The organism is Bartonella sp. AP331QHHD, assembly GCF_042195905.1.
In the GTDB taxonomy this organism is placed as follows: Bacteria; Pseudomonadota; Alphaproteobacteria; order Rhizobiales; family Rhizobiaceae; genus Bartonella.
Genome location: NZ_JBHIPG010000031.1, coordinates 1 through 115,343, shown reverse-complemented (window position 1 = coordinate 115,343; position 115,343 = coordinate 1). Strand labels below are relative to the sequence as shown.

87 protein-coding genes and 2 pseudogenes (1 of these 89 running past the window's edge) are annotated in these 115,343 nt (G+C 37.2%); 51 read left to right on the top strand and 38 right to left on the bottom strand.

Translation table 11 applies throughout. The features are described 5' to 3' along the window. A protein-coding gene (locus tag ACFIMS_RS03865; protein WP_375628498.1) for an ABC transporter ATP-binding protein crosses the window boundary here: on the top strand, positions 1-311 show its end. It extends 1,456 nt beyond the left edge of the window; the window shows 311 of its 1,767 coding nt (coding positions 1,457-1,767); its start codon lies beyond the left edge, outside the window; its stop codon occupies positions 309-311. A gap of 761 nt (positions 312-1,072) precedes the next feature. On the opposite strand, the gene ACFIMS_RS03860 is transcribed toward ACFIMS_RS03865, so the two are convergent. The 3 genes from ACFIMS_RS03860 to ACFIMS_RS03850 all read right to left on the bottom strand — a co-directional run bounded on the left by ACFIMS_RS03860 (position 1,073) and on the right by ACFIMS_RS03850 (position 8,372). Then, positions 1,073-1,195 carry a hypothetical protein gene (locus ACFIMS_RS03860; RefSeq protein ID WP_375611376.1) on the bottom strand — a complete coding sequence of 41 codons (123 nt, stop codon included), beginning with the start codon at positions 1,193-1,195 and terminating at the stop codon, positions 1,073-1,075. Positions 1,196-1,749: 554 nt separating this feature from the next. Next, positions 1,750-6,408: a translocation/assembly module TamB domain-containing protein gene (locus ACFIMS_RS03855; RefSeq protein WP_375696401.1), complete on the bottom strand. Its 4,659-nt coding sequence runs from the start codon at positions 6,406-6,408 to the stop codon at positions 1,750-1,752. Beyond that, positions 6,408-8,372, bottom strand: coding sequence for an autotransporter assembly complex family protein (locus ACFIMS_RS03850; protein ID WP_375628501.1), 1,965 nt, complete (start codon positions 8,370-8,372; stop codon positions 6,408-6,410). The genes ACFIMS_RS03855 and ACFIMS_RS03850 overlap by 1 nt, the downstream gene beginning before the upstream one ends. A gap of 408 nt (positions 8,373-8,780) precedes the next feature. On the opposite strand from ACFIMS_RS03850, the gene ACFIMS_RS03845 reads away from it, so the two are divergent. Next, entirely contained in the window at positions 8,781-10,313 is a 1,533-nt protein-coding gene (locus tag ACFIMS_RS03845) for a YifB family Mg chelatase-like AAA ATPase (protein WP_375612798.1), read from the top strand. Between the two features lie 11 nt (positions 10,314-10,324). Here the strand turns inward: ACFIMS_RS03845 and ACFIMS_RS03840 are convergent, their stop codons facing one another. After that, the gene (locus ACFIMS_RS03840; RefSeq protein WP_375632130.1) at positions 10,325-11,230 is read right to left on the bottom strand and encodes a transporter substrate-binding domain-containing protein; all 906 of its coding nucleotides are present in this window, start codon (positions 11,228-11,230) and stop codon (positions 10,325-10,327) included. Positions 11,231-12,458: 1,228 nt separating this feature from the next. On the opposite strand from ACFIMS_RS03840, the gene gyrB reads away from it, so the two are divergent. From gyrB to tsaE, 11 genes are all read left to right on the top strand, one after another. After that, positions 12,459-14,891, top strand: coding sequence for a DNA topoisomerase (ATP-hydrolyzing) subunit B (gene gyrB, locus ACFIMS_RS03835; RefSeq protein ID WP_375611371.1), 2,433 nt, complete (start codon positions 12,459-12,461; stop codon positions 14,889-14,891). 118 nt (positions 14,892-15,009) lie between these two features. Next, on the top strand, positions 15,010-15,792 hold the full coding sequence (ubiE, locus tag ACFIMS_RS03830) for a bifunctional demethylmenaquinone methyltransferase/2-methoxy-6-polyprenyl-1,4-benzoquinol methylase UbiE (protein ID WP_375612796.1): 783 nt from the start codon (positions 15,010-15,012) through the stop codon (positions 15,790-15,792). Positions 15,793-15,794: 2 nt separating this feature from the next. Continuing rightward, the gene (ubiB, locus tag ACFIMS_RS03825; protein WP_375611369.1) at positions 15,795-17,381 is read left to right on the top strand and encodes a 2-polyprenylphenol 6-hydroxylase; all 1,587 of its coding nucleotides are present in this window, start codon (positions 15,795-15,797) and stop codon (positions 17,379-17,381) included. A gap of 68 nt (positions 17,382-17,449) precedes the next feature. Next, positions 17,450-18,871, top strand: a complete 1,422-nt coding sequence (coaBC, locus tag ACFIMS_RS03820; RefSeq protein ID WP_375668161.1) for a bifunctional phosphopantothenoylcysteine decarboxylase/phosphopantothenate--cysteine ligase CoaBC — start codon at positions 17,450-17,452, stop codon at positions 18,869-18,871. A gap of 1,888 nt (positions 18,872-20,759) precedes the next feature. After that, positions 20,760-21,479 (top strand): sulfate transporter family protein, encoded by a 720-nt coding sequence (locus tag ACFIMS_RS03815; RefSeq protein ID WP_375612793.1) that lies wholly within the window; start codon positions 20,760-20,762, stop codon positions 21,477-21,479. A 986-nt stretch (positions 21,480-22,465) separates the two neighbouring features. Next, positions 22,466-23,386, top strand: coding sequence for an acetyl-CoA carboxylase, carboxyltransferase subunit beta (accD, locus tag ACFIMS_RS03810; RefSeq protein WP_375696400.1), 921 nt, complete (start codon positions 22,466-22,468; stop codon positions 23,384-23,386). Positions 23,387-23,390: 4 nt separating this feature from the next. Then, positions 23,391-24,710: a bifunctional folylpolyglutamate synthase/dihydrofolate synthase gene (locus tag ACFIMS_RS03805; protein ID WP_375675477.1), complete on the top strand. Its 1,320-nt coding sequence runs from the start codon at positions 23,391-23,393 to the stop codon at positions 24,708-24,710. Positions 24,711-24,754: 44 nt separating this feature from the next. Beyond that, the gene (locus tag ACFIMS_RS03800; protein ID WP_375671718.1) at positions 24,755-25,753 is read left to right on the top strand and encodes a complex I NDUFA9 subunit family protein; all 999 of its coding nucleotides are present in this window, start codon (positions 24,755-24,757) and stop codon (positions 25,751-25,753) included. 713 nt (positions 25,754-26,466) lie between these two features. Continuing rightward, entirely contained in the window at positions 26,467-27,864 is a 1,398-nt protein-coding gene (ahcY, locus tag ACFIMS_RS03795; RefSeq protein WP_375612789.1) for an adenosylhomocysteinase, read from the top strand. Positions 27,865-27,898: 34 nt separating this feature from the next. Continuing rightward, positions 27,899-30,364: an ATP-binding protein gene (locus ACFIMS_RS03790; protein ID WP_375628512.1), complete on the top strand. Its 2,466-nt coding sequence runs from the start codon at positions 27,899-27,901 to the stop codon at positions 30,362-30,364. Positions 30,365-30,415: 51 nt separating this feature from the next. Beyond that, complete coding sequence (gene tsaE, locus ACFIMS_RS03785) at positions 30,416-30,886, top strand: tRNA (adenosine(37)-N6)-threonylcarbamoyltransferase complex ATPase subunit type 1 TsaE (protein WP_375612787.1); 471 nt, start codon at positions 30,416-30,418, stop codon at positions 30,884-30,886. Positions 30,887-31,566: 680 nt separating this feature from the next. Here the strand turns inward: tsaE and trxA are convergent. From trxA to ACFIMS_RS03755, 6 genes are all read right to left on the bottom strand, one after another. Then, positions 31,567-31,890 carry a thioredoxin gene (gene trxA, locus ACFIMS_RS03780; RefSeq protein ID WP_273790200.1) on the bottom strand — a complete coding sequence of 108 codons (324 nt, stop codon included), beginning with the start codon at positions 31,888-31,890 and terminating at the stop codon, positions 31,567-31,569. A gap of 177 nt (positions 31,891-32,067) precedes the next feature. Further along, positions 32,068-35,544 (bottom strand): double-strand break repair helicase AddA, encoded by a 3,477-nt coding sequence (gene addA, locus ACFIMS_RS03775; RefSeq protein WP_375612786.1) that lies wholly within the window; start codon positions 35,542-35,544, stop codon positions 32,068-32,070. Further along, positions 35,541-38,663 carry a double-strand break repair protein AddB gene (addB, locus tag ACFIMS_RS03770; protein ID WP_375696399.1) on the bottom strand — a complete coding sequence of 1,041 codons (3,123 nt, stop codon included), beginning with the start codon at positions 38,661-38,663 and terminating at the stop codon, positions 35,541-35,543. Before addB ends, addA begins: the two co-directional genes overlap by 4 nt. 386 nt (positions 38,664-39,049) lie before the next feature. Further along, the gene (locus tag ACFIMS_RS03765; protein WP_375638149.1) at positions 39,050-40,624 is read right to left on the bottom strand and encodes a peptide chain release factor 3; all 1,575 of its coding nucleotides are present in this window, start codon (positions 40,622-40,624) and stop codon (positions 39,050-39,052) included. Further along, positions 40,624-42,285 (bottom strand): lysine--tRNA ligase, encoded by a 1,662-nt coding sequence (locus tag ACFIMS_RS03760; RefSeq protein ID WP_375620882.1) that lies wholly within the window; start codon positions 42,283-42,285, stop codon positions 40,624-40,626. Before ACFIMS_RS03760 ends, ACFIMS_RS03765 begins: the two co-directional genes overlap by 1 nt. Before the next feature lie 373 nt (positions 42,286-42,658). Further along, positions 42,659-43,894, bottom strand: a complete 1,236-nt coding sequence (locus ACFIMS_RS03755; RefSeq protein WP_375612782.1) for an argininosuccinate synthase — start codon at positions 43,892-43,894, stop codon at positions 42,659-42,661. 170 nt (positions 43,895-44,064) lie between these two features. Here ACFIMS_RS03755 and ACFIMS_RS03750 point away from each other — a divergent pair, with 170 nt between their 5' ends. Then, positions 44,065-44,706 carry a LysE family translocator gene (locus tag ACFIMS_RS03750; RefSeq protein ID WP_375612781.1) on the top strand — a complete coding sequence of 214 codons (642 nt, stop codon included), beginning with the start codon at positions 44,065-44,067 and terminating at the stop codon, positions 44,704-44,706. A 790-nt stretch (positions 44,707-45,496) separates the two neighbouring features. Here the strand turns inward: ACFIMS_RS03750 and rlmN are convergent. From rlmN to lptC, 6 genes are all read right to left on the bottom strand, one after another. Beyond that, complete coding sequence (rlmN, locus tag ACFIMS_RS03745; protein ID WP_375638148.1) at positions 45,497-46,723, bottom strand: 23S rRNA (adenine(2503)-C(2))-methyltransferase RlmN; 1,227 nt, start codon at positions 46,721-46,723, stop codon at positions 45,497-45,499. A 41-nt stretch (positions 46,724-46,764) separates the two neighbouring features. Continuing rightward, complete coding sequence (locus ACFIMS_RS03740) at positions 46,765-47,268, bottom strand: invasion associated locus B family protein (protein WP_375696412.1); 504 nt, start codon at positions 47,266-47,268, stop codon at positions 46,765-46,767. 1,885 nt (positions 47,269-49,153) lie between these two features. Next, complete coding sequence (gene ptsN, locus ACFIMS_RS03735) at positions 49,154-49,618, bottom strand: PTS IIA-like nitrogen regulatory protein PtsN (RefSeq protein WP_375606109.1); 465 nt, start codon at positions 49,616-49,618, stop codon at positions 49,154-49,156. A gap of 912 nt (positions 49,619-50,530) precedes the next feature. Beyond that, positions 50,531-51,325: an LPS export ABC transporter ATP-binding protein gene (gene lptB, locus ACFIMS_RS03730; RefSeq protein WP_012754448.1), complete on the bottom strand. Its 795-nt coding sequence runs from the start codon at positions 51,323-51,325 to the stop codon at positions 50,531-50,533. Positions 51,326-51,331: 6 nt separating this feature from the next. After that, positions 51,332-51,931, bottom strand: coding sequence for an LptA/OstA family protein (locus ACFIMS_RS03725; protein WP_375612778.1), 600 nt, complete (start codon positions 51,929-51,931; stop codon positions 51,332-51,334). A gap of 76 nt (positions 51,932-52,007) precedes the next feature. Further along, positions 52,008-52,652: an LPS export ABC transporter periplasmic protein LptC gene (lptC, locus tag ACFIMS_RS03720; RefSeq protein ID WP_375696398.1), complete on the bottom strand. Its 645-nt coding sequence runs from the start codon at positions 52,650-52,652 to the stop codon at positions 52,008-52,010. 183 nt (positions 52,653-52,835) lie between these two features. On the opposite strand from lptC, the gene ihfB reads away from it, so the two are divergent. The 7 genes from ihfB (at position 52,836) to ACFIMS_RS03685 (ending at position 58,741) form a co-directional block, all read left to right on the top strand. Continuing rightward, entirely contained in the window at positions 52,836-53,114 is a 279-nt protein-coding gene (gene ihfB / locus ACFIMS_RS03715) for an integration host factor subunit beta (protein ID WP_273790186.1), read from the top strand. A gap of 7 nt (positions 53,115-53,121) precedes the next feature. After that, positions 53,122-53,418: a lipopolysaccharide assembly protein LapA domain-containing protein gene (locus ACFIMS_RS03710; protein ID WP_273790185.1), complete on the top strand. Its 297-nt coding sequence runs from the start codon at positions 53,122-53,124 to the stop codon at positions 53,416-53,418. A gap of 173 nt (positions 53,419-53,591) precedes the next feature. Continuing rightward, complete coding sequence (locus ACFIMS_RS03705) at positions 53,592-54,524, top strand: class I SAM-dependent methyltransferase (RefSeq protein ID WP_375696397.1); 933 nt, start codon at positions 53,592-53,594, stop codon at positions 54,522-54,524. A 2-nt stretch (positions 54,525-54,526) separates the two neighbouring features. After that, on the top strand, positions 54,527-55,381 hold the full coding sequence (locus ACFIMS_RS03700) for a TrmH family RNA methyltransferase (RefSeq protein ID WP_375611349.1): 855 nt from the start codon (positions 54,527-54,529) through the stop codon (positions 55,379-55,381). Further along, positions 55,371-55,874 (top strand): signal peptidase II, encoded by a 504-nt coding sequence (lspA, locus tag ACFIMS_RS03695; RefSeq protein ID WP_375611348.1) that lies wholly within the window; start codon positions 55,371-55,373, stop codon positions 55,872-55,874. The genes ACFIMS_RS03700 and lspA overlap by 11 nt, the downstream gene beginning before the upstream one ends. 1,117 nt (positions 55,875-56,991) lie before the next feature. Further along, the gene (locus tag ACFIMS_RS03690) at positions 56,992-57,765 is read left to right on the top strand and encodes a Bax inhibitor-1/YccA family protein (RefSeq protein ID WP_375611347.1); all 774 of its coding nucleotides are present in this window, start codon (positions 56,992-56,994) and stop codon (positions 57,763-57,765) included. Positions 57,766-57,877: 112 nt separating this feature from the next. Continuing rightward, complete coding sequence (locus ACFIMS_RS03685; RefSeq protein ID WP_375612773.1) at positions 57,878-58,741, top strand: endonuclease/exonuclease/phosphatase family protein; 864 nt, start codon at positions 57,878-57,880, stop codon at positions 58,739-58,741. Positions 58,742-58,746: 5 nt separating this feature from the next. Here the strand turns inward: ACFIMS_RS03685 and polA are convergent, their stop codons facing one another. From polA to ACFIMS_RS03655, 6 genes and pseudogenes are all read right to left on the bottom strand, one after another. Then, the gene (polA, locus tag ACFIMS_RS03680; protein ID WP_375638144.1) at positions 58,747-61,674 is read right to left on the bottom strand and encodes a DNA polymerase I; all 2,928 of its coding nucleotides are present in this window, start codon (positions 61,672-61,674) and stop codon (positions 58,747-58,749) included. 299 nt (positions 61,675-61,973) lie between these two features. Then, positions 61,974-62,681 (bottom strand): DNA polymerase III subunit epsilon, encoded by a 708-nt coding sequence (gene dnaQ / locus ACFIMS_RS03675; RefSeq protein WP_375629128.1) that lies wholly within the window; start codon positions 62,679-62,681, stop codon positions 61,974-61,976. 4 nt (positions 62,682-62,685) lie between these two features. Next, positions 62,686-63,273, bottom strand: coding sequence for a dephospho-CoA kinase (coaE, locus tag ACFIMS_RS03670; protein WP_375696396.1), 588 nt, complete (start codon positions 63,271-63,273; stop codon positions 62,686-62,688). Continuing rightward, positions 63,270-64,142, bottom strand: a complete 873-nt coding sequence (locus ACFIMS_RS03665; RefSeq protein WP_375629126.1) for a shikimate dehydrogenase — start codon at positions 64,140-64,142, stop codon at positions 63,270-63,272. Before ACFIMS_RS03665 ends, coaE begins: the two co-directional genes overlap by 4 nt. Beyond that, positions 64,135-64,731, bottom strand: a complete 597-nt coding sequence (locus ACFIMS_RS03660; RefSeq protein WP_375611343.1) for a Maf family nucleotide pyrophosphatase — start codon at positions 64,729-64,731, stop codon at positions 64,135-64,137. The genes ACFIMS_RS03665 and ACFIMS_RS03660 overlap by 8 nt, the downstream gene beginning before the upstream one ends. Beyond that, positions 64,728-65,568: pseudogene (locus tag ACFIMS_RS03655) on the bottom strand (pyruvate, water dikinase regulatory protein). The gene ACFIMS_RS03660 and the pseudogene ACFIMS_RS03655 overlap by 4 nt, the downstream one beginning before the upstream one ends. Before the next feature lie 552 nt (positions 65,569-66,120). On the opposite strand from ACFIMS_RS03655, the gene rho reads away from it, so the two are divergent. The 6 genes from rho (at position 66,121) to ACFIMS_RS03625 (ending at position 73,089) form a co-directional block, all read left to right on the top strand. Continuing rightward, on the top strand, positions 66,121-67,386 hold the full coding sequence (gene rho, locus ACFIMS_RS03650) for a transcription termination factor Rho (protein ID WP_015857121.1): 1,266 nt from the start codon (positions 66,121-66,123) through the stop codon (positions 67,384-67,386). A 31-nt stretch (positions 67,387-67,417) separates the two neighbouring features. Beyond that, entirely contained in the window at positions 67,418-68,725 is a 1,308-nt protein-coding gene (gene mnmE / locus ACFIMS_RS03645; protein WP_375671707.1) for a tRNA uridine-5-carboxymethylaminomethyl(34) synthesis GTPase MnmE, read from the top strand. A gap of 106 nt (positions 68,726-68,831) precedes the next feature. Then, the gene (mnmG, locus tag ACFIMS_RS03640; protein WP_375639846.1) at positions 68,832-70,700 is read left to right on the top strand and encodes a tRNA uridine-5-carboxymethylaminomethyl(34) synthesis enzyme MnmG; all 1,869 of its coding nucleotides are present in this window, start codon (positions 68,832-68,834) and stop codon (positions 70,698-70,700) included. After that, complete coding sequence (gene rsmG / locus ACFIMS_RS03635) at positions 70,700-71,347, top strand: 16S rRNA (guanine(527)-N(7))-methyltransferase RsmG (protein ID WP_375611339.1); 648 nt, start codon at positions 70,700-70,702, stop codon at positions 71,345-71,347. Before mnmG ends, rsmG begins: the two co-directional genes overlap by 1 nt. A 6-nt stretch (positions 71,348-71,353) precedes the next feature. Further along, positions 71,354-72,151 (top strand): ParA family protein, encoded by a 798-nt coding sequence (locus ACFIMS_RS03630; protein WP_273790170.1) that lies wholly within the window; start codon positions 71,354-71,356, stop codon positions 72,149-72,151. Between the two features lie 41 nt (positions 72,152-72,192). Next, the gene (locus tag ACFIMS_RS03625) at positions 72,193-73,089 is read left to right on the top strand and encodes a ParB/RepB/Spo0J family partition protein (protein ID WP_375612765.1); all 897 of its coding nucleotides are present in this window, start codon (positions 72,193-72,195) and stop codon (positions 73,087-73,089) included. Between the two features lie 23 nt (positions 73,090-73,112). Here the strand turns inward: ACFIMS_RS03625 and ACFIMS_RS03620 are convergent, their stop codons facing one another. The 7 genes from ACFIMS_RS03620 to dapF all read right to left on the bottom strand — a co-directional run bounded on the left by ACFIMS_RS03620 (position 73,113) and on the right by dapF (position 79,186). Then, the gene (locus ACFIMS_RS03620) at positions 73,113-73,580 is read right to left on the bottom strand and encodes a hypothetical protein (protein WP_375611337.1); all 468 of its coding nucleotides are present in this window, start codon (positions 73,578-73,580) and stop codon (positions 73,113-73,115) included. Between the two features lie 196 nt (positions 73,581-73,776). Continuing rightward, complete coding sequence (locus ACFIMS_RS03615) at positions 73,777-74,274, bottom strand: hypothetical protein (RefSeq protein WP_375638140.1); 498 nt, start codon at positions 74,272-74,274, stop codon at positions 73,777-73,779. Positions 74,275-74,276: 2 nt separating this feature from the next. Then, positions 74,277-75,038 carry a hydroxyacylglutathione hydrolase gene (gloB, locus tag ACFIMS_RS03610; RefSeq protein WP_375628534.1) on the bottom strand — a complete coding sequence of 254 codons (762 nt, stop codon included), beginning with the start codon at positions 75,036-75,038 and terminating at the stop codon, positions 74,277-74,279. A gap of 62 nt (positions 75,039-75,100) precedes the next feature. Continuing rightward, entirely contained in the window at positions 75,101-75,787 is a 687-nt protein-coding gene (locus ACFIMS_RS03605) for a septation protein A (RefSeq protein ID WP_375620900.1), read from the bottom strand. Beyond that, positions 75,784-77,037, bottom strand: a complete 1,254-nt coding sequence (ftsY, locus tag ACFIMS_RS03600; RefSeq protein ID WP_375671704.1) for a signal recognition particle-docking protein FtsY — start codon at positions 77,035-77,037, stop codon at positions 75,784-75,786. The genes ACFIMS_RS03605 and ftsY overlap by 4 nt, the downstream gene beginning before the upstream one ends. A 14-nt stretch (positions 77,038-77,051) precedes the next feature. Further along, complete coding sequence (gene mtaB / locus ACFIMS_RS03595; RefSeq protein ID WP_375612759.1) at positions 77,052-78,335, bottom strand: tRNA (N(6)-L-threonylcarbamoyladenosine(37)-C(2))-methylthiotransferase MtaB; 1,284 nt, start codon at positions 78,333-78,335, stop codon at positions 77,052-77,054. Further along, positions 78,335-79,186 (bottom strand): diaminopimelate epimerase, encoded by an 852-nt coding sequence (dapF, locus tag ACFIMS_RS03590; RefSeq protein ID WP_375628539.1) that lies wholly within the window; start codon positions 79,184-79,186, stop codon positions 78,335-78,337. The genes mtaB and dapF overlap by 1 nt, the downstream gene beginning before the upstream one ends. A gap of 225 nt (positions 79,187-79,411) precedes the next feature. On the opposite strand from dapF, the gene ACFIMS_RS03585 reads away from it, so the two are divergent. From ACFIMS_RS03585 to lpdA, 8 genes are all read left to right on the top strand, one after another. After that, complete coding sequence (locus ACFIMS_RS03585; protein ID WP_375620904.1) at positions 79,412-79,957, top strand: AprI/Inh family metalloprotease inhibitor; 546 nt, start codon at positions 79,412-79,414, stop codon at positions 79,955-79,957. 98 nt (positions 79,958-80,055) lie between these two features. Further along, complete coding sequence (zapE, locus tag ACFIMS_RS03580) at positions 80,056-81,255, top strand: cell division protein ZapE (protein WP_375668172.1); 1,200 nt, start codon at positions 80,056-80,058, stop codon at positions 81,253-81,255. 289 nt (positions 81,256-81,544) lie between these two features. Further along, positions 81,545-82,507: a malate dehydrogenase gene (mdh, locus tag ACFIMS_RS03575; protein WP_375628541.1), complete on the top strand. Its 963-nt coding sequence runs from the start codon at positions 81,545-81,547 to the stop codon at positions 82,505-82,507. Positions 82,508-82,595: 88 nt separating this feature from the next. Next, the gene (sucC, locus tag ACFIMS_RS03570; protein WP_375612755.1) at positions 82,596-83,792 is read left to right on the top strand and encodes an ADP-forming succinate--CoA ligase subunit beta; all 1,197 of its coding nucleotides are present in this window, start codon (positions 82,596-82,598) and stop codon (positions 83,790-83,792) included. A gap of 3 nt (positions 83,793-83,795) precedes the next feature. After that, positions 83,796-84,698 carry a succinate--CoA ligase subunit alpha gene (gene sucD, locus ACFIMS_RS03565; protein WP_375628543.1) on the top strand — a complete coding sequence of 301 codons (903 nt, stop codon included), beginning with the start codon at positions 83,796-83,798 and terminating at the stop codon, positions 84,696-84,698. A gap of 163 nt (positions 84,699-84,861) precedes the next feature. Then, positions 84,862-87,861: a 2-oxoglutarate dehydrogenase E1 component gene (locus tag ACFIMS_RS03560; protein WP_375628545.1), complete on the top strand. Its 3,000-nt coding sequence runs from the start codon at positions 84,862-84,864 to the stop codon at positions 87,859-87,861. 32 nt (positions 87,862-87,893) lie between these two features. Continuing rightward, complete coding sequence (odhB, locus tag ACFIMS_RS03555; protein ID WP_375628547.1) at positions 87,894-89,105, top strand: 2-oxoglutarate dehydrogenase complex dihydrolipoyllysine-residue succinyltransferase; 1,212 nt, start codon at positions 87,894-87,896, stop codon at positions 89,103-89,105. A 31-nt stretch (positions 89,106-89,136) separates the two neighbouring features. Beyond that, positions 89,137-90,543, top strand: coding sequence for a dihydrolipoyl dehydrogenase (gene lpdA / locus ACFIMS_RS03550; protein ID WP_375611323.1), 1,407 nt, complete (start codon positions 89,137-89,139; stop codon positions 90,541-90,543). A gap of 1,127 nt (positions 90,544-91,670) precedes the next feature. Here lpdA and ACFIMS_RS03545 read toward each other — a convergent pair. Both ACFIMS_RS03545 and ACFIMS_RS03540 read right to left on the bottom strand, forming a co-directional pair. After that, a complete protein-coding gene (locus ACFIMS_RS03545; protein ID WP_375696411.1) occupies positions 91,671-92,891 on the bottom strand; it encodes a saccharopine dehydrogenase family protein in 1,221 nt (406 codons plus the stop codon). A gap of 74 nt (positions 92,892-92,965) precedes the next feature. After that, entirely contained in the window at positions 92,966-94,063 is a 1,098-nt protein-coding gene (locus tag ACFIMS_RS03540) for a carboxynorspermidine decarboxylase (protein WP_375612883.1), read from the bottom strand. A gap of 167 nt (positions 94,064-94,230) precedes the next feature. Here ACFIMS_RS03540 and ACFIMS_RS03535 point away from each other — a divergent pair, with 167 nt between their 5' ends. The 7 genes from ACFIMS_RS03535 to mnhG all read left to right on the top strand — a co-directional run bounded on the left by ACFIMS_RS03535 (position 94,231) and on the right by mnhG (position 101,010). Beyond that, positions 94,231-94,728 carry a BA14K family protein gene (locus ACFIMS_RS03535; protein WP_375632101.1) on the top strand — a complete coding sequence of 166 codons (498 nt, stop codon included), beginning with the start codon at positions 94,231-94,233 and terminating at the stop codon, positions 94,726-94,728. A 230-nt stretch (positions 94,729-94,958) separates the two neighbouring features. After that, a complete protein-coding gene (locus ACFIMS_RS03530; protein WP_375612749.1) occupies positions 94,959-97,880 on the top strand; it encodes a monovalent cation/H+ antiporter subunit A in 2,922 nt (973 codons plus the stop codon). After that, positions 97,880-98,221: a Na+/H+ antiporter subunit C gene (locus tag ACFIMS_RS03525; RefSeq protein ID WP_273790150.1), complete on the top strand. Its 342-nt coding sequence runs from the start codon at positions 97,880-97,882 to the stop codon at positions 98,219-98,221. Before ACFIMS_RS03530 ends, ACFIMS_RS03525 begins: the two co-directional genes overlap by 1 nt. Then, positions 98,221-99,843 (top strand): monovalent cation/H+ antiporter subunit D, encoded by a 1,623-nt coding sequence (locus tag ACFIMS_RS03520; RefSeq protein ID WP_375611319.1) that lies wholly within the window; start codon positions 98,221-98,223, stop codon positions 99,841-99,843. Before ACFIMS_RS03525 ends, ACFIMS_RS03520 begins: the two co-directional genes overlap by 1 nt. Then, entirely contained in the window at positions 99,840-100,325 is a 486-nt protein-coding gene (locus ACFIMS_RS03515) for a Na+/H+ antiporter subunit E (protein WP_375612748.1), read from the top strand. The genes ACFIMS_RS03520 and ACFIMS_RS03515 overlap by 4 nt, the downstream gene beginning before the upstream one ends. Next, positions 100,322-100,603 carry a K+/H+ antiporter subunit F gene (locus ACFIMS_RS03510; protein ID WP_375606068.1) on the top strand — a complete coding sequence of 94 codons (282 nt, stop codon included), beginning with the start codon at positions 100,322-100,324 and terminating at the stop codon, positions 100,601-100,603. The genes ACFIMS_RS03515 and ACFIMS_RS03510 overlap by 4 nt, the downstream gene beginning before the upstream one ends. Further along, on the top strand, positions 100,600-101,010 hold the full coding sequence (gene mnhG / locus ACFIMS_RS03505; protein WP_375696395.1) for a monovalent cation/H(+) antiporter subunit G: 411 nt from the start codon (positions 100,600-100,602) through the stop codon (positions 101,008-101,010). The genes ACFIMS_RS03510 and mnhG overlap by 4 nt, the downstream gene beginning before the upstream one ends. A gap of 16 nt (positions 101,011-101,026) precedes the next feature. Here mnhG and ACFIMS_RS03500 read toward each other — a convergent pair whose 3' ends face one another. The 4 genes from ACFIMS_RS03500 to ACFIMS_RS03485 all read right to left on the bottom strand — a co-directional run bounded on the left by ACFIMS_RS03500 (position 101,027) and on the right by ACFIMS_RS03485 (position 103,989). Next, on the bottom strand, positions 101,027-101,419 hold the full coding sequence (locus ACFIMS_RS03500) for an MliC family protein (protein ID WP_375681198.1): 393 nt from the start codon (positions 101,417-101,419) through the stop codon (positions 101,027-101,029). Between the two features lie 17 nt (positions 101,420-101,436). After that, a complete protein-coding gene (locus tag ACFIMS_RS03495) occupies positions 101,437-101,832 on the bottom strand; it encodes an MliC family protein (protein ID WP_375617422.1) in 396 nt (131 codons plus the stop codon). A 416-nt stretch (positions 101,833-102,248) separates the two neighbouring features. Then, complete coding sequence (gene aroB / locus ACFIMS_RS03490; protein ID WP_375638134.1) at positions 102,249-103,382, bottom strand: 3-dehydroquinate synthase; 1,134 nt, start codon at positions 103,380-103,382, stop codon at positions 102,249-102,251. Continuing rightward, complete coding sequence (locus tag ACFIMS_RS03485; RefSeq protein ID WP_375606223.1) at positions 103,357-103,989, bottom strand: shikimate kinase; 633 nt, start codon at positions 103,987-103,989, stop codon at positions 103,357-103,359. Before ACFIMS_RS03485 ends, aroB begins: the two co-directional genes overlap by 26 nt. 260 nt (positions 103,990-104,249) lie before the next feature. Between ACFIMS_RS03485 and ACFIMS_RS03480 the strand changes: the two genes are divergently transcribed. The 3 genes from ACFIMS_RS03480 to ACFIMS_RS03470 all read left to right on the top strand — a co-directional run bounded on the left by ACFIMS_RS03480 (position 104,250) and on the right by ACFIMS_RS03470 (position 107,013). Beyond that, a complete protein-coding gene (locus ACFIMS_RS03480; protein WP_375611313.1) occupies positions 104,250-105,188 on the top strand; it encodes a site-specific tyrosine recombinase XerD in 939 nt (312 codons plus the stop codon). 78 nt (positions 105,189-105,266) lie between these two features. Next, positions 105,267-106,223 (top strand): acetyl-CoA carboxylase carboxyltransferase subunit alpha, encoded by a 957-nt coding sequence (locus tag ACFIMS_RS03475; protein WP_375611312.1) that lies wholly within the window; start codon positions 105,267-105,269, stop codon positions 106,221-106,223. A 40-nt stretch (positions 106,224-106,263) separates the two neighbouring features. Then, positions 106,264-107,013, top strand: coding sequence for a L,D-transpeptidase family protein (locus ACFIMS_RS03470; protein ID WP_375628563.1), 750 nt, complete (start codon positions 106,264-106,266; stop codon positions 107,011-107,013). A gap of 883 nt (positions 107,014-107,896) precedes the next feature. Here the strand turns inward: ACFIMS_RS03470 and ACFIMS_RS03465 are convergent. From ACFIMS_RS03465 to ACFIMS_RS03455, 3 genes are all read right to left on the bottom strand, one after another. Continuing rightward, the gene (locus ACFIMS_RS03465; RefSeq protein ID WP_375682600.1) at positions 107,897-108,958 is read right to left on the bottom strand and encodes a CobW family GTP-binding protein; all 1,062 of its coding nucleotides are present in this window, start codon (positions 108,956-108,958) and stop codon (positions 107,897-107,899) included. Between the two features lie 405 nt (positions 108,959-109,363). Further along, positions 109,364-110,461: a D-alanyl-D-alanine carboxypeptidase family protein gene (locus ACFIMS_RS03460; protein ID WP_375696394.1), complete on the bottom strand. Its 1,098-nt coding sequence runs from the start codon at positions 110,459-110,461 to the stop codon at positions 109,364-109,366. A gap of 691 nt (positions 110,462-111,152) precedes the next feature. Beyond that, the gene (locus ACFIMS_RS03455; RefSeq protein WP_375628565.1) at positions 111,153-111,959 is read right to left on the bottom strand and encodes a lysophospholipid acyltransferase family protein; all 807 of its coding nucleotides are present in this window, start codon (positions 111,957-111,959) and stop codon (positions 111,153-111,155) included. Positions 111,960-112,088: 129 nt separating this feature from the next. Between ACFIMS_RS03455 and thiD the strand changes: the two genes are divergently transcribed. The 6 genes and pseudogenes from thiD to ACFIMS_RS03425 form a co-directional block, all read left to right on the top strand. Further along, positions 112,089-112,943, top strand: coding sequence for a bifunctional hydroxymethylpyrimidine kinase/phosphomethylpyrimidine kinase (thiD, locus tag ACFIMS_RS03450; RefSeq protein WP_375612742.1), 855 nt, complete (start codon positions 112,089-112,091; stop codon positions 112,941-112,943). A gap of 571 nt (positions 112,944-113,514) precedes the next feature. Further along, positions 113,515-113,853, top strand: coding sequence for a phage tail protein (locus tag ACFIMS_RS03445; protein WP_375696393.1), 339 nt, complete (start codon positions 113,515-113,517; stop codon positions 113,851-113,853). Beyond that, positions 113,819-114,178, top strand: a pseudogene (locus ACFIMS_RS03440) (phage tail protein); the annotation flags it as partial. The gene ACFIMS_RS03445 and the pseudogene ACFIMS_RS03440, both read left to right, overlap by 35 nt. Further along, positions 114,175-114,408, top strand: a complete 234-nt coding sequence (locus ACFIMS_RS03435; protein ID WP_375696392.1) for a hypothetical protein — start codon at positions 114,175-114,177, stop codon at positions 114,406-114,408. The pseudogene ACFIMS_RS03440 and the gene ACFIMS_RS03435, both read left to right, overlap by 4 nt. Continuing rightward, on the top strand, positions 114,405-114,659 hold the full coding sequence (locus ACFIMS_RS03430) for a tail protein X (RefSeq protein WP_375696391.1): 255 nt from the start codon (positions 114,405-114,407) through the stop codon (positions 114,657-114,659). The genes ACFIMS_RS03435 and ACFIMS_RS03430 overlap by 4 nt, the downstream gene beginning before the upstream one ends. Then, on the top strand, positions 114,659-115,343 hold a 685-nt coding region (locus ACFIMS_RS03425), incomplete at its 3' end, for a phage late control D family protein (RefSeq protein WP_375696410.1). The genes ACFIMS_RS03430 and ACFIMS_RS03425, both read left to right, overlap by 1 nt.

Here is a 115,343-nt window from a genome sequence, read left to right as displayed (position 1 = left end):
GGCAAAAACAACGACTCGCTATCGCTAGAGCAATGATTCACGATAGTGAAATTCTGATTCTTGATGAAGCAACAAGTGCGCTCGATTCACACACCGAAGCACAAATTAATGAAGCCATTCACCACCTTACTAAAGGACGCACAACGATCATTATTGCTCATCGCCTTTCAACGATTGCTCGTGCTCATAAAATTGTGGTCATACAAAATGGACAACTGATTGAACAAGGTACTCAAAAAGAATTGCTAGCAAAAGAACATGGGTTTTATAAAAAACTTCATAATATCCAGTTCAAAAAACATACCCCCTAATTTCTAGATCCTTAAATAAGATTTGAAATAAAAAATGGATAGAAGGTAATGCTCCATTTATAAAAAAAGACTTGTTATCAAGAAAAAGCATTACTTCAATCAAGAATTGGTAAAGAATTTATGGTTTATTGAAAATAAAATTCTTGGATTTAGATGAAAACTTTACTCGTTGTTTTGTTGAATGCAAAAGATAAGATGTAATTTGCTTATTGCAAATTTTCTTTATATTTATGATGAATCAATCAAAAGCGCTTGTTGTACGTCATAAGAGATATTGGTATATGCATAAAAACTCTTAAGATAAGCAATAAAATAACTCTACACTTTCAAGTGAAAAGATTGTCAGCAACATGAGAAGCTGAAAAATAGAATGATAATACCGGCTTATAGCTTTAGTAAATACTTATACCTTTATTAATAATGGTAGTGTGGATTTTATACCATTCATAAGAGGTACTTTATACCATTTCACAAGCAATCTTATGAAATAGACTCAAGCGCACACTGAGAAATGTTGCTTTAAAACAAGTACATAAACTTGCAATACAATAATGTTATATTTTGGAGTACTCTGTTCGCGGAGCTATTCGTTATAAGAAAAGTGATCTCATTCAAGACACAATAAACAAAAATCTAAAATAATAGGTAATTTTTATTATTAAAAAATATTGCTTTAAATGCGTTTGACAATAAAATCGATATCTTATGAATTCTCCGCTTAACGCTTTTGTTTATCACGTTCTTTAATGGAATCATGTCCTTCACGTAAAAACAGAATGCCATTGTGTTGCAAATTCACGTACTTGTTTTAAAGAGACCTCTCTCAAAGTCTTCCCTAAGCCCATTCGCAATAACATTCGTGAATTGTATAACGATAAATCCATTAACCCCCTCTATCTTTACGCTTATGGAGTAACAAGCCGGCACCACTCACACTATTCTGCCAGTCCCTAATGTTGCGACAGCTCTTAGCTCTCGAGATGATTCATAAGAGGCATTTTTAGTTATTTCTTAATAGTTTTATCCACACAGGATTCTCCGCTTGTAGCATACAAGCCGAATGATTTTGATTGATTCAATACGAAAGAGATTCGTACGATATTCAAAGTTCTAATTCAAGTTGAATAACAATAAATTATCTTTATAAATCAATATATTGCACACACTCCATTCTTTAGGCAACAGCACGATATGGGCTTGAAAACAAGGTAAGGTATTTCTCTAAAATAAATATATAGCAGCAAAATAACATACTATCTTTCGTGAAGATTTTGTCCCTTTAGAGAATAGCATAACAAAAATCAAATATTTCAGATATATCTCTTCACGCCTCAACAAAAAGCTTCTTCTTTTATAGGATTTCTAGTCTATGCCTCCTTCCTCAGATTTAGAAATGAGAGACAAAAAACGAAGAAATTGTTTTTTGTAAATTCAATCTTTAATAATCTCTTTCATAAAAGAGACCTATACTAGAATTTTGTTCATTTCCTATGGCACCTTTAGCTTTGAGATGACGCGAAATATCTAAATTAATTGTCCCTTTCGTCGTTCCATCAGACCCTGCTTCAAAGCCCAAATAAATATTATTGTGTATGTAGCGTCCAATACGTAAGCCTGTATTCCCCTTCTCATTAACGATAACATCAAGATCATCAAGTCCAATTTTAGTTCGTAAAGTATTCAACAAAGATGTATTAGAACTACCTGCAAGATCAGCCGCTGCTGCTGCAAGTTGAGCAATCTGAAATGGTGATAATTCATTAAGAGAGCGATTAAAAATCAAACGCGCCAAAATCTCATCCTGAGGCAAATTTGGTTGTGATGAAAAATTAATATCAAGATTATCAACCGTCCCACTTACAGTTACAGTGACGCGAATATCACCACTGTTATTGTTGGTTACAAAATAAACCGTAGGATTAAGATTACCACTAAAACTCGCTTGTCCTTGATCAAAATTAAGACGTTGCGACAGGATATCAAAACGTCCACGAATCATTCTAAATTCACCAACTGGATGCACATCATTCAATGGACCTGCTAGATTAATGCGTCCTCCCAGTTCAGCATCTAAGCCTTTTCCGCGTACAAAAAATTGATTGCGTGCTGTAATACGCATATTTGATAGCACGACAGATGAAGATTCTTGTGTAACTATACGGCTTTTGCTTTTGTTCGTGTTCTTAACATCAGCACGTTCAAGTGTTGTTTGAATCGATTTAGTTAAATTCTTATTTCTAACATCAAGAAACTTGGCACTTTTAAAATGATCAGGAACAAAAACTTCAGCTTTTTCAACGATGATATCACCACCAAGAACAAGACTATTTAAAAAATGACCTGTCATTGTCATCTCACCTGATAATGTTGCCAGAATCATAGAACCATCATTATAATTGGCATTATCAAGATGAAATATCAAATCTGTCTCTAGACCATTAGAGATACGACCTGAAGCAGAAATTCCTCCCCCCTCAAACGAAGAAGCTGAAGCTTTTTCTATAAGGATATGATCACCTTTCAATTTGCCTTCAATCGTTATATTATTTAATCCTACATTTGTTTGTGAATCAAAAAAGCTACCGTCGCCTATAGAAATATTTCCTATCAATTGTGGCTTTGATAATGACCCATTAAGAGCTGTATCAATTCTTGCTGTACCCGTTATATGTGCACCACGCTTAGCTAATAAGAGATTAACAAAATCAAGAGGCATTATCCCTTTAACGTTTAATTTTGCCTCTGAACCATTAAGAGATAAAGGCCCATGGATGGAAAGATCTAATCCTTTATCTCCAGTAGCTATCATATTTTCAATATGAAATGTCGATTTTTTATAAGAACCACGAGCATTTATATTGATTGACATCGGTCCTTTATGCGTCATAGCGGTTAAATTTTGACTAGAAAGCTCAAAATGAGCAGATGGATCCTTCATTGTTCCATCAATATCAACTTTACCTATTACTGTCCCATCAAGCGCTTGTCCTGCAATAAAACCATTCGCCAAACGTGCAGATAAATTTTGCAAATTAATATGAAGATCAAGCGCATTTTTCTCTAGAGATACACGCCCCTGAGCTTGTGCTTGTATTCCTTCTCCTGTTAAATTTGCATTCAAAGTAAGATTTTGATCTACAGTGTTTCCCGTAGCAGAAAAAGAAAAAGGCATAATTTTTTTATCTTGAAAAGCAACGGTTGTCAGTCCCTCACCTTTTATATCGTAAGTTATATCAGGTTTTTTTAAATGACCACGAATCATAACCTGCCCTGTTACACTCCCTGCTGCTCCAAGATCGGATTTCCACAGATTGACTAAAGCAGCAGGAAGCGCATTCATTGTAAGTTGTAAATTCAGGGTATCTTGAATATTTCCTGCTAAAATGATGTTGCCTCCATTTATTGCAATTCCTAATTCATTGATTGTCATTCCATCTTTATCAAAAGAAATTATAGATGGCTTCGGCAATGTTGCATGAAAAGTATGTTGTTTTAAGTCCACAGCTTCAATTTGCACTTCTCGTTTTATACTTTCTGGAAGTTCCTCAACCATTAAACGACCAGAAAGCCTTGCATTGAGAGTATCATGCAACATCGCCTGGACAGTAAAAACCGTTTGTCCATTATTCCTATCAGCGTGAGCATTTAAACGATTGACCATTACCAAAGGTGTTTGAATATGTTCTGCATTGATAACTCCTTCAAACTGAGTCATGCCAAAAGGATCGAATATGTCAGCATCTATTGCCAATTTTTTTATTTTATTCTTGGAAAAATTCAAATGGTTAACATGCGCCTTCACATTGGTTTTTTGTCTGCCATTTTGTTCATCAAAAATAAAATCTCCTTTTACTTTTCCACTACCATCCTGCAAAAATAACGCTGAAAGTACGGAAATATCATCGGCATCAATATGCAGCGCTCCTTTCAAAAAACCGCCAAGTTGTTGAGAAAGATCACCCGTTATTTTTGCACTTCCCCCTCTAATATCGATATTTTCAAGTTTTCGAATTTTATGAGAATCTTCAAAAGAGGCCGATAAATGCAAAGGTTTCTTAGCAAAAATTCCTTCACCTTTTACCACCCCTGTTAAAGAAGTAACTGGTGCTGTATTATCTACAAATGCATCTATGTTAAATGTTGTGTTTTGAAGTTTCTTCCCTACAATTAATGCTTCAGAAATATGGGCACGTGTATTTAGTTTTATATGGCTATTGCGCCCTCTCGCCGTACTTTGAATTGTAAGTGCACCGCTTATCTTTGAGTCTAATTTGGACAAATCAGATATTTGAGCAGATAGATCCATTTTAGCGCTTTCATCTGAAAAATAACCATTAGCCTCTATATTTGTATATTGATTTTTCAAATTAAAATGACGTAAAGTGAAGCCCTTTGTATTTCGAGCAGTGCCACCTGAAAGAGTAGTATTTCCTTTGAATAAACGATCAAAAGACTGCACGCCTATTTTCATATCGTCAGCCATTCCTGATAATTGGAGATCAAAAATGCCACTCAATAAACTGATCGTTCCTTTGGCTTTAATATCTGCATTACCAGAAAGTGATTGTTTACTGAACACTTCCAAAGGAGTTAATGTTTGAGCTTTTAAACCGAGATCGCCTTTAAAAACAAAATTCTCCATTGTCCCTTTTAACCAAGAAGAAAAACCCTGAGCCGTAACACTCAGATCATGAATCAAAATTGGTTTGTTCGAAACAATATCCGTATCTAAATGCACATGAACCGCTTGGCTTAAATTTTCTACTAACGCTCCCTTAATCTTTTTAACCTCTTGAAGCGTCCCTTTAACCTGAACACCAACATGACGAGAAGCTGCATTATCAAGATTTTCGCTTACTCCTCCCATATCAAAAATTGCATCGCGAATATAAATATTTTTATTGCTTAAATGATTTACAACCAACCGCCCATTCCAAGATTGTTGACCTTCGCGACCATAGTCAATGTTCAAAGCAAGAGTATTCGCAGGTTTTGGCACTTCTGATATAGGTAAATGAATAGACTTCTTTTCGTTATCAAGAGCCATTTTGCCATCAACAAAAAGCCGTCGCAAGAATCCATCAGCGGTTATTTCAGCATTGGCTATAACATTCATTGCTTTGTTCTGAATAACCATCTGATCAAGGTGTGTCACACCTTCTTTTGTTCTTCTTGCCTTTGCTTTTAATGTTATATCAGATTCGAAGAGACTACGATATTGAACAGGTATTAAAGGGCTCAGTGTTCCCTCTAATTTCGTAGAAAAACTCTGTCCTTCTGGAACACTTGCAAGAATAACATTACCATCTAAAATAGAATGATGATCGGACTCTAAAGAAAGTTTGATAACCAAATCATCAAAAGTACCATCACCTTTCACGACGAGACTTAATGCTGGACGTTGTTCAATGTTAAAAATATTCGCCAAAATACCATTTTGTGGTTCGTTAGCAGAAATATCAATTTGAGCTGTACGATTACTATCAGATATCTTGGTGAGAACAGAAAAAGAACCCGGTGCATCTAAACGATGCGCCGCTATATCGACATCAAAATTACCACCAGCCAAGGTGAAATTGCCTTTTAAGGACATATCAGCAGAAAAACCAAAAAGATTCTGTTCAAATGTCACATGTTGAGCTGTAAGCGTATTGATAGAAAGAGCAAGCGGTAATTTTGGTAAAGAGAATTTACCAGTCTCAAGGGAAGAAACAAAAGAAGAATTGCCTTGCGGTTTGCGTAAAAATGTAACCTGTTCTGCCGAAAGCTGGTTAATATCCATCCGCCCTCTCAGCAACGCTAGACGATTCCAATCCATTTTAGCATTGGTAATTTTAAGCCAAACCCCTTTTTTATCACTGACAGTAATAGTATCAATTGATGTTTGAGAAGACAGTGTCCCTTGCATATTGTGTAAACGAACTTGACGATTAGGCGCTGAAAGCTTTCGTTCAATTAAAGAAACAAACCATGAGCGATCATCTGTTTTCATTTCGCTAGAGGGAAGAATGTCTCCTCTTTGCGCAAAAACAAAACTACCCACCCCAAAAAACAAAAATACAAAGAAGAAAGCTGATAAACGTACACCTTTTTTCATTAAAATGCTTGCCCTATACCCACATAAAAACCAATGCGAGGGTCACCCTTCTCTCTCTTTAAAGGAAAGGCTAAATCAACGCGTAAAGGACCAAGACCCGTCATATAACGACCTCCTATACCGGCTCCCCATTTAATTTTTTGAGAAAAATCAAAATTCGCCTTTTTCCCTACTAAACCTCCATCAAGAAAACTGACAAACCCTATTTTATCATTTAAAGAAACACGCAATTCTGCTGACCCCTCAATAAGCGCCCGTCCACCAACAACCCCATCATTTTCTGTTTTGATACCAATATTACGGTAAGCATAACCACGAACAGAGCCCCCACCACCAGCAAAAAAAAGCGTATTTGCGGGTACTTGTGCTGTATCATTCCCAAGAATTGTACCAAGCTTTGCCCGCGCAGCAACAACAAAACGATCCCCTTCATCCAACGCCCAATAAGAACGACCTTCTGCTGTTACTTTTGCAACAAAGTTGCTAAAACGCATCTCATAAAAAGGCTCAATGAAAACTTCACCATATAAACCTTTTGTTGCATTAAACTTATTATTACGACTATCGTAAATCAAGCCGCTAGGGAAACCGATTGTTGTAAAATTACGGCTCCCAAAATAGATATCACGTGAATAACCATTTGAAACTTCTACAGCAGCCTGTCCCGATAGATTACCATTAAAAATATGCGTAATACCTAATTTTCCTTTGATGGCTTTTGTCGTATAATTTTCTAAAACATCTTGTTGTATTTTTAATTCTGATCTGAAATCTGTATCTGGCGTGAGTACACCGGGCTTTACAAATGTACCACCGAAAAGATAATCAAAATTTTTAAAATTATATGATTGCTTTTTATTGCTACCAACACCACTTATTTTTGTTTCAATTTTAAGAGTCTCTGCATGACCCAAAAGATTATTATGCATCCAATAAGTCTCAAAACCAGCACCGTCTAAAGTTGAATAGCTACCGCCTACACCAAAACGACGCGGTTTACGTTCTTGTACAACAAGTGCAAGCGGTAAACTACCATCTAGATTAATAGTATCAGCCTCACGTATATTGATAGCACGAAAAACACCAAGGCGCGCAAGACGTTCATTTGCCTTAGCTAACGCATCAGAATCGTATATCTGCCCTGGTTTCAATCCGGTCATCCACGCGATATAAGCTGAATCTACACGTGGTTTCTTACTTATATTACGCACACTTAAAGGACCATAATAAGCCTTTTGTCCAGGACCAACAACAATCCGTCCTTCAACACGCAATGTAGCATGATCAGCCACGACTTCACTCTTCATAATTTTAGCTTTAGCATAACCTTGTTGCCGCCATCCTTCTATCGCCCATTTTTCTGCTTTCAAAATGGTTTCAGATTTAGCAATAGCCCCAAATTTATAGCCCAATTCTTCAATTGTGGGCATTTTATGCGCTTTACGTTTTTCAAACGGAGCTACTTTATCAATATTGGCAATACTAAAAACATATTGTGGACCAGCATTAATTGTAATAACGATATTCGATTGTGCTGGAAGTTGAGTTACCGGACTTAAATCAGCGACTTCTAAGCCATTAATTTTAATACTAATAACACCACCATAGCGTCCATCAGCATAAAGAGCAGAAAGAATTGCTCGATAATCTGAACGCGCCTTGGCGAGCAAACCAGAAGAACTGGCGGATGCTTTCTCTTTATCAGCAACAAGAGAAGAAACAGATTTAACTATTTTTATACCTTCTAATGGTGCACCTGGCGGTGCAACAACATCAACTTTATAAAATTTCTCTGTACTTTTGGTATAATGTGAAGAAGAATTTGTTTTCTTTTGACCAAAAAAAGGGATGCCGAAAAAATCAAATGCAGCAAGTGGCTGTGGAAAAGAAAAAGTAAAACACAAGCCTATAAATACACAGCGCACAGTCCCTGATTTTAACAAAATTCTTGTCTGGTATACCATAAAATCAGATACCTTATAATACACTTTGCATCTACTACGCTTTAAATAATATAAAAATAAGAAAGGTAAATATAATTACTTTGCACATTTTACACGTTTTATCACATCAAATAACACTCTGCGATACATAACGTTATCCTCCCCTTATATTTTCATAAAATTTTGCACTGTTGTATAACACGAACAGCCTCATTCTTTTTTTCTTAACATATTTATTTAGCTTATTATAAATGTTTTATTGCGTCCCATATCATCATGGTTAAATTTGTACAAATGACTTTCCATGGGAATGCTAAAAAACTGCCCACGTATATAGTTCTCTCTATAAAAAAAGCTATAGAGATGCTTCTTGATTTTTATAAATAGATATGATTGTCTCTACCAAGTCTAAAGGGGGAAAATAAATAAATGATCGCACGTATTACAACTGTTGCTTTTCGCGGTCTAGAAGCAGTCCCTGTCGATGTACAGGTTATGATTTCGTCTGGTAAAATAGGAATGGCTATTGTTGGATTAGCTGATAAAGCAGTTGCAGAAAGCCGTGAACGTGTACAAGCAGCCCTCCACGCTTGTGGACTTTCTATGCCTACTAAACGAATTACGATTAATCTTGCACCAGCTGATTTGCCTAAAGAGGGATCGCATTATGATTTGCCAATCGCCGTAGGCTTAATGCTTGCTATGGGAATCCTCCCTCCCGAAGTAGCTCAAGACTATGTCATTTTAGGAGAATTATCACTGGATGGTTCACTTACCGCCGTTAATGGTGTTTTACCAGCTGCCATGACAGCTTTATCACTCGATAAAGGACTGATTTGTCCCTTCCAATGTGGACCTGAAGCAGCATGGGCAAATGCAGAAATAAATATTCTTGCCCCAGAGACTCTGCTCACTATAGTCAACCATTTCAAAGGAACCCAAATTCAAAAACGTCCACAACCGCGCCAATATACTATCGAAACTGAACTTCCAGATCTTTGCGAAATCAAAGGACAAAAAACAGCCAAACGTGCCTTAGAAGTTTGTGCTGCTGGACGCCATAACCTTTTGTTTGTAGGTCCCCCTGGTGCTGGAAAATCTATGCTAGCGCAACGCTTACCTTCCATTTTGCCACCTCTTGATAGCCGTGAGCTTTTAGATGTCTCTCTGATTGCTTCTATTACAGGAGAAACGGTTCATAATACCATTTCACTTCATTGCCCCTTTCGTTCCCCACATCATTCTGCTTCCATGGCCGCAATGATTGGTGGAGGGCTTAAAGGACGACCGGGAGAGGTCTCCCTTGCTCATAATGGTGTGTTATTCCTTGATGAATTGCCTGAATTTTCTCCACGGGTTCTTGATTCTCTTCGTCAACCTTTAGAAAGTGGGGAGTCAGTTATCGCCCGTGCTAATCACCATATTAGCTATCCTGCTCGCTTCCAACTTATTGCCGCAATGAATCCTTGCCGTTGTGGTATGGCAGGCGAAAAAGACCATGTTTGCCCTAAAGGGATACGCTGTCAAATCGATTATCAGTCCCGTATTTCTGGTCCTCTGCTTGACCGAATTGATTTACGGATTGATGTCCCTGCTTTGACGGCTATGGACCTTATGCAACCAGAACAATCAGAAAAAAGCTGCGACGTTGCCAAACGCGTCGCACGGTGCCGTACCATTCAAGCTAAACGTTTTTCAACAATGGGGTTTGATCATATTCGTACCAATGGCGATTGCCCTGCCAAAATTATAGAACAGATTGCCATTCCTGATAAAAGTGCGACCATACTCTTACGAGATGTGAGTGAAAAAATGCACCTCTCCGCACGCGCTTATCATCGCATTCTCAAAGTTGCACGCACAATTGCTGATCTTGACGGATCAGATACTCTTTCACGCTATCATCTCGCAGAAGCTATTTCCTATCGACTAGGCGCAGAAAGATTAACAGCCCTTAATTAAAAAACTACTCATCAATAAAAACTTATTGGAAAATAACGCAAATAAAGTTCTGTAAGTTTACCATCCTCTTCTAGAGATTTCAGCGCATAATTGAGTATATCAACCAATTTTTCATTCTTTTTTGCAACAGCAAGCTGCATTCCTTGCCCCAATAACTGTGGCGCCATATATGCCCCCCCAACAAAATGGCAGCAATCAACAGATTTTTGTTTTTTGAACCATAATGATAAAGCAAATCCATCATCAAAAATAAGGTCAATTTTACGCTCTTGTAATGCTTTATAGAGCTCTTCTCTCTTTTTAAACCCTTGCCATTTGGCTTTAGGAAAATAATATTGAAAGAGTTTTTCGTGAACACTTTTAGACAAAACACCACTGGTTAAATGTATCAATTGATCGCTTATTGGCTCATCGAGATTTAAACGTCGAGAAGCAACAAATCGCGCTGGAAAGCGCAAATATGACTTTGTAAAAACAAGATCTTGCTGGGTTTTACTTGTTTCTTTTAAACCCGCAATAATGACTTCTGCACCACCATTTTTAACATGTTCTACAAGCTCTTTCCAAGGAATCACTTCTATTTCACAAAGCTTCTCTAATTTTAATTTTGAGCAAATAGCACGCAATAAATCGATATTATAACCTGCAAGATACCCCGATTGATCAATAAAATTAAAAGGAGGAAAATCAAAAGTTGTTACAAAACGCAAACGAAAGATATCCGTTGTATCAGGTTGTACCAAATGTTCATGCGAATCAAAAAAAGAAGGCAACCTTTCAGCTTCTGCGTAAGAGGAAAATAGAACCCCCCCCGCTACAAATAAAATACGAATAAAAATATTGTATGGATTATTGAATAAAAAGTACTGTAAACGCAATTGAAGATGTTTCACATATATAGATTTTTTTATTTTCAAAATCTCTCCCCCATTTTTCAAAACTAAGATGCAACACTTCTTAACTATTATCTAACGCACTTCACCAAAATATCTGGCGTTTAATAAATAAAATTCTTGCTATTTTTGAAACCATTGAAAATGCTTAGATTTCTGATGTTAATTTTCCAAAATGAATATATAAAAAGTAATTTTAGAGAAAAGCGATTTAATTTTTTAATATAAGAAATAAGCTGTATATACTTTATTGCGTATCTTAAAATATTAAGACCATTTCCTTGCGTATCACAACCTGGGAAGTATATAGATATATTGAAGAAAAGAGTAAAAATACCCCTCAAATGCCGAGGGTTTTCTCAACATTAAGGTTGCATCAACATTTAAGAGCTGAAAAATAAAATGATGATTCTGATTTGCACTTTATTGTCACGATGGGAAAGATGGGGGACATAAATCTTGTAGTATTCACAGGGTATTTTGCGTTATACTATTCAAACATCGTTGTAAAATGAGTTTGGGAACATTGAGAGATGCTCCTTAAAAAAGCGCGTGAATAAACAGTACAATGGCGTTTTGTTTTGAATGAGCGATGCAACCTCACGAGAATGCAAGAAACAAAAGCGTAAGATAATTCGTCATTACCCTCATTATTCAAAAACATCACCGTAGACGTTTTTTTAAATTGTAAAGTTGAATATAAAAGATGATCGTGGAAACGTGTTTTTACATTTACGCATTTATATTTTCCTCAAATGAAGCTTTTTTCACATTTTAAAGATGACACAAACCAATATACACAATATTTTCGCCTCAATCTAACATACAAAAGTTTGAACTGCTTAGAGAGCTCGCAACCTTTGTTTTAAATATATGGTAGAATTAGGATTGAAAAATTGATTTATGGATAAAACAAGTGAGACCTTTATTAGTGTAACACAAAAATGCATAACTAATTCTGAAACATTACGCATATGCAAAAATAAACAAAGTAAATAGCATCGTTTATGAAACAGCTTTTTGTATAAGTCATAAGTGTTTATTCGCCTTATATCACCGCCCTAGTGTTTTACAGCATAGCAGTACACTATCATTTTATCATTCTCTCCATTATATATCGACAGATATTGAATCTAGATCTGATATACGGTAAATATTTAATGTGGTTATTCCATAAATAACTGATCAGAACATTGAGCTTTAAAAAAAGCGGATAAAATATTGTAAATTGAACACAGGAATGGACTAACTTATGAGTGATGAAATAACCTCACCAGCACAAAGCAATAACTATGATGCCGCTTCTATCAAAGTTCTCAAAGGTCTTGATGCTGTACGCAAACGTCCTGGTATGTATATCGGTGACACTGATGATGGATCGGGGTTACACCATATGGTCTATGAAGTTGTAGACAATGCTATCGATGAAGCTTTAGCCGGTCATGCAACTCTTGTAAACGTCACACTCCATGCTGATGGTTCTTGTTCTGTTCGTGATAATGGACGTGGAATTCCGACAGATATCCATCCAACAGAAGGTATTTCTGCCGCTGAAGTTATTATGACACAGCTTCATGCCGGTGGAAAGTTTGATCAAAACTCTTATAAAGTTTCAGGCGGATTACACGGTGTTGGCGTCTCTGTTGTGAATGCATTATCCGTTTGGCTTAAATTGCAAATCAAACGCAATGGTAAAATTCATGAAATATCATTTACCCACGGGGTAGCTGATGCTCCATTAAAAGTTGTTGGCGATTGCGATCAAGAAAGTGGAACAGAAATTAGATTTTTACCAAGCTCTGAAACCTTTACTATGGTTGAGTTTGATTTTGAAACTTTAGAGCGTCGTTTACGGGAATTAGCTTTTCTAAATTCTGGGGTTTATATTCTTCTTGTTGACGAGCGTCATGCTGATATTAAATCCGTTGAATTGCATTATGAAGGTGGATTAATAGAGTTTGTGAAATATATTGATCAATCAAAAAAAGCTCTGCTTGATACTCCTATTTATATTGCAAGTGAAAAGGATGGTATGAGCGTTGATGTTGCCCTGTGGTGGAATGATTCCTATCATGAGAAGGTCTTGTGTTTTACCAATAATATCCCTCAGCGTGACGGTGGAACGCATTTGATAGGTTTCAGAAGTGCCCTTACACGCCAAATTAATGGCTATGCTGAATCTTCAGGTATTGCTAAAAAAGAAAAAGTGAACTTAACCGGTGATGACTGCCGTGAAGGATTAACAGCTATTCTTTCTGTCAAAGTTCCTGATCCAAAATTTTCTTCACAAACAAAGGATAAGTTAGTCTCTTCTGAAGTGCGCCCTATTGTTGAAAGTTTGGTCAATGAAGGTCTTTCAATATGGCTGGAAGAACATCCTCATGAAGCAAAACTTCTCATTAGTAAAGTGGTAGAAGCTGCAACAGCACGTGAAGCAGCACGCAAAGCACGTGAACTCACAAGACGAAAAGGGGCGCTTGATATCACTTCTCTACCAGGAAAGCTTGCCGATTGCCAAGAACGAGATCCCGCAAAATCAGAAATCTTTATTGTCGAGGGGGATTCGGCTGGCGGTTCAGCAAAAAGTGGGCGCTCACGTCAAAATCAAGCAATTTTACCCCTTCGTGGTAAAATCCTCAATGTTGAACGAGCACGTTTCGACCGCATGCTCTCATCTGATATGATTGGAACACTTATTACAGCTCTTGGAACGTCTATCGGTAAGGATGAATTTTCGCCGGATAAATTACGTTATCATAAGATTATTATCATGACGGATGCGGACGTTGATGGAGCCCATATTCGTACTCTGCTGCTCACTTTCTTTTTTAGACAAATGCCCGAGTTGATTGAACGTGGACATCTTTATATTGCTCAGCCTCCTCTTTATAAAGTATCGCGTGGAAAATCTTCCCAATATATTAAAAATGAAGCAGCGTTTGAAGAATTCTTGATCGATACTGGATTAGAAGAAACAACGCTTGAGCTTTCAACGGGAGAAGTGCGTGCAGGGGCTGATTTGTATCAACTCGCTAAAGATGCTCGTATATTACGTCAACTTTTAAATGGTCTTCATACCCGTTATGACCGTAATATTGTTGAACAAGCAGCAATTGCTGGTGCTTTTAATCTTGAAGTCTTTGCAACACAAGAAAAAGCGCAAAAAATAGCAGATACTACAGCACACCGCCTTAATCTGATTGCTGATGATATGGAACAAGGTTGGAGTGGACAATATACAGCAGATGGAAGTTTATGTTTTGAGCGTATTTTGCGTGGTGTTAAAGATGTTGTTACGCTTGATGTGGGACTTATAAATTCAACTGACGCACGCCAAATTGATCGCATTTCCCAAAATTTTATCGACATATATCATCCTCCTGTTCTTTTACGTCGCAAAGATAAAACAGAGCGTATTTTTGGTCCTATGAGCCTTTTAGAGAGCATTTTTACAAACGGTAAAAAAGGTGTTACTCTTCAACGTTATAAAGGTCTTGGGGAAATGAATGCTGAACAACTTTGGGAAACAACGCTTGATCCCAATGCACGTTCTCTTTTACAAGTAAAGATTAATGATGCAACCGATGCAGATTCACTCTTTTCTCGTCTCATGGGTGATGAAGTTGAACCTAGACGTATTTTTATTCAAGACAATGCCTTAAGCGTTGCCAATCTTGATATCTAAAGGTACTCTTCTGTTTTTGGCTGTGTAAACGTCGTAGTTTTATACGTTGTTTTTTCGTAGTTGAACATTCCCTCTCTATTTCATTTACGATAAAAGAAAAATAAGGAAGATCATATACATGGCAATTGAAACAGAACGTGTAGGAACCAAGGGTGGCATGGAGCACTCTTTTGGTTTTACAATAGTAGATGAAACACAAAAACAATCCATGGTGGATGGTGTGTTTCATTCTGTTGCTGAAAATTATGACAAGATGAATGATATCTTATCCTTAGGGCTACACCGTGTGTGGAAAAATTCCATGATTGCTTGGCTTTCCCCACCAGCACTTTCTCATTGGAAAGTTCTTGATGTCGCTGGCGGTACAGGTGATATTGCTTTTCGTATTCTTAATGCTTCACGCCAAAAAGCCCATGCTACAGTGCTTGATATTAATGGCTCAATGCTCAGCGTTGGCAAAAAACGCGCACAAAAAAATGGTCTTGCCCCTCTGATTGATTTTGTTGAAGCCAATGCAGAAAATCTACCTTTTGAAGATCAAAGCTTTGACGCTTACACGATTGCTTTTGGAATTCGCAATGTTCCTCATATTGATCAAGCTCTTAGAGAAGCTTTTCGTGTTTTAAAGCTCGGTGGACGTTTCTTATGTTTAGAATTTTCAAATGTCGAGATGCCTTGGCTCGATAAAATTTATGATCTTTGGTCTTTCCATGCTATCCCTAAGCTAGGTCAATTTATCGCAAATGATGGCGATGCTTATCGTTATTTGGTTGAATCTATCCGCAAATTTCCTAAGCAAGATGATTTTTCCCATATGATCAAGCATGCGGGGTTTTCGCGGGTATCGTACCGCAATCTCACCGGTGCGATTGCAGCGCTGCATTCAGGTTGGAAAATTTAAAAATGGTGCAAATTTCCCCTTACTTTCAATTGATGCGTGCAGGATGGGTTTTAACACGTGAAGGTGTTTTAAGTGCTCTTCCTCATGATGATCTTCAAGGATTTCCAGCGCTATGTCATCGTATAGCGAGTGCATTAGCACGACGCAAAACAAAAAAGAAACAGCGATCTGAAAATATTTCATATGCCATTAATAAGCTTGGACCCTCTTACATAAAACTTGGTCAATTTCTTGCCACAAGACCTGATATTGTTGGGCGTGATATTGCGGAAGATTTGTCACAGCTACAAGATCGTGTCCAAACATTTTCTTGCACTGCCGCTATTGCTCAAATTGAAAGTTCTCTTGGTCGCTCTATTGATGATTTATTCGTAAATTTTTATCCCCCCATTGCCGCCGCTTCTATTGCTCAAGTTCATCCAGCTGAATACAGTGATGAAACTGGCCATAAGAAAAAATGTGCTGTAAAAGTTATTCGTCCCAATATCAGAGCACGTTTTTCTAAAGATCTTAGAGGATTCTATCTCATTGCTCATTTACAAGAGCGCTATATCCCTGCCTCTCGAAGGCTTCGTCCTGTTTGTGTGGTGGATACTTTAGCACAAACAACACGACTTGAAATGGATTTACGCTTAGAAGCAGCAGCTATATCTGAAATGGCTGAAAATATTCAACATGATACAGGCTTTCGGGTTCCACGTATTGACTGGGAACGGACAGGACGTAATGTTCTTACAATGGAATGGATTGATGGTATAAGAATATCCGAAACTTCCAAACTCAAAGAAGCAGGATTTGATTTGAAGGCGCTTGCTATTACGCTTATTCAATCTTTTCTTCGTCATACACTGCGTGATGGTTTTTTTCACGCCGATATGCATCCTGGTAATTTATTTGTAGATGAAAAAGGATGTATTGTTGCTGTTGATCTAGGCATTACAGGAAGGCTTGGCAAAAAAGAAAAGCATTTCCTTGCTGAAATTCTTTACGGCTTTATTACCCGCGATTACCATCGAGTTGCACGTGCCCATTTTGAGGCCGGCTATGTTCCTTCACACCATAATATCGAAAGCTTTGCGCAAGCCAACCGCGCTATTGGCGAACCAATTCACGGACAATCAGCACAAAGCATTTCCATGGCTAAATTGCTCACTTTATTGTTTGAAGTCACTGAATTATTTGACATGCAAACGCGACCTGAACTTTTATTGCTGCAAAAAACGATGGTTGTCGTGGAAGGTGTTGCCCGCACATTAGACCCCACTTTTAATATGTGGAAAGCTTCTGAACCCATTGTCAAAGAATGGATTAGTAAAAATTTAGGACCCGTAGGCGTTGTAAAAGACTTTAGTGAAGGAGCACAAGCTCTCCTTTCGCTGGCACGCAAAACACCACAATTGGTTCAAAATTTCCAACAAATAGAAGAAGATTTCAATCAAATGAGAAAAACAGGTTTTAATCTTTCTCCTGCTACCCTCAAACAACTTGCTGTAGAACAAAGTCACAGAAACCGTTATGGTCGTTATAGTCTTTTCATCATTGCACTTTGTTGCGCTTGTCTTACTTTTTACTTTTTTCACCTTTTCTAATCTCCTTAATATGCTAAAAATATCAACAATGAAATCATTGCAATCATTTTATTTCTTGGAGGTATTTTATGGCCAGTATTACCATTCGTAACCTGTCTCCTGAAACCAAAGAAGCTTTACGCATACGCGCCGCGCAAAATGGTATTTCTATGGAAGAAGAAGTTCGACGCCTTTTAAGCAATCCCACTCCTCTCACCACACAACCCCTTCATACTAGTGCTGTTGAAGTGCAATCATTGAAATCAAAATCTCTCCTTCTTATTATTGGTGGAAGTATTGCATCCTATAAAGCCCTTGATTTGATTCGCCGTTTACAAGAACGTGGAGCACATTTAAAAGTTGTGATGACAAAAGCAGCGCAAAAGTTTATTACGCCTTTAGCCGCTGAAGCTTTAAGCGGTGGTACTGTATATACTGATTTATTTTCACGTGAAGAAGAACACGATATCGGACATATCCGATTAGCACGTGATGCTGACCTGATTATTTTAGCTCCTGCTACAGCCAACCGCATTGCAAAAATAGCCAATGGCATAGGAGATGATCTGGCTGATTGTGTCCTTTTAGCAGCACGCTGTCCACTCTTGATTGCACCCGCCATGAATCCGTCCATGTGGGTGCATCCAGCAACTATTCGTAATGTTGCACAATTGCACGCAGATGGCGTTCATATCATCGGACCAGAAATCGGAAAGATGGCTGAACGTGACGAGATTGGATATGGACGTATGAGCGAACCTTTAACTATTATCGCTGCTATAGAGAATCTTTTGAATGTGCATGAAAAACCTCTCTTTGGCCGCCATTTCATCGTTACCTCTGGCCCTACCCATGAACCAATTGATCCAGTGCGTTATATTGCTAATCGGTCTTCAGGTAAACAAGGCCATGCCATCGCAACCGCTCTTGCGCATTTGGGTGCAAAAGTAACACTTATTTGTGGACCTGTTAATCTTGCAGACCCACAAGAAGTAAAAACCATTCATGTTGAAACAGCACAACAGATGTTACAAGCCGTTCAAACCGCATTGCCTGCTGATGGTGCTATCTTTGTTGCCGCTGTTTGTGACTGGCGCAGTCAAACGCAGTCTTTACACAAAATTAAAAAGAATGCTCATAAAATACCACCATCCCTTCATATGGTTGAAAATCCTGACATTTTAGCAACGATTGGACACGCTCCAAACCGCCCCTCATTGGTCATTGGTTTTGCTGCTGAAACATGTGATATCATTGCCAATGCGCAAAAAAAATGTGTTGAAAAAGGAGCTGATTTCATTCTTGCTAATGATATTTCTCTTCAACTAGATGGTACAAGTGTCATGGGTGCTGATACAAATCAAGTTTATCTCGTAAGTAGAAAAAAAGTTGAACAATGGCCCCATATGAGTAAACAACACGTAGCGCAAAAATTAGCAAACGTGATTGTATCATTTTTTGCCCCCAAAACACCTACTCCTCATGAGGAAAATATACCCCTTTGCAAATAAGAACTCTTCAAACGCGTTGATATTAAAACACCTTATAAAATAGAACTGACAATATGTGTCTATCCATCTCAATTAGTATATAATATTTCTGGTTTATAATGATAATATCGCATTGTTCATATTAAATTAGAATCCCAGATATCATAAGATTCTCTCATTCCTAATCTCTCTCATGTTGAATCAATAAAAATCATTTTCTTGCACGTTGTAAACAAGGATAACTGTATGAATACAAAACGTTTCAGAAAGAACTAAAAGCGCTTATAATGGACCGTCTCAAGAACCAAGGGCTTGTCTCGGACAACACTGAGGATGATGGTGCCAACGTGCTCTTTTTATTAAGCGTAAAGTTAGTGATGCCCTATAAGTTTTATATTATTCACGAGAGCTTTACCCATATACCATTCACAAACGCTGTTGCGAAATGGGTGTGATGAGCCGTTGGGAAATGTTTTTTTAAAAAATCCTATCTCACCCTAGCCTTCATAAAAGCAGGATCTATTGCACCACTGTCTCGCCAGCTTATAAAAAAACAAGCTATCATTCACTTTGGCTACCATCAATTTTGACAAAGCTCTTGTAATGGATAAAATTTATAAAAAGCATTTTCTTTCTTCAATGTTTTTATCCACATATTGGTCATATTTATGATATGCAAATAAATGATTTTGATTGTTTCATGATGAGAGCAGCTAATGAGAAAATATGACAACTTTATTTTGAGCTCTTATTCGCTATGAAAAATAATGTATAAATCAATGATATTATAACATCTCAATGCAATTTTAAGCATACTTCATGCTGACGCTCATAAAGAATGTAGACAAAATTCATTGTACCACTGTCTATAAGTTTATGAAACTGAAGCCTTTATTATTTTCCTCAGTGATCGGTCTTTAAGATTAAATGTCTGTGTCCTCTCTCCAGAATACCAAGACCACAAAGACTAGAATTTTATCCATGATATCTTCACATTGTGATGTTTCATGAGAAGCATTTTTATTCCTTTATCGAAAGCTTTGTATCCATACATTGGTCTCGCCTATAATGTGTACGTAAATAATTTTTTGATGTTGAATAGAGTCTTTGAAATTAAAGAATATTTCTATATTTGGGATTTTATTCAAGTTGAAAATGATCAATTCTCTTCGATAAATTAGTGGTGTTATTATCTAAAAATTATTTGATACAGTGAACCACTTGTATGAAAAGTGCTTCAATGAATTCTTACTTCATTGCACTTATGGCTTTTAAAATTCAAAATCTCATCATTTTTAAGCATCAGTGACATCTCCCTTTCTTTGCTTCTTCTCAAAAAACTGCTCTTCTATGGGATCTGACAGTCAATCGCCTAAGCTTATTTTTTCCACTTCTATCATATTAATCATTCTGTTGCCCAAAATTAGAATATCTACGGAGCTACTACGTTACCCCTATTCCATTGAACTCAATATTTTTTTGAAAGTGAGAGGCAAAAGCATGCCGCCAAATAGTAGAAAAGTACAGAATTTTAGGAATTGTGCAAAACAATTAAACATTTAGATAAACGAAGTTAGATAACTCTACTGAATAAATAGAAATAAACAACTTTTCTCCCAAATAGTTCTTATTCCTTAATTTTTTACATATATCATATAAACGCAATAATCTACACTATGTACAAAAATACTAAAAATTTCTTCTACAACAGCTACTTTTTAAATTCTTCTTTGTTTTTAAAAATCAAAATTTCTATTTATTCAAACTTTATTTTTAACAAAGAAACCTTAACCGTTTTTTATAATGTTCTTGAAAAAAATCTTGTAATTCAAAGAAAGAAAAAATTACACTGTACATACTTTAAATATATTTCTTGTTTTTTTTGCTTCTTTCCTTAGTTTATTAATCTATGATTTTTACTGCTGCTTATCGTGCTTTACAACGTCTTCTGACCTCGCAATATCGTATTATGATACTGAAAGCATTGGGGGTTACTTTTTTCATTCTCACCATTTTATGGTTATGTGTGCACCAACTTTTTGTGTCTTACTTTTGGCCCTGGATTGCTCAATTTCTTCCTGGACTCCCTAGTTGGGCGGGATGGATTGGTTTTAGCATGCTTATCATCTTTAATCTTGGGTTGGCTCTTTTGTTGGCTTTTTTGATTGCACCCATCACAGCTATGATTGGTGGTTTTTTCATTGACTCTGCTGCTGAAATCATTGAAAAGGAGGATTACCCAAACGAGCCTATTGGACAAGCCTTGCCGTTTCAGCGTTCTCTTATCATTTCCTTTAAATTTGTTATTTTAAGCCTTCTTGGTAATGGAATTGCTTTTATTTTATTCTTCATACCAGGTATTAATTTAATTGCTTTTTATCTTATTAATGGTTATTTGCTCGGTCATGAATATTTCTTGTTTGCGGCTTACCGTTTTCGAACAGAGCAAAATGCGCGTGCTTTTTTACATACTCATTACACAACAGTTTTTGGCGCAGGATTATTGATAGCGATTTTTGTTTCGATTCCTATTATTAATCTAGCAACACCGCTTTTTGCCGCCGCCTTTATGACACATTTACACAAAATGCTTTCCCAAAAGACCATAGCACGCATTACACAAAAATAGTGTTCCTTGACTTTAAGGTTAATAAAACTTGCCAGCCAAAGAAAGCATAATATAAAATTTTATGCTTTATCTTTTATTAAAGCAATATATTGATTTATAATGATAACTTATCGTTTCACAACATGAGTGAAAAACCTAAATATTATGAGGGTTTCTCATTTTAATCCTATTCATATTGGATCAATTGAAATCGTTTGTTGAAATGTCATAAACGGAGGTGGTGTGCGGATAAAAGTACTTTCAAAAAGGCGTGAAATATCTTTATATGAATCCTCTTAATGCAAACATTATCGTCGCATTGAAAACTGAAAAAGAGTATGATGGTGCCGCTTTGTACCTTCTATTTCAGTAAAAACGGATAGCATAATGTCTTTTATACCATTCATGGAGAGTGTATATTCTTCATAAGAGAGTTTTGGAAATTATTGAAAGATATCTGTGTAAAACAAGCGCGTAAATGAGTAATATAATGGTATTTTGAGCGTATTCTATTTTAATTGTAAAAAGCGTGCGCTTTAAAGAAACCTTTTGAAAAAAATCTTGCTCTGATGTTAGCGTTTCGCTAATATAGCGTTATTGTATTCATTATCTTTAATGGATTATTTTAGCCTTGTTAGCGCCTTATACTATAAGGTTTCTTTTCTTCAAAACTGTTGATACGAATGATTAATTGGATATTCATTTTTATTAAAAAATAAGGCGTTTGTTAACCATCGCAAGGAGTAAATTTTAACACCAAAGTAAAAAATACAAACATGTAAGTTCTTAAAACTTATGAGAAATTTATTATAGGGAATACTCTTCATGATGCATATGATTGTTATAATATGGGAAAAATTAAAAATTAAAAAACAAGCTATACGTACACTGATAAAAGTATTAAATAGACTCCTTTGTTCAACCGGTAAAGCAAATGTGACTGCTTAAGTTCTATATTCTTTCAAATCATGCAAAAGATGCACAATATTTAAAGGAAGGTTATAAAGATGAACTGGATTACAAATTATGTTCGTCCTAAAATTAACTCTATATTGGGGCGCCGTGAAATTCCAGAAAATCTATGGATTAAAGATCCTACCAGTGGTGAAATGGTCTTCCATAAAGATCTGGAAGCTAATCAATTTGTAGCTCCCAATTCTGGTCATCATATGCGTATCAGTGCTAAAAATCGTCTCATGCATTTTTTTGATGATGGTGTTTATACAGCTCTTGAAAATCCAAAAGTTGTAACAGATCCTTTAAAATTTCGTGACGAAAAACGCTATATTGACCGGTTAAAAGATTATCGTTCTAAACTTGGGGTTGATGACAATATTTTAAGTGCACGTGGTACGATTGAGGGTTTGCCAATTATTGCAACTGTTCAAGATTTCGCCTTTATGGGTGGATCACTTGGTATGGCTTCAGGAGAAGCTATTATCAAAGCTTTTGATACTGCCATTGCTGAAAGGCGTCCGCTGGTTCTTTTTGCTGCTTCTGGTGGTGCACGCATGCAAGAAGGAACACTCTCGTTGATGCAAATGCCCCGTACAACAGTAGCGATTGAAATGTTGAAAGAAGCAAAGCTTCCCTATATTGTTGTGCTGACTAATCCAACCACCGGTGGTGTTACTGCTTCTTACGCCATGCTTGGTGATATTCACATTGCCGAGCCTGGCGCTATGATTGGTTTTGCTGGTCCACGTGTGATTCAACAAACTATACGCGAAACCCTACCAGAAGGTTTTCAAAGTAGTGAATATCTGCTTGAACATGGTATGATTGATATGGTTGTATCGCGTTTAGAAATGAAAACAACAATTGCGCGTATTTTACGCTTGATGATGAAACTCCCTGCTGTTTTTAACCCTTCCGATCCATCCCCAACAGACTCTCAAACATCGCTTTCTAGGACAAAAGCAGCTTAAGTTTATGCAACAAAGTCAAATACAAAGGGTGGTGGATGATTTACTAAAAAATTATCCGAAAAAATTTGATCTTTCTTTAGAGCGTATTGTTCACCTTTTAGAGCGTCTTGGTAACCCACATTTAAAACTTGCCCCTGTTATTCACATCGCTGGAACAAATGGCAAAGGATCTGCTTCAGCAATTTGCCGTGCTCTTTTGGAAAGTGCAGGATACCGCGTTCATGTTTATAGCTCACCTCATCTCGTCAACTGGAATGAACGCTGCCGGTTAGGTCAAAAAGGAGGTGGTCAACTTGTTACAGAAAACCAATTGGCTGAGACAATCCGTGAAATTATAAAAGTAAATCGTCAAGAGCCGATTACTATTTTTGAAATTTTTACAGCCGCTGCCTTTATGTTGTTTAGTATACATCCAGCTGATGTTGTCATTTTAGAAGTTGGATTGGGAGGACGTTTTGATGCTACCAATGTCGTTAACAAACCAGCTGTATCGCTTATTATGCCCATTGATTATGATCATGAGAGCTTTCTTGGAAATACAATTGCTCAAATCGCTTTTCAAAAAGGAGGGATTATCAAACCAAACGTTCCTGTAGTCATTGGGAAGCAAAATTATGAAGAAACTCTTGCTACTTTAATACCCCTTGCTAATAAAAATAAAGCATTTTATGCTCTCTTTGATCAAGATTATCAAAGTTATAAAGAACATGGACGTATGGTTTTTCAAAACAATCAAGGTCTCATGGATCTTCCCCTTCCTAACCTTATTGGAGACCACCAAGTTGCCAATGCTGGTGCATCTCTTGAAGCAGTTTATCAAGCGGGTTTTCAACTTTCAGAACAAACCATAAATGACGCTTTAAAAAATATTTATTGGCCCGCACGAATGCAGCATCTTACCCAAGGACTTTTGGTTGATCAACTATCTCCTGATATTGATTTATGGTTAGATGGTGGTCACAATCCTGCTGCAGGAAAAGTTATTGCGGCAGAACTTACACAATGGAGAAAAAAAACAGATCGCCCCATTATTATGATTGCTGGCATGCTTAATACCAAAGATGCTGTCGGTTATTTTCGTCCTTTAGCTAACCTTGTCGATAAAGTATATACGATACCGCTGCTTGACAATAATGCCAGTATCTCTCCAACAGACTTAGCTGAATCAGCCCAAAAAGTAGGAATCCCTGCTGCCCCAAAAGCGCACCTACAAGATGCTTTGCATAAAATTAAAATGGAATATAAAGAGGCTATTGTCCTTATTAGTGGTTCTCTTTATCTTGCGGGTGATATTTTGCGTGACAATAAAACACCACCGTGCTAGATAATTAACTATTTTTAAAGCTTTGAAAGATAGACTTTTTAATCATGCAACTTGATTGTGCACTTTATCAACATCCTAAACTCATTACTGTTTTTGGCGGATCCGGTTTTGTAGGACGACATGTCGTTGAAACTTTGACTAAGCGGGGATATCGCGTTCGCATCGCTGTTCGTTGTCCACAAAAAGCTTATTATATGCTCCAAATAGGAGAAGTAGGACAAACCCAAATGCTTAAAACAGATATCAAGCATCGTGCCTCTGTTGCACGCGCATTGCTTGGAGCTGATGCGGCAGTGTTTTTACCCGGTAGCTTAAAACAAGCAAATCAATCGAATTTTAAAAACACACAAATTGATGGTGTTTACAATGTTGCTGAATTAACAGCAGAAACTGGTATTCCGCTCATCTATATGTCAACACTTGTGGCTAACGAGAATGCTTCATGTCTTTATGCACGTGTTAAGTTTATGGGTGAACAAATCATTCATAACAAGCATCTTCAAGCAATTATTATCCGTCCATCCGTTATCTTTGGACCAGAGGATTGTTTCTTTAACACCTTAGCAGATTTGTCACGTTTTTTACCAATTATGCCTCTTTTTGGAGGTGGACAAAGCAAATTGCAACCCGTGTATGTTGGTGACGTTGCTGAGTTTATCGTGCGCGCTTTAGATGGACAGGTTGCTTGGGGAAAAAATTATGATCTTGGTGGTCCCCAGATTATCACCCTCCAAAATGCTCTTGAAAATATACTTAAAATCATTCGTCGTAAAAAAACAATCCTATCTATGCCTCTTTCTGTCGGTCTATTGATTGGAGGAATTTTGGGAACAATCGGTAAATTGCCTTTTGTACCAACACTCGTAACAGCCAATCAGATACGTTTTTTGCAAATGGATAACATTGTCTCTAAAGAAGCTATAGAGAATGGATATACGCTAGAAGGAGTAGGAGTTACTCCTAGAGCAATGGCAGCATTCTTGCCAAGTTATCTCTGGCGATTTCGTCCACATGGTCAATTTTCCCAAAACCTACTCGTCTAGAATAAATTCTTCCAAAACTGAGTTAATTATTTGATTTATAATTCATAGCGCGTTGTTAGCGGTTTTAGAATCAGAGTGTTCAATAGAGTGATGTTTTTGCATTTTTAATGCTCCATTTAGTATCACAAAAAATGTTTAATCGTATATCTATAGTCTTTTGATAAAAATCGTTGAAAACAGGAGAAAAGCACTTCTTATAAACTGTCTTTATCAAAGAGCAGGTTCAACATTGGAATCCTAAAGAACCGATTCTGAACTGCCTATCCATAAACATGATAATCTATGGCTTTGCATTTATATTATTTTGCTAAAAAGCTTAATAATGAGATTAAAGTAATTCTTCCTTTTTCAACAACCGCATAAGTGAGTAGAATACGAGTATACTACTTTCGATATTATCCCATAAAAATCAATATAAAAACTGTAAAGCAATGCACCATTTTTATTATTTAAAAGGTATTCCCTCTGGAGACTTTTAAAAGCTTTAAAGTTACGTGAAAAGGATAGAATTTTGTTTATATAATAAGACTTATCATGAAGATCTCTTATTCTGTCAGTAATATCACTATTCAGATCCATAAATGCATATTTTTTGCACAAATTTATGGAGATTTTAAAAGAGCTTTTTCACATAAAGAAGTCCTCTTCTTGTCTTGCATTTTTTTTTAATTTCTCCTACCGTCTTGGAAAAACTTATTTTAAAGGAATGAAGAATGGCAGCTCAAGATTTTGTTGTCAAAGATATTGCACTTGCCGCTTATGGTCGTAAAGAACTTGATATTGCTGAAACTGAAATGCCTGGTTTGATGGCTTGTCGTAAGGAGTTTTCTTCCAGCCAACCTTTGCGCGGAGCGCGTATTTCTGGCTCATTGCACATGACAATTCAGACAGCTGTTTTAATTGAAACATTAAAAGCGATTGGCGCCGATATACGATGGAGCTCTAGCAATATTTTTTCTACGCAAGACCATGCAGCAGCAGCTATCGCCGCAACAGGCATTCCTGTATTTGCCATTAAAGGTGAAACATTGGAAGAATATTGGACTTATATAGATGCAATCTTCCAATGGCCAGATGGTAATCCTTCCAATCTTATTTTAGATGATGGAGCTGACGCCACAAACTATATTTTAATGGGAAGTCGTGCAGAACAAAATAAAGATATTTTATCGCATCCCAAAACAGAAGAAGAAGAAATTTTTTTCAAACAAATACAAAAGCGTATGGATGCAACGCCAGTTTTTTTTACACGACAGCGCGCGGCAATTAAAGGTGTAAGCGAAGAAACCACAACAGGTGTAAACCGTCTTTATCAGTTACAAAAAGAAGGACTTCTACCTTTTCCTGCTATTAATGTTAATGATAGCGTCACTAAATCAAAGTTTGATAATAAATATGGATGTAAAGAATCATTGGTCGATGGTATTCGACGTGGAACAGATGTGATGATCGCTGGTAAAACTGCCATTGTCTGTGGTTATGGTGATGTAGGAAAAGGTTCAGCAGCATCTCTTTCTGGTGCTGGGGCTCGTGTTAAAATAACAGAAATTGATCCTATTTGCGCTCTTCAAGCCGCTATGGATGGCTATGAAGTTGTTAATTTGGATGATGCTGCTTCCAGTGCTGATATTATCATCACGACAACAGGCAATAAAGATGTTGTTCGTTTAGATCATATGCGACAAGTAAAGGATATGTGTATTCTTGGAAATATTGGTCATTTTGATAACGAAATCCAAGTCGCTGCCCTTAGAAATTTGCCATGGACAAATATTAAACCACAAGTTGATATGATCACCTTTCCCGATGGAAAACGCATCATTTTGCTCTCTGAAGGGCGTTTGTTAAACCTCGGGAATGCGACTGGGCATCCTTCTTTTGTCATGTCAGCCTCGTTTACTAATCAAGTTTTAGCGCAAATTGAACTTTTTACCCGTTCAGAACACTATACAAATGAAGTCACTGTTTTGCCTAAACATCTTGATGAAAAGGTTGCACGTCTACATCTGGATCGGTTAGGAATAAAATTAAGTGTTTTATCAGAAGAACAAGCCGCTTATATTGGAGTCTCACCACAAGGACCTTATAAACCAAACCATTATCGTTACTAATACGTTTCCTTGGGTTAAAAAAGGGAAAGATGCCGTGCTCAGCTTTGGTGACTATAACCCCAAAGAAAAAGCTCAAAAAGAGATCCGAATCTATACGTATATATTTTGCCTTTTTTTCTTTTTTTCTCCAACATGCGCTTTTGCTCAGTCATTGGAAGGTTATTTACCATTTTTCTTCACTTTGCCGAATGGTCCATGGCTGCTTTTAGCGCTGTGTGGAGGAATTTCTTGTGCTTCACTTCTCACGTGCCTAGCTGTTATTATGCGTGCAAAAAAAACTGCACAGAAGCCTTTGAAGATAATTCAGGCAAATTTTTCTGAAAAACTTAAATATTATGAATGGCTTCTGGAAGAAACCGAGCAATTCCTTCTTATTTGGGAAAATCCAACAACCTTACCCCGTGTCGTTGGTGCCCTTTCTGCATTGCAAAAAATAGGAATCGACCAGAAAGATTTTCAGCGTTTTGAGCTCTGGGTTGAAGAAAATTCTCTGCGAGAACTTGATTATGCATTGACTCAACTACGTTGTAAATGTCACCCTTTTGATCTTTCTATCACCACCACAAACAATGTACCGCTACAAGTTACAGGAGTCATCGCAGGAACAGTCGCTATTGCTCGTTTTCAAGATATCTCAAAACAACAGAGTGAAAATGCTCGTTTACAGAAAGATATCGCCCGCCTTCTTACTGAACTGAGAATGCAGCGTAATCTTCTTGATCTTATTCAAGAGCCCGTATGGATAAAAGATTGTGAAGGAAAAGTTTGTTTTATCAATCGCGCCTTTAGAGAAATGACAGATTTTCGTGAAGGCAGTGATGAAGTGGGGGATCTTTTCAATGAAAATACACAACGCAAAACAGATGAAATAGAAACAATTTTTCAAGAACATGTTCACACAGTTATTGATGGAGAACGACATCGTTTTCATCTCACACGTATTACAACAGCCGAAGGGATGGCAGCTTTTGCGCGTGATGACAGCGCATATGAAAATCTTGCTCATGAATTAAGTTATGTTCTTCAAAGCCATTGTGAAACACTTGACCAAATTTCAACAGCTGTAGCTATTTTTGATACAAACCAAAAATTAAAATTCTGTAATCATGCTTTTAAAATTTTATGGCCGTTGGAGACTTCCTTTTTAGAAAGTGAACCAAGCCATACATTATTTCTTGAACGTCTACGTGAAAAAGGGCTCATTGCTGAACACCCCGATTGGCGCGCATGGAAAGAAGAACTTTTTAAAGCCTATCGACAAACAGAATCGAACCAACAAATTTGGAATCTTCCAGATGGGCGTACGGTGCGTGTTATCTCGAACCCTCATCCACAAGGAGGTGTCACTTGGCTTTACGAAAACCTTACAGAAAAAATTGATCTTGAACGCCGTTATAATACACTTATTAAAATACAAGGTGAAACACTTGATAAACTTTCCGAAGGCGTGGTTGTTTTTGGTACTGATGGACGCCTTCGTTTATCGAATCCTGCCTTGTCGAAATTGTGGTCTCTTCCTTATAATTTACTGGTAGAAGGGACCCATATTACACAGTTACAAAGCCATTGTTCAGCCTTAACCTTAGGACAAGAATGGGATCAATTTACCAAATTCATTACCGGTTTTGCTGAAAAACGTGAAACATATTCAGGTCGTATAGATCTTAAAAATGATATGATTATTGACTATACTCTGGTTCCTCTTCCCGATGGACAAACAATGCTTACTTTTGTGAATGTTACAGATACTGTCCATGTTGCACGTGCTCTTCAAGAAAGAAATGAAGCATTAGAAAGTGCTGATCGTTTGCGTAATGAATTTGTCCAACATGTTTCCTATGAATTGCGTACACCTCTCACCAATATTATTGGATTTTCGGATATTTTACGTGATCAAATTTTCGGCTCTATCAATAAACGTCAACAAGAATATCTTGGGCATATTCATTCAGAATCAGGAACTCTTTTAAATATTGTTAACGATATTCTTGATCTTGCTACCCTTGATGCAGGCATTATGGAGTTGGACATAAAATCGGTTAATATTGCAGATGCTATGATACAAGCAGTAGCACGTGTAGAAGATCGCCTTAATGGACGGCATATTACGCTTTTACAACAAATTTCTCCTTCCTTAAATTCTATTTCTGCTGATGAAAAGCGCTTGCATCAAATTTTTGTGAATGTACTGAGTAATGCTATTAATTTTGCAACGGAGGCGAGTACTATTGAATTTTGCGTCGATGAACAAGATGATAACATTGTCTTTAGCGTTCACAATCAGGGCTCTGACATCCCAGAAGACGTTCTTGATCGTATTTTTAAACGTTTTTCTTCCCATTCACACCATGGTGGGCGTGCGGGAGCGGGTCTTGGCCTTTCCCTTGTAAAAAGTTTCGTTGAACTACACGGTGGACATGTTGAAATTCTTACCGGTTCTGGAAAAGGAACAACAGTTAAATGTTTTTTCCCACTCTCCAAAGGAGATACGATTTTTTAATTTTAACCTTTATGATAACAAAAATTTTTCATCCATTTCATGGAACTTTTAATGAATTTTAGTTTTTTTCTTGAAAATGAAGAGGCAACAAAGCTTTTTGCACAAAATTTAGCTCTTTCTTTAAAGCCAGGAGATCTTGTAACGCTGCAAGGAGATCTTGGAACTGGAAAATCAACCATTGCACGTACAATCATTCAAACACTTGCGAACGATAACACTATGGATGTTCCAAGCCCTACTTTTACTCTTGTGCAAAGCTATCAACTTCCAAAGTTTGAAATTATTCATGCTGATCTTTATCGCCTTTCTATGGCAGAAGAAATTGATGAATTAGGGCTTCATGAAGCTCGTGAGAAAAATATTTTACTTGTTGAATGGCCAGAAAGAAATACAGCTCTTTTAGAACTCGCCACTTTTGCACTCACCTTACACTATAAAGAACATGGGCGTCATGTAACAGTTAGATCAGCGCAACATTCCATTGAATGTTTGCAACAGTCTTTTACAATTCGTACATTTTAAAAAAACATGAACATCATCATTTTTTAATTTGATAATACCTCAGTACTACCTATGAAATCTGAGATGATAGACAACATAAAGAAGGCTTCATGGAGGCACCAACCATGGAAGATGAAACGAAATGATGACTCTTTTATATAACAATGACATAAATTGCAAAGGACAGCCGTTAATTTATAGAAATTCATCAATTTATTTTAGAGAATCTGATACCTACAATTTTGATTTTAGAGAATAGTATAAGAGAATTTTAAATTGAAGTGATAACCCTTTAGAAGAGCATTATATAACCTGTAGTGAATTGCTTGTCTCTTTCTGCTTAAAAATTGTGAGCTTCAGAAAAGTAATTTGCAAAGTTTTTGCTTAAAATCTCCCTTTATGTGTTGAAAACACTATCTATCTCAATAGTCTTATCTAAGAAGAAATACCTTTAATGAAATTATCATTCACCCAATATTTTTAACGCGCCTATAAGGAAAGAATTGCATATATTCTTCATACAAAGCAATTTTTTATAAAAAATGGCCAATTGAATCATGCATAAAAGCACGAATTCTTAAATTCATTTAAAATTTTGATTTTTATTGTCTTTTCATTATAACATAATGCAAAAAAGAATATTTTAAAAAAGTCAAAAGGAGAGACAAAATTTCTCTCCTTTATAGTAATTATACGTGGAATTAACTAAGCCCATCTTTTATCCATTCAGAAAGACGTCCTTTAGAGGTAGCGCCAACCATATTCGATGAAATATTTCCATTTTTAAACATTAATAATGTAGGGATAGAACGTACTCCGTATTGGGTAGCCAGTTCCGGATTTTCATCAATATTTACCTTAGCAATTTTAACTTGATTTTGCATTTCTATTGAAATTTCATCCAACATTGGAGCAATCACTTTGCAAGGGCCACACCATTCTGCCCAAAAATCAACCACAACAGGGGTGGAAGAAGTTAGAACTTCACTTTCGAAATTGTCCTTATCAACTTTTATACACGTCATTGATTTATCCTTTATATTCACCTTTTATAGATTGGTATAATAACAATTCATATCAAGTTATTGCAAAGATAAATTATTAAAGGACTTTTTTACACTAGGGATTGTGCGTTGTGTTTGTTTGAGCGATTTTATGAAAGTAAATAAAATGTAAAAATGCTTTGCAAGGAAAAGAGTAACTTATAAGGCAACTTCACTAAGAAATGCCTCAAGTTTTTCTGGAGGAAGTTTAAAAATTTTGGCTTCTTTACTGTAGATAAGCAGAGCCTGTATATCTTTATCGGGATGAATAGCTTGCAATAACTTTCGATAAAGAGCCATTTGCAACCAATGATGAGAAGCAATAGCAGCTTCATTTTCTGGCGGGGTTCCTGTTTTAAAATCTGCAAAGATAACGCTGTTTTGCGTGATGTAGAGACGGTCAATTTGACCAGAGATTGCTTGTTCTTTTCCACGAATTTTCACAATACCCATTAAGGAGACCTCAGCACGTGAATGCTCAGAGAAAAGGGGTTTGAGATAAACATGATCTAATATTTTCCAAATATGGCAAAGAGCATCTTCTCTTTGGCTCTCATGCCAATGAGAGGCTTTGATATTGAGATAGTTTCGAGCATAATCTCGACGTTTTTGTGGGGGACAATCGGGTAAATACTGTAACAATCGGTGAACGAGATTACCATATTCAATGGAAAAAGCTCTGTTTGTGTTCATGGCTCCTAAAACAGGTGAAGTGGTAAGCTGTTTTGGACTTGAGGACAGCTCTGTATCAGCTTCAATGGAAAGGCTCGCCACTGACGGTTTTAACGGTTTTGGTAACACTGGTTCTGCTGGTACTTTATGGGAGAAAAAGTCTGGTAGAGGTGGAAGTGTTTGGCACTCAACGGAAGAAATTTTTTGGTTTATAGAAGTAGAAGAAGGCGGTGTAATGCAATAACGCCAAGCTGCAATATCTTCCGCAGGACCTTTTATAGCTACCGCATGTGGTTCGAGAGCTCTCTTTACCAGTTGTAACCATGTATGAGATGGCGTTTTCGGACCTTTATACCCGCAAACAAACAAGCGATCTTCAGCGCGTGTCATTCCTACATAAAGAAGGCGCCTATACTCCTCTTCAGCACGCTCTTTTAAACGCAAAATTGCTTGTTTAGAAGGCATTGTATCGAATTCTGCATTAGGGCGCCAGATAAAAGCTTGTTGGTCACTCAAATATGCATTGTTCAAGGGAACTTCAAGCAAGTGAGGTGAATGCTGGGGATGCCAAATCGCACTACCGGGATCAACTAAAAATACAACAGCAGCCTCCAGTCCTTTTGCGGCGTGAACAGTCATGATGCGAATTTCTTCATGATTTTGGTCAAACTCACGTTTAATTTCTGGTTCACTGACACTTAATGTTTCCAAAAAAGCTTGTAATCCTGGTAACCCCGTTTTTTGAATCGCGAGTGTGTAGTCCATAAAAGCATCAAGCACATCATTGGCTTCCGAGCCTAAGCGCGCTAAAATTTTTTGTCGTCCCTTATCATCATTTAAGATATGACTATAGAATTCGAAGACTGGTATTTTATCCACTAAAGTACGATATTGACTCAAGCTTTCAAAAGTATCTTTAAAAGGAATATGCGACGATGCCTGTTCACAAAGGCTTTTCCAAAGGGAGCCTGTACGGTGAGCGGCAAGTTGATAAAGTTCCTCTTCGCTAAGCGCAAAGAGTGGACTTTTTAAAACACAAGCAAGAGACAAATCGTCTTGTGGTTGCAAAACAAAACGTCCGAGTGCCATTAAATCACGCACACTCATATGTTTTATAAGCTGTAAACGGTCTGCACCAGCGACGGGTATATTGCGTTGTTTAAGGGCACGAGAAAGCGCTAGGGCAAATTGATCACGCTTACGAACCAAAACCATAATATCACTAGCACGCAATAACCGCCCTTTTGCTGGAAGCATTTCTCCTTTGTGTAACCAGCCTGCAATCGTTTCAGCAACTTTTTCTGCCAAACGTACTGCTGGTATATCTAAATGATCAACAGTTACATGCCAATCATCAGGAAATTCGTCTTTTTCTTTAGAAATGGCATCCCATAAAATAACTTCACCTGGACTGTGAGTACGGATAGCTTCGTGTATGGTTTTTGTATTTTCTGCTGAAAGCCCTTTATAATTCTCTGGTGTTTCAAAGACAAGATCCACACTTTTAAGAACATCGGCTGTGGAGCGAAAAGAGTAATTCAATTGTATTTTTTCAAATTTCTGCTTTGCTTGTTGTGCTTTTTTTTGAATAATTTTGCCATTTGCAGCAAAATTTTCTGGTGCAGCGCCCTGAAAGGAATAAATAGACTGTTTTTCATCTCCAACAGCGAAAAGAGTACGTATATTGTCACGTTGACTATGACCTGTAAAAAATTCTTGCGCTAAAAGTTGAATAATTTTCCATTGATCAGGGTTCGTATCTTGTGCTTCATCAAGCAAAATATGATCAAGACCCTTATCAAGTTTATAGTGCACCCATTGGCTTGCACCTTTGCGCTGTAACAAATGGAGTGTGCGCTCAATGAGATCATCAAAGTTTAAAAAACCATTGGCTTTTTTTAAATTTGCATAAATTTTGAGATAAAGGGCACAAAGCTGAAAAGCAGCCATATTGAGGGTGGCAACTTTTGCACAGTGATATTTTTCTAAAAGAACAGAAAGCTTGCTTTGTTTATCTTTAATCAATTGTTGAATAAAAGGCCAAATTTCATCTGATTTTTTAGACGATATAAGTGCAAAATTACGAGGTTTACCTTCTGTTGTAAAATAAATATTTGAAACAATATCAATGATAGTTTCTTCATCACAAGCAGTTTCTAATTGGGGAAGTTTTTCAATGATACTCTTAGTGTTTTTATTCCCATGGGTTTCACAATGGTTAAGAGCATAAAGAGGAAGACGAGCAGTCTGTTGAATTTTTTCTAGTAATTGCTGATTTGTATCATCAGGTGCTAAATTAAACAGCGCCCGCAATTTCTCTTCTCCATTTTCAGACAGAAGAGAAGACAAAAAATCAGACAGTTTATGTTGCTTTTCAGCTGCTTCATACAGCAATTGGTTAAAAGTATGTTCACTGATAACCTTAAGCAGCTGTTTTAGAGCGGGTTGTATATCATGATGCTTTAAAAGTTGGCAGCGGGCTTCTTGTAGTAATTTCTTGCGGTTGATATCATCTATGAGTTCAAAATGTCCAGCAATATTGGCTTCTAGCATAAATTGATGCAAGAGAGATTCGCAAAATGCGTGAATAGTCTGTATTTTCAAACCACCAGGTGTTTCTAAAGCACGAGCAAAGAGTTGGCGCGCATAGGTTATTTTTGTTGCACTGATAGGTTTGTTTTCAAACTTCGATAAGATTTCTTTAAGCTGTGCATCATCGAGTTCATTCCAGCTGGAGAGTGTGCGAAAAATCCGCGATTGCATAACAGCGGCGGCGGCTCTCGTGTAAGTAAGGCATAAAATACGTGCTGGAGAAGTACCGTTTAAAAGCAAACGAATAACGCGTTCGGTTAGAACATGGGTTTTTCCAGATCCTGCATTTGCAGAAACCCATACATGTGTTTTTGGATGTGTTGCTGTTGCTTGTGCATCAAGGGCTGCTTCAGGAATAGAAAAAAGAGTCATGATTGATCTCCTTTATGAAATCCATTTGACCATTCCCATAAGCGTGCCAGATGATCATAGTCACTTTCATATTGTTTTAACATAGGGACTGCGTGTGAAAGATAGCCTTGTTGTGGATTTTGATAATACTCCATTAACGCGATAAGATGTTCCCACGCCCTTTCACCAAGATTAATAACATTTTGGTGATCTTTTTCCGCTTTTTCTGAAAGAATTAATTGAGGAGTAATCTTACCTTTTCCATTAAGAGGAATATAAAATAGTTTTGAGGGGGACAGATTTTGAAAATCTGTAAAAGCTCCTCTCATTAATAGAGCGGTTTCCAATGCTAATTGTGGAAATAATAATTCGCGAACCTGTTTTGATGAAGGGGGTGTACTCGTTTTAAAATCAAGTATTTCAACCGTTTTGTTTGGCAATATATCAATACGATCAGCACATCCTGAAAGAGTTACCCCTGTTGTACCTATGGGTATTTTTTGCGATTCCACTTCCGAATGTCGTATTCGGGGTTCTAGACTTTGTTCCCATTGCAAAATAAAGGGAGCAAGATTTTCAAATGTATTCCACCAGATTGTTTCAACATCAGCAGGCAAATTAAACTTATCAAATTCTTTACGTCCAATAGCGAGCAACACATCTAATGCATTTGCAGCATTTAGATTTTTTATTTGTGTGCAAAAATCTGCAAGAATAGCGTGATAAAGTGTTCCGCGTTCAGAAGCACCAGGGTCATGAATAAGGGCTTTAAGTGGTTTGAGCCTTAAGATTTTTTTAGCATAAATGGCATAAGGGTCATGGCGTAACGTTGTTATTTCGGTGATGGAAAAATGACGTGGACGCACTGCAATGGGTGGCACAGGACAAGGGCGTGTTGCACAAGCAGACATGTCCGTATTGTCAAGCATCTTTGCCCAATGGCGTATCTTTTCACCTCGTGCACGGATTTGTTTCCAAACTTGTTGTCCTACGACAGTTTCTAAGCGTTGTAGCCAGCGTGAAGGGAGAGAAGGAACATGATCAACTCGTAGTGCTCGGCTCATCACCACTTTATCCATTCCCATCGCCCATTGAAAATCATGCGCGGAAAGACCAATACGCTGTTCTGGTGGTTCCAGAGTTAACATCATTTTCATCGGTCGCGATAAAAAAGCATCATTTCGGGTTGATATCGGCCATGATCCTTCATTAAGACCACCAATGACCACTGTATCAACCGTTTGCAAACGCGATTCCAAAGTACCCCAGATGAATAAACGTGGATGTCCTCCAGGCGAAGGTGCGACGGAACGGGTTGCTATTATGGCAGAAAACATAGCGGGCCATTCACAAAGATGAAATGTTAATCCCGATTGATCACTGACCAATTCACGCAAAAAATTTGATAAGGCTTGTCCTGCTTCATGTTGATAAAGATGTGCAAGAGAATTATCCTCATTGCGACCAAAATTTTCAAAAACCTCAACAGTTGCTATTGCAGCCTCATTGATGGTGCATTCTTTCTCTTGTTTCATAAGAGACGTTAAAGGCTCAACAGCTTTTTTTAAAAGATGACAAAAGAGACGTGCTTCTTCACATTTCTGCTGATCAAGGGTGTTATTTTCAGAACTATTATGAAAAGATGTTTCAATCCATTTTTCAAGAAATTGATCACATTCGCAAAGATTAATACGCCCTGTATTCCCTCGAAGAACAAAAAGTTCAAAATTTTCTGCCATTTCCCGTAAACGATGACGATTTTGTTGGAGTGTTGTAAGGGGATGTTTAAGAAGAGAAAGAAAAGCAATGGGATCATCAGGTTGCAATACATTTTCTAAGATAAGTCGTAAGAGAGTTACAGGCAATGTTTGTGCAAGTGGTATTCCGCCTGAATCATTTGCTTCAATTCCAAATCGCTGTAATTCCACAGCAACACGGCGTGCTAAATTACGGTCATTTGTAATAAGGGCTGCAGTTTTTTGAGGTTCTTCAATAGCTTTGCGTAAGGTAACAGCTATAGCGAGAGCTTCTTCACGTTCATTTATAGCTTCAATAAATGACCAATCTGCACAAAGATTTTCATAATCATCACGGATAATTTGTATCCATTTATCTGTTGTAGAAGCAGGTCGGAGTGCTTCTGATAAAAGAGCCATTCGTTTTTTCTTTGTTATACTTTGTTGGCCAATTTCGCAAACATGATGACGTTGACACTCCATGAGAGTTAGAAGTTTTTTTAAATGATATTGAGGATGGCTAAAAACATTTTCTGCAGGATCAAAAAAATCACAAGCTGTTTTTTCTTTATTGCTTGTGCTTAGTGCATTCCATTGTTCTTCATCCATATGAAGATCAAGGCCAGGAAGAACAACAGCCCCTTTGGGCAGAGAAGCTATAACCTTTAAAAGATGAGAAACTGCGGGCATAGAACCTGACACACCAGCAGCAATGATAGGTTTATCAGGCTGCGTGCATCGCAAAGTCTCTGCATGCATTGTGAGTGCTTGATTACGCCATTCCGCGGGATTGCTTCGTTGCCTTTCGGTCAAGATTTGTGGCCAATTTTGCGTAACAATAGTCAGAAAGTCGAGCGTTATTTGCCACCATTCAGCGACCATATCAGGTGCAATATCTTTAAGTTTCGACCAATCTGCTCCTTCTGTTTCAATTTCGTCCATCAAATGCGCTAAATCCTGAGCAAGCCAAATTGCATCAGCACTATGAGCCGGAATAAGTACATCTTCTGTACCAAACATGGCACGCAGATGCGCAGGTAAATTTTCACGCCATGGGCGAATAAGGCGCGCTAAAAGCAGTAAGCGTTCACTTTTTCCAATGGGTGGATTCAGAGTGCTGGTATGATTTTCAACAAAAAGGAAACTGTCTTCATCGACATCTCCTAGAGCACGAATGGTTGGTAAGAAAGTTGATTGTGTATCGCTTCTTTCAACAAAGGCTAAACGTAAAGCGCGAGCAGCACGACGTGTCGGAACATAAATAAGGCTATCGGCAAGGGCAGTTTGAATGTCTCCATTGGGAGCGAAATTATCAATAAGGGTACCGGAGAGCAGTGCCTCAACAAAGTGAGGCAAAAAAGCCATTCCAGAAGATATAGAAAAGACACGTGGTTTATAAGTCATATGATCTCATATTGGGAATAACAAATTTCATCTTATTGATTATTTGCTTTATTTTGACTGTATACAATTTTCATACAAGAAAAAACTGAAAAGCTCTATTTATACAGGAGATTTTTAGCTGACATTCAAAATACTGAAATATATGACCTTGTCTTAAGCTATTGTGAAAAAATATATCAAAATTTTAAAAGACGTTACAATTACAAATATATTATAACTTATTGAATATTATAAAATAAATTTACCGTATTCTTTATACAGTGCAATCTGAAAGTGTTCTTTACATACTCCTTTTGTTTTCAGAAAAAATAACAATATTCAGATCCCCAACTCAATATGAAAAATCATTATCAACTAAATTGTTACATAAAAAATTCTTCTTTATTTTAAGAGCGTACTTGATAATCTTTAAAAGCAGAAAATTTTATTTTAGGAGCTCTTTCTGCTTCATAATTTAATGAAAAATGGTTCTCCGCTAAAAAAACTGGATCACCTTCTAAATCATACGCAATAGCAGAGCGGTGATTGCTGAGAAACTTTTGCAACTCATCTTTGCTCTGCGCTGAAATCCAACGGCATAAATTAAAGCGCGCAGACTCAAAATTCACTGGCAAAGAATATTCTATTTTTAATCGTTCTTTTAAGACATCAATTTGCAAAGCACCAATAACACCAATGAGAGAAGGCGACCCATCATCAGGAATAAACAATTGTACAACCCCTTCTTCAGCCATTTGTTGCAAAGCTTCTTTGAGCTTTTTTGCTTTCATTGGATCGCCTAAACAAACACGACGCAAAATCTCTGGTGCAAAATTTGGTACTCCCTTAAAGAGGATATCTTCTCCTTCAGTCAAAGTATCGCCGATACGCAATGTTCCATGATTAGGGATCCCTACGATATCACCAGCATAGGCTTGATCAGCAATTTGGCGCGAACGCGCAAAGAAAAATTGTGGAGCCGAAAGTGTCATCGGTTTTCCTGTTCGAACCAACTTTGTTTTCATACCACGTTCAAGTGTTCCAGAACATACCCGAAAAAATGCAATACGATCACGATGATTAGGGTCCATATTCGCTTGAATTTTAAAAACAAATCCCGTCATTTTAGGTTCAGTTGCTATGACATTGCGCTGATCTGCACTTTGATCACGAGGACTTTGACCAAAATCTATAAGCGCATTGATCAAATCACGAACACCAAAATTTCGCAAAGCTGAACCAAAATAAACCGGTGTCATATGACCTTCACGGAAAGCTTGAAGATCAAAATTCTTGCAAACACTTTGAGCGAGTTCTACTCCTTCAAGAAAAGTGGAACGTTGATATTGGGGAAGTAAATGGACAACCTCACTGGGATTTGAAACGATCCGCTGTGTTATCTCATCATCTTTTTGGCGAAAACGGTTATGATGAAGGTCATAGGTCCCGACAAAATCTTTACCCGACCCAATGGGCCATGTTATGGGGGCGGTATCAAGAGCAAGCTTTTCTTCAATTTCATCTAAAAGCTCTATAGGATCACGTGCCTCACGATCCATTTTATTGATAAAAGTAACAATAGGAATATCCCGCATCCGACATACTTCAAACAATTTCAGTGTTCTTGGCTCAATTCCGCGTGCCCCATCCAATACCATGATAGCACTATCAACAGCTGTGAGAGTGCGATACGTATCATCCGCAAAGTCCTCATGTCCTGGAGTATCTAGGAGATTAAAAATATGATTTTCATATTCAAACGTCATCACCGAAGTCACAACGGAAATACCACGATCACGCTCAATATTCATCCAATCAGAACGGGTTTGAATACGATCTTTTTTGGCTTTTACTTCTCCTGCAAGTTGAATAGCACCACCAAACAATAAAAGCTTTTCTGTTAATGTTGTTTTCCCCGCATCTGGGTGAGCAATAATTGCAAATGTACGGCGTCGCTTTACTTCCTGCACTCTTCGTTCCATTATTCCTCCACAGGACGTGCAAGTGTTTCAGCAATCAGTGCACGCATTTCATTAATCCCATAAAGCGCTATAAATGATCCCCATCGTGGACCTCGCTCTTGTCCAAGAAGGACTTCATACAACATTTGAAAAAAAACATTAGAAACACCAGGCCCACCTTCAGGGCTTTTTTTGCTATGATCTTGATAGCGTTCCGTTAACCTTGCAACATCAAGAAGCATATTTTGTAATATGTTGCCATCAACAGTTTCAGGTAAATGAGCTAATTTTTCATCAATTTGTGCTAATGTTGCTCGTTCGCTATCATCTGGTATACGAAATTTCTTGTTTGGTTTAACAAAAACATCAAAATATTTAATGGCAAACTTCACCAATTGATCAAGTTCTGGATAAGTTTGTGCATTTGCTTCTTTAGCGTAACGAGAAATAAAACCCCAAAGAACTTCTGCATTCTCTGCATTTGAAGCACTTACCAAATTTAAAAGCATCGCAAAGGATACAGGCAAATCAACCTGCGGTGGACAACCATTATGAATATGCCATACAGGATTACTGAGCCGTTCTTGCCATTTTTGACGACCATAAGCAGAAAGATGAGCATAATATTCATCTACAGCTTTAGGAATAACATCAAAATAAAGCCTTTTTGCTGTTTTAGGTTTTGAAAACATATAAAGCCCTAAACTCTCTGTTGGGGCATAAGTAAGCCATTCATCAATGGTTAAGCCATTTCCCTTGGATTTGGAAATTTTCTGCCCTTTCTCATCTAAAAAGAGCTCATAGTTGAATCCTTCTGGGGGGGTTCCACCTAATACTTTACAAATTTTAGAAGAAAGATTTGTGGAATCGATAAGGTCTTTTCCGGCCATTTCATAATCAATGCTAAGTGCTGTCCAACGCATTGCCCAATCTACCTTCCACTGACACTTAACTTTGCCCCCCGTAACCTCTGTTTCTATGGTTTCTCCTGTTTCAGGTTCAATATAAGTGACAGTCCCTTTTTCAACATTACGCGCAATCATCGGTACCTGTAATACTTTTCCAGAAAAGGGAGAAATCGGTAGAAAGAGTGAATAGGTCGCTTGCCGTTCTTCACCTAATGTTGGTAAAATAATTGCCATAACCTTGTCATAACAGGCAAGGATTTTCAAAAGTGTTTCATCAAAACGACCGGAATTGTAATAATCCGTAGCACTTGCAAATTCATAATCAAAACCAAAACGATCAAGGAAAGCCCGTAACCGCGCATTATTTGCCGCTCCAAAAGAAGGATAATCATCTCCAAAAGGGTCGGGTACACGGCTCAACGGTTGACCAAGATAATGTTCCATCCTCTCGCGATCAGGCACATTCTCAGGAACCTTGCGCAAACCATCCATATCATCAGAAAAACAAAGTAATTTTGTTTTTACTTTATTCTCCGTGAGAATATGAAATGCATGACGCACCATGGTTGTACGTGCAACTTCCCCAAAAGTTCCAATATGCGGTAAACCAGAAGGGCCATAACCTGTTTCAAATATCACACTGTCTGGATAACCCGTTTTTTCATACCGTTTGATAATCTTACGTGCTTCTTCAAATGGCCAAGTTCTCGATTGAGAAGCTGCATCTTTTAATTCAGGCGTAAGGTTGAGGGTATCACACTGATCACGCATCATTATTTATCCTAAAAATTACACTCTTTCAAAATAGGGTGTATGGTTCTTGAATTTATTCGTCAATAATAGCAAGCAAAAAGATGAAAATTTCTTTATACTCTTAAGTCACTATACAAAAACCGCCCTCGTTATAAATATATTTTGTTCTGATAAAAATCAAAAACATTCAATATTATAAAGCAAAATTGACCTGTTTTGATTATCGAAGCCTTCATTGCTATTATTATCATGGGTTTTGCTTATTATATTTATTAGCGCAGAAGATAAGCTTCTAGTATTGAACGAAAGAACGGTAAAAACCAACAGAAAAATGCTTAAACTAGGCATTTCATACAAAAGCACTAATCCATATTACACTTGTCACCGTAATTTTCTATTTCTTTTCTTTATCACCTTGATGACGCATTGCTAATGTACGCAAACGTAGAGCATTTAATTTAATAAAACCAGTTGCATCTCTTTGATCATAAACACCTTGATCATCCTCGAAAGTTACTAACTCACTGGAATAAAGTGATTTTTTACTTTGGCGCCCTTCAATAATTACATTCCCCTTATAAAGCTTTAACGTGACTTCACCTTCAACATGTTCTTGAGATAAATCAATAGCTGCCTGCAACATCTTACGTTCCGGCGAAAACCAAAATCCATAATAAATGAGTTCTGCATAACGTGGCATCAATTCATCTTTTAAATGAGCTGCGCCACGATCTAACGTTAAAGATTCTATAGCTCTGTGAGCCGTCAAAAGAATGGTTCCACCTGGTGTTTCATAAATACCCCGTGATTTCATACCCACAAAGCGATTTTCTACCAAATCTAACCGACCAATACCATTATCGCGCCCATAATGATTTAACTCTGCAAGTAAAGTTGCAGGTGATAAATTTTTTCCATTGATTGAAACAGCATCGCCTTTTTTAAAGCCAAGAGTAATTCTGGTTGCTTGATCTGGAGCATCTTCCGGCGAAAGAGTACGCATATGGACATATTCAGGAGCAGGAAGTGCTGGATCTTCTAAAATCTTTCCTTCTGATGAAGAATGCAATAAATTTGCATCCACTGAAAAAGGCGCTTCACCTTGCTTATCCTTTTCTACAGGAATTTGATGAATACGAGCAAATTCAAAGAGATCTGTCCGACTCTTAAAATCCCAATCACGCCATGGAGCAATAATCTTTATATCAGGATTAAGCGCATAAGCGGAAAGCTCAAAGCGTACCTGATCATTGCCTTTTCCTGTTGCTCCATGAGCAATGGCATCTGCCCCTGTTTCCTCAGCAATTTCAATAAGGCGTTTTGAAATAAGTGGACGTGCAATTGATGTTCCTAAAAGATAAGTCCCCTCATAAACGGTATTGGCTCGAAACATCGGAAACACAAAATCACGCACAAATTCTTCGCGCAAATCTTCAATGTAGATCTCTTTAACACCTAGCATTTCAGCTTTACGACGAGCAAGTTCTAGCTCTTCCCCCTGCCCCAAATCTGCTGTAAAAGTTACAACTTCAACACCTAGCGCACTTTGCAACCATTTAAGAATAATTGACGTATCCAATCCACCTGAATAAGCCAAAACAACTTTTCTAATATTTTGCCACTTTTTCATTTTAACGTTCTATATGAGCTACTTTTTTATTTCTACCCAAAAATCAAAACGATGCAAGAAATATAAAAATAAATTCTTTTTAAGCAACATTAAAAAGACGCAAAAAGCGTAAATAAAGGTGCCTCAAAGTATAAATAGTGAACACTGCTTAAAAATAAAAGGAGATTTACGTGTCATTTCTACCGGAGTGGTCTATTGTTGTACAATTTGCTTTAGCATCGTTGATTTTAGCACTTATTCCAGGACCAGATATGATGCTTTCTGTAGGACGAACCATTACACAAAGCAAAAAAGCTGGAATTATGTGCGCCTTGGGTAGTGCAACAGGGTTTGCCATTCAGGTTACCGCTGTAGCACTTGGCTTATCAGCGCTTATTTTTGCTGCACCACATACTTTTGTTCTTCTGAAAATTGTTGGCGCCTTTTATCTTTTATGGTTTTCCTTTCAAGCTTTACGGAGAAACCCCACTTTTTCCTTTGAACAGACATCTTCTAAATCTCAAAGCGCTAAACGTAACTATCTTGCTGGTATTGGAATTAATCTTCTCAATCCTAAAGTTATACTCTTTAACGCGACATTCTTACCACAATTTATCAATGCGAATGATCCTATGGCAACACAAAAATTGCTCTTTTTAGGACTCTCTTATATTCCTATTTCTTTCCCCATTACAATTGCAATCGTTTTTACAGCGCATAAACTTACCAAAACTCTCAAAAAGAACCCTCTTTATATTCGCTTTCTCGACTGGCTTATTGCTGGTACTTTTACCAGCTTTGCCCTCCATCTCCTTGTGGTTACAAAACATTGATTTATACGTGTAATGTATCGCTTTTAATTTAAATAAAAAAAACAAATATTATAAGATTTTTTCATTTCAAACCTGTTTGTTTTGGATAAAACAATACCTTTCCTTTGTACATCACAAGAGAAGCTGGAGTTTTCGTATGGATAAAAACTATCTAAGAAAAGAATAAAAACACCTCTTATAAACCATCTCAAGTACTAAAAGCTGTTACAACATTGGGAGCTGAAAAATAGAATGGTGGTACCAATTTACACCTTTATTAAACATAAAGGTGTAGGAGTACAATACATTCACAGAAGCTTTTTGTTATACTCCTCACAAGCATTATCGTGATATGAAGAGTGTACTAAGAGATACTTAAAAAACATATCAATGGATAACTCAATGGTATTTATATTTTAGATCCTCTGTTTTGCTTGTGATGCGTGATCTTATTTAAGAAAATAATAAACAAAAGCATGAGGCAGTGCACAATCTCCACTTTTTAAAAGATATTACCGTAGATGCTTTTAAAAGACATAAAACCGAATTAACGAGTATGATAATAAGGTAGAAATTAGTTATAATCCTTAAGACCTCATATTCCCTCTAAATTAGGTTTCCTTCTTATTTCAGAGATTATGTAAACAGACTATAGACAATCTCTTACCCCATTTAGCATATAAACGCTGAAACTGTTCGTCTAGCACTTATCCATCTTAATCTCTGTCTCACATATGCCATCGCATGAAGTTTGGATATTAAATTACAAACAAAAAAGTATAGGCCTCGATATCGCTGAAAATTGCGTTACCTAATGACCAATGGCATTTTCAAGTCGTAAACGTTCAGATTTACGTAAGCGCTCTGAAGCTGATTTAAGCTGTCCACATGCAGCTAAAATATCGCGTCCACGCGGTATCCGAATAGGAGAAGCATAGCCCGCTTGATTAACGACATCAGCAAAACGCTCGATTTGCTCCCAATCAGAACATTGATAATTACTCCCTGGCCACGGATTAAAAGGGATTAAATTAATCTTAGCAGGAATCCCTTTCAATAACTGAATCAATCGCTTAGCATCATCTAAACTATCATTGATATCTTTCAGCATAACATATTCAAATGTGATTCGTTTTGCATTGGAAAGACCAGGATAATTACGGCAAGCCTCCATTAGTAAAGCAAGCGGATATTTTTTATTAATGGGAACAAGCATATCCCTTAGTGTATCGTGTACTGCGTGGAGTGAAATTGCTAACATAACACCAATTTCTTCTCCAGTTCGGATAATTCCAGGAACAACTCCACTAGTTGAAAGCGTAATTCGACGTTTTGATAAAGAAAGTCCATCGCCATCAGAGGCAATCAATAAAGCTTTTTTAACAGCTTCAAAATTATAAAGAGGTTCTCCCATTCCCATCATAACAATATTGGTAATTTTTCGTCCTTCAATGGGAACAATTGCTCCATCAGGGGTATTCTTATCAGGAAAATCACCCAAACAATCACGTGCAACCAATAATTGTGCCAAAATTTCTTCTGCGGTCAGATTACGAACAAGCGTCTGCGTTCCCGTATGGCAAAAAGAGCAGGTTAACGTACACCCTACTTGCGATGAAAGACATAAAGTACCACGTCCTTCTTCAGGGATATAAACCGTTTCAATTTCAACAGGCCTTCCAGCTCCACGTGCAGGAAAACGTAAGAGCCATTTACGCGTACCATCTTTTGATATTTGTTCTCCAACAATTTCTGGGCGCGCAATGGAGAAATGACACTTAAGTGTTTCTTGCATTGCTTTAGAAATATTCAGCATCTCATCAAAATTTGAAACACCACGCACATAAAGCCAATGCCAAAGCTGACGCACACGCATACGCGTTTGATGCTCTGGTACACCAACTGTCTTTAAAGCTTGCATCATTTCATCTTGCGACAAACCAATTAAAGAGAGCTTAGAACTCTCCTTCACGACCACATTATCTGTTTTTCGTGCAAAACATGAACCAACTGGTCTAAGGTCATAAGAAATGGCCATTGCTTTCCAATTCACATCACTATTTTAGAGTTATCGAAACCTTAATGGCACTTTTGAGCTGCATTTAATGCAGCAGTGATCCCTTTTAAGGAATAAGTATAAGTGGTATGCGTTCCTCGTTTTGATATCGCTTGCACTGTCATATTGCTTCCAGCACGCATAGCAGAAACAAGCTGCTTTTCTAGCTCTGATGACGCCAGCCAAGCTGAGGAATCTTTCGTGAAAAAATCAAAGTCCTTACCTCCAATGGTCACTGTCACTCTCGACCCTTCTTGAAGGGTATAACCAGCCATAAACTGCGGTTCAAACGAAATAGGTGAATGAGAACGCTTGGTAACCAAGAAAAAGTTATCACCATGATTAACTGTCGTTGGAAGAGCCTTCAAAGGTACCGATAACACATAGCAAATCGTATTTTTGGGCGATTTATAAGAATAGGCTCCCCACGCTTCAAATTGATTTAAACGGCTTGGCGTTTGTGCATATGCCACTCCCGCTGTAACAAGAACCATTACAGATGCAGCAATAACAGTCTTTTCAAACATCTTCATTTAGCTCACTTCTTTAGTCTCTAACAAGATTTTCTTCATTGGAAAAATTCAACAAAAACTCCTCGATATTCATGTGTTATTGTCCTAATTCCTTCAATAAGCGAAATATTTTCACACTAATCAAAATAGATTTCTACGTTTCATTGTGACCTTTTAATCGTTACCAAAACATAAACTTCTTATTCAATAACCACATTAAAAAATAATATCTTCATTTTACGCTACTTATTTCGTTTTTGTATAAAAAACGATTTCTTTAAGCTATAGAACTTCAAAACGAGATGAAAATATACCATCACTCTGTTAAGAAATAAACCATACTCTTTATATCACAAGCAATCTGATGCAAAATTTTGAAAATACACCCCGGACTCCCCGCAAAAAAGCTTAATCGCCTTACGAATATCACTTCTCGACTTTATGCATTCAATACATTTATGTTCGCAGAATACTCCATCTTTTACTCATTATAGTGCATTCATATTTCGTATTCAATATCGTCCCGATAACACTTTTTCTCAATCTTCAAAAGACCTTGTAAAAATAATAAAATATTATCAAGATATTAATAATAAAACATAAAGAATTTAGATTCTATCTCAATAATCACATACAATTTTGTTTCTTTTGATCTTATTTCCCTATATACTTCATCTCCAATTATTAATTTCTAAAATGATTTTAGTAGCTTATAATAGCTTAATCGTATTATTTTAATGTATTAGACGATATTTTTCTTTCTGTTATAAAAAACTTCTTAAGAATTCTTTGGGAAAGTCTCCTTATCTTATTTCTAAGTAATTTATAAAAAGAAATATAAAACTTTTTTCTATAGCAGTTCTAACATTACCGTTTTTTAAACAATATTTTAATCAATTAAAGACACTTAAATAAATCTTCCTATGCATAAAAACTCTTTCACCCAACCTAAAGGTATAATTTTCATTCTTACCGTACAAAATTGTTCTTTAGCATGAGCTCTATACAACAGCAGACATCTAAATCATATCTATAAAATAGTTGATCTCTCCACTTGTGAAGAAGAAAGCTGGCACCATAACACTATTTTCCAGCTCCCAATGTTTTGCACAACTCTCGATACTTTAGACGATTCATAGGAAGCATTTTTACCCCTTTCTTGTACAGTTTTTATCCACACGCTAATTCCGTTTACAACGTGCAAGGAAATGGTTTTGATTGATTCAACATAAACAAGTTTGGAATGAGAGAATTTTACAATATTCGGATCTCTCATCTAACATGCGAAATAGTGAATTATATTTAAAATCAATATCTTGCTATACTGAAGATACAATATATCTCTTATTTCTTCTTGAGCATTAAAATATTATCCCTAAACACTCAAACTCAACTTACAAAAAAATTCAATGCACAAATAAACTTTTCTGTTGATTTCTTTCCCGCTTTCAAAGGACGAAGATTCTTAATCCAATCTGGACTGAAAAAGTTTGGATTCTTGTCGAGCGATCTCCTCTTTTCTTCCCACTCATGTGATTCACTTAACTAAAGGCTCTACAGACAAGTCCTGTTTAAAAATATTTACCACGCACTCTAAAAGCACTTAATATATTAAGAAGACTTACAGAATTTATCTCACCATATCTCAAATGATAGTGTTTTTACAGTATAACAGGATAAAAGAATCCACGAACATAATAATTAGATGCTTTAATATACGAGAACAAGAAAGGAAAAGCCCTTCGTTTTTGTTGGTTGCTCTTTAAAAAGAAGGTTCAATTAGAAGTAATTTTCCTAAATCTCATGACATAACCTTTTGTTATTAGTCTTAAGATGCAAATTATATTATTTCCTACGCTCTGTAGTGCATACCTCACAATTTATACGCTCATAATAACTTTTAAGCTGCATTTGATTCTGAAGTTTGAATCAATAAAGCATAAAGCGCATTGGCATTATGCGTACTGCGCAACTTTTGTACAACATCAGTGTGACGCAAAACACGTGCGATCTGTGATAAAGCTTTTAAGTGATCTGCACCAGCATTTTCAGGTGCTAAAAGGAGAAAAACGAGATCTATAGGTTCGTCGTCAAGAGCTTCAAAATCAACAGGACTTTCAAGACGTGCAAATATACCAATGATCCGATTAATATCAGGTAATTTTCCATGAGGAATCGCAATACCTCCACCCAAACCCGTTGAACCAAGCTTCTCGCGTTGTAAAACAACATCAAAAATCACATGCTCACTAAGACCTGTTAGCTTGGAAGCTTTTTCGGCTAAAATTTGCAGAACCTGTTTTTTCGAATTAGCATTAAGAGCCGGAATGATCGCTTCCGGTGCTATTAACTCACTCAAATTCATACTTTAATTTTCCTCTTACACGCTAAAATGCTCATCAATAAACCTATAAACGCTATAGATACTTAATGTTCTTTCACTTTTCGCAACATCGCATGTGTTTTTACTTTTCAATTTATAATGGGTGATGGCTCAATACATCTCATATCACTTCTAAAACAACAATAAATAGTATTCGGATCATCATTAACGGCATAAGAAACCAAAGAAATGAAGTTGTTCATAAAGTTAATTTCCTTGCGACTCTAGAACAGGTCATTATTCATAAATTTATTAAACTTGTCATAAGAGTTTGATGTATAATCCGCCATCAGAGTTTTTCTTTCTTTAAAAATGAGCCCTTAAATTAAGATGAAAAGCATACTGAGCAAAATGGACCTTTACTTTGAAAATTACTGTATAGCTTGAACATCGACTTATAACAAGAATATAAAGATTTTTAGAAATTTAATGATTATTTTAAAAGATTTATAGATTTAGCCTGATATCTGTAGCCAAGCTCCTATTTTCAAATAGGCGATATAAACCAATAAAATACGACAACTCCTATTGAATAACCGCAATATATAAACCGGTGCTCCCATCAAAATACCTAAAACAGCATCATCGATATATTTTTTGATTCGACAGAGAAAAATATGATAAATATCTCTTACCTTTCAATAACACACGCATTTATTGAGAGCTTCGTTTATCACTCATTATCACGTTAATCTAGTGATATCTTTTCTATGATACAATTATGAGTAAGCTAAACTTATAAAACAACAAACTAACCTCTAATGATGAAGCCTTTTTCACCACTCAATAACAACATTAAGGTTATAGTCATAAAAGAAGTTTTGGCATAAATAAGGAAATTTTCAGTAATAATGTTTGGTTAAACTTAAATGGAAACTCGTGAAAGCTGTAAAATCAAAGAGAAAACTGATTTCCCAAATAAATTCTGCGTACATCAACGTTGTTGATAATATCGTTAGGACAACCGTGAACTAACACCCGCCCTGTATGAATAATATAAGCGCGATCGACAAGCCCTAATGTCTCACGCACATTATGATCCGTTATTAAAACACCAATGCCACGCCTCGTTAAATGACGAATAAGTTGTTGAATATCGAAAATAGCGATAGGATCAATTCCTGCAAATGGTTCATCAAGTAACATAAAATGGGGACGAGAAGCTAAAGCGCGCGCAATTTCAAGTCTCCGACGTTCACCTCCAGATAACGAAAGTGCAGACATTTTACGTAAATGATCAATTTTAAATTCATGTAAAAGGCTATCTAACTCTTCACGTTGTTTAAGGCGATCTTTTTCAACGACCTCTAAAACAGCTTTAATGTTATTTTCTACTGAAAGACCACGAAAAATAGACGCTTCCTGTGGAAGATATCCAATACCTAAACGCGCACGTCGATACATCGGAAGATGCGTAATATCAAATCCATCAATTTTAATGGATCCTCCATCAGATTTTATAAGCCCTGTCACCATATAAAAACAAGTTGTTTTACCTGCCCCATTGGGCCCTAAAATGCCAACGGCTTCTCCCGTACGAATGCCAAAAGAAACACCATTAACAGTTCGTCTTCCTCGATAAACTTTAATCAAATTACTGGCAATCAAGGTCCCTTTTAAGGGATTTTTTGAAGCTTCACTTTCAAGATTATACCTATCGGTTTGTTTTTTTCTTTTGATTCCAAACATGAAATCTTAATGGCCATTCTTTTGATTTTGTTTTAAAATAATAGAAACACGACCTTTTTTCTTAGGCGTCTCACAACCTTCTAAAAAAGCCTTTCCGCTTTCCATATTTGCCGTTAGTTTGCACCCCGTTGCCACATTGTCACCATCAGTTAACACAACATGATTCCCTGTCAAACTCATCATTTTTGACTTTCCATCAAAAACACCTTTATCACCCGTAGCAACTTGCGTAGCAATTTTTATATAAACTTTTCCTAAAGCTTCCATTTTTTGTATACTCGACGAACCAAATAAAGAAACAGATGATGCCTTTGTATCTTCCTTGTTTTTATCAATTTCTTTATATGCTTTATCGTAGTAAACAACTAATTCTGCCGTTTTTAAAAGACGTTCACCTTGTACCACTGAAACATCACCCTTAAAAAGCGCTATCCCTTCTTTATCACGTATTTCCAAAGAATCTGCATGAAGTTCTACCGGTTCTTTATCGCTTGATAGACTTATTCCAAAATGAGCCACTTCAGCATATCCTAAAACTGCTCCTTCTCCTAACATTCCCATGCTAAAAGCCAACATCACACCTATCCATCTTTTGTACGATTTCATTATTTCAATTCTTCTGTTTGTATATACACATACTTCTCTTTATAAATATCCTTTAAAGATTTGTATTGATATTGCGTTATTGCTTTTGAAGCACTAAATGCACACCACCATGGAAATATATGTTTTTTCCTTTTTCTCGAATTTGTAAGGCGTTTGCGGCAAGATTCAAACCGGCTTGCTGAATATTAACACGTTGATCTGTTTTTAACTGTCCCTCGGATAAGTTAATACTAGCTGACATAAATTGTACCATCATCCCATCATTCGTCGTAATCGTGAATGGCTTATCCAACTGTAAAAAACCATTAATGTTATCGTAAACCCCCCCTTGTGCGACGAGAAAAACCTGTCTTTGTTGGCCCATAAATGCTCTAGCTGTAATGTTTTGCAACCCAATCATTCCAGCGTGGGTATGATCTTGAAATGCCTTTTCTGCTTTAAGCCAATAAGGTTCATGAGCACGCGTATACCCTTCTAATTTTGGATTGAGCATCGTCAAATTCATCACGCCACTTTCTCCATTATTCAAAGGCATAGAATCAGAAGTAACGGGAACCAAGAAAAACGTAAACCAGCAAAAAACCAGCGCTGAAATCAACGCTAAGAGAGGTAAAAAAATTTTTAATATGCTAATGCGACGCGAATGACGGGATGCTTTTTTTAAAACATCTCCAAAAGATGATTGCGTTGAAAAGGCTTCATAATGATTGTGTACGGACATACTCTCCTGATCTCTTAAATCCTCCGCATTTTTAATCTGTATACCCTTTATAGAAGGTATTTTCAAATTTTGTTTCTTGCAATTTGTTTTTTCTTGATTTTATTTTGCTTTTATCCGTTTATATATTGTAATATGCATGGAGTGCACAATTACAAAATTTTTTTGTGTGAAAGTGAGGCTATTGTGGTAAAATCAGAGCTTGTACAAATTATCGCTCGTCATAACCCGCATCTTTTTCAACGGGATGTGGAGAATATTGTAAACGCTATTTTTGAGGAAATTGCAACAGCACTTGCAAATGGCAATCGCGTTGAACTTCGTGGATTTGGAGCTTTTTCTGTAAAAAGCCGTTCAGCCCGTAATGGACGTAATCCACGAACAGGTGAAGCCGTTTCTGTTGAAGAAAAGTGGATTCCTTTTTTTAAAACTGGCAAGGATTTACGCGACCGTCTTAATCAGTGAGAAACTTATGATAATTAAACGTATTCTTCTAACAAGTATCGGTGTGATTCTCGCAGCGGTTTTGATTGTTTTTATCGTGGCTAATCGTCAAATGGTTCCGTTAACCCTTGATCCTTTTCGAGCAAATCCTGAAAGTTTTACTTATCATGCTCCCCTCTTTATATGGCTCTTTATTTTCTTTGGTTTTGGTATTTTATTAGGAAATCTGATCAGTTGGTTTTCCTATCACAAATACAAAAAAGCTCTCAAAAAAAGTAAAGCCGAGATTGAAAAATTGAAAACATCTATCACAAATCTGGTGTAATGGTATTTAAATGAAATCTTTTCTCTTTAGTATTTTATATTCAGTACAGAGTTAAAAGTGCTCTTTTTCTTTTTTTATACATGTTTTAATTGACTTTAGCTTTTTTGCACTTTTACGAAACATTTAAGAGCTTTATAATATATTTTTATACCTCATATACCGTGATACAAAACATGCCCGCACAATGCTTTCAATTCTCCCATAACAATAGATATCCGCAGGAAAAGCTGCCCCTTATTTTAGAAACGGGTATAAGCGAAAACTATGCTCTCATTGATTCTGGTCATGGACAAAAATTAGAACGTTATGGAGCTTACCGCATTATTCGACCAGAAGGTCAAGCACTATGGAAACCCGCTTTACCACAAAAACGATGGGCTGATGTTGATGCTATTTTCACAGGAAACCTTGATGAAGAAGGGGTTGGGCGTTGGCATTTTCCTAAAAAGCCACTTGATGAAACATGGGCTCTTGCTTGGAATGGATTGTCTTTTCTAGGCCGTTTTACTTCCTTTCGTCATGTGGGGGTTTTTCCTGAACAAGATGCCCATTGGCGCTCTATGGAAGAACAAATTGTTAAAGCCGAACGCCCTATAAAATTGTTGAATCTTTTTGGCTATACAGGTATTGCCTCTTTGATTGGAGCACGAGCGGGTGCGAATGTTACCCATGTTGATGCTTCTAAAAAAGCCATTGCGTGGGCAAAAGCTAATCAAGAAAGAGCAGGATTACCAGATCATTCTATTCGCTGGATTTGCGATGATGCTATGAAATTTGTCGAGCGTGAACTGCGTCGTAAGAAAAGCTATGATATGATTCTTCTTGATCCCCCTGCTTATGGGCGTGGACCCCATGGTGAAATTTGGCAACTGTTTGATCATTTACCCGCCATGATCACAAATTGTCGTAAACTTCTCTCTGATAAACCGCTCTCTGTTGTCCTTACGGCTTATTCTATTCGTGCTTCCTTCTTTGCACTTCATGCTTTAATGCGTGATGCATTTGTAAATCTTGGTGGTACGGTCGAATCAGGAGAACTCATTTTGCGTGAAGAAGTTGCAGGACGTGCTCTTTCTACTTCTCTTTTTAGCCGTTGGATTGCTTGAATATGTGTAGACCTAAAACTGGTAGAGTGAAAGAAATTACCTCTCTTAGCAACCCCATCATAAAAAATCTTAAAGCACTTAGCCAAAAGAAAAACCGTAATAGAGAAGGTCTTTTCATGGCAGAGGGATTGAAATTGGTCATTGATGCTCTCAATCTTGGCTGGACAATACAGACGCTTATTTTTTCTAAAAGTGAAATCGGTAATGCTACTATCGAAAATACTGCCGCACGTGCTGTAGCCAACGGTGGTTTTGTTATTAAAGCCTCACAAAAGGTTATGGAATCACTTACCCGACGCGATAATCCACAAACAGTTATTGGTATTTTCAAGCAAAAATGGCACTCTTTTGAAATGATAAAAGGGCAGATTAAAGATGTTTACATCGCGCTTGATCGTGTACGTGATCCTGGAAACCTTGGTACCATTATTCGAACCGCTGATGCTGTAGGTGCTAAAGGTGTTATTTTAATTGGCGAGACAACAGACCCTTTCTCGCCTGAAACAGTCCGCGCAACCATGGGATCTATTTTCTCTGTACCACTTTATCGTTTTGATGAAAACGGCTTTTTAAACTGGTCTTCTCACTTTAAAGGTATGATTGTTGGAACACACCTCAAAGGTTCTCTGGATTATCGCACACTTGACTTCAAAAATGGCCCTATTATCCTTTTAATGGGGAATGAAAAACAGGGATTATCAGATCTTCTTACGAATCGGTGTGATAAACTTACGCGTATTCCACAAAGCGGACGAGCAGACTCGCTTAATCTAGCTGTAGCAACAGCTGTTATGCTTTATGAAATCCGTCGCCCCTATTTAATACTGGAACCATGTGAGGAAAAACATGATTCGTAAATCACTCCCTTTTCTTCTCTTGGGCTTGGCTTTTACAGTAGTACTTGATCAAGCTGTCAAATACTGGGTTATGCACAATATGCCTTTAGGAACAGAAATTTCGCTTATTCCTTTTCTTTCCCTTTATCATGTGCGCAATTCTGGCATTGCATTTTCGTTTTTTTCTTCCTTTTCTCAGTGGGGAATCATCGCCATCACGATCATTGTGATTATCTTTCTTCTATGGTTATGGAAAAATACTGAATATAATAAGTCTTTAATGCGCTTTGGCCTTATTCTTATTATTGGGGGAGCCATCGGCAATCTCATTGATCGTATTCGCTTTCATCATGTCACTGATTACATACTTTTTCATATTGATGATATTTTTTATTTTGCTATTTTCAACCTTGCAGATAGTTTTATCACTCTCGGTGTTATTGCCATCCTTATTGAAGAATTGCGTACTTGGATGAAAGCAAGGCGTCATTCCAATAGTACATCTTCTCACTGATATGTTCAGTGCCTTAGAAAACAGAGATTATTGACCGTCACAAGTCTGATTACGCATTGATTTCTCTTAATCAATTCTTGTTGCTCGTCATTTCACGTGTTTCTCTTCATGGGACTATAAAATCTTACTTTCTTTTCAACTTTACATTTCTACACTTAGTTAGTGCAAAAGAAATGAACTCAAATAGAATCAATATTTTTTATCCATGTGTCCTACATCACAATTTTTGAGGAGACATTTCACAGCATTTGAAGTTCTGTTTATTTGATTTGAACAATTGATTTTCGTACGTTTTTTAGTTTTTACAGATATCGATTTTACAGAGCCTTTCTTAAGTGCTTCGTTTAAAAACTCTCCTTTTTTATTTTATATATTGTTTAATAAAAAACATTTTCTCAACTATTTTCAATGGTGTCTTGTTAAAGCAACATATTGATTATAAATATAAATTACCGTTTTTTATATTGAATAAAAGCCCTTACTATCCTAAATCTCTTTTATTTGGAATCTGTTCATGTTGAATCCATTAAAACAATGTCTCTTGCAAGACACAAGTCAATAATCTTGATTGATTTAATATGAACAGATTTTCAACCAGAGAATCTTGCGATATTCGGAGTATCATTTAGCATTCAAAAAGACAATTTATCATTATACATCAATATATTATAAAAAATCCAATTCAATAGCTCTTATAACCGTGCAAAACAGATGCAATATTGGAGGTTGAAATAGTGTGATGATACTTGCCGCTCTTCTCATAAACGCAAAAATAGTGAATATTTTATAAGGGATTGTATTACATAGTTTCTGTGAAAATAGAAAAGTTTTTAAGTATAGTCTTTTTATCTTGCAAAAATATGGCAAAAAATGGAAATATTTTTTATTAAAATGAACTATTTCCTTACCAATTTGTAAGGTTCCTTCTTCATATAAATCTCTTGTAATTTTTAAATAAATCTCCATAATAAGAGCATATATGCTGGAATTCTGTCAGTGATTCTTAAGGGTTTTTGTATTTGCCCAATTAAGGCTTATACCAAGCTTATCTGTGTAATGACAGAGACACCTTTAAAGCCCTATACCTGACAGAACATATGCTAAAGGATTTTATATTATGGCTAATTTTAAAGATTTACGTTCGGCACCTGCTTCTCATGCCGATGCATCAATTGATCAGGGATTACGCGACTATATGTTGGGTGTCTACAATGCAATGGCCATTGGTTTGCTTATTACAGCTGCTGCCGCTTATGCAATTGTATCATTAGCAACGACAACAGATATGAGCCAAGCAGCAGCTCAAATCAATAGCAGTGTTTATCTAACACCATTTGGAGTAACATTTTATACATCGCCATTCTCTTATATTGTTATGTTTGCACCACTCATAGCAGTCTTATTTCTCAGTTTTAAAATTAATACATTGAGCACAAATGCTGCTCGTAGTCTCTTTTTTGGTTATGCTGCTCTGGTTGGTCTTTCACTGTCTTCAATCGTTTTGCGCTATACGACAGAAAGTGTTGTGCAAACCTTTGTCATTTCCGCCGCAACTTTTGGAGCTCTTTCACTTTATGGATACACAACAAAGCGTGATCTCACAGCAATCGGTTCATTCTTATTCATTGGATTGATCGGCTTGTTGCTTTCCATGATTGTGAACATTTTTCTTGGATCAAGCGCTTTGCAGTTTGCTATCTCTGTGATTGGTGTTTTTATCTTTGCTGGTTTAACAGCCTACGATACCCAGAGCATTAAGTTGATGTATTATGAAGGAGATGAAAGCGATACCAGAGGACGTAAAGTTATTATGGGCGCGCTGAATCTTTATCTTGATTTCATCAATATGTTTGTCTTCTTGCTACAGTTTCTTGGCTCAAACCGTGATTGATTGCAAAAATCATTACTTAATTAAAGAACCTTGTTTCTTTTAGAAACAAGGTTCTTTTGTTTTTAGTGTAAATCTTTACCCTCTGCTTCTTAGAAACTATTCTTTTCGCAAAATGACAAAAATCCCTTATAAGCAAAAATTCCCTTGGTTTACCGGTTTTATCCAACAAAAACTCCATAGCTCCTTTTTAAATACAATTCACAGCCGCTCTCATCATCAATCAAACATCGTCAATCAAAATAGTAATTATGATCTGACCGTTGCTTCCTATAATGTGCATAAATGTGTAGGTGTTGATAAAGTTTTTAATCCTACAAGAATTGTCCGTGTTATTACTGAATTACAAGTTGATATCCTTGCTCTTCAAGAAGCAGATAAACGTTTTGGGGAACGCATCGGTTTGATTAATCTTCAGCTATTAAAAGCTGAAACCGGTTTGATTCCTGTACCTCTTAATACTATGTCACCTCATGGCCATGGTTGGCATGGGAATGCTCTTTTTTTGCGAAAGGGATATGTACGTGATACTTTACAAGTCACTCTTCCTAGTATTGAACCACGTGGGGCTGTAATTGTAGAGTTGGAAATGGCAGCAGGCCCTATTCGTATTATTGCGGCTCATTTTGGCTTATTACGTTACTCTCGTAAACAACAAACAAAAATGCTCCTTGAAATTTTCCAAAAACGCCCCCTTATGCCTACACTCCTCATAGGAGATTTTAATGAATGGCGAATGGGAAAAGGCTCATCTTTAAATCATTTTTCTCCCTATTTTGATAGCACTTTTGAAGTTGTACCAAGCTTTCCCTCTCGTTTTCCTTTGTTAGCCCTTGATAGAGTTTTTTCTTTTCCCCACCAATTGGTAACAAGTATTGAAAATCATTATTCACCACTTGCACGCATTGCTTCAGATCATTTGCCTATCAAAGCCTATCTTAATCTTTCCAACGCAATCAATATTCTTAAAAATAAATAAAAAAATTAATGTGCCTCATCCCAATTTTGAGCCGTCATAACTTTTACTTCAAGCGGTACAGATAAAGATAGAACCGGTATTGTAGCATTTTCCATAACATTTTTAACAACAGTCATGGTTTTTTTACTTTCTTCTTCTGGTACTTCAAAAATCAGTTCATCATGAACTTGCAGCAACATTTTTGCTGATAGTTTTTCTGCTTTTAAAGCATCTTCCATATGTATCATAGCGCGGCGAATAATATCGGCCGCAGAACCTTGAATTGGAGCATTGATAGCTGCCCGCTCATTAAGAGAACGAATTTTTACATTCTTTGCTTTTATTTCTGGATAATGGATACGACGTCCAAAAATTGTTTCTACATAACCATTTTCACGTGCAAAGATTTTGGTCTTCTCCATATAATCTTTAATTCCTGGAAATCTTTCAAAATACAGTTGAATATAACGACCCGCTTCTTGGCGTGAAATTCCCAATTGATTGGCTAATCCAAAAGCTGAAATACCATAAATAATACCAAAATTAATCGCTTTTGCACGCCGTCGTATATCTGAATGCATTCCTTCTATCGCAACACCAAACATTTGTGATGCCGTTATAGCGTGAATATCATGCCCTTTAGCAAAAGCTTCTTTTAATGCTTTTATATCCGCAATATGTGCAAGAATGCGCAACTCAATCTGACTATAATCAGCAGAAAGTAACACATGTCCTTTGGGAGCAATAAAAGCTGTTCGAATTTTACGTCCTTCAGCAGTTCGCACTGGAATATTTTGCAAATTTGGCTCTGATGATGATAACCGACCAGTTGATGTTATTGCCAAAGAATAATTCGTGTGAACTCGCCCTGTTTTTGAAAAAATATAAGAAGGCAAGGCATCTGTATAGGTAGATTTTAGCTTTGAAAGTTGACGCCACTCAATAATTTTACGCGGTAAAATATGACCTTCAGCAGCCAACTCTTCTAAGGTCTGTGCAGAAGTTGACCATTGTCCACCCTTTGTTTTAGCGCCTCCAGGCAATCCCATTTTGCCAAAAAGGATATCCCCTAATTGCTTTGGCGAAGCAAGATTAAACTTTTCATCAGCTTGTTTGTAAATTTCCTCTTCTAGAATCAAAGCAGCTTGTGCCAACTCTCCTGAAAGACGCAATAAAATCTGCCGATCAATAAGAATCCCCCGTTCTTCCATTCTTGCAAGAACTTCTACAAGAGGTCTATCAAGACGCTCATAAATTTTTGTCATTCCACGAGCAACAAGTTGCGGTTTCAATACTTGCCAAAGACGTAGCTTTATATCAGCATCTTCCGCCGCATAAAGGGTTGCTTGTTTTAAATCTACTTGTGCAAAAGAAGTAATTTTTTTCCCGTTATGCGTTAAATCTTTATAGGCAATTGGTTTATGCTCAAGCCAACGTTCAGACAAATCATCCATATTATGGGTTAACATTCCAGCATCAAAAGCATATGATAAAAGCATGGTGTCGTCAAAAGAGCTTATCATAATGTCGTATTGCTTCATCACCAACCAATCATATTTTATATTATGACCAATTTTTAACACCGCTGAATCTTCTAATATCGGTTTTAAAAGTGCTAAAGCTTTTCGAGCCCCAATCTGTGAAGCAATGCGCCCGCCCCTCAAAAGGTCCTCTTCTCCTTCATCAAAATGTTCAAGAGGTATATAAGCTGCTTTTTCCGGCTGTAATGCGAGTGAAAAACCAACAAGCTTTGCTTGCATCGGATCAAGAGATGTTGTTTTAGTATCAAAAGCGAAAAAACCCTGCTCTTGTGCTTGTGATAACCAGTCTTTTAAAATTTCCTCATCAAGAATTGTTGTATAAGCATCTCTTGTAATTTTTTGAGTCAGCGCTTGATCTTTACGTTCTTGTGCAAAAACTTGTGGAGAATTTTCAGAAAAATTATGAAGGGATGCGCGCTCAGTATTCTTGATATCAGAATCATGCCTGATATCAGAATCATTCCTGGGGCTTAGTTTTTCCCATTCAACATTTATATCAAGTGCGTCAATAACAGCTGCATCGCATGTTGTTGCCTCTGCCACGCGACGCGTTAATGTTGAAAACTCCATCGCTTTCAAAAAAGCAATTAAACGTGGACCATCTTGTGGCTCCAAAATAAAATCATCTAAATCATTATCTATAGGAACATCTGTTTTAAGCCTGACAAGTTCACGAGATATTTTAACTTGTTCTCTATAAGCTTGAATGTTTTCACGTCGTTTTGTTTGTTTAATTTCTGTTACGTTTTGCAATAGAAGATCAAGAGAACCAAATTCATTTAACAACTGAGCTGCAGTTTTTGGACCAATGCCTGGAATACCCGGTACATTATCCGTTGAATCTCCAATTAATGCTTGTAAATCAATCATTTTTTCAGGCGCAACACCCCATTTTTCTATAACTTCTGAGATACCTATATGCTTATCTTTCATTCCATCATACAAAGATACATGCGTATTTACGAGTTGCATAAGATCCTTATCGGAAGAAATAATGGTTGTTTTTGCCCCAACCTTTGTTGCCAACTTTGCATAGGTAGCAATTAAATCATCCGCTTCAAAGCCTTCCTTTTCAATACAAGGCAAATTAAAAGCCTTCGTTGCTTGGCGTATTAGCGCGAATTGAGGAATTAGATCTTCAGGAGGTTCAACGCGATTCGCTTTATATTCAGGATAAATTTGTTTACGAAAAGTATCAGATGAATAATCAAAAATAACAGCAAAATGTGTTGGAACAACACCCGTAGCTGTATTACGAGCATCACAAAGTAATTTCCATAACATATTGCAAAAACCAGCTACTGCTCCTACAGGAAGTCCATCCTTTTTACGTTTTAAAGGCGGCAAAGCATAATAAGCACGAAAAATATAGCCTGATCCGTCAACCAAAAAAAGATGATCTGTTGCTTTCATGACATTTTTTCTCCATTTCAGCTAAAAAAACAAATTACCCTTATATATTTTTTCACTTTGCCTCTAAAAAGCCATTTTTTCTCTTCATAAGACGTGAAGTCGTTGCACTTTATATTAAGTACCTAGAGCTTTTCTTTGCTGTTACAGGATTAATAGCTTTCATTTTGCTCCTCCTATGATAGCTGAGGTACGATGTAGCGACAGGGTCGTTGTGGTGTTCCCCTCCCCACAACGACCGTTTTTTTTTGACATCGATATTCTTTAATTTCAATCGTGACTCTTTTAGATAAAAGATGATGTTATTCATGAATTTTGAAGTTATTCCACAGAGCTTTTTCACCCATTTTGTAGATAAAATCAGCGTGTAACTTTTTTTCTTGCATACTCAATCTCGAAGGTAAAGCCTGCGGGCGAATTTTAACGGCATAAGATGTATCTTTATCGTTCTGGATATGTTCATCAATACCCCTTCTGTTATCAAAACCCAATACACCTTGCTTTCCACCGATGAGCTCAATATAAACATCGGCTAGAATCTCTGCATCAAGCAAAGCACCATGAAGAACACGATGGCTGTTATCAATTCCAAAACGTTTGCATAAAATATCAAGAGAATTAGGACCCATAGGAAATTTACGCCGCGCCATAGCCAATGTATCAAGAATATTATCAACACTGATAAGCGGTTTGTTGACGCGTTTTAATTCTGCATTAATAAAACCAATATCAAAACTCGCATTATGCGCAATCATTGTCGCGTCTTTGATAAATTCCAAAAATTCATCAACAATATCACTAAAACTTTTCTCGTTTTTCAAGCGTTCATTGGTTAATCCGTGAATTGCTACAACTTCATCAGGAATAATAACGCCTTCAGGGTTTAAATAAACATGAAATTGGCGTCCTGTGAGATAACGATCAACCATTTCTACACAACCAATTTCGATTATGCGATCTTTCTCTTTATCTAAACCTGTTGTTTCTGTATCAAAAATAATTTCACGCATAATTTTAATTCTTTAGCAATTTTTTTATCACATCAAAAACCTGTTGACGTGTATTCTCTAAATCTTTCCCTGTATCAATAATAAAATCAGCGCGTTCTCGTTTTTTTTCATCTGGCATTTGTTGAGCGTTGATAAAGGCAAATTTTTTCTCATTCATACCTTGGCGAATCATTACACGTTCTTTTTGTATTTCTGGTGGAGCAGAAACAACAATAACGCTATCCACACGACTTTCACCATTTTTTTCAAACAGAAGTGGAATATCAAGAATAACTAATTTTTTCCCTTGTTCACGCGCTATATCAATAAATTCCCTTTCTTTTTCTTGCACCAAAGGATGAATTATTTTTTCTAATGTTTGTAATTTTTCTTTATCATCAATCAAAATTTCAGAAAGTTTCAAACGGTTAACTTCTGCGTTTTCAACCACACCAGGAAAAATACGCTCTATGAATGACAAAGCTGGCTCACTTTTATAAAGCTGTTGTACTGCTTCATCAGCACTAAAAACAGAAATACCCGCTTGCTTGAAAAAATCAGCAACTGTTGATTTTCCCATAGCAATTGATCCCGTTAATCCTATGATCTTCATTCTCTTTTTTCACTCATATCCTCTAAAATAGCTGTCCGTAACGCTTTTGTTACCTGTGGTCTTATTCCGAACCACTGTTCAAACCCTATAACAGCCTGATGTAGAAGCATCCCAAGTCCATCAACCGTCTTGAGATCACAAGCCTTTGCCTGTTGTAAAAAAGGAGTTATCAATGGTGTATAAATAATATCTGTTACTAATGCCGTTTTTTTTGCTTTATGAAAATCGCAAAAAAAAGAATCACTTTTTTCTTCTGGACTTTTTATGCCAATAGAGGTTGTATTAACAATCAAATCAGCTTGATGAAGTATTTCATGGATTTTATGCCAATCGTAAACTTTAATGATTTTTCCAAAATGCTGAGCTAAATTATCAGCACGTTGTTTTGTACGGTTAATTAAATAAATCTGTTCAAATCCGCGTCTTTTTAAGGCATATATGATAGCGCGTGCGGCACCACCTGCTCCAAAAACAAGAGCTGTTTCCCCTCCCCAATCAGATACAAAATCATCAAGATTAGCGCTAAAACCATAGGCATCACTATTCGTGGCACAAAGCTTATCTCCTTCATACCAAAGTGTATTAACAGCACCAATCATTGTTGCTCTCTCATCTTTATAATCTGCTAAACGAAAAGCTTCCTGTTTATAAGGCAAAGTAACATTTCCTCCACAAAAGCCTATTTTTTGTAAAGACGCAATAAAATGACTGAACTCTTCAGATGTTACTTCTTGTGCAAGATATTCTCCTTGTAAACCATATTGTTTAAGCCAAAAATTGTGAATTCTTGGCGATTTTGAATGATGAATTGGAGAACCAACAACAAAAGCACGCGGATAATTTGTTTTTTTTATTGTTAAGTCAACCATCAATAATTCCTAAGTGGCGCAGTTTTATGAGTAGAGGCAGCAAAGGTAAACCAACAATGGTAAAAAAATCTCCTTCAATTTTTTCAAAGAGATGAATTCCTTCTCCTTCAATTTGATATACTCCCACGCTGTTTAAAACATCTTTTCCTACGCGTGCTAAATAACGTTCAATAAATTCTGATGAGAGTAAACGGACGGACATATGTGCACTAAAAGCTTCAACCCAAATTTTTTGACCATTTTTAAATAAAGCTACCGCACTATGAAGAGAATGGGTTTTTCCTGATAATTCACATAAACGTTGATGTGCTTCTTTAATATTTGTTGCTTTGTGAAAAACTTGACCTTCAAAATCAAGAACTTGATCACAACCAATAACGAAAGCATCAGGAAAACGGTCTGAAACATTTTTTGCTTTTGCGCTCGCAAGAAAACAGCTGAGTTCTTTAGGTGTTTTTTCTTTTGCTTTTTTTTCTACTTCTCTTTCATCAAAAGAAGCTCCTTCAATGGAAAAATTTAAGCCTGCTTTTTTTAATAATTTTGCACGATAAAAACTAAGAGATGCTAATATTAAAGTATCTGCGTTCATGAGAATTTTCTCTCATTTTCTTCACGAAATCGTGATAACAGTTCAAATATTGCAGCAGCAGTTTCTTCAATAGAACGTCTTGTGACATCAATAATAGGCCAACCAAAACGTTCGCAAATGCGTTTTGCATGGATTAATTCTTCAGCTATGTTGATACGATTAGTATAATTATCAAGAGCAAAACCTTCTCCTAAATCTCTATTTTGACGAATATGTGAGATTCTTTCAGCTGAAGCAATTAAACCAATAATTAAAGAATTTTTTACCTCTAAAAGAGATTCTGGCAAATCAATTCCTGGAATAAGAGGAACATTAGCCGTTTTGATTCCGCGATTTGCTAAATAGATGCTTGTTGGTGTTTTAGAGGTTCTTGAAATTCCCACAAGGATCACATCTGCTTCGGATAAGCTACTGGAAGACTGTCCATCATCATGCTCTATTGTAAAATCCAGTGCCTCAATACGGCGAAAATAATCTGCATTAAGATCATGTTGTGCGCTCGCACGTAAATGTGTTGGCATTCCAAGGTAAGACTGAAAAGCATTTAAAACAGGATGCAATATATCAATACAGGGAACTTCTATTTTTTTGCATTTTTTTTTGAAGGAGTAGTTTAAGTTCTTCATCAATCATTGTGTAAAGAACAATACCTGGCTCTTGTTGTATTTCATCAAGAGCTTTCTGTAACTGTATTCTATTACGAATCATAGGATAGATATGCTCTGTTGCCTGAATCATTGCATATTGCGATGCTACAGCTCTTCCAACAGAAATTAATGTTTCTCCTGTTGCATCAGAAAGCATGTGTAAATGAAAGAATTTTTTTTCTTTTGTCACAAAAATTTTAACTCCTTGTTAAGACATGTGTATATATCCTCACCGTTTTTTATAAAACTAAAATTTATGAAAAATTCTCCTTTTTTATGCACAAATTAAATGCTTGTGATAATTTAATCCCTCTTATAAAAAAAGAGGGGATAATATCTTTAAGATAGTGATATTTTTATTCTTTTTTCAGTTCCTTTTGTGGATAAAATTGAGGATAAATAATAATCCACACTAAACACAGTTATAAATAAGAATAATCCTTTCTTTAATATAAATTTATTAATATAAATTTCTGTAAAAAATACTTTTGAATAGCATTTCATTAATGCTATAATCCTAACTCACATTTTTGTTATTAAAATAATTAAATACTATTTGGATTTTATATTTTTTCAAGTTTTTCATATAATTACTTAATATTACAGGAACAAATTTCATATAAATGGTACTTGCAGATTAAAAAAATTGAGTGTAGGATATTTTTTCTTAATAATATTTCACTCATAAATTTCCATAAATTATTTAGAACAATCTTCTCCTTAATTACAAAGAGCATATTTCATGCAAAAAATGAAACTACAAGAACTTAAAAGCAAAAATCCCGTTGAGCTTGTTTCTTTTGCTGAAACATTAGAAGTTGAAAATGCCTCCCTTATGCGCAAACAAGAATTAATGTTTGCTATCTTGAAAAAACTTGCTCTACAAGACGTTGAAATTATAGGAGAAGGTGTTGTTGAAGTTTTACAAGACGGATTTGGATTTTTGAGATCTGCTGATGCTAATTATCTTCCTGGTCCTGATGATATTTATCTTTCACCTGCACAAATACAGTCGTTTTCTTTAAAAACAGGCGATACAATTGAAGGTCCCATACGCAGTCCAAAAGAGGGAGAACGTTATTTTGCTCTCCTTAAAATTAATACAATTAATTTCGAAAAACCTGAAAAGATTCGTTATAAAATCCACTTTGATAATCTTACTCCTCTTTATTCAAATGAACGTTTCCAAATGGAAATACAAGATCCTACAGAGAAAGATATGTCATCACGCGTGATTGATTTGATATCTCCATTGGGAAAAGGACAAAGAGGGTTAATTGTAGCTCCTCCTCGGACGGGAAAAACAGTTTTACTTCAAAATATTGCTCATTCTATTACCACTAATCATCCTGAATGTTATCTCATTGTTCTTTTAATTGATGAACGACCAGAAGAAGTTACTGATATGCAGCGTTCAGTAAAAGGAGAAGTGGTTTCTTCTACTTTTGATGAACCTGCAATACGTCACGTACAAGTGGCAGAAATGGTTATTGAAAAAGCCAAACGTCTTGTTGAATATGGGCGTGATGTTGTTATTCTTCTCGATTCTATTACACGTCTTGGGCGTGCATATAATACAGTTGTTCCTTCTTCAGGTAAAGTTTTAACAGGTGGTGTGGATGCAAATGCCCTCCAGCGTCCAAAGCGTTTTTTTGGTGCAGCACGTAATATTGAAGAAGGCGGATCTTTAACCATTATTGCAACGGCTTTGATTGATACAGGAAGTCGTATGGATGAGGTTATTTTTGAAGAATTTAAAGGAACAGGTAATTCGGAAATTGTTCTTGATCGAAAAGTTGCTGATAAACGTATTTTCCCTGCTATGGATATTTTAAAGTCAGGAACGCGTAAGGAAGAACTTCTGGTAGAACGACAAGATTTACACAAAATTTTTGTTCTTCGTCGTATTTTAGCATCTATGAATGTAACAGATGCAATTGAATTTTTGATTGATAAATTAAAGCAAACAAAAAACAATAGTGAATTTTTTGATTCAATGAATACGTAGAGTCATTAAAGTTTTTATTAGGATAAAACCTGTGGATACAATCTTTGCTGTTTCGAGTGGATTGTTACCTTCAGGGGTTGCAGTCATTCGGCTTTCTGGTCCTCATGTTGTGGATATAGTTAAAACGCTTTGTGGTCGTTTACCTAAAGCACGTTTTATGCATTATGGAAATCTTACTGCTCGTGATGGTAGTTTTTTAGATTCTGGTTTAACTGTTTTTTTTCCTGCTCCTCATAGTTTTACGGGGGAAGATTGTGCAGAATTCCATTTACATGGAGGAAAAGCAGTCGTTAATCGTTTTCTCGATGAATTGTCGACATTTTCTGGATGCCGTATTGCAGAAGCAGGTGAATTTTCACGTCGTGCTTTTATGGAAGGAAAATTAGATCTTGTTCAAGCAGAAGGTCTTGCTGATTTAATAGAAGCAGAAACGGAAAGCCAACGGCGTTTAGCTGTTATGGGTACAAGTGGACATTTAACGACGCTTTATCGTGATTGGCGTCATAAGCTTATGAAGGCGCGTGCTTTTATTGAGGCAGAACTTGATTTTGTTGATGAAGCAGATATTCCCAACGCAATATCTGATAAAGTTTGGAAAGATGTTCAGGATCTTTGTACTTCTATTCGGGAATATATTACTGAAGGAGAACGTGCGAGTATTTTACGTGATGGATTAAAAATTGTTATTGCTGGTGCTCCAAATTCTGGAAAATCAAGCATTATGAATCGTCTTTCAGGAAGATCTGTTGCTATTGTAACGGAAGAAGCAGGAACAACCCGTGATGCTTTAGAAATGAGAATTATTCTTGGTGGTTTACCTGTTTTTTTAACCGATACTGCTGGTTTTAGAAAAACAGAAAATAAAATAGAACAGATGGGAATAGAAATTGCTAAACAGCATGTTAGGGAAGCTGATTTGGTTATTTTGGTTTATGATATAGGAAATCCTAAGCAAGTTGATTTACCAGAAACATCGGCTGAAATATGGTGTGTTGGCAATAAGCTTGATCTTTATGAAAAAAATGATCAGCGTTGGTCTATACAATTTTCCGCATTAACTGGTTTAAATTTTGATTATTTTATAAAAGAACTTGAATCATTTTGTCATTATCGTGCTTCTAAAATTGGAAATATTGTTCCAGCACGTAAAAGGCAACTTCAATTATTAAAGCAGGCTGTTAAAGAGATTGAATTTTCTCTTAATTATCATTCTCTTGATCTCAGTTTACGTGCAGAACATCTCCGTTGTGCAAGTGATTTTCTTGGGAAAATTACAGGAGATATTGATGTTGAAGATTTGCTTGATATTATTTTTTCAGAATTTTGTGTTGGTAAATAATGATTCACGTGAAACATTGATTATTTCATAGACAGATTATAAAGATTATGTAATTTATATCCTGTTTCACGTGAAACCTTAGAATATTTTCTACGGAATGAATTAAATGCAATCATATGATGTTGTTATTGTTGGTGGTGGTCATGCTGGCTGTGAAGCGGCTTCAGCTTCAGCACGTGTAGGAGCCAAAACAGCGCTTGTTACACATAAAATATCAGCACTGGGAACAATGTCGTGTAATCCTGCTATTGGTGGACTTGGAAAAGGGCATCTAGTTCGTGAAATAGATGCGTTAGATGGTCTTATGGGAAGAGCAGCAGATGCTGCTGGAATTCAGTTTAGACTACTTAATAGACGTAAAGGACCGGCAGTAAGAGGACCACGAACACAGGCAGATAGACAACTTTATAAAAAAGCAATTCAAAAATTATTAAAAGAACAAGAAAATCTTACTCTTATTGAGGATGAAGTTATTGATCTGGTTGTTAAAGATAATTGTGTATCAGGTGTTATTTTAAAAAAACAAGGAACAATTTTTTCTGGTGCTGTTGTTTTAACAACAGGTACGTTTTTAAATGGCTTTATTCATATTGGTAATAAAACATGGGCTGCTGGTCGTATGGGAGATCAGTCAAGTGTAAAACTTGCTGAACATTTGAAAAAATATCATATAAAACTTGGACGATTAAAAACAGGAACCCCTGCTCGTTTGAGTAAAAAAACAATTGCTTGGGAAGCTCTCCAAAAACAACAAGCAGATGAAAATCCCATACCCTTTTCTCTTTTAACAGAGAAAATTGAACAACCACAAATTGAATGTGCAATAACACGTACAAATGAGAAAACACATCAAATTATTCGCGAGAATATTTATCGCTCTGCTTTATATTCTGGAAATATTGAAGGGTTAGGACCACGTTATTGTCCTTCTGTTGAAGATAAAATTGTTAAATTTGGAGAACGTGATGGACATCAGATCTTTCTGGAACCAGAAGGATTAAATGATGATACTGTTTATCCAAATGGTCTTTCTACTTCTCTTCCTGAAGATGTACAAATTTCTCTATTGAAAACCATTGAAGGATTGGAAAATGCTATAGTTTTGCAACCTGGTTATGCTATTGAATATGATTTTGTTAATCCACAACAATTAACGAGAAACTTAGAATTACGTTCTTTACCGGGTTTGTTCTTAGCAGGCCAAATTAATGGTACAACAGGATATGAAGAAGCAGCAGCACAAGGACTTTTAGCTGGATTAAATGCTGCACGTAAAGTAGGTAAATTAGATGAAATACTTATAAGTCGTTCTACTGCTTATATTGGTGTTATGATTGATGATTTGGTTTCACGTGGTGTTTGTGAACCTTATAGGATGTTTACATCACGTGCTGAATTTCGTTTATCTTTACGATCTGATAATGCTGATACGCGTTTAACACCTTTGGCACAAAAATGGGGTATTGTGAGTAAAATACGTTGGGAATGTTATCAGAAAAAACAACAACGGCTTGATCAAGCACGATCAATATGTCAAAATCTTTTTTTAACACCCAATGAAGCTTCTGCTCATGGATTACATGTTAATCATGATGGAATTCGGCGTTCGGCTTATGATTTTCTTGCTTATCCTCATATGACCTTAGAGCGTCTTTCAGATTTTTGGCCACAATTAAAAACAATTGATTCTAAAACAGCAGAATCTTTAGAAATTGAAGCACAATATGCGGTTTATTTAGATAAACAAGCACAAGATATTGCCTCTCTTCAGAGAGATGAGCGTTTAGAAATTCCTTCTTCTCTCGATGTTCAGGCAATTTCAGGTCTTTCAAATGAACTTAAATCAAAAATTCAAGAAGTGTCGCCGCGTTCAATTGCTGATGCACAAAAAATTGATGGCATGACACCCGCCGCGTTATCGCTTATTATTACACATATTCAACGTCAACGACGTGAAAAGGCTAAAACAGCTTAATGAATTTTTCTACAGAAAAAAAATATCAACAATTATTAAATATTGTTCCTTCTGTTTCACGTGAAACGATGGAAAATTTAATTCAGTTTGAGTCTTTAATACTTCAGTGGAATGCACATATTAATTTGATATCTGCTACAACTATACCAGATCTATGGACACGACATATTCTAGATTCAGCACAAATTTTTCCTTTGTATGCTCATTCTTTACATTGGTGTGATTTAGGATCAGGAGGAGGTTTTCCTGCAATTGTGATTGCTATCTTTTTGAAAGAAAAAAAAGCAGGACATATTAATCTTGTTGAAAGTAATGGGAAAAAAGTTGCTTTTTTGCGAACAGTTATTGCTCAACTTAATCTTCCAGCAACGGTTTATCACGCTAGAATTGAAGATATATATCAAAAAATTCCCATATCTGATATTATAACAGCACGGGGATTAGCGCCGCTTGATACTCTTTTACAACTCATTTTTCCTTTATTAACAGAAAAAACAATAGCTCTTTTGCAAAAAGGTCGGGATTACGCTACAGAAATAAAAAATGCCTCTGCCAATTGGCACTTTGATCTGTTAAAACATAAAAGTAAAGTTGATGAAAATTCTGTTATTTTGGAAATTTCTCATATTCGATCATATAGAGGGTAGAGCAAAATGAGCGAAACACGAATTATCGCTATTGCAAACCAAAAGGGTGGAGTCGGAAAAACAACCACAGCAATTAATCTTGCTACAGCTTTAGCGGCTATTGGTGAAAATGTCCTTATTATGGATGTTGATCCACAAGGTAATGCTAGTACAGGTTTAGGGATTGATCGTAATAGCCGTCCTTTATCTTCTTATGATGTTTTGGTTTCGGGCGTTTCAATTACACAGGCGGCTTTAAAAACAGCCGTACCCAATCTTTATATAGTTCCCTCTACACTTGATCTCTTAGGTGTGGAAATGGAAATTTCTTCATCAAAAGATCGCATACAACGCTTACGTAAAGCTCTCTATGATGATCCGGAAATGGAAAAAAAATTCAATTATATTTTAATTGATTGTCCTCCCTCCCTTAATCTTTTAACACTTAATGCTATGGGGGCTGCGGATTCTGTTTTAGTGCCTATGCAGTGTGAATTTTTAGCACTTGAAGGTTTAAGTCAATTACTTGAAACAGTAAAACAAGTGCGATCCGTACTTAATCCATCTTTAGAGATCCAAGGTATTGTTCTAACAATGTATGATGGACGTAATAACCTTTCAAATCAAGTTGTTGAAGATGTACGTTCTTTTATGGGAGATAAAGTTTATCGTACTGTTATTCCACGAAATGTAAGAGTATCAGAAGCGCCTTCTTTTGGCAAACCTGTATTGCTTTATGATCTTAAATGTGCTGGGAGCCAAGCTTATTTGCGTCTAGCATCAGAAATGATTCAACGTGAAAAACAAGCACGTGCTGCTGCTTAAAAATGTAAAATTTTTTGTAAGAAAACTCAAAGAGCAAAATTATGAACGATGATCTATCAAAAAAAAGACTAGGACGTGGATTAGCGGCATTGATTGGAGATATCAATTTAAACAACAATATTGCACGTTCATCAAGCTTTGATAAATTAAATGAATCCGGTAGTCTTTCTGAGCGATTTATTTCTATTGAATCTATTTCATGTAATCCTCACAATCCTCGGCGTCATTTTACTGAAACAGAGCTTGATAATTTGACACAATCAATTCGTCAACACGGTGTGGTTCAACCGGTTATTGTGAGGCCTTTAAGAGATCATCCTCATCGGTTTGAATTGATTGCGGGTGAACGGCGCTGGCGTGCAGCACAACGTGCAAATTTAAGTCAATTACCCGTTATTATTCGTGATGTGGACGATAAAACGGCTTTGGAATTGGCAATTATTGAAAATGTTCAACGTGCAGATCTTAATCCTATCGAAGAAGCAAAGGGATATGAGATGCTTCTAAATGAACATGATTATACGCAAGTAGATTTAGCGCAAGTTATAGGAAAAAGTCGTAGTCATGTTGCAAATACGCTTCGTTTGTTAAAACTTCCAGAAAAAGTACAACAATTCTTAACTGATGGACAACTTTCTGCAGGTCATGCACGTTGTCTTATAACCGTTGATGATCCACAAAATTTAGCTGAGAAAATTATTCGTGAAGGGCTTTCAGTACGTCAAACAGAAATACTTGCATATGAGCAAGCTAATCCTAAAACTAAAAAGCGTACCAATACGGAGAAAGATGCTGAAACAAAATCTTTAGAAAAATTACTTGCAGATGTGATAGGAATGAAAGTTATTATTCGACATGGTAAAAAAGGTGGAGATTTAAAAATACATTACTCTTCATTAGAACAATTAGATGAAATTTGTCGGCGTTTACAAAGTTAATCAATTGTTCTAAAAAGATTTTTTTAACAGTTATCTTTTAAAATTTTTATTATTCTATACATATGCTCTTTAGCAAATTCTATATTTCTTGCAGGTAAAGAGTTTTTTTCATAAGTAGAATTTTCTTCATCAGTAAGTACATACAATGTCGCTTGAAGTGCTAGGTGAGCAACAACAAAATCTTTCGGTGTTATATTATTTTCTTTTAAAATATTTACAAGTTTTGGATTATTAAAAATATAGGAAGCGTATTTTTCAATATTATCATCATAAGTACTGAGATCACTTTTTGTATTTGTTTGTTCTGGTTCTGAAGATAAATTTCTACATTCTGCTTTGATTTTTTCCAGCTTTAAAAGAATATCTTCTGTTAAGGGATAATTTGCAATGAAAGGCGGTATAAAAGAAGGATCATCTATTTCTTGTTTTTTTTCTTGAGCGTATGATACAAAAGGAAAAATGAAGAAAAAACACAATAGAAGTTTAAACATGACGAAAAATTATCCTTTCTTTTTTGAATTTCAATAAATATTTTTCCGTCTGTTATTCTTTATTTTTAGAAAAACATTTGTAAATATAATCGAAATAAAAACAATTATTAGGAATGGTAAAAACACGGTGTTTTTTTAATGCACGTACTTTTTTATTAGATTAATGGGATAATATTTTTTAATGTCTCATAGCTGATTAGTTGCTCAAAATGAGTTTTTCACAGCTATTTAAAAGAATTGTTGCTTTGTAAAAATGTTTTTTAACAAATTCAAGATTGTTTAGAAATATAGTATTTTTCTCAGTAGAATATTCCTTTTCAGGTACAAATATGAGAAGCGCTGATATTTCTTTAAGTGCTGAGGTTCCCGCAGCAAAATCTTTCGGTGTTATATTATTTTCTTTTAAAATATTCACAAGTTTTGGTTTACTAGAAATATAGGTAGTGTAGTTTTCAATACTAGAGTGGATACTAGAATCATAAGTTATAAGATTATTTTTTGTTTCTGGAAGTAAGTTTTTACATTCTTTTTCAATTTTTTCCAGCTTTAAAAGAAAATCTTCTGTTAAGGGATAATTTGCAATGAGAGGTGCTATAAGAGAAGAATTATCTGTTTCCTTTTCCTCTGCCATTGTTTGTTGAATATGTATCACGAAAAGAAAAAGCAGGAACAAACGTAATACGAACTTACGCATGGTTAAAAATTGTCCTTTCTTCTTCGAACTTCAGCAAAAACTTCTTCATCTGTTTTTTCTTCCATTACAAGGTTCTTTCGCAATACACTATCATCCCAGCGGAGAAAGGGATTGGTGGCTTTTTCTTGCCCTAAGGTTACTGGTAAAGTCATAGCGTTTTTTGCACGTAGCAAAAAAACTTCCTCTATTCTTTGGTGGAGTTTTTTATTATGTGGGTCAATTGTTAGTGCGAAAAGAGCGTTATTTTTTGTATATTCGTGTCCACAATAGAGAAGTGTTTCATCAGGAAGTTTACGAAGTTTTTTTAAAGAATTCAGCATTTGTGCTGGTTTTCCTTCGAAAAGACGTCCACAGCCCAATGAAAAAAGTGTATCTCCAGCAAAGAGTAAATTCTTTTCAGGAAAATAGTAAGATAATGCGCCTAGAGTATGACCAGGTGTTGAAAGAGCTAAAAGAAGGAGTGAGCCAAAAGAAAAACTTTCATCAGGTTGAAGTGTTTTATCAAGATGATTGATCTTTTCTTTTTCTGCTTCTGGTCCGATAACCGTAGCGTTGTAAACTTGTTTTAATTCTGATAGGGCTTCTACATGGTCGTGATGATGATGAGTTACAAAAATAGTGTTAAGTGTCCAATTGTGGCGCTTTAAGGCATTGTGAATCGCTTTGCCTTCAGGAGCATCTATTGCAGCTGTCATACCACTTTTTTCATCATGAAGGAGTACACCGAAATTGTCTTCTCGACAAATAAACTGTTCAATCAACATATTTTTTCTCCCGAACAGTGTTTGGCGATGAATCTATAAAATAATCGGTAGTGATGATTTTTTTAAGAATCAGATTTGTCCTCTTCTGTAAAAAGTCCTTTTGAATGTTTTATAATTATAGGCATTTGGGTAAGCATGAAAAGGACTGTTATAGGCATGACGCCAAATACTTTGAAACTTGTCCAGAAATTATCGCTAAAATTACGCCAAATTATTTCATTCAAAATGGCAAGAAAAATGAAAAAAAACGCCCAACGATAGGTAAGTTTTTGCCAACCTAAATCATCAAGTTTTAAGGTAGAATCAAGAGCATAACGTAAAAGTGGTTTTTTAAAAAACATCCCTCCAAAAAGTATAAAAGCAAATAAGCTATTAATGATTGTTGGTTTCATTTTTATGAAAGTTTCATTATGAAGCCAGAGAGTTAGAAAGCCAAAAACTAAAACAAATATTCCTGAAATAAGAGGCATAATAGGAATTTGTCTTGCAAGGATCCATGATAAGCTTAGGGAAATAATAATAGCCACCATAAAAATAGCTGTTGCAGGGAAAATAGGCTTACTAAAATTTTGAAAAAATCCAATGTTTTTTATCAGCCATTCTCCCTTATAATTGGCAAAAAAGAAGGCAACCAATGGACCCATTTCCAAAAGAAACTTAAGTGTTGGTGAGAGAGAAATTTTTTTATTGTTATTCATCTTTTTTTCAGAATTATTGTGTAAATTAAGATTAGATAAAGGCTGTTTCATGCGTGTTTTCCTGCAATAGTTTCGGCAAAGTCAGAAGCAGAAAAGGGTTGAAGGTCTTCAATATCTTCTCCTATACCGATAAAATAAACGGGTAATTTATATTTTGCTGCGATAGCGACAAGAATTCCTCCTCGTGCAGTCCCATCTAGCTTTGTCATAACTAAACCATTAACACCAGCAATATCACTGAAAATGTCCACTTGGTTGAGTGCATTTTGTCCGGTTGTTGCATCAAGAGTTTGAAGGATTGTGTGGGGTGCTTGGGGGGTGTGTTTTTTTAAAACACGAATAATTTTTGCCAACTCATCCATTAATTCAGATTTATTTTGTAAACGCCCTGCTGTATCAATAATTAATACATCACTGTTTGTTTTTTTTGCTTTTTCATAAGCATCAAATGCTAAGCTAGCGGCATCTGCACCCAATTTTGTCGAAATAACAGGAGAATTGGTACGTTCACCCCAAATGTGTAGTTGCTCAATAGCAGCGGCTCGGAAAGTATCACCTGCTGCCAGCATAACTTTTAATCCCCCTTCTGTTAATTTGGCTGAAAGTTTTCCAATAGTTGTCGTTTTTCCAGTGCCATTTACACCTACCAGCAAAATAACATGAGGTTTATGGCTGAGATCAAGTTCTAATGGTATTGCAACAGGTTCCAGAACTTTTTTGACCTCATCAGCTACAATAGTATGAATATCATTTGGGGAGAGGTTTTTTCCGTAACGACTGGAAGCTAAAGTATTTGTGATGCGTGTTGCCGTCTCTACACCTATGTCAGCTTGGATAAGAATATCTTCGAGCTCTTGCAGTGTATCTTCATCAAGTTTTCTTTTAACAAAGAGATCGCCAATTGATCCGCTTAGGCGTTGTGAAGAAAGGGATAGGCCTTTTTTAAGGCGCCCAAACCACGCTGTCTTTTTTTGTTCAACAGAAGGTTCAGATAAAATTTCTTCATTCTTTTTTTCACGGATGTTGTCTGTGACAATAATTTTACCAGAAAAGGGAATTTTATCAGAATGGGATTCTAGAAATGGAGATTTTTCATCATATTTTGTAAGTATTGACTCTGGATTTTTTGTTTGTTCTTCTTTTTCTGTGTTTATAGAGATTTGATTATTTTTTGTCTTTTCATTTTTGTCTTTATTTTCTTCTATTATATCGCTTTTATCAGGAATAGAAATCTGTTGTTCAATTTCTTGCTCTTGAGATTTGTTAAAAGAGAATATTTTTTTTATAAAAGATTTAGTCATAAGAATTCTCCTGCTCAAGCAGCGTTTAATTTTGGAGGGACAGCAATCAATTTATCGCCATCATGATCAACGATAAGGGCTTGAACAATTGTTCCTGCTTTTGCACCTTTAACTTGTACAAGAGTATAATCTTCTGTTCGTCCGATTTCATCTTTTTCAACGAGAATTGTTTGTAGACTGTTTTGTAAATGAGCAAGATGCTTTTGGTAAGCCATATCACCTGCTTTACGCAATTTTTCAGCACGCAGCTTAACTATTTTACGGTTGATTTGTGGCATACGTGCGGCAGGTGTTCCTTCTCTTGGACTAAAGGGGAAGACATGGAGATGGGTTAAATTACAATCTTTGATTAAGGCAAGACTATTTTGAAACATCTCTTCTGTTTCTGTAGGAAAACCAGCAATTAAGTCGGCACCATAAACCATTGTAGAACGTTTGGCACGCAATTCTTGGCAAAATTGAATGGCATGTTCGCGCAGATGACGCCGTTTCATCCGTTTTAAAATCATATTATCACCTGCTTGCAAAGATAAATGCAAATGGGGCATGATTCTTGTTTCATAAGCTAAAAGATTTATGAGTTCTTCGTCTGCTTCAATAGAGTCAATAGATGAGAGGCGTAATCGGGCTAAGTCAGGGACATGATGCAAAATAGCTGAAGTTAATTTTCCTAGAGTAGCTTTTCCAGGAAGATCGTGGCCATAACTTGTAAGGTCAACACCTGTAAGGACCACTTCTTGGATACCCCCACCTATCAGCTTTTTAATTTGTTCTATGACAGCACCCATGGGAACTGAACGAGATGGTCCTCGTCCATAAGGAATAATGCAAAATGTACAGCGGTGATCGCATCCGTTTTGTACCTGTACAAAAGCGCGGGTGCGCTCTTGCATTGCACTGACCATATGTGGAGCAATTTTTTGTACTTCCATAATGTCATTGATATGCACCTTTTCAGAATGATTAATACCAAAATCAGGAAGTTGACGATAAGAATGAGCGTGAAGTTTATCTTCGTTTCCTAAAACAAGATCTACTTCTGTCATTGAGGCAAAATTTTGTGCTTCTGTTTGGGCTGCACACCCTGTTACAATGATACGCGCATGAGGATTTTCACGTCTTGCTTTGCGGATAGCTTGTTTTGCTTGTCGTACGGCTTCGGCAGTGACAGCACAGGTATTAAAGATAATAGCACCATCTTTAAGTTGATCTAGCCCTGAAGAAGTACTTTCTTTGCGAATGATTTCCGATTCGTAGCTATTAAGTCGACAACCAAAAGTTACAATTTCTATTGCCATCAGGAGTGATCCTTTTTGTAACACCCTGTTAAAGGGCTTAAAAAACCACTAAAGTGATATTTAATTGGTCCTGTCATGATAATATGATCGTCTTCTCGGTAAAAAATATTAAGTTTTCCCTTTGGTAAATTTACATCAACATGGCGCTCTGTAAGTCCACGACGATAAGCAGCCACTGCACTTGCACAAGCAGCACTCCCACATGCTTGTGTTAATCCTGCCCCTCGCTCCCATGTACGTAAATTTAGACTTTTCTTTGACGTTATGCAAGCAATGGAAATATTGCACCGTTCGGGAAACAGGGGATCATGTTCAAGTTTTGGCCCATATTTTTCTAATGGAATATGTTGAATATCATTTTCAACAAAAAAGATAGCATGGAGATTGCCAATGGATATGAGACAAGCGTCTTTTAGGGGACCAGCGATAATTTCTACGTGATTGGTATCAACTATTTCACGTGAAACAGGCATCTCTTTTGCATTGAAATTTGGGCATCCCATATCAACAGAAATGAGATTATCGGTTTGGTATTTTCCTTCAATAATTCCAGCGGGAGTTTCTAAATGAAATTTTTCACCAAAATTGTGATCTTTAAGCCATGCGATGACACAGCGGGTACCATTGCCACAAGCTTTAGCCATTGATCCGTCGGCATTCCATATTTCTATGCGGAAGTCGGTTTTTTTCTGGGTTGGTGTGTGGATAGCCATGATTTGATCAAAATGCATTTCAGGATCTGCCGACAAAGCAAGGATTGCTTGTGGTGTAAGAGCGTATGTGCTTTCACGCATATCAACAACAATAATTTGATTTCCAAGACCGTCCATTTTGCTAAATGGCGTTTTCATGAAACTTCTCTATTTCTAATGATTACTTATAAAAAGATATATGACTGAAAATATTATAAATTTCTAGTGTTTAATAAATATAAAATTGGGCACATAAATTATTTCTTTTAAAATAAGTGATTTTAACCTGTTTTTTTTAATTTGTTAATTTATCTTTGTAACTATAACAAATATTCGCTTAATTTTTTTGTGAACTTATTTATTGTCGTGGGAGAGAGTACAGACATGGCGTTTTCAAAAGTTTCGTTTTTCGTTGCACTATCAACTGTAATGTTTTTAGGGGGATGTTCAACAACACGGTTTGATGGTAATGACGATGGTAACGCATTAGAAGTTTTTTATCCATCTCAACAAATGACAATATTAGAAGCGTCTGATCTGTCGTCTACTTCTTCGTCGATATCTGAAGATGCAAACGCTCCGATGTATGAAAAAGGAGATTCTCAGAGCGATGGACGAATGGCTAGTCTCGAATTGCCAAGTAATGCTACTGATTTATTTCCTGCAAGTGTTGCTGGGGTGTGGAATCTTTCTATGGGAGGAAAAGTTTGCCGGATTGCAACTCCACAAACAAAGTTTGGACAAGGGTACCGTGCTGGTCCTTTACACTGTCCAGGAATTGCTTCCCAAGTGAGATCGTGGGCTGTTAAAGGAAAAAGATTATATTTTTATAATAACTCTGGACGTGTTATCCTCGTTCTTTATTCTTCAAATGTTGATCGTTTTGAGGGACGTACACTTGATGATCATCCCGTTATTTTAAGTCGTTAAATTATTTTTGATCTTTTATGACAAACTAAACTAGACGGACAGATTCTTGAAAAGTATTTGTATTTTTCATTGAGATCGGTTTGAAAAAGGTTTTTTGGATGATTCTCGTTTCAACATGTTATAAGGAGCTTGTTGCTAAAGGAGAGGTTTGTTTTGATCCCGCTCAATTAGCTATAACAGAATATTTTGATCATTTATTAAAAAAAATTGCGGAACAAAATATCTCTCATCCTTTGCCTTGGATATTTTGCTCTTTCTTTAACAGAATATTTAAAAGGAAAAAACAAAATATTTCTTGTGTTGTAAAACAAGGAGATGAAACAGGTTTTTTTCAGGGACTGTATATTTATGGTGAAGTAGGACGGGGCAAAACCATGCTGATGGATTTGTTCTTTTCTTGTTTGCCTAAAGGTCATAAAAAGCGTGCCCATTTTAATGATTTTATGGCTGATGTGCATGAGCGTATTAATTTTTATCGTCAAGCATCTGGGTGTGCAAAATTTAAACAAGATAATCCTATTTTAGCTGTTGCTGAGGATCTTGCACGAGAAGCAAAAGTACTTTGTTTTGATGAGTTTAGTGTAACGGATATTGCTGATGCTATGGTATTGGGGCGGCTTATTTCTGCTCTGTTTGATAAAGGAATTTTCTTTATTGCGACTTCAAATGTGGCGCCAGATAACCTTTATTGTAACGGTTTAAATCGTGAGCTCTTTTTGCCTTTTATTCAAGTTTTGAAAGCATATGTTCGTGTTGTTAATCTTGATGCAAAAACAGATTATCGCCTTGAAAAATCAAATCTACAACAGATGTATGTATCGCCGTTGGGGGTTCAAGCAAATGAATATATGGATCAAGCATGGACACTTGTATTGCAAGGACATAAGGAGATGTCTGATGAGCTTTCTATAAAAGGGCGCTTTATTCCTATTCCGCGCTTTGGTGCAGGATGTGCTCGTTTTGATTATGGGGATTTATGTGCAAAGCCTTTGGCCGCGGCTGAATATTTGTTATTAGGAAAGCATTATCATACGATTTTTATTGATAATGTACCGGTCATGGATGATACATGTCGTAATGAAACAAAACGGTTTATTTTGCTTATTGATATTCTTTATGAGCGCCACATACGGTTGTTTATGTCGGCAGCCGCAGGGATAGGGGATTTGTATAAAGGGCATGCGCAGATTACGGAAACATTTGAATTTCAAAGAACACAATCACGTCTTTTCGAAATGCAAAGCTACGATTATTTAAAACTTTGGGAAGAACATTTTCTTTTGAAGAAGAAGCATTGATTATACTTTTACCTTTACGTAAACTGTCAAAACAATAACTTTTTGAAATTAAAGAAATATAATAATTCTGTTGTATTTTTTTTAAATTCACTTTATCGATACATCGTGATAATTTTCTAATAGTTGTTTCAGCGGAGGGTTGTTGTTTCTGTAAGGAGAGAAATTTGTAAATTTCATTTCTTTACTCCTTTTTATGATATTGTTTGAATATGGTTGAAGTCAAAAATATTCAGTATACGGACGTTGATTGGGTGTGCGCTGAATTATCTAAAAGTTAGGAAAAAATAAAATGGCACGGAAAAAAATAGCTCTCATTGGTTCAGGTATGATTGGTGGTACTTTAGCACATATTATTGGGCTTAAAGAGCTTGCTGATGTGGTCTTATTTGATATTACAGAAGGTGTGCCACAAGGTAAGGCTCTAGATATAGCCGAATCTTCTCCTGTTGATGGTTTTGATATCAGTCTAAAAGGTGCTAATGCTTATGAAGCAATTGAAGGTGCTGATGTTGTTATTGTAACAGCAGGCGTTGCGCGAAAACCTGGTATGAGTCGTGATGAACTTTTGGGCATTAATTTAAAGGTTATGGAACAAGTTGGAGCTGGAATTAAAAAATACGCTTCTTCAGCGTTTGTTATTTGTATTACCAATCCCCTTGATGCGATGGTGTGGGCATTGCAGAAATTTTCAGGTCTCCCTACACATAAAGTGGTTGGTATGGCTGGTGTTCTTGATTCAGCGCGTTTTCGTCATTTCTTATCTGAGGAATTTAAGGTCTCTATTAAAGATGTGACAGCGTTTGTTTTAGGGGGCCACGGTGATACAATGGTTCCTCTCGTGCGTTATTCAACGGTTGGTGGTATTTCTTTGCCTGATCTTATAAAGATGGGCTGGACAACACAGGGAAGAATTGATCAAATTATCCAGCGTACCCGTGATGGCGGTGCAGAAATTGTTGGTTTGTTAAAAACAGGTTCTGCTTATTATGCACCAGCAGCTTCTGCTGTTTCTATGGCTGAGGCCTACCTAAAGGATACTAAGCGTGTTGTGCCTGTTGCAGCTTATCTTTCAGGAGAATATGGGGTTAATGATACCTATGTTGGGGTACCTGTTGTACTTGGTGCAGGTGGTGTTGAACGAGTCATTGAAATTGATCTTGATAAAGAAGAAAGAGGTGCTTTTGATCATTCAGTAAATGCGGTTAAAAAGCTTTGTGAAGCTTGTATTGCTCTTGTACCTAGTCTCAAGTAAATTGAACAAGATTTAATTCATTAAAATAAGTATTTAGAATGTTAAAACTTTAGGATTAATAAGATCCATAAAAGAAAAGGACAAATGCATGAATATCCATGAGTATCAGGCCAAACGTCTGCTTCATGAATATGGAGCACCAATTGCAAATGGTGTCGCTGTTTATTCTGTAGAGCAAGCTGAAAAATGGGCGGAAAAATTGCCCGGACCTCTCTATGTGGTTAAAAGTCAGATACACGCTGGTGGTCGTGGTAAGGGTAAGTTTAAAGAACTTGGTCCTGATGCAAAGGGTGGTGTTCGGCTTGCACAATCTGTTGAAGAAGTTGTTGCAAATGTTCAAGAAATGCTTGGAAAAACTTTGGTAACCAAACAAACTGGTCCAGAGGGTAAGCAGGTCAACCGCCTTTATATTGAAGATGGTGCCGATATTGAACGGGAGCTTTATCTTTCACTTTTGGTTGATCGTAGCGTTGGTCGAATTGCTTTTGTTGTTTCAACAGAAGGTGGAATGGATATTGAAACGGTTGCTGAAGAGACACCAGAAAAAATATTCACGCTTCCCATTGATGCTGTAGAGGGTGTTACTTCTGCTGATTGTGCAAGACTTTGTGATGCGTTGAAACTACAAAGTAGTGCGCGAGAAGATGGTGAAAAGCTTTTTCCGATTCTCTATAAGGCATTTTGTGAAAAAGATATGAGCCTTTTAGAAATCAATCCGCTTATTGTGATGAAAGATGGTCACTTGCGTGTTCTTGATGCGAAAGTTTCTTTTGATAATAATGCTCTGTTTCGTCATCCAGATATTTTAGAATTGCGCGATCTTTCAGAAGAAGATCCAAAGGAAATAGAAGCATCAAAGCATGATCTTGCTTATGTTGCTCTTGAGGGTACGATTGGTTGCATGGTTAATGGTGCTGGGCTTGCTATGGCAACAATGGATATCATTAAGCTTTATGGAGCAGAGCCAGCGAATTTTTTGGATGTTGGTGGTGGAGCATCAAAAGAAAAGGTGACAGCTGCTTTTAAAATTATTACGGCCGATCCAAATGTTAAGGGCATTTTGGTTAACATTTTTGGTGGTATTATGCGTTGTGATGTCATTGCTGAAGGTGTGGTTGCTGCTGTTCGTGAGGTTGGTTTAAAGGTTCCCTTGGTTGTTCGTCTTGAAGGTACTAATGTTGAGCAAGGTAAAGCAATTATCAATGAGAGTGGTTTGAATGTTATTCCTGCTGATGATTTAGATGATGCTGCCCAAAAAATTGTTGCAGCCGTGAAGGGAGCTTAAGCTATGTCAATTCTTGTGAATAAAGAGACAAAAGTTCTAGTTCAAGGGCTTACAGGAAAAACAGGAACGTTTCATACAGAACAGGCGCTTGCTTATCATGGTACGCAAATGGTTGGTGGCGTTAATCCTAAAAAGGGTGGAGAAACATGGGAAGGTTCAGAAGGCGAAACTCTTCCTATTTTCGCTAATGTTGCAGAAGCAAAAGAAAAAACAGGTGCAGATGCTTCCGTTATTTATGTTCCTCCTGCAGGGGCTGCTGCAGCTATTATAGAGGCTATAGAAGCTGAAGTTCGTTTAATTATCTGTATTACGGAAGGTATTCCCGTTATGGATATGGTTAAAGTGAAGGCGCGATTAGAAAACTCAAAGTCTCGTCTTATTGGTCCTAATTGTCCCGGTATTCTTACACCAAATGAATGTAAAATTGGTATTATGCCTGGTTCTATTTTTAGAAAAGGTTCTGTTGGGGTTGTCTCGAGGTCGGGAACTTTAACTTATGAAGCCGTTTTTCAAACGAGTCAGGAAGGTCTCGGACAAACAACTGCTATAGGGATTGGTGGCGATCCTGTTAAGGGCACTGAATTTATTGATGTGTTGGAAATGTTTTTAGCGGATGATGAAACCGAGTCTATTGTTATGATTGGTGAGATTGGTGGTTCTGCTGAAGAAGAAGCAGCACAGTTTTTGCAAGATGAAGCAAGAAAAGGTCGTAAAAAGCCAGTTGTTGGCTTTATTGCTGGCCGTACGGCTCCTCCAGGACGGACAATGGGACATGCTGGTGCTGTTATTTCTGGTGGTAAAGGTGGAGCAGAAGATAAAATTGCGGCAATGGAATCAGCAGGGATTCGTGTATCTTCTTCGCCATCACAGATAGGTAAGACTTTGATGTCAGTTTTGAAAGGCTAAAAGAAAGTTTCACCTGAATAAGAAAAGGTTCTTAGATTCAGGTGAAAAAGCTTGAGTATAAAAAGGTAAAACTTTTTTGAATGTTCGAATCACTGCTTGTTTGTAAGCATTTAAAGGTCAAAAAGAGATATAAGGAGACGGAATAAATGTTCCGGAGAAGTATATGGCAAGGCAGGACGAAATAAATAGCCTTTTTGCACAGACATCATTTCTTTATGGTGGGAATGCGGATTATATAGATCAACTTTATGCTCAATATGAAAAAGATCCTACCAGTGTTGATTCACAGTGGCGTGCTTTTTTTGAAGGACTTCATGATAATAAAGAAGATGTTCTTAAAAATGCTGAAGGAGCAACATGGCAGCGTGATCATTGGCCATTAAAAGCAGAGGGTGAATTGATTTCTGCTCTTGATGGTGATTGGTCTTCTCTTGAAAAATATTTTGGCGATAAATTAAAGGAAAAAGCAATAACAGGTGCTGCACAAAAGGGAAAAACTTCCAGTGAACAAGATATTATTCGTGCAACACGTGATTCCGTTCATGCAATTATGATGATTCGTGCGTTTCGAGAACGGGGACATCTTCATGCGCAACTTGACCCTCTTCAATTGGCCGAAAAACAAGAAGATTATAAGGAACTTTCTCCAGAAGCTTATGGTTTTACTCCAGCTGATTACGAGCGTCCCATTTTTATTGATAATGTTTTAGGGTTGGAATATGCAACTATTCCGCAAATGCTTGAGATTCTCAATCGTACCTATTGTTCAACAATCGGTGTGGAATATATGCATGTTTCTGATCCGGTTCAGAAAGTATGGCTTCAAGAACGCATTGAAGGGCGAGATAAAAAAAATTCTTTCACACAACAAGACAAGAAAGCTATTCTGAATAAGCTTATTCAGGCAGAGGGATTCGAACAGTTTTTAGACACTAAATATAAAGGTACAAAGCGTTTTGGACTCGATGGTGGTGAGGCGCTGATTCCCGCTCTTGAACAGATTATCAAATGTGGTAGTGCTTTGGGGGTTAGGGAAGTTATTTTAGGAATGGCACATCGTGGTCGTTTAAATGTTCTTTCACAAGTTCTTGCCAAACCGCATAGGGCTATTTTTCATGAATTCAAAGGGGGATCTTACAAGCCTGATGATGTGGAGGGATCCGGTGATGTCAAATATCATTTGGGAACTACCGCTGATCTGGACTTTGATGGTAAAAAAGTTCATTTATCGCTGTTAGCCAATCCATCTCATCTTGAGATTGTTGATCCGGTTGTCATGGGAAAAGCACGTGCTAAACAAGATCAACTTATGGGACCTGCGCATACTGATTTACTCCCATTAAGTGAGCGTTCAAAAGTGATGCCATTGCTTATTCATGGTGATGCCGCTTTTGCAGGACAAGGCGTTATCCAAGAAACTTTTGGTCTTTCAGGTCTTAAAGGTTATCGTGTTGCAGGCTCACTTCATGTTATTATCAATAACCAGATTGGTTTTACAACATCTCCACGTTTTTCACGTTCTTCGCCTTATCCATCAGATGTCGCAAAAATGATTGATGCACCAATTTTCCATGTGAATGGTGATGATCCTGAGGCGGTTGTTTTTGTTGCCAAAATAGCAACAGAGTTTCGCCAAATTTTCCATAAACCAGTGGTTATTGATATGTTTTGTTATCGCCGTTATGGGCATAATGAAGGTGATGAACCTTCCTTTACGCAGCCGCTTATGTATAAAGCAATTCGTAATCATAAAACAACACTTCAACTTTATAGTGACCAATTGGTAGCAGAAGGAATGATTTCTTCAGAAGAGATTGAGCAACAAAAAAAATTATGGCGCGATAAGCTTGAAGGTGAACTTGAAGCGAGTGCTTCTTATAAGCCTAATAAGGCTGATTGGCTTGATGGAAGCTGGACGGGACTCAAAGCTTTTAGTAGTTCTGATGAGCAGCATTCTAGAGCAACCGGTGTTGAAGTAAAAACTTTAAAGGAAATTGGTCAGAAAATTGTTGAAATTCCGGCGAATTTTCACGTTCACAAAACCATTCAACGTTTTTTAAATAATCGTGCTAAAATTTTTGAAACCGGTGAGGGTGTTGACTGGGCAACCGCTGAAGCTTTAGCTTTTGGTTCACTTTGTTTGGAAGGTGCACCGGTTCGTCTTTCCGGTGAAGATGTTGAACGGGGAACTTTTTCACAACGTCATTCAGTTCTTTATGACCAAGAAAATGAGGCGCGTTATATTCCTTTGAATCATTTACAAAAGGGGCAAGCGCTTTATGACGTTGTTAATTCTATGCTTTCTGAAGAAGCTGTTCTTGGTTTTGAATATGGATATTCTCTTGCTGAACCACGAGGATTAACACTTTGGGAAGCACAATTTGGTGATTTCTCTAATGGTGCACAGGTCATTTTTGATCAATTTATTTCATCCGCAGAGCGTAAGTGGCTTCGTATGTCTGGTCTTGTGTGTTTATTGCCTCATGGTTTTGAAGGGCAAGGGCCGGAGCATTCTTCTGCACGTTTAGAACGGTTTCTTCAACTTTGTGCGGAAGATAATATGCAGGTTGCTAATTGTACAACCCCTGCAAATTATTTTCATATTTTGCGTCGACAAATTAAGCGTGATTTCCGGAAGCCATTGATTTTGATGACACCGAAATCACTTTTACGTCATAAGAGAGCTGTTTCTTTTCTCAATGAAATGGGGCCAGAAACAAGTTTTTGTCGTGTGTTGCTTGATGATGCAGAATGTCTCAGAGATTCTGTCATTAAGTTGCAAAAAGATAATAAGATTCGCCGTGTCGTTCTTTGTACTGGTAAGGTTTATTACGACCTTTATGAAGAACGTGAAAAAAGGGGTATTGATGATGTTTACCTCCTTCGTGTTGAACAGCTTTATCCTTTCCCTGCAAAAGTTTTGGTGAATGTATTATCGCGCTTTTTGCAGGCGGAAGTTTTTTGGTGCCAAGAGGAACCAAAAAACATGGGGGCTTGGTCATTTATTGAGCCTTATTTGGAATGGGTTTTGACGCATATTAATGCGCAATATTCACGTGCTCGTTATGCAGGACGTCCTGCGAGTGCGTCACCGGCCTCTGGGTTAATGGTGAAACACCTTGAACAACTGGCTGCGTTTCTTAAAGACGCGTTAGGTTCTTAATTTATTACTACTCTGATGTATGGAAAAATATTATGACTACTGAAATTCGTGTTCCTACTTTGGGCGAATCGGTTACCGAAGCAACGGTTGGCAAATGGTTTAAAAAACTTGGCGAAGCTGTCGCTATGGATGAGCCTTTGGTTGAATTAGAAACTGATAAGGTAACCGTTGAAGTTCCTTCTCCTGTTGCTGGGAAATTATCTGAAATCATTGCAAAAGAAGGCGATACGGTTGAAGTAAATGCTCTTTTAGGAGTGGTGAAAGCTGGAGAAGCTGGTATCTCCCAATCACTTTCACCTTCTGCTACACTTGTTCCAGCGGCTTCATCTGAATCGAAGAAGCCTGCTTTGAGCAGTGCAATGCCTCCTTCTCCTTCAGCAGCAAAATTGATGGCTGAAAATAATGTTGCAAAAAGCGATATTTCAGGTTCTGGAAAACGTGGACAAATTCTTAAAGAAGATGTTCTTGGTGGATTAAAACAAAGTACAAATGCTCCTACACCCTCTTCTTCTGCGACGAGTTCTTCGGCACCTCCTGTCCAAGAAACACGTGAAGAGCGGGTTCGTATGACGAAATTGCGTCAAACAATTGCTCGCCGTCTTAAAGATGCACAAAATGTAGCAGCAATGTTAACCACATTTAATGAGGTTGATATGTCAGCGGTGATGGATTTGCGCAAGCGTTATAAGGATCTTTTTGAAAAGAAACATGGTGTTAAGCTTGGTTTTATGGGTTTTTTTACCAAGGCTGTTTGTCATGCATTAAAAGAACTTCCTGCTGTTAATGCAGAGATTGATGGGACAGATATTGTTTACAAAAACTATGTCAATGTTGGAATTGCTGTTGGAACGGATAAAGGGCTTGTTGTTCCAGTGGTGCGAGATGCAGATCAAATGTCATTGGCAGAGATTGAAAAAGAGATTGGTCGTTTGGGGCGTCTTGCGCGTGATGGAAAATTAGCCGTTTCTGATATGCAGGGCGGAACTTTTACCATTACCAATGGTGGTGTGTATGGATCGTTGATGTCAACACCGATTTTGAATGCACCACAATCTGGTATTTTGGGAATGCATGCGATTAAAGAGCGAGCAATGGTTGTTGAGGGTCAAGTTGTGATCCGCCCCATGATGTATTTAGCGCTTTCTTATGATCACCGTATTGTGGATGGGCAAGAAGCTGTGACTTTCCTTGTGCGTGTTAAGGAAAGCTTAGAAGATCCGGAACGCCTTGTTCTTGATTTGTAAAATACAGTTTTCAGGATGAAAGGAGAAACGGATGTCTTATGATGTGGCTGTGATCGGAGCGGGTCCAGGTGGTTATGTAGCAGCAATAAAAGCGGCGCAACTGGGACTTAAAGTAGCAATTATTGAAAAGCGTACAACATTAGGAGGAACATGTCTCAACGTTGGTTGTATTCCTTCTAAAGCGTTGCTGCATGCTTCAGAAGTGTTTTCTGAAACCCAGCATGGTTTTGAAACGCTTGGTATTTCTATTGGTAAATCTAAGCTTAATCTTGAACAAATGATGGTTCATAAGAAAGCTGTGGTGACAGCCAATACGAGTGGTGTTTCTTTTTTGATGAAAAAAAATAAAGTTGATACTTTTTTTGGGACAGCCAAAATTTTGAGTGCGGGTCATGTGGAAGTTGTTGCCAGAGATGGTAATAAACAAACAATTGAGACAAAAAATATTATTATTGCTACCGGTTCAGAGAGTTCAGGCATTCCAGGGGTGAATGTTGAAATTGATGAAAAGACTATTGTTTCTTCTACGGGAGCTCTTTCACTTGAAAAAGTACCAACGCATATGATTGTAGTAGGTGCTGGTGTCATTGGTTCAGAACTTGGATCAGTTTGGAGCCGTTTAGGTGCTAAAGTGACCATTATTGAGTATCTTAATAAAGTTTTGGGCTCAATGGATGGTGAAGTTTCACGGCAATTTCAGAAATTAATGGAAAAACAGGGGATTGAATATAAAACGGGTGCAAAGGTAACAGCTGTTACACAATCTGGCTCAACTGCTCAGGTGAGCTTTGAATCTGTCAAAGGTGGTGAATCTGAAACTTTAGAGGCTGATGTTGTGCTTATTGCTACTGGACGTTCTCCTTATACAGAGGGGCTTGGATTACAAGAGGCTGGTGTTCAGTTAGATGAACGCGGATTTATTGCAATTGATGCTCATTGGCAGACGAATGTTCCAGGAATTTATGCGATTGGTGATGTCGTAAAAGGACCAATGCTAGCACATAAAGCAGAGGAAGAAGGCGTTGCTGTGGCAGAAATTTTGGCAGGTCAAAAAGGGCATGTTAATTTTGATGTTATTCCTAGTGTTGTTTATACACAGCCGGAAATTGCGAGTGTAGGAAGGACAGAAGAAGAGCTAAAAACTGCTGGTATTGAATATAATGTTGGCAAATTTCCTTTTATGGCCAATGGTCGTGCACGTGCAATGCAAAAGAGTGATGGGTTCGTTAAAATCCTTTCTGATAAAAAAACAGATCGGGTATTAGGGGGGCATATTCTTGGATTTGGTGCTGGTGAAATGATCCATGAAATTGCAGTTTTAATGGAATTTGGAGGTTCATCAGAAGATCTGGGACGTTGTTGCCATGCACATCCTACCTTATCAGAAGCCGTGCGTGAGGCAGCTTTGGCAACATTTGCTAAACCACTTCATATTTAAAAAGCTTTTAAAAAGTAAATTTTAAAAGGCACATGAGGCAGAAAATATTTGTGAAGCATGCAACAACATTTTAAAACTTTAAAAAAGAATATAACCAATTGTATTGAAATGTTCCATTTGTTGTATGCTTTTCGATAATTACTGTTTTAGATATCTGTTGTGCAGTTTTGATTGATTATTCTGTTGTGCACTATCGTTTAGAGCGGTGGTGTTTAGTCTATGTAAAGTTTTATATATGGGGTAGTTTTTATACTGTTATAAAATATTTAAGATAGGATTCTGAGCCTATCTGGGTGCTTTGTGTTAAGAAGACATCTCTCAAAATGCTCAAATCTACTTCGCGAGGGTGTTCGTGAATGGTATAGCTGTAAAAGTTCCTCTTGAAATATATGAAATTCATTCAAACTGTTATAAGACCTATTGTGCACCATCATCTTTATGTTTAGTAAAAGTACACGCTGGCATTATAATACACTTTTTCAGTTCTTAATATTGCTAAAGCTCTTTATTATTTGAGAATTTTCATTCTGTTCTTTTATCATTTTACCTCACACGCTCGTTTTGTTTGTGATGTGCAGACAAAAGATTTTAATTACTTCAATGTGAGAGAGTTTGTGATTAAGAGAATTTTACAGTATTCAGCGTTATGAATCAAGTTGAAAATGATGATTTATTGTTATAAATCAAATCGTTATATATGAAGAGGGAAGTCAAAAGGAATTCACTCAAAGAAATTGAATTGTTTAATGATTGGTGTAGGTTAAGGATCTTTGTCATTTAAGATGAAGAGGCGAGGAATTGAATATTCTACAAAATACCGCTCTTCTTTAAAAGAGCGGTATTTTTATATCTTTTGTTTATGACACTATCTTTTTGATGATAATGACAAGTTATACAGTGTGATTAAATTAGTTTTTTCTTCTCTGTTTTTCTTGATCATTGCTCGCTATGTCTTAAAAAGATGCTATGTCTCTTCTTTAGGGTTGTTAAGAAATCGCAATGTTGCCAAAATATAACGAATAGCTAAAATTTTTTTGAAAACCATAATTACACGAGAATATTAAGTTTGTTTTCATTGGGCAGTTTTGTGATAACTTAAAAAATCAAGCATATGCTTTCTATAGGTATTAAAATTGTAATTTTTTATCCTCTTGTTGTTCTCTTATAAAAGTGGGAAGCCCCATATGATCAAGATATTTAAGGAAAGGGTGGGGTGGTAATTCTTCCACATTGACCATAGTTTTAACATCCCATTCACCTGTGGCAATAAGAAGAGCTGTTGCCGCTGCTGGTACGCCAGCCGTATAGGAAATGCCTTGTGCCCCAGTTTCATGAAAAGCTTGTTTGTGATCGGCTATATTATAGATAAAAATTTCTCTCGAGTTTCCATCTTTTTCGCCTTTAATAAGATCTCCGATACAGGTTTTTCCTGTGTAGTCTGGGGCGAGAGAGGAAGGGTCGGGTAAGACGGCCTTTACGACTTTCAAGGGCACGACTTCTTGTCCTTCTGCTGTCTTAATGGGCTGTTCAGATAAGAGACCAAGATTTTTTAGAACCGTAAAAACAGTGATATAACGATCACCAAATCCCATCCAGAAACGGACATTCTCTACATCAAGATTTTTGGAAAGTGAATGAATTTCATCATGTCCTGTCATATAGGCTTTTTGTTTTCCCACAACGGGAAGATCCCATTCATGGCTGATTTCAAACATTTTATTGGAAGTCCATTTTTTATTTTGCCATGACCATACTTGTCCTGTAAATTCACGGAAGTTAATTTCTGGATCAAAATTTGTAGCAAACCAACGTCCATGATTTCCGGCATTAATATCAATAATATCAATATCTGTGATTTTATCAAAATAATCATCGCGCGCTAATGCTGCATAAGCATTCACTACACCTGGGTCAAAACCTGCTCCTAAAATAGCGGTTATACCAGCTTTTTCACATTCTGGACGCCGAGGCCATTCATAATTGCCATACCAAGGAGGTGTTTCACAAATTTTCAATGGGTCTTCATGAATTGCGGTATCGATATAAGCGCATTTGGTTTCAATACAAGCTGAAAGAACAGACATATTAAGAAAGGCAGAACCAACATTAATGACAATTTCGCATTTGGTCTTTTGGATGAGCTTTATAGTTTCTTCTACATTCATGGCATTGAGCGAATGGCTTTTGAGAACACCTTGCTCTTTCATTGTGTTTTTTTCTTTAATAGAAGCAATGATGGCTTCACATTTTTTGAGTGTTCGTGACGCAATATGAATTTCACCAAGAATATCATTGTTTTGAGCACATTTGTGTGCAACAACTTGTGCAACACCTCCAGCACCAATAATGAGAACATTTTTTTTTCATTGTAGGTCCATCTCCCTTTTTAATACTGTTGTATGACGTTTTTTATGGTTTATCTTTATGAAAGGCTTTCCTGATAGTCGCTATAGCTGAATTGGCGTTGAAGTGTTAATGTACCATCGCACTCTTTGAGAACAATAGCAGGCATTGTAACGCCATTAAACCAGTTTTTCTTGACCATTGTATAACCTGCTGCATCCTGAAAAGACAGTCTATCGCCTATTTTAAGAGGTTTTTGAAATTGAAATGTTCCAAAAATATCGCCGGCAAGACAAGATTTTCCACAAATCATAATTTCGTGTGGTCCTTGATTAGGTTCTAATTTAGCATTTTCACGATAAATGAGAAGATCAAGCATATGTGCTTCAATTGAGCTATCAACGATGGCTAGATTCTTTTCATTATACAATGTGTCAAGAACACTGACTTCTAATGTGGTGCTTTTGGTAATAGCAGCTTCTCCTGGTTCTAGAAAAAGAGTGACACCATGAGTTTTAGAAAATTGTTTTAAGCGTTTTGCGAAAGCTTCTAGAGGATAATTTTCAGCCGTAAAATGGATTCCACCGCCAAGGCTTATCCAGTCAACAGCAGAAAAAAGTTCTGCAAATTTTTCTTCCATATACCCAAGCATTTGGTTAAAAAGATTAAAGTCAGCATTTTCACAATTGTTATGGATCATCAATCCGTTGATAAGTGGCAGAATTTCTTTGATAGCGCTTTGGTTTGTTTCTCCTAAGCGGCTAAAAGGGCGTGAGGGGTTGGCAAGATCAAAATTTGATGCGCTCATTCCTGGGTTTAACCTTAAACCTCTTTGAATGGTTTTTGTTGCATCAGAAAAGCGTTGAAGCTGTTGGATGGAATTAAAGATGATTTTATCTGCATAACCACAGGCTTCATCAATTTCATCATCTGCCCAAGCCACTGAATAAGCATGGGTTTCTTTGCCAAATTTTTCTCTTCCTAAACGTAGTTCATAAAGGGATGATGATGTGGTTCCATCCATGAACTCAGACATTAAATCAAAAACACTCCATGTGGCAAAACATTTTAAAGCAAGTAAAATTTTAGCTCCGGACATTTCCCGTAAATGAGAAATTGTTTGCATGTTTTTGATGAGTTTCGATTTGTCTATAAGATAATAGGGGGTTTTTATCATCATTTATTCATTCTTTTTTGAAGGATCTTATTGCCAAGATCAACGTTTAGTACAAAGAGTAACAGAATGTCTCAAGAAAAAAGAATCTTAAGAAAAGAATCTGTTTCTGTCTAGCAAGAGAAAGGCTTTCTGTAATTACTGTTGTTTATTATGTTGAGTTTTTTGTTATGAGTATGAAAAAAAAATTATATTATGCTTTAGCTTTTGTATTTGTTAGCATTTTTTTCATTATAACAACCACTCTTGTTAATTGGGGGCAAAATAGAAGTGACGCTAAAGCCAAACTGGTTACTCATACTTCTGTCCAAGATAGTTCGGTGCCTCTGATTTTTACGGGGCGTAGAGAACTTAATGGTTTCAAAGGTTATCGTCATTATCGGCGTGGTTATCGTAAATACAGTGATAATTGGTGGTATCCTGAAGTGGCATTTGTTACATCACCGCACTTAAGCACAAAAGGCGCATCATTAAAAGTTGTACCAGATGCTAAAAAAGTGTTTTTAACGTCTTCTTCGGAAAAATTAGAAAAAAAAGAGCCATGGATGCTTAAACAACATATTGAATCTTGCCGTGCGCGTTATCGCTCTTATAATAAAAATGATAATAGTTTTCAGCCTTTTCATGGGGGGCGTAGGCAGTGTTTATCACGCTTTTTTAAAGGATAGAAATTAAATAAAATTTTAATTGCTTCTTGTCGTGGGCGTTATTGTTCTTACAATAAAGAGAAGACTTGTGTGGTGCGCAGTATTTTCATGCAAGCATTGTTTTTTTTTAAAATTTAAATGCTTTTAAGTTTTATTAAATCTTATTATCATTAAGTGTGGAATGGGGGGGTGAGAATATAAGTTTTTGTTTTGTCGATGACAAAATATTAAGGTAAAATGGAGTTTAAAGAATGACAACACGGGAAGCAATGTTGGTATTGCTCGTTTTGCTTCCTTTTGGTGGAAGTGCTGTCATTGGCTTTTTTCGTTCGACAGCAAAAAATAATGAAGCGTGGTTTGCTGGGGTCGTCGCACTTTTCTGTCTTATTTTTACAATAATGCTTTATCCGGAAGTTCGCGGAAACCACATAGTGCGTTTAGATATTTCTTGGCTTCCAGAATGGGGAAGCGATTTGATTCTCCGCATAGATGGTTTGTCCTGGCTTTTTTGCTTGCTTATTACAGGGATTGGGCTGCTTGTTGTCATTTATTCACGTTATTACATAGATCCAGCGGATTCTGTACCGCGTTTTTTTTCCTTTTTTTTGGCCTTTATGGGATCAATGATAGGAATAGTTTTATCAGGTAATCTCGTCTTTTTGGTTGTTTTCTGGGAACTTACCAGTATTTTTTCTTTTTTGCTGATCGGCTATTGGTACCATAATGCAAGTGCGCGTGAGGGTGCGCGTATGGCTCTAACGATCACAGGTTTTGGCGGCTTTGCTCTTTTTATTGGAGTTTTATTGATTGGGTATACTGTTGGCAGTTTTGATTTGGATAAGGTGCTACAGTCTGGAGATATGATCCGGTCAAGTTCTCTTTATAGTCCTATCCTTATTTGTATTTTATTGGGAGGGTTAACAAAAAGCGCGCAATTTCCCTTTCATTTTTGGCTACCTAACGCGATGGCTGCTCCAACTCCCGTATCGGCTTATTTGCATTCGGCAACAATGGTAAAAGCGGGATTGTTTTTGCTTGTTCGTTTATGGCCTGTGCTCTCTGGAACAGAATCTTGGTTTTGGCTGGTTGGCTTTTCAGGACTCTCAACTCTTCTTCTAGGTGCCTATTTTTCCATGTTTCAGCAAGACTTGAAAGGACTGCTTGCTTACTCGACTATTAGTCATCTTGGATTAATTACAACACTTTTAAGTCTTGGTAGTCCACTTGCATGTGTTGCGGCGATCTTTCATATGGCCAATCATGCTACTTTTAAAGCTTCTTTATTTATGGCTGCTGGCATTATTGATCACGAGACGGGAACACGTGATATGCGTAAACTGTCAGGGCTTTATCGTTCTATGCCTATCACAGCAACTCTTGCTTTAGTTGCGAGTGCAGCGATGGCTGGGGTTCCTTTGTTGAATGGTTTTTTATCGAAAGAGATGTTTTTTGCTGAAGCTGTTGAAACGCATATGGAATCATGGCTCGATTGGATTGCGCCTTATGTGGCAACGCTAGCTAGTCTGTTTAGTGTGACCTATTCTATACGCTTTATTCATGGCGTTTTTTTAGGACCAAAGCCTGACAATTTACCCAAGACTCCCCATGAACCACCGCATTTCATGCGTTTACCAATGGAGCTTTTGGTGTTTATTTGTTTAGCGGTTGGTATTTTTCCTAATTTAACAATAGGACCTATTTTAGATAATGCGGTCGTGTCTGTTTTAGGACCAATGACAATTCCTTATAGTTTGGCTGTTTGGCATGGGTTTAACACTCCATTAGTGATGAGCTTTGTTGCATTATTAGGGGGCGGATTGCTCTATGCTGTTGGGCATCGTTATTTTTTATCCTGTGATGATGGGGCTCCTTTTTTCCGTCACTTAAAAGGACCGCGTATTTTTGAACGCATTCTCGTAATTATTTCTTGGAAATGGGCCCGTGCGGTGGAGTCTGCTTTGTCAACACGCCGTTTGCAGATCCAATTGCATTGGATTTTTTGGGTCTGTTTTGCCTTTGTTGGTCTTTTACTTTGGTGCGATGGTTTCATTCCAGTGGGGACATTACCGCTTTTTCCACTTGATATTCCTTTTCTCGCTCTTTGGCTGGTTGGCGGATTATGTGCGCTTTTAGTTGCTTGGCGAGCAAAGTTTCATCGTCTTGCTTCACTTATGCTTTTAGGGGGAGCTGGTTTGATGACTTGTGCAACCTTTTTATGGCTTTCTGCTCCTGATTTAGCAATAACACAATTGGTTGTTGAGGTTGTTACAGTCGTTTTATTATTGCTTGGTTTACGGTGGTTGCCTAAACGTTTGCATGACCCTGGGCCAGCTGCTGTTCATTTTTGGGTTCGCTTGCGTCGTTTCCGTGATTTCATCATATCCCTTGTAGGAGGTGCTGGTGTAGCATGGCTTTCTTTTGCAGTGATGACACGTCCCCAAGGTACAACGATTTCTGATTTTTTTCTAACGCATGCTTACTCAGATGCTGGTGGTCGCAATGTTGTGAATGTGTTATTGGTTGATTTCCGTGGTTTTGATACCATGGGAGAAATTGTGGTTTTGGGTGTTGTTTCCCTTACTGTTTTTGCACTCTTACGACGTTTTCGTCCTGCGCCTGAGAGTATTGATGCGCCTTTTCAACAACGTATCCAGAAAGCCTTTGATATAGCACAGCCTAATCGAAATGTGGGAGATACAGTATTGAATTATTTAGCTGTTCCTGCTGTTATTATGGGTTGGCTCTTTCCGATTATTATCGCTTTTGCTATTTATTTATTCATGCGAGGGCATGATCTGCCAGGAGGTGGATTTGTCGGTGGTATTACTTTGGCTATAGGATTTATTTTACAATATCTTGCACGCGATATTCGGTGGGTGGAAACGCATTTGAGAGTTTTACCTTTGCGTTGGATAGGCTTTGGTTTATTATTGTCAGTCGTAACGGGGATGGGCTCTTGGTTTTTTGGATATCCTTTTTTAACATCCTTTTTTCGATATATTCATCTTCCGTTAATTGGGAAAGTTCCCATGGCATCTGCTTTTTTGTTTGATTTTGGTGTGCTTTCTCTTGTGTTAGGAGCAACTGTTCTCATTTTAATTGCACTTGCACACCAGTCAATTCGGAGTTACCGAATCGGTAAGAAACCTATTTTAAAAGAGAAGGAAAATTAATGGAAATTGTTCTTTCTTTGGGTATCGGTGTTTTTGTCGGATCAGGTATTTGGCTTGTTTTGCGTCCACGTACTTTTCAAGTCATTCTTGGTTTGTCCTTGATCTCCTATGGTGTTAATCTTTTTATATTTTCAATGAGTAGACCGCGTAGTAATGCTGCTCCAATTGTTGATCCTACCACTGTTATTAATCCAGCTAATTATGTCGATCCTCTTCCACAAGCCTTGGTTTTAACTGCGATTGTGATTGGTTTTGCAACAACAGCTTTATTTTTAGTTATCTTGTTGGTTTCACGTGGTTTAACGGGTTCTGATCACGTTGATGGACGTGAGGTGCAATAATGGAAATAGGAGTGCATCATCTCCTTATTTTGCCTATTCTTTTGCCGTTAATCACTGGAGCACTTCTTCTTTTTTATGATGAACGTCGTGCAAGACTTAAATCATTCATCAGTCTTTCTTCTGCGGGACTGTTGGTCGTTACTGCCATTTTATTGATTATACGTACTCTTGAAATAGCACCGGCTTGCGATGTTTATCGACTTGGTAATTGGCCGTCTTCTTTTGGAATTGTTTTAGTCCTTGATCGCTTAAGCGCTATGATGCTTTTACTTTCCAGCTTGTTGGTGACTAGCGTGTTGGTTTTTGCGCGGGCTCATTGGTACAAAGCTGGTTCTCATTTTCAGTCACTAATGCAATTTTTTATGGTGGGGATAAATGGTGCTTTTTTGACTGGCGATTTATTTAATTTATTTGTGTTTTTTGAAGTTATGTTAACGGCTTCCTATGGGCTTGCTTTGCATGGTTCTGGTCAGACGCGCGTGCGTGCAGGGTTGCATTATGTTGTGGTTAATCTTGTTGCTTCATTATTTTTTTTAGTTGGTATAGCGCTCATTTATGGAGTCGTTGGTACTCTTAATATGGCCGATTTGGCTGTTAAAATAAAATATATATCTTCTACAGATATTGTTTTGTTCGAAATAGGTGTTGCACTTTTAGGTATTGCTTTTTTGCTTAAAGCGGGTATGTGGCCGCTTAATTTTTGGTTGGTGCCAACTTACAGTGCAGCAGCAGCGCCTGTTGGAGCTTCTTTTGCACTTTTGAGCAAGGTTGGTATTTATATTATTTTACGTTTAACGTTGCTATGGTTTGGTCCTGAAAGTGAATATTTTAACCATTTTGGTCATACAGTTTTGTTTTATGGTGGGCTTGCCACTATGATTATTGGTTTTATTGGAGTATTGGCGAGCCAAGTTTTGGTGCGTTTGGCAGCTTATAGCGTTCTTGTCTCTTCTGGCACATTGTTGGCTGCGATCGGGATAGGCAATGCAGCACTGACAGCAGGCGCACTTTTTTATATTGTTTCTTCAACTTTAGCACTGGGAGCTTTTTTTCTTTTGGTAGAGTTGGTAGAACGCTGTCAAGATGTGGCTGCTAATGTTCTTGCTGTCACAATGGAGGTGTATGGTGACGATGAAGAGGAGGAAGAAGATGAAGTTGGCATCTATTTTCCAGTAACCTTGGCAATTCTTGGAGCTTGTTTTGGTATCTGTGCCATTTTGATTATTGGATTGCCGCCTTTTTCTGGTTTTGTTGCTAAATTTATGATGTTCATGGCAATTTTAAACCACAGTAGAGAGGATTTTTCTGCTTCTCTTCCGGTTTACCAAGATTGGCTTTTTGTAGTTTTTGTCACTCTCTCTGGTTTTGCGGCTTTGATTGCATTGACACGAACGGGTATCCGAACTTTTTGGGTTTCTCTTGAAGGGCGTATTCCTCGTGTGCAAGTGATAGAATTTGCGCCTATTGCCGTTCTCCTTGCTTTGTGTTTTCTTATAACAATTGTAGCCAGTCCTGTTAGTCATTATATGTCTGAAACTGCTAAGACTTTGTATGAACCTCAAAACTATATTGGGAGCGTTTTAACGGATTTTTCTCTCGAAAATAGGGAGATAAGTAAATGAATCGTTTTTGTCCTTCCCCTTTTTTCAGTGGTGTCATTGTCCTTATGTGGCTTATTTTAAATGGTTTTAGTTTAGGGCAATTGCTTTTAGGGATTTTAACCGCTTTGTTTTGTGGTTGGATGATACGGCTTCTGGAGCCGGAGAAGGTTGTTATTAAAAGCTGGAGTGCGGTTTTTCGTCTCGTTTTTCGAGTATTTATAGATTCTATATTCTCAAATGTTTCGGTGGCTTGGTTTGTTTTAACAAAAAGGTCTCGAGAGCAGAAATCTGGTTTTATTGTAGTACCTCTTCTGCTTCATAATCGCACTGCTTTGGCTATTTTAGCATGCATCCTTTCGGCAACCCCTGGAACTGCTTGGGTTGCCTATAATAGTAAAAAGGGTGAACTTTTGCTTCATGTCTTAAATTTAAAAAATGGATATGATTACAAACAGTTGATCAAACAACGGTATGAGCAATTGCTTTTGGAGATTTTTTTATGAGTATGGTGATTCTTTATTGGGGGCTTTTCTTTTCACAGTTTTTTTTAAGTTTAGCGGTGATTTTCGCGCTGTTTCGGTTGATTCGTGGTCCACGGGCGCAGGATAGAATTGTTGGTTTGGATGCCCTTTATATAACCACTATTCTTTTGTTTCTTACATTCGATATTCGTTCAGGAACAACCACTTATTTTGTTGCAGCTCTCATTATTGGATTGTTGGGATCTGTCTCAAGCATCGCTTTGGCGAAATTTCTTATGCGGGGGGAGATTATTGAATGAAAGATGATATATCGCTTGTGGTTGCTATTGCTATCACAGTTTTCTTAATATTAGGGTCTGGATTGACATTGATCGCAACGATAGGTTTGGTGCGTTTTTCCAATTTTTATAAGCGTTTGCATATGCTTTCAGTATGTACGAGTTGGGGCGTTGGTAGTATTCTTATTTCTTCATTTCTTTATTCAATATTTGTGGACCATTATTTTGTTTTTCATGAAGTGTTGCTGATGTTTTTTTTGTTTTTAACAGTACCGGTAGCTTCTATGTTGCTCTCACATACAGCAGCTTATCGACATCATTCAGAAGAACAGTCAGAAAAACCGCTGGCTCTTTTATTACACAAGACGGAGGAAAAGTTACCCACGTCAGAAGGAACATCAAGAGATGAGAGCCAGCACGGTTCTTGAAATGTAAGAATCTTCCTTATTCTGTGCTTTTTTCTTCTACACAGTGGATGGGCTTTTCTTCTTTTGGATCATTAATAAGATCGTAAAATATGGCTTCATTTTTAGTTATCCACCAAATGTATTGTCCACCCACATATTTTCCTCCAGAAGCGGCAATTACATTAGAACCAACGATGCGCTTACCGTTCCATTTTAAATCAACAAGCGCAATATTGCCAGCATTATAATAAGTTGCTTCAACATACTCTTTGCTTGTTCCCATATCGCATTGATAGGAGATGGTCTCTGTTGTTGGTTCTGGATTATCTGGTACTTCAATGACTAAAGAACTTGCTAATGCATTAATTGAACCGAGGAGGAGCACACTTAAAGTAATGAAAAATTGTTTAGTAAAAGAAATTTTTTTCATAATATTTCCCGTGTTATTTAAAATAATAATGTTGACTCATCTTTACAGAGGATAGGTTTTTTTTCTTCTGGATCCTGAGCAAGGTCATAAAGCGTGACTTCTTTGTTCTTCTCCCACCAGATGTACTGAGCTCCTGCAAATTTTGCTCCTGTTGCCGCGATGACATTAGCAGCAATGACACGATCACCGTTCCATTTGAAATCAACCAACGAAATATTGTCAGCATTAAGATAGACTGCCTCTACGCGCTCTTTACCTGTTTCAGTATCACACTGATAGGTAATGGTCTCTGTTTTGGGCTCTGGATTGTCTGGTACTTCAATGATTAAAGAACCAGCTAAGCTATTGTTTGAGCTGAAGAGTGATAAACTTAAAGCGGTGAAAAATCCTAAAATGTGCAAAGTTTTTTTCATGATGCTTCCCTATATTCCTAATATTGTGCACAAAGAATAATTTGACTGATACGATGGTGTCTACGGCAGGATTCGAACCTGCGACCCCAGGATTCATACCACTTCGATTTTCACCGCCAGCCTTATCGGCTGTTTGTGGTCTGGACTGTCTCTTCACCTTGAAGCTTTTGCTCTTTAGGTGCTGCCCGTTCAGTCTCTACACCTTTCTCTCATTTGAAAAGAGACTTGGCTCGGGATTGGCATATAGTCGCCCATGAAGCTTTCCCCGAATTTGAGCAGATTCACTTTGAGGATTTCTCCTCAAAGTGCCCAATTTCTTTAGGAATCCTGTGCTCTATCCTACTGAGCTACGCAGACATCATCATATTTAATCTTTAATAGAAGTATAAAAACGAATCAATTATATTCAATATGAATTAACGAATTTCTGTTAATTTTTGTTCCAAAAAGGATAAAACTGCATCTGGTGAAACATTTTTTGCAATAAATGATTGGCCAAGTCCGCGTGTTAATATGAAAGTCAAATTGTTTTGCGAAACTTTTTTATCTTGGGCAATGAGAGTCATTAAAGTTTCAGCATCTGGTAGAGACCCTGGGATATCCTTTAATTGTGTAGGCAATCCTATAGATTTGAAGTGCGCTTCAATGCGTTGTGTAAGCGTGGGGCTTATTAAATTTAATTGAGCAGAGAATTGATGAGCTAGAATTATCCCAATTGCTACACTTTCGCCATGGATTAAACGGTTGGAGTCATAAGCGGTTGCTGTTTCAAGCATGTGTCCAAATGTATGGCCGAGATTTAAGAGTGCGCGCTCTCCCGTTTCGTACTCATCACGTGCTACAATGGCAGCTTTAAATTGGCATGAGCGAACAATGGCCTCTGTTCGCATAGGGCCGTTAGAGAAAATTTTCTGCCCATTTTTTTCAAGCCACTCAAAAAAGTCAGGTTGGTTAATGAGACCGTATTTTACTATTTCTGCGTAGCCAGCGCGAAATTCACGCGGTGGCAGGGTATCAAGAAGACACGTGTCAGCAATAACGCATTGTGGTTGATAAAAGGCACCAATAAGATTTTTGCCATATTGGCTATTGATTCCCGTTTTTCCACCAACAGAAGAATCAATTTGTGCAAGAAGCGTTGTGGGCATTTGAATGAAGTTCATGCCACGGCGGATTATACTTGCCGCAAATCCTGCTAGATCACCAATGACACCACCGCCAAAAGCAATAACACAGTCGCCTCTTTCTAAGCGTGCAGCAAGAATTTGATCGATAACAACTTGCAGGGTTGAAAATGATTTTGATTGTTCTCCCGCTTCTACAATAATAGGGACAGTATGAATTTTATTTTTTGTTAATTCTGCTTGCAATATCTCCAAATGAAGGGAAGCAACATTTGTATCTGTAACAAGTGCCAAGCGCGTTTGATGAGGATCTTTTTTATTAAGAGCATGTTTAATTTGTGAAGCAGCTTGTGTAATCAGACCCGGACCAATGATGATATCGTAACAGTGTTTGTCCAGTTTAACAGTGACGGTTTTGGTTTGCATGCTGGTTATCCCTATTGTTAATTTCTGTGTATAGGTAGTGCTGTACGGATCGTATAACATTTTGTGCTACGGTATGACGGCTTTCTTTATGACTGTTAATTGTTAAGTTTGCCTTTGCATAGATAGGATAACGCTGTTCCATGAGTTTTTGCATGGTTTCTTTAGGATTGGCTGTTTGAAGCAGGGGACGTGTTGGGTGCTTTGAGACACGTTGCATGAGGATATCAAGATCGACTTTTAGCCATATGGATATACCATTTTGGTGAATGGCTTTTCGGATATTTTCATTTATGTAGGCACCACCACCTGTTGCTAAAACAAGGGGACTTTTTTTCATGAGGTTTAGAATAACACGCTGTTCAAGAGCACGAAATTCGGATTCACCATAAATTTCAAAGAGTTCCGTGATTGTCATTTGTGCAGCTTTTTCAATTTCTTGGTCAGAATCATAAAAAGGTAAACGAAGCATGGTGGCGACGCGTTTTCCGATCACTGATTTGCCTGCCCCCATAAGACCAACAAGGACAAGTGCTCTTTTATCAAGGGACGATAAGAGCTGATTCTTTATTTGTGTTATGGGGACGCGTTTTTGTCGATTGCTTTTCATAACTTTATTTCGGCATTTATCCATCTTAAAGTCAATTCCTGTTAATCTTTGTGAGGCATAATACGAGATAGAATATTTTTGGGTAGGTTATTGTCTTATGCCAACATTGACTAGATTTTTGATGATTCTTTTCATTTTGCTTTCTGTTCTTTTCATTATAATGGGTGCTCTTGTGGTTTGGGTTGAACCAGTAACTGTGGATATGTACATTGATGTTCCCTTGAATTCATGGAATCTTTCTACGGAAGCGAATCAATGAAATGAAAAGTGGTGCTGTGATAGATCATTTTCTTGAGATGATGAGTGCGGAGAGAGGGGCTTCGTCTCATACGCTTGCGGCTTATCAGCATGATTTGCAGTGGGCACAAGACGAATTGTCTTCACACTCTGTTTCGCTTTTTTCAGCACAAAAAGAAGATTTAATTACTCTTTTGTCACTTATGCATACTTTTGGTTTTGCGGCATCGTCGCAAGCGCGCCGTTTATCAACTTTGCGTCAGTTTTATCAATTCCTTTATGCTGAAGGGTTGAGAGCAGATGATCCCTCTCATGATATTGATGCACCTCGTCAGAGGCGTCCTTTGCCCAAAATCATGAGTGAAGATGCAGTGATAAAATTGCTTGATTTTGCGGAGTTAGAAGTCAACCAAGCAGACTATGGGTCCAAAGGTTATTTCCGTGCACTGCGTCTTCAGCTATTGATTGAAATGCTTTATGCAACAGGGTTACGTATTAGTGAGTTGGTGAGTCTGCCGGTTCAGTCTGTTCGAAGAAATGAATACAGCGTTTTGGTTCGTGGTAAGGGCAAAAAAGAACGAATGGTGCTGTTATCAAAAAAAGCATGCCAAGTTCTTTCACAGTGGTTAAATTTGCGTGATCAGGGAAAGGACGCTACGAGTTCTTATCTTTTTCCTGCGCATTCCGAGACAGGATATATTGCTCGTCAAGTCGTTGCACGAGAGTTGAAAAATCTCGCTAGAAGAGCAGGGATAGGAAGTGATAGCTTTTCTCCCCATGTGTTGCGTCATGCTTTTGCTAGTCATCTTTTGCAAAATGGTGCTGATTTGCGTGCCGTTCAACATTTGTTAGGTCATTCTGATATTGCTACCACTCAGATTTATACCCATGTGTTGGAAGAGGGACTTTATCGTTTAGTCAATGAGCATCATCCACTTGCCGATGAGCAAAAGGCTCGTTAAAGAAAAGGTGATGTTTTTGAAAAAGACTTTATAAAGCAAATTATAAGTGTATAAGTGACACTGAATGAGTTGACACAAATGTATAATTATCTTGATTTTGAAAAACCAGTTGCTGATCTTGATGGGAAAATTCTTGAATTAAAAAAAATTTCTCAGGAAAAAGGCAGTCTTGATATGAGTGACGAGATTGCTCGTCTTGAAACGCGTTCCCAAACAGCGTTGCGCGATATTTATAAAAAATTATCGCCGTGGCAAAAAACACAAGTCGCTCGTCATCCGGATCGTCCCCATTTTATGGACTATTCTAAACGCCTATTGAGTGACGTTACGCCTTTGGCCGGAGATCGCAAGTTTGCTGAAGATGAGGCTATTCAAGCGGGGTTTGCACGCTTTAAAGGTGAGGCCGTTGCTTATATCGGTCAAGAGAAAGGTCACGATACGCAAACACGTTTGCGCTATAATTTTGGTTCTGCGCGTCCAGAAGGCTATCGTAAAGCTGTACGTATTATGGAAATGGCTGACCGCTTTGGTTTGCCACTCCTCACTTTTATTGATACAGCAGGTGCTTATCCTGGGGTAAGCGCTGAAGAACGTGGGCAAGCGGAAGCAATTGCTCAATCAACAGCTACAACTTTGCGTTTGAAAGTTCCTGTGGTTTCCGTTGTTATTGGAGAAGGCGGTTCTGGAGGGGCGATAGCAATCGCGGCTGCCAACAAAGTTTATATGTTGGAGCACGCAATTTACTCTGTTATTTCACCAGAAGGAGCAGCTTCTATCTTATGGCGTGATCCAGCTCGTGCAAAAGATGCTGCAATGAATATGCGTATTACCGCTCAAGATTTGTATCGCTTAAAGATTATTGATGGCATTATTTCGGAACCTTTAGGGGGAGCGCATCGTGGCAAAGAGATTGTCATTGATGCAACGGGTGATGTTATTTCAGAAGCTTTAAAAGCTATGGCTGGAAAAGATGGTCAAGTGCTTAAACAAGAGCGAAGGGAAAAATACCTTCAAATTGGTCGATCTCTAACATAGGTTATTTTTTGTGAGGGGTGTTGGATTGGAGTTTTATTCGATGACATTTAGCAGATTCCTTGCTGTGTGTGTGTTGTTTGTAATGGGACTATTGACAGCATGTGAAGGAAGATTACCAGCCTCTATTCGCGCTAAAGTTGAGCAGCCGTTGCCGCAAGAAATCAAAAATAGAATGGTTCTGTATGATATAGATCCCTATGCACCGATTATGATGCGGTTTTTTAAGGAAGAAAATCTTGCTGAAGTTTGGAAGCAATCTCGTTCAGGACCTTTTATCTTGGTTGCTCGCTATGGCATTTGCAAATGGTCTGGTAAGCTTGGACCTAAATATAAAGAAGGGGATCTTCAGACACCAGAGGGTTTTTATACTATTAGCGCAAACCAAATGAATCCTTATTCAAAATATTATCTCTCTTTTAATATAGGATTTCCTAACCTTTATGATCAGGAAAATGGTCGCACAGGAAGCAATCTTATGGTGCATGGTTCTTGCTTTTCCGCAGGTTGTTATTCTATGAGTGATAAGAACATGGCTCAGATTTATGCGTTTGCACGGGATGCTTTTAAAGGAGGACAAAGAGAGTTTCAGTTGCAGGCTTTTCCTTTCCGCATGACCAAGGATAATATGTCACGTCATAGCAAGAATCCTCATTATCAATTCTGGGTTATGCTTAAGAAAGGTTATGATTTTTTTGAAAAAAATCGTCAACCTCCAACTGTTGAGGTTTATGGAAAACGTTACGTTTTTAATCGCGATATTGATAAAAATTCAGTTTCTCTAATGCAGTGAGTGTTATTGTATCCTACAGCACCGTAAACACTATCACTTAATAATGGTGATACAGGATATGCAAAAACTTTGCACATAAGGTGTTTAAGTGAGTAGTCAATATTTTAAAGCGCAGAGTTTTTTCATAGAGCTTTATGTAAGTAAATCATATGAAGTGGGAAGCCAAGAGGAATTTTCTCAAAGAAGTTGGATTGTTTGCACATCGTTACTGGTATCAATCTTCGTTTTTAGTGAAGAGTAAGTTAACATGAAATGTACCTCTCTTTTTATTTCTTTCAAAGAGTTTTATTCTTTTATGCTGTAAAATAGTCGTGCTGTTATATAAGATACATTCACATATTTTAAAATGCGATATTGCCTCTGTCTGATTTTGGTTTTTTTCTTAACAGGGATTTTGATTTCAATTAGCTTGAGTAAACATAGAGTTGAGCAGAATATTTTAGAACCAAGAATTTGGCCAATCGGTCTGTGAAATGAATCATATGAAGTGGTTTGCAGATGAAGCGCATTTAGAGAGAAAACAATCTGTTTGCAGATTGATGGGTATTAAATTTTTTATCCTAACAATTTGATTTATAATGATAATTTAGTGTTATTCAAGTTAAATTAGAACCCTGAATACCGTAAGATTCTCTCATTTCAAAGCCGTTCCATGTTGAATAAATTAAAACCATTTTCTTGCACGTTACAAGCGGGGATAACCGCGTGGGTGAAACTGTGCAAGAAAGACTAAAATGCTTTTTACAAACCGTCTCAAGTACCAAGGGCTTGTTTCAACATTGGGAATTAGCAAAGTGTGTAATGGTGCCGGTTTGCTTCTTTAAAAGCATAAAGATGGTGGTGCCAATGAATTTAATATTATATCATTGAAGGGGAGAAAAAATTAAAATTTTATTCCTGGAATGACCAGAGGATTTTCTAAGAGAGCTGTTTTGTCTGCAGTATCTATTGCTGGTTTATTAAAAAAAGCATTGAGGAGCTTTTGTATTGCGTCTTTTTCAACACCATCGGCAATGATGACAAAACGTGTTTGTTTTATTCCTTTTGGCCATGCCGGCAATCTTATGGGAGGATGAAAAAATGTTTGTACGCCATGTAATACAAGTGGGCGATAAGGGTCATCACGCAATGCGATAATTGCTTTAATACGTAATAATTTTGTACCATAACGCTCTTGTAGGAGATCTAAAAAAGCTTCAATTGTGGCGTAATCAACAGGACCCTCACAGTTTAGTGAAAAGGTACGAATGGTTTTATGGGGGGTATGATCATGTGGGGTAGTCGTAAGATTTTGTTTAAGTTTTGTATTTTCTACTTTTTCATCCCATAATCTGTTATTTATTAATAGATTTGAACAGAAATCTTTAGAATGGGCGTCAATGATTTGTGCTGTAGGATTCATTGTTTTAAGTGTGCTAAGGAGTGCATCTGAAAGCGTTTGTGGGTCTCTAAGATCTGTTTTGGTGAGAATGATTTTATCAGCAAATATTAATTGTTTATATATTTCAGGATAGCGCTTACATATGGAAAGTGGACTTAATGTATCAAATGTTGCAAGAACAGCATTTATGGACAATGTTTGAATAAACAATGGGTGGCTTAAAAGTATTTGTAAAATAGGGGCGGGATCAGCCATCCCTGTGGTTTCAATGATAATATGATGGAGTTGTTTGATCTGTCCTGTCTGAACGCGATTTATTAAATCAATTAATGTGTCGATGAGATCACTGCGTAAATTACAGCATAAGCAACCATTGGCAAGCTCAATAATTCCTTCTGTCGTTTTTTCAACCAGAAGGTGGTCAATACTGATTTCGCCGAATTCATTGATGATAACAGCACATTCTGTTAGAAGAGGGTCTTGTAGCATACGGTTGAGCAAAGTTGTTTTGCCAGAGCCTAAAAAACCCGTAATAAGCGTGAGAGGGATGCGCTTTATTTTCATGTTAATCATCAATCATAGTTTTGTTTTTAAAAAATATATCTCAGTATGTCTAAGCAATTTATAATGATGTCCGTGAGGGATATAATGGTTAATCCCCCATGAAATCCATTGTACCACTATCTTTACGCTTATAAAGGTAGGTGCACGTGGGTATATTATACACTTTTAGCGTCAATGTTATGATAATTTTTGGTTCTTGAAAGGACTTATAGGAAGGATTTTTATTCCTGGTTTTAATTATTTTATCTACATGTTCATCCACCTTGTGGCGCGCAAGAGACTGGTTTTATTGATTCAACAAATACAGATTTGAAATGAGAGAATCTTACAATACTTGTGGTTTTGACATAAGGTACAAAATAATTAATTATCATTATAAATCAAAGTATTATAATTAATTGTAGATTATGATTTATGGCTTTTTATAGAATGGTTTGCGTGCCTTTTATACGGAATATAGGGTTTTCTTAGTGGTTTTACTGTCATTTTAGGTGTTTGTGGCGTATGAATGAGGTGTACTGATAAAGGATGAGAAAAAGAAGGTGGAGCAGTGATAAAAGGTGAGGTGAGAATAATATTTCCTTGATCATCATATGAATTTGCATGCATTTTTATGGCTTCAGGTGTGCATGTTTGTTGTCTCATATTGTTGGCTTGTGTTATGTTGCTCCCATAAGGTTTTAATGTTGCTAGTGTTAATTGGGGGCTTCCTTGGTGCAAAAATCCTATTTCAAGAAGTTGTGCAGCTTTTTCCTCTCTTTCACTTATGTTGTTAGCACCTAGAATGACAGCAATAATTGTACGTTTATTGCGGGTGGCTGAGGCAACAAGATTAAAACCAGAGGCACAAATAAATCCTGTTTTCATACCGTCTATCCCATAAAAACGGCCAATGAGGTTGTTTGAGTTATGTTGGATTTTTCGATTATTACCAAAATCAATGGCTGGAATAGAAAAATAATGAGCATATTGTGGAAATTCTCGACGTATTTGAACGGCTAAAAGAGCAATATCGCGTGCCGTGGAGTAGTTTTGAGGATCTGGTAAACCACTTGCGTTCGCAAAATGGGTGCCAAACATGCCTAAACGTTTAGCTTCGCTATTCATTTTACGTACAAAATCTTTCTGTGAACCCGCAACAGCTTCACTCATGGCAATGGCTAAATCATTGGTAGATTTAACCATGGTGATACTTAAGGCTGTATCAAGTGTGAGTACAGAACCAGCTTTATAGCCTGAACGATATGAGGGAGCTTTTGCGGCGTATTCGCTGATGGTGATATGTTTGTTTGGTGAAACTTCCCCTCGGCTCATGGCACGAAAAATAACATAAGCGGTCATTAATTTTGTCAAGGAAGCAGGATACCAACGCTCAAAAGCTTGATTATGTTTTAAGATACGCCTCGTTGTAACATCAACAGAAATAAAAGGCTGCGCTAGAGCAACAGCGCTGGATAAACTCAAAATCACAGAAAAAAATAAATTATAGAAGAGACGTCGCATTAATTTAAATCTAGTTCCCTCTTATTCGTTATTTAGAATTGTTTTAATGTAGCACACAAAGCATTTAAGTCTAGGATAGGAAGGAAAGATGGTTAATTGCTGTATCCGTTGTGTCTGTGGGATAAAAACCAATTCTCATTTTTATTTTCCCCTTGAATTTGGTTTGATGACTTAAGTATCTCAAGAAATACTTTTTAAATAATGAAGATTGTACAAGATTTCAGGCTCTTGGAGGGATTGAATTTCTCAGAAAGGAATGAATCTGCATAATCATGCATTTTTCTTGCTCTCCTGTTAGGATAGCCCTTGGCACTTGAGACGGTTCGTAAAAAGCATTTTAATCTTTTCTTGTATCGTTTTATTCACACAGATATCCCCGCTTGTAATGTGTAAGAAAATGATTCTAATTGATTCAACCTAGAATAGATTTGAAATGAGAAAATCTTACGGTATTCAGGGTTCTCATTCAAGTTGAATAACGCTAAAACATCCTTATAAATCAATGAGATGTATGTTATTTAAATGATTTTAAAGAGAGGAAGAATTCTTTTTCAAAAAAATTTACACATTGATCATTTCTTATCATGTACAAGTGTTTTACAATTTTAAATTAGAAAGTTTGAAGTATCTTTCTTATATTTTTTTCCCTATACTCCGCTCAATATACAAAGTTATGCATTATTCTTATCAATCAGTGCATTGTTTCATGTTGATTTAGTTTTTGAAGTTTCTGAACAGCGTATGGTGGCATAGGAGGAGGGGTAGGGTCTTGAGCTGCTAAGAGAAGCAGTTCATCACACGCTTTTTCAGTTTTTTGGACAAGTTGATCTAGAAAATCACGTTTGCTTAAACCAGCCTCTATCGGGGGAAGAATACGGACACGAATTGTTCCGGGATAGCGGCGAAAATTATTGCGTGGCCAATATAAACCCGCATTGTGTGCAATAGGGACAACTTGAAGTCCTAATTCATTATAGAGCGCGACAATTCCTGACTTATAATCTGGTTCTTGACCGGGTTGTCGGCGTGTTCCTTCGGGAAAAATCAAGATTTGGCGCCCTTGTTTTACTTTCTCTTTTGCTTTTTGTATAATCATTTTTAAGGCTTTGATGGGTGTTGTGCGGTTAATGGGGATAATTTGCGTTTTTGCCATATACCAGCCAAACAATGGAATCCACATCAATTCACGTTTTAAAATGAGAGTGGGATCATCAAAATAAGGAACAAGACTGAAAGTTTCCCAAGCCGATTGATGCTTTGGAGCAATGATATAGGGTCCTTTGGGAAGATTTTCTAAACCTTCAATCTCATAACTTGTGCCTGCGATGTATTTTTGCAAAAAGAGTGTAACGCGCGCCCATGTTTTAGGGACAATCCATGCCTTTTTGCGGGGCATTAAAAAATAAACGGGAGCGTAAAGAATCATTTGTATGAAAGTTGTTGTATAAAAAGCGAACGTAAAAAGAATAGAACGAAGGATAAGCACTACATTTTCCATTTTATATCTATAAGAAGACTTCATATATAATATAATTCACATGAGAAAACATCTTCTTTATGTTTTTTCAAGCATCTATTTTTTCGGTAACTCATTTTCCGATATTTAAAAACAGAAGGAAAGAGGTTAATGGAATTACAAAAAGATAAACTTTTTATTCCACGGATTTTATCTATTGCGGGAACAGATCCTTCTGGTGGCGCTGGAATGCAGGCGGATTTGAAGGTTTTTTCAGCTATGAAAACTTATGGTATGAGTGTGGTTACAGCTGTTGTTGCACAAAATACTCAGGGTGTGCGTTCTTTTCAGGCATTAGATGCTTCTTTTGTTGCAGATCAAATTGATTCTGTTTTTGAGGATATCCATGTTGATGCCGTTAAAATTGGTATGGTTGCAAATGCTCAGATTGCACAGGTTATTGCAGAACGTCTTGCTTATCATAAAGCGCGTTTCATTGTTTTTGATCCGGTTATGGTTGCAAAAAGTGGTGATGTTCTTTTAAAGTCTGATGCAATTGAAATTATGCGTGATGTTCTTGTGCCGATGTCAACTTTGATCACGCCAAATTTGCCTGAAGCTGCACTGTTATTGGGGCGTGAAGTGCAATGGTCTTTAGAGACTATGTATCAATATGCTCCACGACTCTTGGCGCTAGGGTGTCATGCAGTTTTGTTAAAAGGGGGACATTTGAATACGCTGACCAAAAATAGTACAGAAAATTACGATTGTTCTAGTCCAGATCTTTATTGTGATTGTGAAAACCTTGTTATACTTGAAGCCTCTCGTCTTTCAACTACTCATGATCATGGGACAGGGTGTACCATTTCTGCTGCCATTGCAGCTCTGTTACCTACCCAACCTTTGGATTGCGCTGTTAAACAAGCAAAAGATTATTTGCATGGCGCTTTAACTGCCTCAGATGCTTTAAAAGTAGGGAAAGGGCGAGGGCCGCTTCATCATTTTTATGCATTATGGAAAGATTAATACAACGGTTGATAGTGAAAAATCTTCACTCTATGAATTTGTTTCGTCATTATATGATGTTTTGGACTTATGACTGATAAATGTTAGCGTATTGTAGCTTAACAGTTATTTTGTATTAAGAAGGATAAGAAAAAATGTTATAATTTGCTTCTTTTATATATTTTTTACGATTAATCTATCCTGTTTTAGAGGCAATTTTGAGTATAAAAAAGAGAGCAAGGAATTGTAAAATCAGGATTTGATAGCAAAAAGAGTAGAGGGAAAGACCTTTTACAAGGCGATATTAAAGCTAGCGGATCCACTATATTCGCTGTTTCTTATATTGGTGGCAAAACAGCCATTCAACCGATTGCACAATTTGCGGGGGCTTCTCCTGTAAATTCATCTGCGAGAGAGCAAAGAGACAAAGACCGTTCCCCCATCACACACAATCAAAATGTCACGGTACATGTTAATGGTGCCCGTGATCCTGTTGTCACTGGTCGTGCGGTTGCCCATGCTTTGCAACGGGCACGCGCTAATGCGCTGCATGGCGGGACAGAGTAATGATACAATCAAGGAGAGGGCGTCTATGAGAGATTCTTTGCTGATGTTAGGTCCACATCTCTTTTACGTGGACTGGCTAAATTTCCAATCCTTTGAAGAAGAGTTTTCTGCCTCATGGGTTTGTATGGAGCGTTTTGGCAAGGCACCCAGTTTGCAATTTACCGGCTATGGCAATGATGCAAAGACCATTCATGGAGTTTGGTTTCCAGAAGAATTTGGTGACCGGGTAGCGATAGATGCCATCACTACAACTATTCGAAGAGCAAAGCCTGTCCAGATGCTTCGTTGGATTAATGATACGACCTATAGTGTCCTTCTCCATGGACNAGGCACCCAGTTTGCAATTTACCGGCTATGGCAATGATGCAAAGACCATTCATGGAGTTTGGTTTCCAGAAGAATTTGGTGATCGGGTAGCGATAGATGCCATCACTACAACTATCCGAAGAGCAAAGCCTGTCCAGATGCTTCGTTGGATCAATGATACGACCTATAGTGTCCTTCTCCATGGATCCGTAGTAATCACCACGATCAATAAAGACCATGACTATATCAGTCGCTCTGGTCAATCCCAGCGCATCCGCTATTCCATTACGCTCTTGCCCTTTTTTAATGGCGGAAAACCACAAGGACAATACCAAGAGGGACAATATCAAATGGGGTATTACCAAGAGGGACAAACTCTATGAAGATACCAGAAAAACATGTTGTTGTAGAGCTAGAGGATATGAGCCTCGATCTCCTTTGCTTTCACCATGTCATGGCTGTGTTAGGGGACCGTTCTCAAGTTGGGGGACTAAACNGCTCTGGTCAATCCCAGCGCATCCGCTATTCCATTACGCTCTTGCCCTTTTTTAATGGCGGAAAACCACAAGGACAATACCAGGTGGGACAATACCAAGTGGGACAAACTCTATGAAGATACCAGAAAAGCATGTTGTTGTAGAGCTAGAGGATATGATTCTTGATCTTATCTGCTTTCACCATGTCATGGCAGTGTTCAGAGACCGCATCCAAGTTGGGGCACTAAACGGTTATTTAGAAGCCACACTGGAAGCCAATCCAGAGATTGCCAAATATGGTGTGTTTTTATCGCGGGGCTTAAAGGTCATTCTGCCTGAATTTGTGTTGTCTAATCCTCAAAGCATGGTGAAGCGGTTATGGGATTAATGCGTACACACCCTTTTATTGCGGTCAAGGTGGGAGACAAACCTGTTCATGAGGTTTTTTACCAGCGTCTTTTAACCGCAACGATTACGGACCATGCCGGTAATGAAGCCGATACATTTGAAGCAGAGTTTGACGATAGTGGCAATGATTTAGAGGTTCCCTCAAGCAACAGTGCGCTACAGGTGATCTTTGGCTATGAGAACAGCATCAGTGCCTTTATGGGGTGTTTTGTTGTGGAGTCAGTGGTCAGTTGTGGTGGCAGTGATGGAGAAATCTTGCGCCTTTGTGGCAAAAGTGCCTCGATGCGTAAAGAGCTAAAAGAACAGGTGAGTGAACATTTTGACCACAAAACTGTTGGTGAGATTGTTGAGACACTTGCCAAACGCCATGGCTATCAAGCAAAGGTCAGTCCCCAGTTCACTCAACAAACTTTGCCTTATGTGATTCGTACAGATCAATCGGCTGTTGATTTTTTAACTCGCCTTGCCGATCGCATGCGGGCGCGTTTTTTAATCAAAGACAATAAGTTTTTGTTTTTAAGCGGAGATAACTTACCAGCACTCGAACTTCATAAGCACGACTGTTCCAACTGGGAATTTACATTAGAGCCACGTACGCAATATGGCACCATTGAAGCTTCTTATTTTGATCGCTCAAAAGGGCAGCAATGCCAAGTCAAACATC

Excerpts from the sequence above, each read along its gene's own strand:
- ACFIMS_RS03860 (WP_375611376.1), bottom strand. The coding sequence starts at position 1,195 with ATGGATTTATCGTTATACAATTCACGAATGTTATTGCGAATGGGCTTA.
- ACFIMS_RS03855 (WP_375696401.1), bottom strand. The coding sequence starts at position 6,408 with ATGAAAAAAGGTGTACGTTTATCAGCTTTCTTCTTTGTATTTTTGTTT.
- ACFIMS_RS03850 (WP_375628501.1), bottom strand. The coding sequence starts at position 8,372 with ATGGTATACCAGACAAGAATTTTGTTAAAATCAGGGACTGTGCGCTGT.
- ACFIMS_RS03845 (WP_375612798.1), top strand. The coding sequence starts at position 8,781 with ATGATCGCACGTATTACAACTGTTGCTTTTCGCGGTCTAGAAGCAGTC.
- gyrB (WP_375611371.1), top strand. The coding sequence starts at position 12,459 with ATGAGTGATGAAATAACCTCACCAGCACAAAGCAATAACTATGATGCC.
- ubiE (WP_375612796.1), top strand. The coding sequence starts at position 15,010 with ATGGCAATTGAAACAGAACGTGTAGGAACCAAGGGTGGCATGGAGCAC.
- ubiB (WP_375611369.1), top strand. The coding sequence starts at position 15,795 with ATGGTGCAAATTTCCCCTTACTTTCAATTGATGCGTGCAGGATGGGTT.
- coaBC (WP_375668161.1), top strand. The coding sequence starts at position 17,450 with ATGGCCAGTATTACCATTCGTAACCTGTCTCCTGAAACCAAAGAAGCT.
- ACFIMS_RS03815 (WP_375612793.1), top strand. The coding sequence starts at position 20,760 with ATGATTTTTACTGCTGCTTATCGTGCTTTACAACGTCTTCTGACCTCG.
- accD (WP_375696400.1), top strand. The coding sequence starts at position 22,466 with ATGAACTGGATTACAAATTATGTTCGTCCTAAAATTAACTCTATATTG.
- ACFIMS_RS03805 (WP_375675477.1), top strand. The coding sequence starts at position 23,391 with ATGCAACAAAGTCAAATACAAAGGGTGGTGGATGATTTACTAAAAAAT.
- ACFIMS_RS03800 (WP_375671718.1), top strand. The coding sequence starts at position 24,755 with ATGCAACTTGATTGTGCACTTTATCAACATCCTAAACTCATTACTGTT.
- ahcY (WP_375612789.1), top strand. The coding sequence starts at position 26,467 with ATGGCAGCTCAAGATTTTGTTGTCAAAGATATTGCACTTGCCGCTTAT.
- tsaE (WP_375612787.1), top strand. The coding sequence starts at position 30,416 with ATGAATTTTAGTTTTTTTCTTGAAAATGAAGAGGCAACAAAGCTTTTT.
- trxA (WP_273790200.1), bottom strand. The coding sequence starts at position 31,890 with ATGACGTGTATAAAAGTTGATAAGGACAATTTCGAAAGTGAAGTTCTA.
- addA (WP_375612786.1), bottom strand. The coding sequence starts at position 35,544 with ATGACTCTTTTTTCTATTCCTGAAGCAGCCCTTGATGCACAAGCAACA.
- addB (WP_375696399.1), bottom strand. The coding sequence starts at position 38,663 with ATGACTTATAAACCACGTGTCTTTTCTATATCTTCTGGAATGGCTTTT.
- ACFIMS_RS03765 (WP_375638149.1), bottom strand. The coding sequence starts at position 40,624 with ATGGAACGAAGAGTGCAGGAAGTAAAGCGACGCCGTACATTTGCAATT.
- ACFIMS_RS03760 (WP_375620882.1), bottom strand. The coding sequence starts at position 42,285 with ATGATGCGTGATCAGTGTGATACCCTCAACCTTACGCCTGAATTAAAA.
- ACFIMS_RS03755 (WP_375612782.1), bottom strand. The coding sequence starts at position 43,894 with ATGAAAAAGTGGCAAAATATTAGAAAAGTTGTTTTGGCTTATTCAGGT.
- rlmN (WP_375638148.1), bottom strand. The coding sequence starts at position 46,723 with ATGGCCATTTCTTATGACCTTAGACCAGTTGGTTCATGTTTTGCACGA.
- ACFIMS_RS03740 (WP_375696412.1), bottom strand. The coding sequence starts at position 47,268 with ATGTTTGAAAAGACTGTTATTGCTGCATCTGTAATGGTTCTTGTTACA.
- ptsN (WP_375606109.1), bottom strand. The coding sequence starts at position 49,618 with ATGAATTTGAGTGAGTTAATAGCACCGGAAGCGATCATTCCGGCTCTT.
- lptB (WP_012754448.1), bottom strand. The coding sequence starts at position 51,325 with ATGTTTGGAATCAAAAGAAAAAAACAAACCGATAGGTATAATCTTGAA.
- ACFIMS_RS03725 (WP_375612778.1), bottom strand. The coding sequence starts at position 51,931 with ATGAAATCGTACAAAAGATGGATAGGTGTGATGTTGGCTTTTAGCATG.
- lptC (WP_375696398.1), bottom strand. The coding sequence starts at position 52,652 with ATGTCCGTACACAATCATTATGAAGCCTTTTCAACGCAATCATCTTTT.
- ACFIMS_RS03710 (WP_273790185.1), top strand. The coding sequence starts at position 53,122 with ATGATAATTAAACGTATTCTTCTAACAAGTATCGGTGTGATTCTCGCA.
- ACFIMS_RS03705 (WP_375696397.1), top strand. The coding sequence starts at position 53,592 with ATGCCCGCACAATGCTTTCAATTCTCCCATAACAATAGATATCCGCAG.
- ACFIMS_RS03700 (WP_375611349.1), top strand. The coding sequence starts at position 54,527 with ATGTGTAGACCTAAAACTGGTAGAGTGAAAGAAATTACCTCTCTTAGC.
- lspA (WP_375611348.1), top strand. The coding sequence starts at position 55,371 with ATGATTCGTAAATCACTCCCTTTTCTTCTCTTGGGCTTGGCTTTTACA.
- ACFIMS_RS03690 (WP_375611347.1), top strand. The coding sequence starts at position 56,992 with ATGGCTAATTTTAAAGATTTACGTTCGGCACCTGCTTCTCATGCCGAT.
- ACFIMS_RS03685 (WP_375612773.1), top strand. The coding sequence starts at position 57,878 with ATGACAAAAATCCCTTATAAGCAAAAATTCCCTTGGTTTACCGGTTTT.
- polA (WP_375638144.1), bottom strand. The coding sequence starts at position 61,674 with ATGAAAGCAACAGATCATCTTTTTTTGGTTGACGGATCAGGCTATATT.
- dnaQ (WP_375629128.1), bottom strand. The coding sequence starts at position 62,681 with ATGCGTGAAATTATTTTTGATACAGAAACAACAGGTTTAGATAAAGAG.
- coaE (WP_375696396.1), bottom strand. The coding sequence starts at position 63,273 with ATGAAGATCATAGGATTAACGGGATCAATTGCTATGGGAAAATCAACA.
- ACFIMS_RS03665 (WP_375629126.1), bottom strand. The coding sequence starts at position 64,142 with ATGGTTGACTTAACAATAAAAAAAACAAATTATCCGCGTGCTTTTGTT.
- ACFIMS_RS03660 (WP_375611343.1), bottom strand. The coding sequence starts at position 64,731 with ATGAACGCAGATACTTTAATATTAGCATCTCTTAGTTTTTATCGTGCA.
- rho (WP_015857121.1), top strand. The coding sequence starts at position 66,121 with ATGCAAAAAATGAAACTACAAGAACTTAAAAGCAAAAATCCCGTTGAG.
- mnmG (WP_375639846.1), top strand. The coding sequence starts at position 68,832 with ATGCAATCATATGATGTTGTTATTGTTGGTGGTGGTCATGCTGGCTGT.
- rsmG (WP_375611339.1), top strand. The coding sequence starts at position 70,700 with ATGAATTTTTCTACAGAAAAAAAATATCAACAATTATTAAATATTGTT.
- ACFIMS_RS03630 (WP_273790170.1), top strand. The coding sequence starts at position 71,354 with ATGAGCGAAACACGAATTATCGCTATTGCAAACCAAAAGGGTGGAGTC.
- ACFIMS_RS03625 (WP_375612765.1), top strand. The coding sequence starts at position 72,193 with ATGAACGATGATCTATCAAAAAAAAGACTAGGACGTGGATTAGCGGCA.
- ACFIMS_RS03620 (WP_375611337.1), bottom strand. The coding sequence starts at position 73,580 with ATGTTTAAACTTCTATTGTGTTTTTTCTTCATTTTTCCTTTTGTATCA.
- ACFIMS_RS03615 (WP_375638140.1), bottom strand. The coding sequence starts at position 74,274 with ATGCGTAAGTTCGTATTACGTTTGTTCCTGCTTTTTCTTTTCGTGATA.
- gloB (WP_375628534.1), bottom strand. The coding sequence starts at position 75,038 with ATGTTGATTGAACAGTTTATTTGTCGAGAAGACAATTTCGGTGTACTC.
- ACFIMS_RS03605 (WP_375620900.1), bottom strand. The coding sequence starts at position 75,787 with ATGAAACAGCCTTTATCTAATCTTAATTTACACAATAATTCTGAAAAA.
- ftsY (WP_375671704.1), bottom strand. The coding sequence starts at position 77,037 with ATGACTAAATCTTTTATAAAAAAAATATTCTCTTTTAACAAATCTCAA.
- mtaB (WP_375612759.1), bottom strand. The coding sequence starts at position 78,335 with ATGGCAATAGAAATTGTAACTTTTGGTTGTCGACTTAATAGCTACGAA.
- dapF (WP_375628539.1), bottom strand. The coding sequence starts at position 79,186 with ATGAAAACGCCATTTAGCAAAATGGACGGTCTTGGAAATCAAATTATT.
- ACFIMS_RS03585 (WP_375620904.1), top strand. The coding sequence starts at position 79,412 with ATGGCGTTTTCAAAAGTTTCGTTTTTCGTTGCACTATCAACTGTAATG.
- zapE (WP_375668172.1), top strand. The coding sequence starts at position 80,056 with ATGATTCTCGTTTCAACATGTTATAAGGAGCTTGTTGCTAAAGGAGAG.
- mdh (WP_375628541.1), top strand. The coding sequence starts at position 81,545 with ATGGCACGGAAAAAAATAGCTCTCATTGGTTCAGGTATGATTGGTGGT.
- sucC (WP_375612755.1), top strand. The coding sequence starts at position 82,596 with ATGAATATCCATGAGTATCAGGCCAAACGTCTGCTTCATGAATATGGA.
- sucD (WP_375628543.1), top strand. The coding sequence starts at position 83,796 with ATGTCAATTCTTGTGAATAAAGAGACAAAAGTTCTAGTTCAAGGGCTT.
- ACFIMS_RS03560 (WP_375628545.1), top strand. The coding sequence starts at position 84,862 with ATGGCAAGGCAGGACGAAATAAATAGCCTTTTTGCACAGACATCATTT.
- odhB (WP_375628547.1), top strand. The coding sequence starts at position 87,894 with ATGACTACTGAAATTCGTGTTCCTACTTTGGGCGAATCGGTTACCGAA.
- lpdA (WP_375611323.1), top strand. The coding sequence starts at position 89,137 with ATGTCTTATGATGTGGCTGTGATCGGAGCGGGTCCAGGTGGTTATGTA.
- ACFIMS_RS03540 (WP_375612883.1), bottom strand. The coding sequence starts at position 94,063 with ATGATAAAAACCCCCTATTATCTTATAGACAAATCGAAACTCATCAAA.
- ACFIMS_RS03535 (WP_375632101.1), top strand. The coding sequence starts at position 94,231 with ATGAGTATGAAAAAAAAATTATATTATGCTTTAGCTTTTGTATTTGTT.
- ACFIMS_RS03530 (WP_375612749.1), top strand. The coding sequence starts at position 94,959 with ATGACAACACGGGAAGCAATGTTGGTATTGCTCGTTTTGCTTCCTTTT.
- ACFIMS_RS03525 (WP_273790150.1), top strand. The coding sequence starts at position 97,880 with ATGGAAATTGTTCTTTCTTTGGGTATCGGTGTTTTTGTCGGATCAGGT.
- ACFIMS_RS03520 (WP_375611319.1), top strand. The coding sequence starts at position 98,221 with ATGGAAATAGGAGTGCATCATCTCCTTATTTTGCCTATTCTTTTGCCG.
- ACFIMS_RS03515 (WP_375612748.1), top strand. The coding sequence starts at position 99,840 with ATGAATCGTTTTTGTCCTTCCCCTTTTTTCAGTGGTGTCATTGTCCTT.
- ACFIMS_RS03510 (WP_375606068.1), top strand. The coding sequence starts at position 100,322 with ATGAGTATGGTGATTCTTTATTGGGGGCTTTTCTTTTCACAGTTTTTT.
- mnhG (WP_375696395.1), top strand. The coding sequence starts at position 100,600 with ATGAAAGATGATATATCGCTTGTGGTTGCTATTGCTATCACAGTTTTC.
- ACFIMS_RS03500 (WP_375681198.1), bottom strand. The coding sequence starts at position 101,419 with ATGAAAAAAATTTCTTTTACTAAACAATTTTTCATTACTTTAAGTGTG.
- ACFIMS_RS03495 (WP_375617422.1), bottom strand. The coding sequence starts at position 101,832 with ATGAAAAAAACTTTGCACATTTTAGGATTTTTCACCGCTTTAAGTTTA.
- aroB (WP_375638134.1), bottom strand. The coding sequence starts at position 103,382 with ATGCAAACCAAAACCGTCACTGTTAAACTGGACAAACACTGTTACGAT.
- ACFIMS_RS03485 (WP_375606223.1), bottom strand. The coding sequence starts at position 103,989 with ATGAAAAGCAATCGACAAAAACGCGTCCCCATAACACAAATAAAGAAT.
- ACFIMS_RS03480 (WP_375611313.1), top strand. The coding sequence starts at position 104,250 with ATGAAAAGTGGTGCTGTGATAGATCATTTTCTTGAGATGATGAGTGCG.
- ACFIMS_RS03475 (WP_375611312.1), top strand. The coding sequence starts at position 105,267 with ATGTATAATTATCTTGATTTTGAAAAACCAGTTGCTGATCTTGATGGG.
- ACFIMS_RS03470 (WP_375628563.1), top strand. The coding sequence starts at position 106,264 with ATGACATTTAGCAGATTCCTTGCTGTGTGTGTGTTGTTTGTAATGGGA.
- ACFIMS_RS03465 (WP_375682600.1), bottom strand. The coding sequence starts at position 108,958 with ATGAAAATAAAGCGCATCCCTCTCACGCTTATTACGGGTTTTTTAGGC.
- ACFIMS_RS03460 (WP_375696394.1), bottom strand. The coding sequence starts at position 110,461 with ATGCGACGTCTCTTCTATAATTTATTTTTTTCTGTGATTTTGAGTTTA.
- ACFIMS_RS03455 (WP_375628565.1), bottom strand. The coding sequence starts at position 111,959 with ATGGAAAATGTAGTGCTTATCCTTCGTTCTATTCTTTTTACGTTCGCT.
- thiD (WP_375612742.1), top strand. The coding sequence starts at position 112,089 with ATGGAATTACAAAAAGATAAACTTTTTATTCCACGGATTTTATCTATT.
- ACFIMS_RS03430 (WP_375696391.1), top strand. The coding sequence starts at position 114,405 with ATGAAGATACCAGAAAAGCATGTTGTTGTAGAGCTAGAGGATATGATT.